108 protein-coding genes, 1 pseudogene and 1 riboswitch (2 of these 110 running past the window's edge) are annotated in these 115,343 nt (G+C 41.6%); of the genes and pseudogenes, 77 read left to right on the forward strand and 32 right to left on the reverse strand.

The genetic code is table 11. From position 1 onward, the window contains the following. A protein-coding gene (gene waaA, locus AOG27_RS00510) for a lipid IV(A) 3-deoxy-D-manno-octulosonic acid transferase (RefSeq protein ID WP_054551057.1) crosses the window boundary here: on the reverse strand, positions 1 to 854 show its 5' portion. It extends 406 nt beyond the left edge of the window; only the first 854 of its 1,260 coding nucleotides appear in the window; it begins with the start codon at positions 852 to 854; its stop codon lies off the left edge, out of view. Between the two features lie 154 nt (positions 855 to 1,008). On the opposite strand from waaA, the gene AOG27_RS00515 reads away from it, so the two are divergent. From AOG27_RS00515 to hldE, 3 genes are read left to right on the forward strand one after another with little or no spacing between them, the layout of a single operon-like run. Beyond that, complete coding sequence (locus tag AOG27_RS00515; RefSeq protein ID WP_138599648.1) at positions 1,009 to 2,463, forward strand: capsule assembly Wzi family protein; 1,455 nt, start codon at positions 1,009 to 1,011, stop codon at positions 2,461 to 2,463. 32 nt (positions 2,464 to 2,495) lie between these two features. After that, the gene (locus tag AOG27_RS00520; RefSeq protein WP_054551058.1) at positions 2,496 to 3,086 is read left to right on the forward strand and encodes an SIS domain-containing protein; all 591 of its coding nucleotides are present in this window, start codon (positions 2,496 to 2,498) and stop codon (positions 3,084 to 3,086) included. Continuing rightward, entirely contained in the window at positions 3,086 to 4,525 is a 1,440-nt protein-coding gene (gene hldE / locus AOG27_RS00525; RefSeq protein WP_054551059.1) for a bifunctional D-glycero-beta-D-manno-heptose-7-phosphate kinase/D-glycero-beta-D-manno-heptose 1-phosphate adenylyltransferase HldE, read from the forward strand. The genes AOG27_RS00520 and hldE overlap by 1 nt, the downstream gene beginning before the upstream one ends. Here the strand turns inward: hldE and AOG27_RS00530 are convergent. Further along, the gene (locus AOG27_RS00530) at positions 4,515 to 5,237 is read right to left on the reverse strand and encodes a 3-deoxy-D-manno-octulosonic acid kinase (RefSeq protein WP_054551060.1); all 723 of its coding nucleotides are present in this window, start codon (positions 5,235 to 5,237) and stop codon (positions 4,515 to 4,517) included. The two genes, hldE and AOG27_RS00530, sit on opposite strands and share 11 nt — an antisense overlap. A 124-nt stretch (positions 5,238 to 5,361) precedes the next feature. On the opposite strand from AOG27_RS00530, the gene AOG27_RS00535 reads away from it, so the two are divergent. From AOG27_RS00535 to glpG, 6 genes are all read left to right on the forward strand, one after another. Continuing rightward, positions 5,362 to 6,423 carry a glycosyltransferase family 9 protein gene (locus tag AOG27_RS00535; protein WP_054551061.1) on the forward strand — a complete coding sequence of 354 codons (1,062 nt, stop codon included), beginning with the start codon at positions 5,362 to 5,364 and terminating at the stop codon, positions 6,421 to 6,423. Next, positions 6,420 to 6,965 (forward strand): D-glycero-beta-D-manno-heptose 1,7-bisphosphate 7-phosphatase, encoded by a 546-nt coding sequence (gmhB, locus tag AOG27_RS00540; RefSeq protein WP_054551062.1) that lies wholly within the window; start codon positions 6,420 to 6,422, stop codon positions 6,963 to 6,965. The genes AOG27_RS00535 and gmhB overlap by 4 nt, the downstream gene beginning before the upstream one ends. A 163-nt stretch (positions 6,966 to 7,128) precedes the next feature. Continuing rightward, positions 7,129 to 8,325 carry a glycine C-acetyltransferase gene (locus AOG27_RS00545; RefSeq protein ID WP_054551063.1) on the forward strand — a complete coding sequence of 399 codons (1,197 nt, stop codon included), beginning with the start codon at positions 7,129 to 7,131 and terminating at the stop codon, positions 8,323 to 8,325. 55 nt (positions 8,326 to 8,380) lie between these two features. Further along, a complete protein-coding gene (tdh, locus tag AOG27_RS00550; protein WP_054551064.1) occupies positions 8,381 to 9,406 on the forward strand; it encodes an L-threonine 3-dehydrogenase in 1,026 nt (341 codons plus the stop codon). A 54-nt stretch (positions 9,407 to 9,460) separates the two neighbouring features. After that, positions 9,461 to 9,778 carry a thiosulfate sulfurtransferase GlpE gene (glpE, locus tag AOG27_RS00555; protein ID WP_054551065.1) on the forward strand — a complete coding sequence of 106 codons (318 nt, stop codon included), beginning with the start codon at positions 9,461 to 9,463 and terminating at the stop codon, positions 9,776 to 9,778. Then, positions 9,775 to 10,590, forward strand: a complete 816-nt coding sequence (gene glpG, locus AOG27_RS00560) for a rhomboid family intramembrane serine protease GlpG (protein WP_054551066.1) — start codon at positions 9,775 to 9,777, stop codon at positions 10,588 to 10,590. The genes glpE and glpG overlap by 4 nt, the downstream gene beginning before the upstream one ends. 41 nt (positions 10,591 to 10,631) lie before the next feature. Here the strand turns inward: glpG and AOG27_RS00565 are convergent, their stop codons facing one another. Continuing rightward, a complete protein-coding gene (locus AOG27_RS00565; RefSeq protein WP_371351978.1) occupies positions 10,632 to 11,000 on the reverse strand; it encodes a flagellar basal body-associated protein FliL in 369 nt (122 codons plus the stop codon). A 201-nt stretch (positions 11,001 to 11,201) separates the two neighbouring features. Between AOG27_RS00565 and AOG27_RS00570 the strand changes: the two genes are divergently transcribed. Together AOG27_RS00570 and ubiA are read left to right on the forward strand one after the other, a co-directional pair. Then, on the forward strand, positions 11,202 to 11,747 hold the full coding sequence (locus AOG27_RS00570) for a chorismate--pyruvate lyase family protein (RefSeq protein WP_054551068.1): 546 nt from the start codon (positions 11,202 to 11,204) through the stop codon (positions 11,745 to 11,747). After that, positions 11,744 to 12,622, forward strand: coding sequence for a 4-hydroxybenzoate octaprenyltransferase (ubiA, locus tag AOG27_RS00575; protein ID WP_054551069.1), 879 nt, complete (start codon positions 11,744 to 11,746; stop codon positions 12,620 to 12,622). The genes AOG27_RS00570 and ubiA overlap by 4 nt, the downstream gene beginning before the upstream one ends. Here the strand turns inward: ubiA and AOG27_RS00580 are convergent, their stop codons facing one another. The 4 genes from AOG27_RS00580 to AOG27_RS00595 all read right to left on the reverse strand — a co-directional run bounded on the left by AOG27_RS00580 (position 12,623) and on the right by AOG27_RS00595 (position 16,375). Further along, a complete protein-coding gene (locus AOG27_RS00580; RefSeq protein ID WP_054551070.1) occupies positions 12,623 to 13,243 on the reverse strand; it encodes a 2OG-Fe(II) oxygenase in 621 nt (206 codons plus the stop codon). Between the two features lie 139 nt (positions 13,244 to 13,382). Next, on the reverse strand, positions 13,383 to 14,270 hold the full coding sequence (locus tag AOG27_RS00585; protein WP_054551071.1) for a LysR family transcriptional regulator: 888 nt from the start codon (positions 14,268 to 14,270) through the stop codon (positions 13,383 to 13,385). A 119-nt stretch (positions 14,271 to 14,389) separates the two neighbouring features. Beyond that, positions 14,390 to 15,916 carry a response regulator gene (locus AOG27_RS00590; RefSeq protein ID WP_054551072.1) on the reverse strand — a complete coding sequence of 509 codons (1,527 nt, stop codon included), beginning with the start codon at positions 15,914 to 15,916 and terminating at the stop codon, positions 14,390 to 14,392. Between the two features lie 51 nt (positions 15,917 to 15,967). Continuing rightward, positions 15,968 to 16,375, reverse strand: coding sequence for a DUF2721 domain-containing protein (locus AOG27_RS00595; RefSeq protein WP_054551073.1), 408 nt, complete (start codon positions 16,373 to 16,375; stop codon positions 15,968 to 15,970). Positions 16,376 to 16,461: 86 nt separating this feature from the next. Here AOG27_RS00595 and AOG27_RS00600 point away from each other — a divergent pair, with 86 nt between their 5' ends. The 3 genes from AOG27_RS00600 (at position 16,462) to tsaD (ending at position 18,477) form a co-directional block, all read left to right on the forward strand. Then, positions 16,462 to 16,827 (forward strand): DUF2007 domain-containing protein, encoded by a 366-nt coding sequence (locus AOG27_RS00600; protein WP_054551074.1) that lies wholly within the window; start codon positions 16,462 to 16,464, stop codon positions 16,825 to 16,827. Continuing rightward, positions 16,811 to 17,401: a YjaG family protein gene (locus tag AOG27_RS00605; protein WP_054551075.1), complete on the forward strand. Its 591-nt coding sequence runs from the start codon at positions 16,811 to 16,813 to the stop codon at positions 17,399 to 17,401. The genes AOG27_RS00600 and AOG27_RS00605 overlap by 17 nt, the downstream gene beginning before the upstream one ends. Before the next feature lie 62 nt (positions 17,402 to 17,463). Beyond that, on the forward strand, positions 17,464 to 18,477 hold the full coding sequence (tsaD, locus tag AOG27_RS00610; protein WP_054551076.1) for a tRNA (adenosine(37)-N6)-threonylcarbamoyltransferase complex transferase subunit TsaD: 1,014 nt from the start codon (positions 17,464 to 17,466) through the stop codon (positions 18,475 to 18,477). Positions 18,478 to 18,486: 9 nt separating this feature from the next. Here tsaD and plsY read toward each other — a convergent pair whose 3' ends face one another. Beyond that, complete coding sequence (gene plsY / locus AOG27_RS00615) at positions 18,487 to 19,089, reverse strand: glycerol-3-phosphate 1-O-acyltransferase PlsY (protein ID WP_082389157.1); 603 nt, start codon at positions 19,087 to 19,089, stop codon at positions 18,487 to 18,489. Positions 19,090 to 19,316: 227 nt separating this feature from the next. Between plsY and folB the strand changes: the two genes are divergently transcribed. From folB to trmB, 8 genes are all read left to right on the forward strand, one after another. Further along, positions 19,317 to 19,673 (forward strand): dihydroneopterin aldolase, encoded by a 357-nt coding sequence (folB, locus tag AOG27_RS00620; protein ID WP_054551077.1) that lies wholly within the window; start codon positions 19,317 to 19,319, stop codon positions 19,671 to 19,673. 2 nt (positions 19,674 to 19,675) lie between these two features. After that, positions 19,676 to 20,164 carry a 2-amino-4-hydroxy-6-hydroxymethyldihydropteridine diphosphokinase gene (gene folK, locus AOG27_RS00625; RefSeq protein ID WP_054551078.1) on the forward strand — a complete coding sequence of 163 codons (489 nt, stop codon included), beginning with the start codon at positions 19,676 to 19,678 and terminating at the stop codon, positions 20,162 to 20,164. Further along, entirely contained in the window at positions 20,161 to 20,964 is an 804-nt protein-coding gene (locus AOG27_RS00630; RefSeq protein WP_054551079.1) for an undecaprenyl-diphosphate phosphatase, read from the forward strand. The genes folK and AOG27_RS00630 overlap by 4 nt, the downstream gene beginning before the upstream one ends. A gap of 159 nt (positions 20,965 to 21,123) precedes the next feature. Continuing rightward, positions 21,124 to 22,467 (forward strand): UDP-N-acetylmuramate:L-alanyl-gamma-D-glutamyl-meso-diaminopimelate ligase, encoded by a 1,344-nt coding sequence (gene mpl / locus AOG27_RS00635; protein ID WP_054551080.1) that lies wholly within the window; start codon positions 21,124 to 21,126, stop codon positions 22,465 to 22,467. Positions 22,468 to 22,489: 22 nt separating this feature from the next. After that, positions 22,490 to 23,113 carry a flavin prenyltransferase UbiX gene (locus tag AOG27_RS00640; RefSeq protein WP_054551081.1) on the forward strand — a complete coding sequence of 208 codons (624 nt, stop codon included), beginning with the start codon at positions 22,490 to 22,492 and terminating at the stop codon, positions 23,111 to 23,113. Next, positions 23,110 to 24,039, forward strand: coding sequence for an ABC transporter ATP-binding protein (locus AOG27_RS00645; protein ID WP_054551082.1), 930 nt, complete (start codon positions 23,110 to 23,112; stop codon positions 24,037 to 24,039). Before AOG27_RS00640 ends, AOG27_RS00645 begins: the two co-directional genes overlap by 4 nt. Next, entirely contained in the window at positions 24,039 to 24,806 is a 768-nt protein-coding gene (locus tag AOG27_RS00650; protein ID WP_054551083.1) for an ABC transporter permease, read from the forward strand. The genes AOG27_RS00645 and AOG27_RS00650 overlap by 1 nt, the downstream gene beginning before the upstream one ends. After that, positions 24,806 to 25,471 carry a tRNA (guanine(46)-N(7))-methyltransferase TrmB gene (gene trmB / locus AOG27_RS00655; RefSeq protein WP_054551084.1) on the forward strand — a complete coding sequence of 222 codons (666 nt, stop codon included), beginning with the start codon at positions 24,806 to 24,808 and terminating at the stop codon, positions 25,469 to 25,471. Before AOG27_RS00650 ends, trmB begins: the two co-directional genes overlap by 1 nt. On the opposite strand, the gene AOG27_RS00660 is transcribed toward trmB, so the two are convergent. After that, a complete protein-coding gene (locus AOG27_RS00660) occupies positions 25,468 to 27,318 on the reverse strand; it encodes an EAL domain-containing protein (protein WP_054551085.1) in 1,851 nt (616 codons plus the stop codon). The two genes, trmB and AOG27_RS00660, sit on opposite strands and share 4 nt — an antisense overlap. A 248-nt stretch (positions 27,319 to 27,566) precedes the next feature. Here AOG27_RS00660 and panP point away from each other — a divergent pair, with 248 nt between their 5' ends. Then, on the forward strand, positions 27,567 to 29,195 hold the full coding sequence (gene panP / locus AOG27_RS00665; protein WP_054551086.1) for a pyridoxal-dependent aspartate 1-decarboxylase PanP: 1,629 nt from the start codon (positions 27,567 to 27,569) through the stop codon (positions 29,193 to 29,195). A 22-nt stretch (positions 29,196 to 29,217) separates the two neighbouring features. Here panP and argE read toward each other — a convergent pair whose 3' ends face one another. After that, positions 29,218 to 30,369, reverse strand: a complete 1,152-nt coding sequence (gene argE / locus AOG27_RS00670; protein WP_054551087.1) for an acetylornithine deacetylase — start codon at positions 30,367 to 30,369, stop codon at positions 29,218 to 29,220. Between the two features lie 221 nt (positions 30,370 to 30,590). Between argE and argC the strand changes: the two genes are divergently transcribed. The 8 genes and pseudogenes from argC to AOG27_RS00720 all read left to right on the forward strand — a co-directional run bounded on the left by argC (position 30,591) and on the right by AOG27_RS00720 (position 38,538). After that, on the forward strand, positions 30,591 to 31,601 hold the full coding sequence (gene argC / locus AOG27_RS00675; protein ID WP_054551088.1) for an N-acetyl-gamma-glutamyl-phosphate reductase: 1,011 nt from the start codon (positions 30,591 to 30,593) through the stop codon (positions 31,599 to 31,601). Then, on the forward strand, positions 31,601 to 32,359 hold the full coding sequence (gene argB, locus AOG27_RS00680) for an acetylglutamate kinase (protein ID WP_054551089.1): 759 nt from the start codon (positions 31,601 to 31,603) through the stop codon (positions 32,357 to 32,359). The genes argC and argB overlap by 1 nt, the downstream gene beginning before the upstream one ends. Positions 32,360 to 32,366: 7 nt before the next feature. After that, complete coding sequence (locus AOG27_RS00685) at positions 32,367 to 33,287, forward strand: ornithine carbamoyltransferase (protein WP_054551090.1); 921 nt, start codon at positions 32,367 to 32,369, stop codon at positions 33,285 to 33,287. A 9-nt stretch (positions 33,288 to 33,296) separates the two neighbouring features. After that, positions 33,297 to 34,499 carry an argininosuccinate synthase gene (locus tag AOG27_RS00690; protein WP_054551091.1) on the forward strand — a complete coding sequence of 401 codons (1,203 nt, stop codon included), beginning with the start codon at positions 33,297 to 33,299 and terminating at the stop codon, positions 34,497 to 34,499. A 52-nt stretch (positions 34,500 to 34,551) separates the two neighbouring features. After that, a pseudogene (argH, locus tag AOG27_RS00695) lies at positions 34,552 to 36,416 on the forward strand (argininosuccinate lyase). A gap of 252 nt (positions 36,417 to 36,668) precedes the next feature. Continuing rightward, positions 36,669 to 36,875: a hypothetical protein gene (locus tag AOG27_RS00705; protein WP_054551094.1), complete on the forward strand. Its 207-nt coding sequence runs from the start codon at positions 36,669 to 36,671 to the stop codon at positions 36,873 to 36,875. Positions 36,876 to 36,889: 14 nt separating this feature from the next. Next, positions 36,890 to 37,423 carry a hypothetical protein gene (locus tag AOG27_RS00710; RefSeq protein WP_054551095.1) on the forward strand — a complete coding sequence of 178 codons (534 nt, stop codon included), beginning with the start codon at positions 36,890 to 36,892 and terminating at the stop codon, positions 37,421 to 37,423. 581 nt (positions 37,424 to 38,004) lie between these two features. Beyond that, on the forward strand, positions 38,005 to 38,538 hold the full coding sequence (locus tag AOG27_RS00720; RefSeq protein ID WP_054551097.1) for a hypothetical protein: 534 nt from the start codon (positions 38,005 to 38,007) through the stop codon (positions 38,536 to 38,538). 9 nt (positions 38,539 to 38,547) lie between these two features. Here AOG27_RS00720 and AOG27_RS00725 read toward each other — a convergent pair whose 3' ends face one another. After that, the gene (locus AOG27_RS00725) at positions 38,548 to 39,924 is read right to left on the reverse strand and encodes a capsule assembly Wzi family protein (protein WP_054551098.1); all 1,377 of its coding nucleotides are present in this window, start codon (positions 39,922 to 39,924) and stop codon (positions 38,548 to 38,550) included. Then, positions 39,921 to 40,403 (reverse strand): pantetheine-phosphate adenylyltransferase, encoded by a 483-nt coding sequence (gene coaD / locus AOG27_RS00730; RefSeq protein ID WP_054551099.1) that lies wholly within the window; start codon positions 40,401 to 40,403, stop codon positions 39,921 to 39,923. The genes AOG27_RS00725 and coaD overlap by 4 nt, the downstream gene beginning before the upstream one ends. Positions 40,404 to 40,620: 217 nt before the next feature. Between coaD and AOG27_RS00735 the strand changes: the two genes are divergently transcribed. Beyond that, positions 40,621 to 41,274, forward strand: a complete 654-nt coding sequence (locus AOG27_RS00735; protein WP_054551100.1) for a TetR/AcrR family transcriptional regulator — start codon at positions 40,621 to 40,623, stop codon at positions 41,272 to 41,274. Between the two features lie 108 nt (positions 41,275 to 41,382). After that, positions 41,383 to 42,840, forward strand: coding sequence for a tRNA uracil 4-sulfurtransferase ThiI (gene thiI / locus AOG27_RS00740; RefSeq protein WP_054551101.1), 1,458 nt, complete (start codon positions 41,383 to 41,385; stop codon positions 42,838 to 42,840). A gap of 151 nt (positions 42,841 to 42,991) precedes the next feature. On the opposite strand, the gene AOG27_RS00745 is transcribed toward thiI, so the two are convergent. Together AOG27_RS00745 and AOG27_RS00750 are read right to left on the reverse strand one after the other, a co-directional pair. Next, on the reverse strand, positions 42,992 to 43,885 hold the full coding sequence (locus AOG27_RS00745; RefSeq protein WP_054551102.1) for a ketopantoate reductase family protein: 894 nt from the start codon (positions 43,883 to 43,885) through the stop codon (positions 42,992 to 42,994). Continuing rightward, positions 43,878 to 44,228, reverse strand: a complete 351-nt coding sequence (locus tag AOG27_RS00750) for a VanZ family protein (RefSeq protein ID WP_054551103.1) — start codon at positions 44,226 to 44,228, stop codon at positions 43,878 to 43,880. The genes AOG27_RS00745 and AOG27_RS00750 overlap by 8 nt, the downstream gene beginning before the upstream one ends. A gap of 157 nt (positions 44,229 to 44,385) precedes the next feature. On the opposite strand from AOG27_RS00750, the gene AOG27_RS00755 reads away from it, so the two are divergent. From AOG27_RS00755 to AOG27_RS00765, 3 genes are all read left to right on the forward strand, one after another. Then, on the forward strand, positions 44,386 to 44,868 hold the full coding sequence (locus AOG27_RS00755; RefSeq protein ID WP_054551104.1) for a YajQ family cyclic di-GMP-binding protein: 483 nt from the start codon (positions 44,386 to 44,388) through the stop codon (positions 44,866 to 44,868). A gap of 143 nt (positions 44,869 to 45,011) precedes the next feature. Beyond that, positions 45,012 to 45,251 carry a hypothetical protein gene (locus tag AOG27_RS00760; protein ID WP_054551105.1) on the forward strand — a complete coding sequence of 80 codons (240 nt, stop codon included), beginning with the start codon at positions 45,012 to 45,014 and terminating at the stop codon, positions 45,249 to 45,251. 191 nt (positions 45,252 to 45,442) lie between these two features. Then, positions 45,443 to 45,597, forward strand: a riboswitch (cobalamin riboswitch). Between the two features lie 33 nt (positions 45,598 to 45,630). Next, positions 45,631 to 47,484 carry a TonB-dependent receptor domain-containing protein gene (locus tag AOG27_RS00765; RefSeq protein WP_054551106.1) on the forward strand — a complete coding sequence of 618 codons (1,854 nt, stop codon included), beginning with the start codon at positions 45,631 to 45,633 and terminating at the stop codon, positions 47,482 to 47,484. A gap of 60 nt (positions 47,485 to 47,544) precedes the next feature. Here the strand turns inward: AOG27_RS00765 and msrA are convergent, their stop codons facing one another. The 3 genes from msrA to AOG27_RS00780 form a co-directional block, all read right to left on the reverse strand. Then, the gene (gene msrA / locus AOG27_RS00770) at positions 47,545 to 48,078 is read right to left on the reverse strand and encodes a peptide-methionine (S)-S-oxide reductase MsrA (RefSeq protein WP_054551107.1); all 534 of its coding nucleotides are present in this window, start codon (positions 48,076 to 48,078) and stop codon (positions 47,545 to 47,547) included. 84 nt (positions 48,079 to 48,162) lie between these two features. After that, positions 48,163 to 51,261 (reverse strand): efflux RND transporter permease subunit, encoded by a 3,099-nt coding sequence (locus tag AOG27_RS00775; RefSeq protein WP_054551108.1) that lies wholly within the window; start codon positions 51,259 to 51,261, stop codon positions 48,163 to 48,165. Between the two features lie 3 nt (positions 51,262 to 51,264). Further along, positions 51,265 to 52,317 carry an efflux RND transporter periplasmic adaptor subunit gene (locus AOG27_RS00780; RefSeq protein ID WP_054551109.1) on the reverse strand — a complete coding sequence of 351 codons (1,053 nt, stop codon included), beginning with the start codon at positions 52,315 to 52,317 and terminating at the stop codon, positions 51,265 to 51,267. A 242-nt stretch (positions 52,318 to 52,559) separates the two neighbouring features. Here AOG27_RS00780 and AOG27_RS00785 point away from each other — a divergent pair, with 242 nt between their 5' ends. From AOG27_RS00785 to AOG27_RS00800, 4 genes are all read left to right on the forward strand, one after another. Beyond that, positions 52,560 to 53,273: a DUF2982 domain-containing protein gene (locus AOG27_RS00785; protein ID WP_054551110.1), complete on the forward strand. Its 714-nt coding sequence runs from the start codon at positions 52,560 to 52,562 to the stop codon at positions 53,271 to 53,273. A 27-nt stretch (positions 53,274 to 53,300) separates the two neighbouring features. After that, on the forward strand, positions 53,301 to 53,633 hold the full coding sequence (locus tag AOG27_RS00790; RefSeq protein WP_054551111.1) for a hypothetical protein: 333 nt from the start codon (positions 53,301 to 53,303) through the stop codon (positions 53,631 to 53,633). An 83-nt stretch (positions 53,634 to 53,716) separates the two neighbouring features. Further along, entirely contained in the window at positions 53,717 to 55,393 is a 1,677-nt protein-coding gene (locus AOG27_RS00795; protein WP_054551112.1) for a DUF1566 domain-containing protein, read from the forward strand. Between the two features lies 1 nt (position 55,394). Further along, entirely contained in the window at positions 55,395 to 55,916 is a 522-nt protein-coding gene (locus AOG27_RS00800) for a DUF1566 domain-containing protein (RefSeq protein ID WP_054551113.1), read from the forward strand. Here AOG27_RS00800 and AOG27_RS00805 read toward each other — a convergent pair. Continuing rightward, positions 55,904 to 57,013, reverse strand: a complete 1,110-nt coding sequence (locus tag AOG27_RS00805; RefSeq protein ID WP_054551114.1) for a tRNA nucleotidyltransferase — start codon at positions 57,011 to 57,013, stop codon at positions 55,904 to 55,906. The genes AOG27_RS00800 and AOG27_RS00805 overlap by 13 nt on opposite strands. 125 nt (positions 57,014 to 57,138) lie before the next feature. Between AOG27_RS00805 and AOG27_RS00810 the strand changes: the two genes are divergently transcribed. After that, on the forward strand, positions 57,139 to 58,059 hold the full coding sequence (locus AOG27_RS00810) for an ExeA family protein (protein ID WP_054551115.1): 921 nt from the start codon (positions 57,139 to 57,141) through the stop codon (positions 58,057 to 58,059). Positions 58,060 to 58,072: 13 nt separating this feature from the next. Beyond that, a complete protein-coding gene (locus AOG27_RS00815) occupies positions 58,073 to 59,122 on the forward strand; it encodes a general secretion pathway protein GspB (RefSeq protein WP_054551116.1) in 1,050 nt (349 codons plus the stop codon). 20 nt (positions 59,123 to 59,142) lie between these two features. Here the strand turns inward: AOG27_RS00815 and AOG27_RS00820 are convergent, their stop codons facing one another. Together AOG27_RS00820 and putA are read right to left on the reverse strand one after the other, a co-directional pair. Further along, complete coding sequence (locus AOG27_RS00820) at positions 59,143 to 60,351, reverse strand: HD-GYP domain-containing protein (RefSeq protein ID WP_054551117.1); 1,209 nt, start codon at positions 60,349 to 60,351, stop codon at positions 59,143 to 59,145. Positions 60,352 to 60,503: 152 nt separating this feature from the next. Next, on the reverse strand, positions 60,504 to 64,307 hold the full coding sequence (gene putA, locus AOG27_RS00825) for a bifunctional proline dehydrogenase/L-glutamate gamma-semialdehyde dehydrogenase PutA (RefSeq protein ID WP_054551118.1): 3,804 nt from the start codon (positions 64,305 to 64,307) through the stop codon (positions 60,504 to 60,506). Between the two features lie 166 nt (positions 64,308 to 64,473). Between putA and AOG27_RS00830 the strand changes: the two genes are divergently transcribed. Further along, positions 64,474 to 64,956: a winged helix-turn-helix transcriptional regulator gene (locus AOG27_RS00830; protein ID WP_054551119.1), complete on the forward strand. Its 483-nt coding sequence runs from the start codon at positions 64,474 to 64,476 to the stop codon at positions 64,954 to 64,956. A 72-nt stretch (positions 64,957 to 65,028) separates the two neighbouring features. On the opposite strand, the gene AOG27_RS00835 is transcribed toward AOG27_RS00830, so the two are convergent. Further along, positions 65,029 to 65,556: a TetR/AcrR family transcriptional regulator gene (locus AOG27_RS00835; protein ID WP_054551120.1), complete on the reverse strand. Its 528-nt coding sequence runs from the start codon at positions 65,554 to 65,556 to the stop codon at positions 65,029 to 65,031. Positions 65,557 to 65,676: 120 nt separating this feature from the next. On the opposite strand from AOG27_RS00835, the gene AOG27_RS00840 reads away from it, so the two are divergent. After that, a complete protein-coding gene (locus tag AOG27_RS00840) occupies positions 65,677 to 65,877 on the forward strand; it encodes a hypothetical protein (RefSeq protein ID WP_054551121.1) in 201 nt (66 codons plus the stop codon). Between the two features lie 75 nt (positions 65,878 to 65,952). Here the strand turns inward: AOG27_RS00840 and AOG27_RS00845 are convergent, their stop codons facing one another. Further along, positions 65,953 to 66,552, reverse strand: a complete 600-nt coding sequence (locus AOG27_RS00845) for a TIGR04211 family SH3 domain-containing protein (protein ID WP_054551122.1) — start codon at positions 66,550 to 66,552, stop codon at positions 65,953 to 65,955. Between the two features lie 213 nt (positions 66,553 to 66,765). On the opposite strand from AOG27_RS00845, the gene AOG27_RS00850 reads away from it, so the two are divergent. Next, positions 66,766 to 68,286 carry a CYTH and CHAD domain-containing protein gene (locus AOG27_RS00850; protein ID WP_054551123.1) on the forward strand — a complete coding sequence of 507 codons (1,521 nt, stop codon included), beginning with the start codon at positions 66,766 to 66,768 and terminating at the stop codon, positions 68,284 to 68,286. A 37-nt stretch (positions 68,287 to 68,323) separates the two neighbouring features. Beyond that, a complete protein-coding gene (locus tag AOG27_RS00855) occupies positions 68,324 to 68,935 on the forward strand; it encodes an START domain-containing protein (protein WP_161804334.1) in 612 nt (203 codons plus the stop codon). Positions 68,936 to 68,976: 41 nt separating this feature from the next. Here the strand turns inward: AOG27_RS00855 and metK are convergent, their stop codons facing one another. Beyond that, positions 68,977 to 70,128 (reverse strand): methionine adenosyltransferase, encoded by a 1,152-nt coding sequence (metK, locus tag AOG27_RS00860; RefSeq protein WP_054551125.1) that lies wholly within the window; start codon positions 70,126 to 70,128, stop codon positions 68,977 to 68,979. A 266-nt stretch (positions 70,129 to 70,394) separates the two neighbouring features. Between metK and tkt the strand changes: the two genes are divergently transcribed. The 7 genes from tkt (at position 70,395) to AOG27_RS00900 (ending at position 77,209) form a co-directional block, all read left to right on the forward strand. Beyond that, entirely contained in the window at positions 70,395 to 72,386 is a 1,992-nt protein-coding gene (gene tkt / locus AOG27_RS00865) for a transketolase (RefSeq protein WP_054551126.1), read from the forward strand. 290 nt (positions 72,387 to 72,676) lie between these two features. Continuing rightward, positions 72,677 to 73,099 carry a hypothetical protein gene (locus tag AOG27_RS00870; protein WP_054551127.1) on the forward strand — a complete coding sequence of 141 codons (423 nt, stop codon included), beginning with the start codon at positions 72,677 to 72,679 and terminating at the stop codon, positions 73,097 to 73,099. Between the two features lie 107 nt (positions 73,100 to 73,206). Continuing rightward, positions 73,207 to 73,566 carry a DUF6559 family protein gene (locus AOG27_RS00875; RefSeq protein ID WP_054551128.1) on the forward strand — a complete coding sequence of 120 codons (360 nt, stop codon included), beginning with the start codon at positions 73,207 to 73,209 and terminating at the stop codon, positions 73,564 to 73,566. A 362-nt stretch (positions 73,567 to 73,928) separates the two neighbouring features. Continuing rightward, complete coding sequence (locus AOG27_RS00885; RefSeq protein ID WP_054551130.1) at positions 73,929 to 74,201, forward strand: hypothetical protein; 273 nt, start codon at positions 73,929 to 73,931, stop codon at positions 74,199 to 74,201. 426 nt (positions 74,202 to 74,627) lie between these two features. Beyond that, positions 74,628 to 74,939, forward strand: coding sequence for a pyrimidine/purine nucleoside phosphorylase (locus tag AOG27_RS00890; protein ID WP_054551131.1), 312 nt, complete (start codon positions 74,628 to 74,630; stop codon positions 74,937 to 74,939). Between the two features lie 182 nt (positions 74,940 to 75,121). Further along, positions 75,122 to 75,478, forward strand: coding sequence for a ribosome hibernation-promoting factor, HPF/YfiA family (gene hpf / locus AOG27_RS00895; protein WP_054551132.1), 357 nt, complete (start codon positions 75,122 to 75,124; stop codon positions 75,476 to 75,478). 558 nt (positions 75,479 to 76,036) lie between these two features. After that, positions 76,037 to 77,209, forward strand: a complete 1,173-nt coding sequence (locus AOG27_RS00900; RefSeq protein WP_419177721.1) for an NRAMP family divalent metal transporter — start codon at positions 76,037 to 76,039, stop codon at positions 77,207 to 77,209. A gap of 128 nt (positions 77,210 to 77,337) precedes the next feature. On the opposite strand, the gene AOG27_RS00905 is transcribed toward AOG27_RS00900, so the two are convergent. From AOG27_RS00905 to AOG27_RS00915, 3 genes are read right to left on the reverse strand one after another with little or no spacing between them, the layout of a single operon-like run. Beyond that, the gene (locus AOG27_RS00905; RefSeq protein WP_054551134.1) at positions 77,338 to 78,525 is read right to left on the reverse strand and encodes a vWA domain-containing protein; all 1,188 of its coding nucleotides are present in this window, start codon (positions 78,523 to 78,525) and stop codon (positions 77,338 to 77,340) included. Position 78,526: 1 nt separating this feature from the next. After that, positions 78,527 to 79,375 (reverse strand): AAA family ATPase, encoded by an 849-nt coding sequence (locus AOG27_RS00910; RefSeq protein ID WP_054551135.1) that lies wholly within the window; start codon positions 79,373 to 79,375, stop codon positions 78,527 to 78,529. Between the two features lie 52 nt (positions 79,376 to 79,427). Continuing rightward, complete coding sequence (locus AOG27_RS00915; RefSeq protein WP_419177722.1) at positions 79,428 to 79,661, reverse strand: DUF1653 domain-containing protein; 234 nt, start codon at positions 79,659 to 79,661, stop codon at positions 79,428 to 79,430. A 63-nt stretch (positions 79,662 to 79,724) separates the two neighbouring features. Between AOG27_RS00915 and AOG27_RS00920 the strand changes: the two genes are divergently transcribed. Genes AOG27_RS00920 through rpoS form a run of 11 tightly spaced genes read left to right on the forward strand, consistent with a single transcriptional unit; the run spans position 79,725 to position 87,301 of the window. After that, positions 79,725 to 80,207, forward strand: coding sequence for a DUF2947 domain-containing protein (locus AOG27_RS00920; protein ID WP_054551137.1), 483 nt, complete (start codon positions 79,725 to 79,727; stop codon positions 80,205 to 80,207). Positions 80,208 to 80,266: 59 nt separating this feature from the next. Continuing rightward, on the forward strand, positions 80,267 to 80,899 hold the full coding sequence (locus AOG27_RS00925; protein WP_054551138.1) for a hypothetical protein: 633 nt from the start codon (positions 80,267 to 80,269) through the stop codon (positions 80,897 to 80,899). Between the two features lie 22 nt (positions 80,900 to 80,921). Next, entirely contained in the window at positions 80,922 to 81,212 is a 291-nt protein-coding gene (gene ftsB, locus AOG27_RS00930) for a cell division protein FtsB (RefSeq protein ID WP_054551139.1), read from the forward strand. Beyond that, the gene (ispD, locus tag AOG27_RS00935) at positions 81,202 to 81,903 is read left to right on the forward strand and encodes a 2-C-methyl-D-erythritol 4-phosphate cytidylyltransferase (protein ID WP_054551140.1); all 702 of its coding nucleotides are present in this window, start codon (positions 81,202 to 81,204) and stop codon (positions 81,901 to 81,903) included. The genes ftsB and ispD overlap by 11 nt, the downstream gene beginning before the upstream one ends. Beyond that, positions 81,900 to 82,382, forward strand: a complete 483-nt coding sequence (gene ispF, locus AOG27_RS00940) for a 2-C-methyl-D-erythritol 2,4-cyclodiphosphate synthase (RefSeq protein WP_054551141.1) — start codon at positions 81,900 to 81,902, stop codon at positions 82,380 to 82,382. Before ispD ends, ispF begins: the two co-directional genes overlap by 4 nt. After that, positions 82,379 to 83,407, forward strand: a complete 1,029-nt coding sequence (gene truD / locus AOG27_RS00945) for a tRNA pseudouridine(13) synthase TruD (protein WP_054551142.1) — start codon at positions 82,379 to 82,381, stop codon at positions 83,405 to 83,407. Before ispF ends, truD begins: the two co-directional genes overlap by 4 nt. Next, complete coding sequence (surE, locus tag AOG27_RS00950) at positions 83,408 to 84,172, forward strand: 5'/3'-nucleotidase SurE (protein WP_054551143.1); 765 nt, start codon at positions 83,408 to 83,410, stop codon at positions 84,170 to 84,172. It begins immediately after the preceding gene. Further along, positions 84,162 to 84,800: a protein-L-isoaspartate(D-aspartate) O-methyltransferase gene (locus AOG27_RS00955; protein WP_054551144.1), complete on the forward strand. Its 639-nt coding sequence runs from the start codon at positions 84,162 to 84,164 to the stop codon at positions 84,798 to 84,800. Before surE ends, AOG27_RS00955 begins: the two co-directional genes overlap by 11 nt. Positions 84,801 to 84,811: 11 nt before the next feature. Next, on the forward strand, positions 84,812 to 85,390 hold the full coding sequence (locus tag AOG27_RS00960; protein ID WP_054551145.1) for a YqaA family protein: 579 nt from the start codon (positions 84,812 to 84,814) through the stop codon (positions 85,388 to 85,390). A gap of 42 nt (positions 85,391 to 85,432) precedes the next feature. Then, positions 85,433 to 86,257 carry a peptidoglycan DD-metalloendopeptidase family protein gene (locus tag AOG27_RS00965; RefSeq protein ID WP_054551146.1) on the forward strand — a complete coding sequence of 275 codons (825 nt, stop codon included), beginning with the start codon at positions 85,433 to 85,435 and terminating at the stop codon, positions 86,255 to 86,257. A gap of 60 nt (positions 86,258 to 86,317) precedes the next feature. Beyond that, complete coding sequence (gene rpoS / locus AOG27_RS00970; protein ID WP_054551147.1) at positions 86,318 to 87,301, forward strand: RNA polymerase sigma factor RpoS; 984 nt, start codon at positions 86,318 to 86,320, stop codon at positions 87,299 to 87,301. A gap of 100 nt (positions 87,302 to 87,401) precedes the next feature. Here the strand turns inward: rpoS and mutS are convergent, their stop codons facing one another. Next, complete coding sequence (mutS, locus tag AOG27_RS00975) at positions 87,402 to 89,975, reverse strand: DNA mismatch repair protein MutS (protein ID WP_054551148.1); 2,574 nt, start codon at positions 89,973 to 89,975, stop codon at positions 87,402 to 87,404. Between the two features lie 21 nt (positions 89,976 to 89,996). On the opposite strand from mutS, the gene AOG27_RS00980 reads away from it, so the two are divergent. Both AOG27_RS00980 and recA read left to right on the forward strand, forming a co-directional pair. Continuing rightward, positions 89,997 to 90,494 (forward strand): nicotinamide-nucleotide amidohydrolase family protein, encoded by a 498-nt coding sequence (locus tag AOG27_RS00980; RefSeq protein ID WP_054551149.1) that lies wholly within the window; start codon positions 89,997 to 89,999, stop codon positions 90,492 to 90,494. A 58-nt stretch (positions 90,495 to 90,552) separates the two neighbouring features. Continuing rightward, positions 90,553 to 91,599, forward strand: a complete 1,047-nt coding sequence (gene recA / locus AOG27_RS00985) for a recombinase RecA (RefSeq protein ID WP_054551150.1) — start codon at positions 90,553 to 90,555, stop codon at positions 91,597 to 91,599. Between the two features lie 201 nt (positions 91,600 to 91,800). On the opposite strand, the gene AOG27_RS00990 is transcribed toward recA, so the two are convergent. From AOG27_RS00990 to AOG27_RS01000, 3 genes are all read right to left on the reverse strand, one after another. Beyond that, positions 91,801 to 92,154, reverse strand: a complete 354-nt coding sequence (locus tag AOG27_RS00990; protein WP_152967103.1) for a hypothetical protein — start codon at positions 92,152 to 92,154, stop codon at positions 91,801 to 91,803. A gap of 153 nt (positions 92,155 to 92,307) precedes the next feature. Beyond that, entirely contained in the window at positions 92,308 to 94,425 is a 2,118-nt protein-coding gene (locus AOG27_RS00995) for a TonB-dependent siderophore receptor (RefSeq protein ID WP_054551152.1), read from the reverse strand. A gap of 191 nt (positions 94,426 to 94,616) precedes the next feature. Beyond that, positions 94,617 to 95,783: a DcaP family trimeric outer membrane transporter gene (locus AOG27_RS01000; RefSeq protein WP_054551153.1), complete on the reverse strand. Its 1,167-nt coding sequence runs from the start codon at positions 95,781 to 95,783 to the stop codon at positions 94,617 to 94,619. 292 nt (positions 95,784 to 96,075) lie between these two features. Here AOG27_RS01000 and acs point away from each other — a divergent pair, with 292 nt between their 5' ends. Both acs and AOG27_RS01010 read left to right on the forward strand, forming a co-directional pair. Then, positions 96,076 to 98,016, forward strand: coding sequence for an acetate--CoA ligase (gene acs, locus AOG27_RS01005; protein WP_054551154.1), 1,941 nt, complete (start codon positions 96,076 to 96,078; stop codon positions 98,014 to 98,016). Between the two features lie 96 nt (positions 98,017 to 98,112). Beyond that, positions 98,113 to 98,763, forward strand: coding sequence for a response regulator transcription factor (locus AOG27_RS01010; RefSeq protein ID WP_054551155.1), 651 nt, complete (start codon positions 98,113 to 98,115; stop codon positions 98,761 to 98,763). 52 nt (positions 98,764 to 98,815) lie between these two features. Here the strand turns inward: AOG27_RS01010 and purU are convergent, their stop codons facing one another. Continuing rightward, positions 98,816 to 99,646 carry a formyltetrahydrofolate deformylase gene (gene purU / locus AOG27_RS01015; RefSeq protein ID WP_054551156.1) on the reverse strand — a complete coding sequence of 277 codons (831 nt, stop codon included), beginning with the start codon at positions 99,644 to 99,646 and terminating at the stop codon, positions 98,816 to 98,818. Positions 99,647 to 99,986: 340 nt separating this feature from the next. Here purU and AOG27_RS01020 point away from each other — a divergent pair, with 340 nt between their 5' ends. Both AOG27_RS01020 and AOG27_RS01025 read left to right on the forward strand, forming a co-directional pair. Beyond that, positions 99,987 to 101,348, forward strand: coding sequence for a DUF4397 domain-containing protein (locus AOG27_RS01020; RefSeq protein ID WP_054551157.1), 1,362 nt, complete (start codon positions 99,987 to 99,989; stop codon positions 101,346 to 101,348). Between the two features lie 105 nt (positions 101,349 to 101,453). Continuing rightward, complete coding sequence (locus tag AOG27_RS01025; protein ID WP_054551158.1) at positions 101,454 to 104,057, forward strand: DUF2339 domain-containing protein; 2,604 nt, start codon at positions 101,454 to 101,456, stop codon at positions 104,055 to 104,057. Positions 104,058 to 104,093: 36 nt separating this feature from the next. Here AOG27_RS01025 and AOG27_RS01030 read toward each other — a convergent pair whose 3' ends face one another. Beyond that, complete coding sequence (locus AOG27_RS01030) at positions 104,094 to 107,534, reverse strand: PAS domain-containing hybrid sensor histidine kinase/response regulator (RefSeq protein ID WP_054551159.1); 3,441 nt, start codon at positions 107,532 to 107,534, stop codon at positions 104,094 to 104,096. A 387-nt stretch (positions 107,535 to 107,921) separates the two neighbouring features. Here AOG27_RS01030 and AOG27_RS01035 point away from each other — a divergent pair, with 387 nt between their 5' ends. From AOG27_RS01035 to AOG27_RS01065, 7 genes are all read left to right on the forward strand, one after another. After that, positions 107,922 to 108,185 (forward strand): DUF4212 domain-containing protein, encoded by a 264-nt coding sequence (locus AOG27_RS01035; protein ID WP_054551160.1) that lies wholly within the window; start codon positions 107,922 to 107,924, stop codon positions 108,183 to 108,185. Positions 108,186 to 108,195: 10 nt separating this feature from the next. Then, the gene (locus AOG27_RS01040; protein WP_054551161.1) at positions 108,196 to 109,920 is read left to right on the forward strand and encodes a sodium:solute symporter family protein; all 1,725 of its coding nucleotides are present in this window, start codon (positions 108,196 to 108,198) and stop codon (positions 109,918 to 109,920) included. A gap of 119 nt (positions 109,921 to 110,039) precedes the next feature. Beyond that, complete coding sequence (locus AOG27_RS01045; protein WP_054551335.1) at positions 110,040 to 111,878, forward strand: DUF294 nucleotidyltransferase-like domain-containing protein; 1,839 nt, start codon at positions 110,040 to 110,042, stop codon at positions 111,876 to 111,878. An 8-nt stretch (positions 111,879 to 111,886) separates the two neighbouring features. After that, positions 111,887 to 112,510, forward strand: a complete 624-nt coding sequence (locus AOG27_RS01050) for a 3'-5' exonuclease (RefSeq protein ID WP_054551162.1) — start codon at positions 111,887 to 111,889, stop codon at positions 112,508 to 112,510. Next, positions 112,507 to 112,968, forward strand: coding sequence for a methyltransferase family protein (locus tag AOG27_RS01055; RefSeq protein ID WP_054551163.1), 462 nt, complete (start codon positions 112,507 to 112,509; stop codon positions 112,966 to 112,968). Before AOG27_RS01050 ends, AOG27_RS01055 begins: the two co-directional genes overlap by 4 nt. 448 nt (positions 112,969 to 113,416) lie before the next feature. Then, positions 113,417 to 114,433 carry an erythrose-4-phosphate dehydrogenase gene (gene epd, locus AOG27_RS01060; RefSeq protein WP_054551164.1) on the forward strand — a complete coding sequence of 339 codons (1,017 nt, stop codon included), beginning with the start codon at positions 113,417 to 113,419 and terminating at the stop codon, positions 114,431 to 114,433. Positions 114,434 to 114,475: 42 nt separating this feature from the next. After that, positions 114,476 to 115,343 carry the 5' portion of a phosphoglycerate kinase gene (locus AOG27_RS01065; RefSeq protein WP_054551165.1) on the forward strand. 308 nt of this gene lie beyond the right edge of the window, so only the first 868 of its 1,176 coding nucleotides appear in the window; it begins with the start codon at positions 114,476 to 114,478; its stop codon lies beyond the right edge, outside the window.

The raw sequence follows: 115,343 nt of genomic DNA on the forward strand, positions 1-115,343 counted from the left end.
AAATTTGAGCTTTTTAAAACTTCAGCGACTTTATCAAATTGCTCTGGGTGACGTGGAGCAATAATCAAAAGTGCGTGGGGTAACGCTTTTAAAAGCTTTTCATGAGCAGTTAAAATAAGCTCGTGTTCAATAGGGTGAGTAGAGCCTGCAACCCAGATAAATCGCTCGTTGTTATATTGGTTTTTAAGTGCTGCGACTTTATTTAATTGCTCATCTGTAGGGGTGATATCAAATTTAATTGAGCCAAACACGCGTGTCTTTTCAGGCTTTAAACCAAGTTCAATAAAACGTTTGGCATCATCTTGATTATGACTGGCCAGATCGCTAATAGAGTGCATGATCACCTTAGTTAAAGGCATTACCTTTTGGTAGCCTTGCTGTGATTTAGCTGAAAGCCGGGCATTTAAAACAAGTACCTTTGTGCCGTTATTGTTGCTTTGCGCCATCAGGTTTGGCCAAAGTTCCGTTTCTAAAATACACAGTACCTTTGGCTGGATACGTTTTAAAAATCGCTTCGTAGCGAAGAAAAAATCAATCGGTAAATAACAGCAGCTAACCGCATCTTTAAAGTTATTTTTTATTTGTTCGCGACCCGTTGGGGTATTGCAGGTTACTAAAATAGTAAGTGTTGGGTTTTCTGATTGAACGGCCTTTATAAGCGGCGTTGCAGCTAACACTTCACCTACAGAGGCACAATGAAAAACAACATCGTGATGAGATAAGTTCGAAAAGCCAAAGCGCTCAGCAAAATGTTCACGGTAACCCTTATTCTTTTTGCCGCGTAAAACATACAGGTAAAAAACAACCAGTGGGCTTAGTAGGTATAAAAGTAAAGAGTATAAAATGCGCGCCATTGCTTAGCCTATATAGGTAAAACGTTATGATAGCGTGGAACCTTTGGGATCTAAATATAAAATGTTAAAAAGGGTTATTAAAGAAAGTTTTAAAGTGTTTACTGTTAGCTAATTTGGTAATATTTCGGTTACTTAATAAATCAACGAAGCAGTTATGAAATTTAAAATGATAAAAGCCTCGGTAATTGGTGCTTTTCTAAGTTGTTCAATGCCTTTATTTGCAGCACCTACCGCCTACTTACCGATTGGCATGGATGCACAGCTTGATCATCAATTAGATACTTTGTTTGCCTTAACCACAGGCGCGCCTATGGTTAAACCTTATCGTTTATCGGAAGTAGAAAGTGCGCTTCTTGAGCTTGAAAAAAAAGAGCCAGGACTAGTCGCAGCTATCCGTTATAAAATAAAGCCTTATCAAAGTGATGATGCAGTAACACGTGCAGGTGTTAAATTACAAGTTGATACAGACAACAGTAAAAAAATAGCAAATCAACGCGGACTTAGCTCTGATGAATGGGGACAAGGCTTTTTTGAAGGTATTTGGCGTGCCAATGATTACACGCTAGTACAGGTTGGAGTTGATTACCGAGCGAAGGCAAATAAGTTTGTAAATTACAATTCGTTTATTAGTTTTGCTGGTGAAGATTTACAGTTAAACCTTGGGTATAAAGAACATTGGTTCTCGCCGTTTAAGCATTCTGCACAAATCATTTCAACCAACGCAAAAACAGCCCCGTCAATTTCGATTGGTATGGTAAAGCCTGCTCATAATTGGTGGAATTTTGATTTTGAATTGTATTATTCAGAGTTAGAACATGTTGAGAATGGTATTTTATATCAAGGTGAACTTCATAGTGGTACGCCTAAACTTGCGGGTACTCACTTCAGTATTGAACCTATTAGTGGTTGGAAAATTGGCCTTAACCGAATGATGCAGTTTGGCGGTGGGCCTCGTAAAGTAGATGCTGGAGATGTATTTGACGCTTTTTTTGATCCTGCCGGAAATGATAATGTTGCATTAGTAGGTAGCTCTGATGCGGAGCTGGGCGATCAGTTCGCTTCAATTACAAATGTAATTAACTTTAATTGGGGATTGCCAACAGAGCTTTATTTTGAATACGGTGGTGAAGATACTAAAGAGCACAAAAACTATCAGTTTGGTAATGTCGCTTATAGTTTAGGGGCTTTTTTCCCAAAATTAACAGACTCAATAAGTTTTAGATTTGAACATACCAATATGCACAGCTTTTGGTATAAAAACTATATTTATCCTACTAAGGGTAATACGGTAGATGGATTTGTTGTTGGACATTTTGCTGCAGATCAGCGTTACTTTGGTGACGGCGTACCGTCTGAAGTAAATGTTTTAGAAGTGACTTATTCTGAATCTTTTCAGTCTCTATGGCGTGCTAAAGTTTCAACCATTTCGAATAAAAGTAACTACGAGTATGATATAGGTGGATTTAGTCGAGAATACGATGATGCAATTGAACTTCAACTAAGTAACACGCGTCAATTAAACGAGCATACATTAGAGACAACTCTTACCTATGGTGAAGATGTTTTTGGCGATAACTATACTTGGTTATCTGTAGCCTATTTTTGGTAAGCAAAGCCGTTAATACTTTTTAAGGAATATTTATGTCAAATCTTGATTCTGTAGCGGCAAGCTACCTAGAAAGTTTAAATCGTCATCAAATGTTGTTTGAGACGATGGAAACCTACCACCCTGAAGTAATGAAACTACTAGAAGCTTGTCACAGTGCTTTACAAGCAGGTGGTAAGGTTATTTGGTTTGGTAATGGTGGTAGCGCGGCTGATGCACAGCATTTAGCTGCTGAGTTTGTTGTGCGTTATAAATTGGAGCGCGGTCCGCTGGCTTCTATCGCATTGACAACAGATACCTCAATTTTAACCGCTCACAGTAACGACTATCATTTTGATACTGTATTTGAGCGCCAAGTGCAGGCGTTATGTAAGCCTGAAGATTTGGTGATTGGCTTAACCACATCTGGCACTAGCCCTAACATCAATCTTGCACTGGCAGCGGCAAATGAAATCGGCGCCTTTACTGTGGCATTAACAGGTCGAGATGGTGGTAAGGTAAAAGATATCGCTAAGCTACCTATTATTATTAAAAATGATGAAACCGCGCGTATCCAAGAGGCGCACATGTTTATCGGGCATTGGTTATGCGAAGCCATCGATATGGTTGTAGCGGAGCAAAAGTAATGGATTTAGCGTTACTAAAAAACCTTTCAAAGGCGCGTATTTTAGTCGTTGGTGATGTCATGCTAGATAGATACTGGCATGGCGACTCAGGTCGTATTTCGCCTGAAGCCCCTGTACCTGTTGTAAAAGTCAGTAAGTTTGAAGACAAAGCCGGTGGTGCAGCAAACGTTGCAAAAAATATTGCCCGTTTAGATGGTAAAGTGGGTCTACTAGGCTTAGTTGGTGAAGATGAAAGTGGGCAAATCCTCGAAACAATTTTAAGTTCAGAGAAAATTGATTCGCAATTAGTGAGTGTTTGCGATTTACCGACTATTTCTAAAATGCGAGTAATCAGCCGCCATCAACAAGTTGTGCGTCTTGATCTTGAAGAGACCTTTACTGAGCAACACAGTCAACTGTTATTAAACCGTTTAGAGCTGGTTTTAGATGACTACGATTTTGTGTTGTTTTCTGACTACAACAAAGGCTCTCTGAGCTTAATTCAACAAATGGTTCAGGTTGCAAAGAAAGCAGGTAAAACGGTGCTTATTGATCCTAAATCATCTGATTTAAACTTATACCGTGGTGCCGATTACATAACCCCTAACTTAAACGAATTTAAACTTGCTGGTGGTAAAACTGATTCTGAGCAAAACTTGACTGACAGCGCTCGTGATCTAATCAATGAGGCTGGTATTGCAGCGATGCTATTAACGCGCTCAGAGCAGGGCATGTCGTTAATTAGCCAAGCAGAAAAACATGATTTTGCAGCCCAACAACTTGAAGTCAGCGATGTTACTGGCGCAGGCGATACCGTAATCGCGACATTAGCAGTGATGCTTGGTGCGGGAATGGCTGCAAAAGATGCAGTTGAAATTGCCAACCTCGCTGCTGGTATTGCGGTGAGTAAACTGGGTGCCGCAACCGTGTCCCCAGAAGAGTTGAGCCGTAAACTTGGTCAATATTTACAGCAAACCGGCGAGCATTACCAAACGCCGTTTGAAGATGTGCTTCAGCATATTGAGTTTGCTAAGCAAAATGGTGAAAAAATAGTTTTCACTAATGGTTGTTTTGACATTCTTCACGCAGGTCATGTGCGCTATCTTGCTCAGGCTAAAGCACGAGGTGATAGGCTGGTTGTTGGTTTAAATAATGATGAGTCAATCACTCGCTTAAAAGGCCCAGAAAGACCAATTAATCCATTGGATGAGCGTGCTATGGTATTAAGTGCGCTTGCGTCAGTTGATTGGGTTATTCCATTTGGCAGCATTGAAGAAAATGACACGCCAGCTAAGCTGATTGAGCAAATTAGCCCTGATGTGCTAGTAAAAGGCGGCGATTACACCGTTGACCAAATTGCTGGTGCCGATCATGTTCTACGCCATGGCGGAAAAGTCGAAGTACTTGAGTTTCTTAATGGCTGCTCAACATCAAACGTAATTAGCAAAATTAAGTCTTAAGCAATGCTTGGTAGTCACACACCAGTGACTGCCAATCACTTTGTTGCCAATGCATCACTTCATTACGGCCTTGCTCTTTTGCAAATGAACGGGCAAGGCGCTTAATGTTCTCTGTTTGCCAGCTAGCATGTGGCTGTTTGATTTCACCGCGGTCAAAGTCAATGATAAACACCTTACCTGTATCATCGAACAAGATGTTATTGATGTTTAAATCTGCGTGATAGACGCCATGATTGTGAAATTCGCTGAGAGTGACTGCTATCGCTTTTAGCTCAGACTGGCTAAGTGGACGCGTGATTAAAATATCTAACACGCTTTTTGCGCCTGTTACTGCTTCGGTGATGATATCGCCGCGATAGATTAAGCCGTGGTTGGTCACTTTTGCCGCAATGGGTGTCGGCACATTTAGGCCAAGCTCAAGCAAACGCATCATCAGTGTAAATTCTTTATAGACACGAGTTTGCTTCAAACCAACATATAGGTACTGATCGCTCAGTAACTTACCAATTAAACCACCACGCCAATAGTGACGAAGAACGCCTGTAAGCTGTTGATGTTTAAAAAACCACGCTGTTGCGCGACCTTTTTTTGCACCAACGATTTTATCTTGTTGTTGCCAATAATTGGCATCGAACCACTGTTGCGTGAGCTCATCTTTATAAGCTGGGTGACACAAAAGGGTGGTGTTCTGCAGATGCTGAGTTTCAAACATAACAACTTCAAGATTAAATAAAATTAGCGCTATCTTACCGTATTTTTAGCTTTTCGCATAAGTGCTTGCATTAGCATCAAGTTAATTTAAGATCGCATATTATTTGCTGTAGCTAAGGGCGCACGTGACTCAATCAACCTCCTATTCAGATATTTGCATTTTAAGGCTTTCGGCTATTGGTGATGTATGTCATGCCGTATCAGCAGTGCAAGCAATTCAAAAGGCACATCCGAAGGCAAAAATTACCTGGGTGATTGGTAAAGTTGAGGCTATGTTACTGGCCGATTTACCAGGTGTTGAGTTTGTTGTGTTCGATAAAAAGCAGGGCAAACAGGCTTATCAGCAACTTAAAGACACGTTCAAGGGGCGTAAATTTGATGTGCTATTACATATGCAAGTCGCACTCAGAGCGAATTTAGCAGCCCGTTGTATTCCTGCAAAGATCAAAGTGGGGTTTGATTGGGCACGCTCAAAAGAGTTGCATAGTTTGTTTATTAATAAGCGTATTGCCCCGCAATCAGAGGCGCATGTATTAGAAGGTTTTAAAGGCTTTGCTCAAGCAATTGGCATCCCTGATTACAAACCTCAATGGCAAATGCCAATTACTGAGCAGCATCAACAAGCAGCCGATGCGCTATTAGGTGAAGAACGTTTAACTGGGCGTATTTTTGTTATCTCGCCTGCGGCAAGTAAAAAAGAGCGAAATTGGTTACCTGAGCGTTATGCTGCACTTGCTGAACATGCTCATCAACAAGGCTTTTCGGTGGTTATTACTGGCGGCCCAACCCCTTTAGAGATTGAACTTGCCGAGCAAATTATCGCGCAGAGTTCGGCACCTGTGCTTAACTTAGTAGGGAAAACTCAACTGAAAGAACTGCTATGTGTTTTGAAACGTGCTGCGTTAGTGTTAGCTCCTGATACTGGGCCTGCGCATATGGCTGTAACGGTAGGAACCCCTGTTATTGGTTTGTATGCCCACTCAAACCCAAAACGCACAGGACCTTATTTGTATCAAGAGTATGTTGTTGAGGTTTATCACCAAAATTTACGTGAACAAACAGGCAAAACAGCGCAACAGCTACCTTGGGGAACACGCGTTAAAGGGGCTGATTTAATGGCGCAAATAAGTGTAGAAAAGGTGATTTCGATGTTTAACCACGTGGTAGATAAAGAGCAATTGTCATGAGCAAAGTTTTATTTTTAGACCGCGATGGTGTGGTCAATATTGATCATGGCTATGTATACAAACCAGAAGAGTTTGAATTTGTACCCGGTGTATTCGAGGCGTGCAAAGCTTTTGCTGATGCTGGTTATAAAATTGTGGTGGTAACTAACCAGTCGGGTATTGGCCGTGGTTATTATTCAGAACAAGATTTTTCCAACCTCACAGAGTGGATGAAGGGCGAGTTTTTAAGTAACGGCGTTACTATTCTTGATGTCTATTTTTGTCCGCATCATCCAAGCAAAGCAGAGCCTGCCTATTTGCAAGAGTGCAACTGTCGCAAGCCTGCCCCAGGTATGCTTTTACAAGCCATTGATGAGCATCAAATCGACCCATCACAAAGTATTATGGTCGGTGATAAGCTTGGCGACCTTATTGCCGCTGAAAGAGCCAATATCGCGACCCGTGTTTTAGTTCGCTCAGGGCAAAGTTATGCTGAGTCAACAGAGCAACATGCCGATATTGTTTGTGAATCTTTAGCTGATTTACCCAATTTATATTTATAATTTATGAGGTAAGACCAGTTTAAGTTCACAAACCCACACCAGTTGAGGGTTTGCGACGAACTGCAAACAGTGCAATTGTTCGTCTAAGCTTTTACAATAGGTGCAAAATTTAAATTCATGCTAATCATTTCTGATTAGGTACAAGAATATGTGGAGATTACAGATGAGAGCATCTGCGTTTTTTAATCAGTTGCAGCAGCAAATTGATGAAGTGAAAGCTGAGGGCTTATACAAAAGCGAACGTGTTATCACGTCGCAGCAACAGGCTCAAATTGAAGTTGCCTCTGGTGATAAGGTTATTAACTTTTGCGCTAATAACTACCTTGGCTTAGCAAATAGCCCAGCGTTAATTAAAGCTGCTCAACAAGGCCTTGATGATCACGGTTTTGGTGTAGCGTCTGTGCGCTTTATTTGTGGTACTCAAGATATCCATAAAACTTTAGAGCAAAAGATCTCTGAGTTCTTAGAAACAGAAGACACCATTCTTTACTCATCATGCTTTGATGCAAACGCAGGTTTATTCGAAACAATTCTAGGTCCAGATGATGCGATTATCTCTGATGCGCTAAACCATGCTTCGATCATTGATGGTGTACGTCTTTGTAAAGCAAAGCGTTTCCGCTATGCAAATAACGACATGAGTGACCTTGAAAAGCAACTTATTGCTGCTGATGAAGCGGGCGCTAAAACTAAGTTAATCGCTACTGACGGCGTTTTCTCAATGGACGGCGTTATTTGTAACCTTGAAGCGGTTTGTGATCTTGCCGATAAATATGATGCATTAGTGATGGTTGATGACTCTCACGCTGTTGGTTTTGTTGGTGAAAATGGTAAAGGTACGCCAGAGTACTGCGGTGTACTAGACCGTGTTGATATCATCACGGGTACCCTTGGTAAAGCACTTGGTGGCGCATCAGGCGGTTACACATCAGGTAAAAAAGAAATTGTTGAGTGGTTACGCCAGCGTTCTCGTCCTTATCTTTTCTCAAACTCACTTGCACCATCAATTGTTACTGCATCAATTAAAGTACTTGAGATGCTAAGCAATGGCGGCGAGTTACGCGCTAAACTTTGGGATAACGCAAAGTATTTCCGTGAACAAATGGAAGCTGCAGGGTTTACCTGTGCAGGTAAAGACCACGCGATTATCCCTGTCATGTTAGGCGATGCTAAAGTTGCCTCAGCCATGGCTGACAAATTACTTGCTGAAGGTATTTACGTAACAGGTTTCTCATTCCCAGTAGTACCTAAAGGCCAAGCACGTATCCGTACGCAAATTTCTGCGGCGCATACAAAAGAGCAATTAGATACCGCTATTGCTGCCTTTACCCGTATTGGTAAAGAAATGGGTGTTATCTAATTTTATTTCCTAAACCGAAGCTTTTGCTTCGGTTTTGTTTAATTGAGTATAAATCATGAAAGCATTATCTAAATTAAAAGCAGAACCAGGGATCTGGATGACTGATGCGCCAAAACCTGAAGTTGGCCATAACGATCTGCTTATTAAAATCCGCAAAACAGCAATTTGTGGAACAGATGTCCATATTTATAAATGGGATGAGTGGGCACAAAATACAATTCCTACGCCAATGGTTGTTGGTCACGAATATGTAGGTGAAGTGGTCGATATGGGTCAGGAAGTACGTGGTTTCCAAGTTGGCGACCGTGTTTCTGGCGAAGGCCATATTACCTGTGGTCACTGTCGTAACTGTCGCGCCGGTCGTGTGCACTTATGCCGTAATACAACAGGTGTTGGTGTAAACCGTGAAGGTGCATTTGCTGAATACCTTGTGATCCCAGCTTTCAACGCATTTAAAATTCCAGATAACATTCCAGATGAACTAGCATCAATCTTTGACCCATTCGGTAATGCAGTACACACAGCGTTGTCGTTTGACTTAGTCGGTGAAGACGTATTAATCACAGGTGCTGGCCCAATTGGTATCATGGCAGCTGCTGTTGCCAAACATGTTGGTGCACGTCATGTGGTTATCACCGATGTGAACGAATACCGTCTAGATTTAGCGCGTAAAATGGGCGCGACTCGTGCTGTAAACGTAGCAACTGAAAAGCTTGAAGATGTAATGAAAGAGCTTGGCATGACTGAAGGCTTTGATATTGGTCTTGAAATGTCAGGTGTGCCAGTAGCATTTAACAGCATGCTAAACAACATGAATCACGGTGGTAAAATTGCCATGTTAGGTATTCCACCTTCAGATATGGCGGTTGATTGGAACCAGGTTATTTTCAAAGGTCTAATCATTAAAGGGATTTATGGCCGTGAAATGTTTGAAACTTGGTACAAGATGGCGAGTCTAATTCAGTCAGGCCTTGATCTGAAACCAATTATCACTCACCAGTTCTCCGTGGATGACTTCCAAGCAGGCTTTGATACAATGATTTCAGGCCAATCAGGTAAAGTAATCCTCAACTGGGATTAATACCGAGTAATTTGATAAGGCGGCTTTGGCCGCCTTTTTAGTTTAGAGAGTACTATGTCGTATAAACATATTTCAGTGAGCGAAACATTTGCGCTGTTAGATAAAGAAGAGGTTGTGATTGCTGATATTCGCGATCCTAACTCATTTCAAACGGGTCATATCCCAGGTGCTGAGCATTTATCAAATGCCAACATCAGCGAATTTATGATGCATAAAGAGTTTGACCAGCCAATCATCATCGTTTGTTATCATGGTGTGAGCTCTCAAGGTGCTGCTAGCTATTTAGTTGAGCAGGGGTTTGAAGACGTATACAGCATGGATGGTGGCTTTACAGCTTGGCAAGCGCAACTTCCGGAGCATATTGAACGATGATTGAGTTGGGTAGCATAAATAATCCTCGCGCCGCACAAGGCTTTATAGATTACATAAAAAGTAAGGGCTTACATGGAGAGCTGCGCTCGCAAGATGGACAAACTGTGATTATTTGTGTTGCTCCAGAGCACTTTCATCAAGCCCAATCTCTTTGGCAGGAGTTTGCTGCTAACCCTCATGACGAAAAATACCAACAAGCTTCATGGCAGGTAGGCAGTACACAATCGCCTCTGTCATATCAAGGGCAATCCCTTAATTTAAAAGCTCGCTTTAAGGCATTAAGCTGGCTAAACCGTACAGTTACTCTAGTCTCGATAGCTATATTTATTGCCTTCTTATTAGGTGGTTTTGAAACTATTTACAGTATGTTGCAGTTCAACCCTGCACAGCCACTAACTTGGTTTACACCTGCCATTGTGCATTTTAGCGCTATTCATCTTATTTTTAATCTGATCTGGTGGATGACGCTGGGTAACGATATAGAAAAACGCAGTGGCAAATTAACCTTAGTGGGTTTATTTTTAGTGACGGCATTCATTAGTAACTGGGCACAGTTTTTAGTAGTTGGGCCTAACTTTGGTGGTCTAAGCGGCGTTGTGTATGGTTTACTGGGTTTTTGTTGGATTTACAGCGTAATGAGGCCAACAGAGCCGCCACTAGTAAGTAATAGCATTGTCGGTTTTATGCTGGTATGGCTTATTCTAGGCTTTGTAGATATGTTGCCTGTGAGTATGGCGAACTGGGCGCATTTAGCGGGGTTATTGGCTGGTATGGCTTATGCTGTGTCAGACAAGCTGCTTTCACGCAAATAATCGCGTAAATAAAAATGGCGGCTAATGCCGCCATCTTACAATTAATGATATAAATACTTAGTAAATAACACTTCTCGGACAATCTCTTGTCCTGTTTCTTGTTTTAGTAGTGCTTTTAGCTTTTCGGTACAGCGCTTTCTGATTTCTTCGCGGCCGGTCAGCGATTTAATGTTTTCTTCTGGCTCTTTGGAGAGTATTTCAACAATCGCATCACGCAATAGTGGAGTGTGGTGTTCTACGATTGCGATATCAGATAGATCATTGAGCATGAGATCCACCGTAATACGAACATAGCCAAGCTTTTTATTACCTTGGCCTATGTAGTTAGTGATGATGTCAGGCTCAAAACCAAAGTAGCCAACATTTGATTCAGCGCGTACAGACCAACTTGTTGCAGTAACAAGTAGCATGCTTATCAAGTAAATTGATAACAATGATTTTTTCATAGTTAAGAATATTCCACCCTTTCAATGATTTTTAGTCTATACCCAAATTCACTTAAGATACAGGCTGTTCTGCGTTTTTTAACCCAGCTTGAGATTAAATCATGACTTTTGCCAAACGTGCAGCAGTGATATCATTTGCACGGTTTTTAAAAATAATGAGTCGTTGTGATCACATTCCCAGTTTCATTAGCTGCAAATTGGCAGCCTGCTTCAGCATTTCCAGATTTGACGCAACAACAGCAAAGTTGGCTGCTTGAGGCTGGGTCTTTAACAGCTAAGCTTAAAAGTCACTGTCAGGCCTTTTCAGTTAAAGTTTTAAACGAAGCACCTTTTGACCTAACCTGCGAGCAACAAGCGTTACTCAATACCCCTTTAAGTCAGGCATTAAATCGCGAAGTATTACTTCTTTGCGATGGTAAACCAATGGTTTATGCACAAAGCTGGTTGCCGGCAGATGATACATTAAAAAAGCAGCAGTTACTAAGTATGGGGACAAGGCCGCTGGGCGATGTTATTTTTCAAGACCCAAGCTTATCGCGCACGGAGATAGAAGTTGCTGAGTTTTCACAGCAGCACGCTATTCAAGCCTTAACAGCTGAAATAGGCTACTCTTCACAAGCATTGTGGGGAAGGCGCAGTGTATTTAGCTTATCTAATGCTCATTTTCTCGTGGCTGAAGTATTCTTACCTGGAGCGTATATCTACCTATGAAGCTAGCTGCACTTAAGGTCGCACATATAGCTTACTATAAGCAATTAATGCGTACCGATAAGCCAATAGGCACTTTATTATTATTGTGGCCTACTTACTGGGCGCTATGGCTTGCCGAGCTTGGCACGCCTAGCTTATTAAATTTTGTGGTATTTAGTTTGGGTGTCTTTGTGATGCGCAGTGCCGGCTGTGTAATTAATGACTTTGCCGATCGTAAAATCGATGGCTCAGTTAAGCGTACAGCTCAGCGACCGCTAGCAGCAGGTTTAGTATCAAGTGGTGAAGCTCTGAGCTTATTTGTACTGCTCATTGTGGTGGCGTTTGGTTTAGTGTTAACACTTGGATGGTCAACAATATTATTATCGTTTGGTGCCTTAGCATTGGCGTTTTGTTATCCATTTATGAAGCGTTACACCCAGCTGCCGCAAGTTGTACTTGGCGCGGCATTCAGTTGGGCTATTCCAATGGCCTATATGGCATCAATTGGCTCAGTACCATTAGAAGCCTGGCTCCTATTTATCGCGAATCTTTTTTGGACTGTGGCTTATGACACCATGTATGCCATGGTTGATAGAGATGATGACTTAAAGATTGGCGTTAAATCGACAGCAATCTTGTTTGCCAGCTATGACAGACATATCATCTTTTTACTCAATGCCTTATTTATTGCGATTCTTGCTTACATAGGTATGAGTCATCAGCTTGGCTTGCCATATTGGCTGGGCTTAGCTGCAGCGGTTGGTTTTTTACTTTATCAACAAACGCTTATTCATAAACGAGAGCGAGAGCCTTGCTTCAAAGCATTTTTGAATAATCACTATGTGGGGTTAGTGATTTTTATCGGTTTAGCAGCATCCTTGCCACTGTCCTTTTAATTATCTTGGTGGGTCGATAATACCGCTGATTGAGGCATTTTTTCTGAACCAACCCGCAATAGAGTAGCGTACATCGTTTGCGGGTAATACTTCATGCATAAAGCGTTCGCTTTCAAACATCACCAATAAGCCCGCTTGAGGTTTAATGACTATTTCAATCTCTTTACTCTTTGGTTTGTAGATCACCAATTCACCGCCAGATTCTGGCGTATTTAAGTAACAAACCGTTGTAAAAATGCGATTAGAACGGCCTTTGAAGGCATCATAGTGCTTTTTATAAAAGTCACCTTGTTGATACTTTGCATAATGGCATTCATAGTCAAATAAGCCTAAATAAAAGCCACGGTTTAACTGTGTCTTTATTGCTTCCATGGTCGCCAGATAAGTAATTTGTGCTTGGCTTGAGCTATCAAACCAAAAGGTTTTATCTTTACGCACAGTTTTATCTATTTGTTGGTCGTTTAATCGGCCAATACCTGCGGTATGAAAATGCGGATTAATGCGATAGCAATCGGCAATTAAATCAGCAATTAAGCTTTCATTAATCGCGTTTTCAACAACAGCATAACCAGTACGTTCAATAGCATCTAAGTATGTGTCGGTAATAAGCGGTGCGGTCATTCATGTGAACAATCAAAAAAAGGTGCGTAAGTGTATATGAAAAATTGTGTGATGCACGCTTTTTATGCAGTAAAAATGAAGAAATAAAAAAGATTGGCTAGCCTGATTAATTACAGGCTAGCAGTAGATTAAATAGCTTCTAACCTTGGCTTGAAAGGGCCGTTTTTTCAATGAGATCGAGTAAGTGGCTAACGTGAGAATTCTCATTGATTTGTTGGTTTGTTTGGATTATTAGCTGGTCGTGTGCGATACCTTTATTAGTTTTTAATAATAGTAATTCCGGATCAGATGACACACTATTAGCATGCTCAATGCTGGCAATCGCGATATGGTTTGATTTTTTCAGACCATCCATAACTTGTTCAATACTGCCTACTTTGATGCTTGATGTCTTATCAAAAGAATCAATTGCATCGTTTAGCATAGATTGCACTTGTTTTGACTGTGAAAAACAGCTGTACATAGGGTAGTCAGCTAAGTCGCGTTTACTAATGTCACTTTTATTTGCAAGCGGGTGATTTTTAGCCACGAAAATGATTAGTTGATCAGGTAAATGTATATCGCTGCCAATGCTGTTCATCGCTTGCGAACATACACTGATATCAATTTCACCTAATTGCAGTTTACGTACTAGTTCACTTTGCTCTTGCAGCTGCATCTCGATTTTCACATGAGGGTACTGCGCTAAAAACTGACCGCAAGAAACAGGCACAACCGTGCTCGCTTTGTTGGTGTAGCCAATAATCAGTTTTTCACTTGCGCAGCCGTTTAATGATTCAAATAAATGCTTCTTGGTTTCTTCAAGATTGTCGAGAGTTTGTTTTGCATACTCTAGGAAAAGCTCACCTTCTTTGGTTAACTTTACTGAGCGAGTAGAGCGAGTAACTAGCTCATAACCAATTTCATCTTCAAGTGTTTGAATACTTCTAGTTAATGCAGAAGTGCTTATTTGAGTTTTCTCTGCAGCTTGGCGGAAATGCCTTAGCACGCCTAATGCTACGAATTGTTCAAGTTGTTCAAATCTCACTTTAATAGTCCCTTGTTATAAGTAAGCCCTACATCCAGGCGGTACAATTTTACATCACGAGAGGCATAGTAAAGTATTGTACCCGTATTGGGAAGTACTTGTTTTACAGAAAAGTTACATCAATCAGGATAACGTTCCTTAATTTCTAAGAAAAGCGCTAAATTTTCAAGTAGCTGATCGACTAAAATTGGATCAAAATGTTTCCCACGTTGCTCTTTTATCAATGAGAGAGCATCATCGAGTGGCCATGCTTTTTTGTAGCATCGGTCACTGCAAAGTGCGTCAAATACATCTGCAATTGCAGTAATTCGACCAACAATATCGATATTATCACCAATTAGTCCTTGCGGATAACCAGTTCCATCCCATTTTTCATGGTGTTGGTAGGAAATTAAGGCCCCACAGTTTAATATTTCGTTTGTTGAGTTTTTTAGTATTTCATAGCCAGTTTCGGCATGAGTTTTCATTATTTCCCATTCTTCATCAGTGAGTTTACCAGGCTTATTTAGAATCTTGTCTGGAATACTAATTTTACCAATATCATGTAATGGTGAAGCCAGTTTAATGATTTCACAGCGGAACGAATCCAAGCCATATAATTTTGCGAGTAACTCACTGTACAAAGCGACACGTTTAACATGTGAGCCAGTTTCCTTTGAGCGCTTTTCGACTGCTTCGCCAAGAATATACGACAACTCTTTTTGTGACTCTTTGACCATTTCTCTAAGCTTTAAGTTGTCATAAGCAAGTGCGATATTATTGGCGTAAAATTCTAGCAGTTGATAGTCTGTATTTTGCAGCTTTGAACCTTTATTGACATACAACATAGTTTCAAGGCCTGCTTTTGTTGGAAAGTAGCCAATGTAATCTGTGCTGTTTTTTAAAGACGATTTTCTTTCATGTGCATCAATAAATAAGTTTTTTACATCCTCAGGAATTTTATTTTTACATGGAGTTGGCTCAACACCTGAAGCGGCAAGTAATTGAAAGTCATTAGCTGGCGATGATTGCAGGTTAACCGCAGCGGCACAATATATTTCTCTGTCACTTATCCCCATTACGTTAGTAACATGGTTTAAAATTGTGGAGGCAAACTCTTGCACACTATCACATTTTAGGAAATTGGCTGAGGCATTGATAATTTGTTCGAGGCCATGTTTATGATGATCAATAATCTGAATATCACGATGTGAACGTAGCGCTGAATAGAGCAAAGTTTTCATTTTTATCGCGGTGAGCTCAGTTTTATTTTTGTAATCATTGATATCGTAATCACGAATGATGGCTTCTTCAGGGGCTTCCCCAGGCTGACCTGTACGCAGTATTAAACGTATATCATGGTTTTCTATTTCATCGCGGATGTATTGAATGAGATCGAGGCCTGCGTGGTTTGTTTCCATTACCACATCAACAAGTGCCACTGAAAATGGAGTTCCTTTACCTAAAAGCTCTCTCGCTTCAGCAGCAGAATAGGCATGATAAAAGCGAAGCGCTTTATTTTCAAAAGTGAACCCAGCTAATACTAGTTTCGTAACTTGATGAATATCTTCTTCATCATCAACAACAAGAATATGCCAGTATTCAGCCTCTTCCGTACCTACATTATTTTCTTCTAAGGATTCTTCAGAAAATAAAAAATCATCCACAAAAGCACCACTTATTGTTATATCTCATACAATAAGTATAGAGGGTGAATTTTACTCTGCCTTATCTGAAAGAGGTTTTTTTTCGATATTTTTCAATTCAATCTCGATTGCATCGCAAGAAATGTGGATCTCATACAAAGAGGTGAGAAGCGACAAGGCTAAGCACGCGAGGCTGATGCCAAATAAAATGATTCCAGTAGTATTAAATTCTATAAATAATGCAAACATTGATAAGGTACACATTAAAAAAGAGGCAACACCATAAACTTGCATTACGCGAATTAATTTAATGCGTTTTCTTAAATTGGTAATCTGTGCAACAACTAATGGGCGGATACTTTCTCCTTCACGTGCATTGAGCTCTCGAATAAGCTGAGCAAGCACCAAAAAACGGTTGGTGTAAGCAAGTAACAGTAAAGAAATTGCTGGGAATAACAATCCCGGTGTTGTTAAAGTCATGTGGCTACCTTGAAATAAGCATTGCAGCGAAGTTAGTTGCTAGCCTAGTTTAGGATTTAAAGATAGAAAAGTAAAAGGGAAGTGATTTGCAAAACAGTAATTTAAATCAACCTGCGAAGCAGGACCCATTCACTTGGGTAAAAGTGTTTCAGGCTGAAAATGGCTTAGAGGCAAACATTATTAAAGGGCTTTTAAAAAGTAAAGGGATCGAATCGCAACTGCAAGGTGAGCTTTTACAAGGGGCGCTTGGGGAGATCCCATTTGAACAAACAGGGGTCGATATACTTGTTTACGCATTAAAAGAGCGCCAGGCGCAAGAAATATTGCTAAACTACCGGCAATTAAAACAATCGGCTCCTGACTGGGTATGCCCAAAATGTCATGAGCTTAACGGAGCAACATTTGAAATATGTTGGTCTTGTGGGACTGTAAAGAATGACGAAAGCGAATAATTTTCAACGTATTAGAGAATTAAACTATTTGCAAAAAGCGGTATTAGGTGGCGCATTACTTGAGCGTATGTTGCCTAATTATAGCTTATTTAGTGAAGCAACAGGGTTCGGTGATGCCGCGGTTTTTCGTAGCGCATTGAGTGTTTGCTGGGAAAAAATCTTACTGCCAAAAAGTAAAATCAGCCTTGAAAAGCAAATTGAAAAAATTGAACCAAACGTGCCAGAGCTTACTGACTTTGACATGTTTGGCACCTATCCCGCAATCGATACAGCGACAGCTTTGCTTGGCATGCTGCACGGTTTGATAGCCAAAGATGAACAAGAGTTTTTAAATATTAGTAAAATTTCACAGGCTTCAGTGGCTCGTTTCATTGAATATCAACTAACAGTGGATGGTGAAATTGCTGATAACAAAGCTGTTCGTGAACACCCTTTAATGCAGTATGAAATTGATGTGCTTGCAGAGCTTATTGATTTTGTAGAGCAAATGGGCCGAATTACCTCAGAGAACGTAAAAGAGCTTAAGCAGCTTGCGGTATCTGACGGTCAAACCAATATTGGTATTGCAATTTAATATTCAGTAATGCGTATTTTCACTGTAAAATACGCATTTGTTTTTTCTTGGCGGAGTAATTGATGCGAATTTTAGGTATTGAATCATCATGTGATGAAACGGGTATTGCCATTTATGATGATGAACAAGGCTTATTAGCACATCAACTGTATAGCCAAGTAAAAGTACATGCTGATTATGGCGGTGTGGTTCCTGAGCTTGCTTCACGCGATCACGTACGTAAAACCTTACCTTTGATTGATGCTGCCTTTGCACAAGCTGGCTGTGGTCCTGAAGACTTAGATGGCATTGCATACACCGCAGGCCCTGGACTTGTTGGTGCACTCCTTGTGGGAACTTCTATTGGTCGCTCACTGGCTTATGGTTGGAATATTCCAGCGGTTGCTGTACATCATATGGAAGGTCACCTACTTGCGCCAATGCTTGAAGAGGACAAACCGGAATTTCCGTTTATCGCACTACTGGTGTCTGGCGGCCATACTATGATGGTAAAAGTATCTGGCATTGGTGAATACGAAGTGCTGGGAGAGTCAGTTGATGACGCGGCTGGTGAAGCATTCGATAAAACCGCGAAGTTATTAGGTCTTGATTACCCTGGTGGCCCGCGTTTAGCAAAACTTGCGGAGCAGGGTACGCCTAAGCGTTTTGTATTTCCACGTCCGATGACTGATAAACCCGGCTTAGATTTTAGTTTTAGTGGTTTAAAAACGGCGGCATCGCTTGCTATTCGTGATAGCGATGATGACGAGCAAACCAAAGCTGATATTGCTCATGCATTCCAAACAGCGGTAATTGATACCTTAATCATTAAATGCAAACGTGCATTAAAGCAAACTGGTATCAAACGTTTAGTGATCGCCGGTGGTGTGAGTGCAAACGTGCAATTGCGTGCGCAACTTGAACGAGTAATGCAAGGCATGAAAGGGCGTGTGTATTACCCGCGCACAGAGTTTTGTACAGATAACGGTGCAATGATTGCTTACGCTGGTATGCAGCGCTTAAAGGCAGGGCAGTTTGCTAGCCTTGATATGAAAACTAAGCCGCGCTGGCCTATTGATTCACTCGAAGCGCTTTAATTTACATCACTATTCCTGCTCTGGGGCTTTCTTCTTAGCCCCTACTTTAGGTTCTTCCCCAGCCATCAAGCGAGTAATGTTTGCTCTGTGGCGGAAAATTATCAGTACGGTTAAAAAGGTAACTGGCAGAGTATACAAAGGTTTTATCCACCAAGTATAAATAGGCGCTAATGAGACCGTAACCAGTGCCGCGAGAGATGAGTAACGCGTGATAGCAACAATTAAAAGCCAAGTTGTAATCAACATCCCCCCTAGCGATAAACCAATGGGTAATAACGTGCCAAAAGCGGTCGCGACGGCTTTACCACCTTTAAAGCTAAAAAACAGTGGATACATATGGCCCAAACAAGCAGCTACACCAATTAAACCTAACATTAGTGGCTCTATCTTTAAAAAGTAAGCACCCCAAACAGGAATGGTTCCTTTTAAAATATCAAAGACAAGAACTAAAACAGCGGGGACTTTACCACCAAGGCGATAAACATTTGTAGCACCCGGGTTATTCGATCCATGACTGCGTGGGTCTGGTAGTTTAAACAGCCGAGATACAAGGATAGCGGAAGAGACCGAACCTAGTATGTAAGCCAAAACTAACATTAAAACTTCTAACACGCGCTTCCTTATTTTTTAATCTGCACTTTTGGGCTATCATTGGCGGCAAAACCATTTGCCACTCTCGTCGAGTCGGATGTAAGCACCCTATGCAATGCATCTATTCGTTATTGTAGGGGTAATTTTTACATATTAAAACAGTATGACAGCTTATATAGCGCATTATTAAAATTAATAAGCGTTAAGGCTGAGTATTGTTTTTAATATTTATGTCGCTTGGAGTATCAATGGACAAGGTATATATATCACAACTGCACGTAGACACCATCATTGGCGTGTATGATTTTGAAAAAGAAAGTAAACAAAGCCTGTATTTTGATATCGAAATGTTATGTGATATTTCTGCCGCAGCGGCGACAGATGATATAAATTTGGCTCTTGATTATGCCAAAGTGAGTGAGCGAGTGATTGAGCACACAACGGCTAAACCTGTTGAGTTATTAGAAACTTTAGTTGAGCAATTAGCTGCCATTATTTTAGTTGAGTTTGCGACCAGCCAAGTCACTATTCGCGTGAGTAAACCAGCCGCAGTGCCACAAGCGCAAACTGTTGGAGTTGAGATCACCCGATGTAAGGCAAATTAGAGATGGCGCAAATTTTTATAAGCCTAGGTTCTAATGTCAATAAAGAGCATTATCTTCGACAGGCGCTTATCGCGCTGAAAGCTTACTTTCCTGATTTTATTCATTCATCAGTATACGAAAGTGAAGCGGTGGGGTTTGCAGGTAGTAATTTTTATAATTCAGTTGTTGCAGCAAAAACAGATATGCCATTAGCTAAACTATGTAAACTACTGAAACAAATTGAACTTGATAATGGCCGCACCCGTGAAGATAAAAAGTTTAGCCCGCGGACATTAGATCTCGATTTATTGTTTTATGATGACATTATCTGTGAAACACCTGCGCAATTACCGCGGGATGAAATAACCAAAAATGCGTTTGTATTACAGCCTCTTGCTGAAATAGCGCCTGATTTTTATCACCCCGTAGCTAAGCTAACTTTGGCTGAGTTATGGAATAATTATAACAACCCCCAACAAAAACTATGGAAGGTGGAGTTTTCTAACCCATGAGTATTATTGAGATAATTGTTTTAGCCCTGATCCAAGGATTGACTGAGTTTTTACCTATTTCGAGCTCAGCGCATTTAATTTTACCCTCACAAGTTTTAGGTTGGCACGATCAAGGCTTAGCATTTGATGTGGCTGTTCACGTTGGAACCTTAGGTGCAGTTGTATTGTACTTTAGAAAAGAAGTGGTCGATATTCTTGGTGCTTGGTTTAAGTCGTTTGGTGCACAAGGTGCAACCGATGATAGTCGTTTAGGCTGGTGGATTATTGTTGCGACTATTCCTGCATTATTAATTGGTTACTTATTCAAAGATTTTGTAGAGAGCTACTCGCGTAATGCATGGGTTATTGCCACCTCAACCATCGTATTTGGTTTGCTACTTTGGTATGCCGATGCTAAAGCAAAGCAAGTTAAAAATATTTACCAAGTAAACTTTTTTAGTGCGCTATTGCTGGGCTTTTCACAAGTGCTTGCTATGGTATTCCCTGGTACATCCCGTTCAGGTATTACTATTACAGTGGGTTTAATGCTGGGCCTAAACAAACAAAGTGCTGCGCGTTTTTCATTTTTAATGTCAATTCCAGTTATTGCTGCAGCAGGTTCATATTATGTGTATCAGTTGGCTACTGCAGGTGAGGCGATTGATTGGCATGCAATTTTACTAGGCGCTGGTTTATCTTTTATATCTGCGTATGCGTGTATTTTCTTTTTCTTAAAAGTGATTGAGCGCATGGGCATGATGCCATTTGTTATCTATCGCTTACTATTAGGTGTTGGTTTGTTTGCATTCTTAATGCTGTAAACAGGCTTTAAACTTAATTTAAAAACACCTCACGTTGAGGTGTTTTTTTATGTTGGCTATTTGGCAAAAGTCTAATGCCGTGTAGTAATGGTAAGTAAAGCTTATATTTGGCATTATAGCGCCTTACTTATCTCTTATTCATTTTGCTCAGGACAGTAGATGCATATTCATATTCTTGGAATTTGTGGCACCTTTATGGGTGGTATTGCCGCAATCGCTAAATCGTTAGGTCACACAGTGACAGGCTCTGATCAAAATGTGTACCCGCCGATGAGCACACAATTAGAAGAGCTAGGTATAAAGCTCACTCAAGGATATGACGTTGCCCAACTAGAACCTGCGCCAGATATGGTGGTAATTGGTAATGCTATGAGTCGAGGCAATCCTTGCGTTGAGTACGTACTTGATAAAGGCTTACCTTATACTTCTGGCCCAGAATGGTTAAAGCATAATTTACTGCAAAATTCGTGGGTGTTGGCTGTAGCAGGCACACACGGCAAAACAACCACAGCTAGTATGCTAGCATGGTTACTTGAATACGCAGGAATGACACCGGGCTTTTTGATTGGTGGTATCGTGCAAAACTTTGGTGTGTCTGCTCGTGTTGGCGAAACACCATTTTTTGTTATTGAAGCCGACGAATACGACACGGCGTTTTTCGATAAACGCAGTAAATTTGTACACTACTTACCGCGTACCTTAATTCTGAATAATCTTGAATTTGATCATGCTGATATTTTTGAAGATTTAAACGCGATAAAGAAACAATTTCATCATTTGATGCGTACATTACCCTGTAGTGGCAAAGTAATTTGGCCAAGCCAAGACGAAGCACTACAAGATGTGATTGAACGTGGCCTTTGGAGCGAAAGCGAAACACTGTTAGGTGATTGGGATTACCGCTTACTTAAAGCTGATGGTAGTGAATTTGAAGTGCTACTAGATTCACAAGTACAAGGTGTTGTCAGCTGGCAAGCCATGGGCGAGCACAATGTCAAAAATGCCATAATGGCCATTGCAGCAGCCAGACACGTAGGCATCGCGGTATCAGTCAGTATTGCAGGCTTAGCTGAGTTTATCTCTCCTAAGCGTCGTATGGAGCTGAAAGCCGACATTAACTCAATAAAAGTGTATGACGACTTTGCCCATCATCCAACGGCAATTAAAACGACCTTAGCAGGGCTACGTGCAAAAGTAGGCACTGATAAGATAGTTGCTATTTTAGAGCCTCGTTCAAACACTATGAAAATGGGCGTGCATCAACAAACCTTAATTGATTCACTCGATGCAGCAGATGATGTGTATTTATTTGAGCCAGAAAATTTAAGCTGGTCGCTGAAAGAATATGCAGACAAAGCAGGTATGCATTGCATGAAAAGCACTGAGGAAATCATTACTCAGGTTGTTGGCAACAGTGCGCCGTCACAACATATTTTAATTATGAGTAATGGTGGTTTTGAAGGTATTCATCAGCGTTTAATCACTGCTCTTGAACAAAACTAACCAGTATACGGAGCTTAACTGTATGCAATTTAAAGATAAAATAACGTTAGCTTTTAGCGGTGCCTCTGGGGCTCCTTATGGCTTAAGGTTATTAGAAGTATTACTTGAACAGCAGTTTCAGGTGTATGTATTGATTTCAAGTGCGGCAAGAGTGGTCTTTGATACAGAATCGAATATCAAACTTTCGGGTAATGAAGACAAAGCGACAGAGCAACTGAGTACACTTTTTAATGCCGCTCCTGAGCAACTTAAAGTATTTGGTAAAGACAACTGGTTTAGCCCTGTTGCATCTGGCTCTGCTGCGCCGAAAAAAATGGTGGTATGCCCGTGTAGTGCAGGTTCAGTATCTGCAATTGCGGTCGGGGCATCAGATAACTTACTCGAACGCGCCGCTGACGTGGTCATTAAAGAGCGTGGGCAGCTGATTTTAGTCCCGCGTGAAACGCCATTTAGCGAAATCCACCTTGAAAACATGCTGAAGCTAGCACGACTCGGCGTAACTATTATGCCTGCGGCACCGGGCTTTTATCATCAACCAGAGCAGATTTCCGATTTGGTTGATTTTATGGTGGCGCGAATTTTAGATCATTTAAACATTGAACATACTTTGACGAAACGTTGGGGTTATGGAGAGGGCAAACAGTGAGCGAAAAAACGATCGCATTAAATATTGAAGGCCTAAAAAAGGTTTATAAAAATGGTGTTGAAGCCGTAAAAGGCATTGATTTACAAGTTCAGCAAGGCGACTTCTTTGCCTTACTTGGACCAAACGGGGCAGGTAAATCAACCACTATTGGTGTTATCTCATCGTTAGTGAATAAAAGTGCCGGTCGTGTCCAGGTATTTGGTCACGATATTGATACAGACCTTGAAGCAGCTAAGTCAGAACTTGGCTTAGTGCCGCAAGAATTTAATTTCAGTCAGTTTGAAACACTAAATCAAATTTTGGTGAACCAAGCGGGCTATTACGGTGTACCAAGAAAGCTGGCGCATGAGCGCGCTGAAAAATACTTAAAGCAGCTAGGCTTATTTGAGAAAAAAGATAAACAAGCGCGCACCCTTTCAGGTGGTATGAAGCGTCGTTTAATGATTGCTCGAGCACTGATGCATGAACCTAAATTGCTTATTTTAGATGAACCAACAGCCGGTGTTGATATTGAGCTACGCCGCTCTATGTGGGATTTTCTTCGCGAAATTAATAAGCAAGGTGTGACCATCATCTTGACCACCCATTACCTTGAAGAGGCTGAGCTGTTATGTAAAAACATCGCGATTATCGACAGTGGTGTGATTGTTGAAAACACCACCATTAAAGCGTTACTTGCCAAGCTTGATAAAGAAACCTTTGTACTTGATTTAAAGCAACCAGTGCAGCCAATTAGCATTGAAGGTTATAAATACACACTGACTGACGACCACACTTTAGAAGTTGAAGTGGCGAAGTCTCAGGGCTTAAACCAAGTATTTAGTGCGCTGACTGAACAAGGTAATACTGTGCTGAGTATGCGAAATAAAGCAAACCGATTAGAAGAGCTGTTTGTAGGGTTATTAGAACAAGGGCGAGGCGAATAATGTTTAAATATGGAGTAGCGCTAAAAAGTATTTGGATCAAAGAGTGTATTCGCTTTTTACGTATTTGGGTGCAAACCTTAGTTCCGCCGGCAATCACGATGAGTCTGTATTTTGTGATTTTTGGTAATCTGATTGGTTCTCGTATCGGTGATATGGGTGGCTTTACTTATATGGAGTTTATTGTCCCGGGTCTGATTATGATGTCGGTGATCACCAACTCTTACTCGAATGTTGCCTCGAGTTTTTATTCGACTAAATTTCAAAAAAGCATTGAAGAGCTACTCGTTGCGCCAGTGCCAAATTATATCATTGTACTTGGTTATATGGGCGGTGGTATGACACGAGGTATGTTGGTTGGTTTAATTGTTACTTGTGTCTCTTTGTTATTTGTTGATATTCAAATTCATAATATTTTTGTGATTATGGCTACGGTTATTTTAACGTCGGCTGTGTTTGCATTAGGCGGACTTATCAATGCAATTTATGCTAATAGTTTTGATGATATTAGTATTATCCCGACCTTTATTTTAACGCCGCTGACTTATCTCGGTGGAGTGTTTTACTCTATCACCTTGTTGCCAGAATTTTGGCAAGGCGTATCGCAAGTAAACCCAATTATTTATATGGTGAATGCATTTAGATATGGCTTCTTAGGTGTGTCTGATGTCGACTTATCGGTAGCATTTGGTGTACTTGGTTTATTTATTGTGGGGTTATTTACCTTAGCATTAACCCTTATTAAACGTGGTGTGGGGCTTAGACACTAATGACGGATGCAAATTCGAGAAGTATTGTATCGAATCAACCTGGCTTACATGAAAAGCTAGACGAAATTGTTTTAAAGCACTTAAGTGCTGAATTTAAAAAGCCGATTGCAGAGCATACGCAAGCGGCTTTTGATCAGGTAAACGAAAAGGTGCAAGCGTTTGCAGGGCCTATTATTCTTGATTCCTGTTGTGGTGTGGGTGAAAGCACCGCAAACTTAGCAAAGCGCCACCCAGATGCGTTAGTGATTGGCATTGATAAATCATCACATCGTCTAGATAAGCATGATATCGAATACAAGCAAACAGATGCGGGGCAGTACATTTTAGTGCAAGCTGATTTAAACGATTTCTGGCGTTTAGCAGTGGCTGCAAACTGGCAACCAAGCCATCACTATCTGCTGTATCCAAATCCTTGGCCAAAAGCCAAGCACTTGCAAAGACGATGGCATGGCGCTGCTATATTTCCGTTTATCGTTAAATTAGGCGGTCGCTTAGAGCTCAGAAGCAATTGGGATATATACGTTAAAGAGTTTGCCCGCTCATTAGAGCTTGCTGGGCATAAGTGCGATGTTGAACTATATGAGAGTGATATTGCCATTACTCCATTCGAACGAAAGTACTGGGCCAGTGGTCAACAAAGCCACCGCTTGGTGATCAACCTTTAATGAATATAGGGAGTTGGCGGTGCAAAATGACTCCCTTGCATTAAAGTAACACCTGCACTAGCAAGCGCGTCTGCTATTTGTTTGTTATCAACTTGCTCAGCGATTACATCTAATTTTAGTTGCTGAGCGTATTTCACCAAGTTTTCAATAAACAGATAGTTATCTTTATTAGTATGAATTTGGCTTACCAATCCTTTATCTAATTTCAAGCCATCGATCTCAAGCTTCCTAATGTGAGGCAAGTTTGAAAAGCCTGCGCCAAATTCATTAATAAAAACCTGAGCACCTTTATTCTTTAAAGTGCTAATAAAGGTTTTTATTTCACCAAAGTAAGCAATCGCATCGCGTTCATGGAATTGAAAGATAATATTATGGGGTTGCGGATAACGCCTTAGCTGTAATTCAAAAAACTCGCTCAAGCTTGGGTCAAGGATATCCTGTGCTGTAATGTTGATACTCCAGCGTACATTGGTTTTCCTAAATTGCTCAATACAACGAGTAAATATAGTACGTCTCAAGGGGCCATCCATGCGTGAGCGCTTTAGTACCATCATAAAGTAATCAGGTGCGTGAATACGACCAGTTGAACTTACCATTCTGGCAAGGCATTGATAATGATCTACGGCCTTACTTTGGTTGTTATAAATTGCTTGAAAATAAGGTACTATGCGATTGTTATCGAAGGCTTCTTTGACTTCTTTAGCAAGGAAAACGTTACTTTTAAATTGTTCTTCAACTTGTTTAAAAACATTTTCATAGCGTATTAAACGCTGATTGTTTAATTTGGCCTGCTGAAGTGCTATGTGGGCGTTTTCTATCAGTAATAATTTATTACCTGTAGCGACACCTGCGGATAAGCTGACATAAATAAACGGTTCTTTCAGTGCTGGGATCGCATTGTTAAAAGCGTTTATTACTTCGTCGATATTATGCTCATCAGTATGAGTACGTAATAATGCGATTTTATTGGTTGTTAAACGGTAAATACCGCCATCACGAGGTATACGTGATTGAAAGTACCTAAGTATGTTAGCCATCACTTTATCACTCACTTCACTGCCATAAAAACTGCTAATGTCTTCAAGCTCGTTGATGATGATAATCGCCAATTCCATACGGTGTTTGGTCGTTTTCTTTATGTGATATTCAAGGGCAACATGATTAGCAAAGCCAGTGCGTGCGTCTGTTGATAGCGAGCGTTTTAGCTGTAAGAAATATAATCCTGCTATAAGTAATGCAATAAAGAAGAAAAAGCTACTGGTAACCATCGCCCTTGTAACGCTTTGCTGAAGCTGCTGGTTTAAGTCACTTATAGTAATGTCTGCGCCAGTTATATAAGTTTGGCCATTATCATCGACAAAAGTAACAAAGATACTTTTAAAATACCCCCATTGATCCTGCGATATTTCAAAAACGGGTTCGGTCGAATAAAAGGCTTCTTTGTTAAGTTCTGTCGCTTCGGGGTAAGCATCTAAAAACTGTGTGACACGACCAGTGTTTTGATCTTTTTGAGTGTAACTTGAGGCGCTAAAGTAGACTTTGTCATCGCGAAGGACCATTGCATACACATAAGCAAGTTGCATTTGCTTTGCGTATTCTGAAAGGGCAAGACTCTTTTCTTTGTAGGTAGAACTGGAAATAGGTAGACCAGCATTGACTGTATTATGGTAGTCATCACCTAGGATATGCTTGACACTGACCGCGGCATTTAGCAATTTGCTATCGATATTTGCCATGATCTCACTACGTGTGGTTTCATAGGTATAATAGATATAGCCAAATAAACTAATAAAAAAAACGGCGAAACCATATAGCAGCCAGCTAGTTTTTTGCATTCCTTTGGGCATAAACGTTCCCTTTGCGGTTATCGTTTGATTATACTTAAAAAATACTTCTCTGATAGTATAATTTGACCGCAAATTTCATCAATAAATCATTTTTTTGTCATCGAAATTATGCCTTTTTAGCTTTATGCGAGACATTTTCGTGATATTCCAGTAAAGTTAGCCAATTTCGTAGCAACAGTGCCGCAAAAGTGTTCACCAAGATGTCCCATCATCAGGTGCATTTTTAGCTGCTAATTATGGGTATTAGGATGGATCAAAAGCGTTGTGCCGTCGCCTCCAAAGAAAGCTTGATTCGTATTTTTACGGTGCCAGAAGCACCAGACTCGACATTAAGTAAAATCGAATCTGAAATTTCTAGCAACTTAGCTGGGTTCTTAAATGAGAATATAGCTGCAATTGAAAAGCCTTTGCACGAAATTGAAAAAGACTTTCAAACGGCTACTATCCCAGAAGAGCCAACCTTTGTTTCTGACTATGCTCAAGATATTATGGAGCAGTTGGTTGCTCATTCAGTGCACACTGCTGCACCAAGCTTTATTGGTCACATGACCTCAGCGTTACCGCATTTTGTGTTACCGCTTTCTAAATTAATGGTCGGTCTAAACCAAAACCTAGTAAAAATTGAAACTTCAAAGGCATTTACGCCACTTGAAAGACAAGTTTTGGGCATGATGCATCACCTTGCTTATGGTGAAGACGACAGCTTTTATAGCAAATGGATGCACAGTGCGAAAACGTCATTAGGCGCATTCTGTTCAGGTGGCACTGTCGCTAACATTACCGCCTTATGGATTGCCCGCAACCGTTTATTAAAAGCCGATGGTGACTATAAAGGCATTGCTGCACAGGGTTTAATCGCGGGAATGCTGCACTATGGTTACAAAGGCTTAGCTGTGCTTGTTTCTGAGCGAGGCCATTACTCATTAGGCAAAACCGTTGATCTACTGGGTATTGGTCGCGATAACATTGTCGCAATCGCAACCGGCGAAAATAATAAAGTCGATGTCGATGCGATGCGTAAAAAGGCCCATGAGCTTGAAGCGTCTGGCATTAAGGTAATGGCACTTGTGGGTGTTGCTGGTACGACTGAAACGGGCAGCATAGATCCACTCAATGAAATGGCTGATTTAAGCGAAGAACTAGGTTGTCATTTTCATGTTGACGCTGCATGGGGCGGTGCAACCTTACTTTCTTCAAATTACCGCCACCTTTTAAGCGGTATCGAACGCGCTGATTCAATAACCATTGATGCACACAAACAAATGTATGTACCAATGGGGGCTGGTCTTGTGTTATTTAAAGACCCTGCTGCGACGGATGCTATTGAGCATCATGCAGAATATATTCTTCGTAAAGGCTCAAAAGATTTAGGCAGTCATACCCTTGAGGGCAGCCGCCCTGGTATGGCAATGTTAGTGCATGCTTGCTTACGTGTTATTGGCCGTAAAGGCTACGAGATGCTAATTGATCGCAGTATCGTGAAAGCCCGCACTTTTGCCGACATGATCAAGCAGGATGAAGACTTTGAGTTAATCTCAGAGCCTGAGCTTTGCTTATTAACCTATCGTTACGTACCAAAAGAAATCCAAGCGAAGCTTAAATATGCTGACGAAGAAACGAAATTAGATATTTACGCTTCGTTGAATCGCTTTACTGCAAGCATGCAAAAGCGTCAGCGTGAAGCGGGTCGCTCTTTTGTATCGCGTACACGTTTAACTCCTGCAAAATATGACCATCAGCCCACCGTGGTTTTTCGTGTTGTATTAGCCAACCCGTTAACCTCTAAAGCAATTCTAAAAGATATTTTAGCGGAGCAAAAAGAGCTGGCGAAAACCGACCCGGTATTTAAAAAATATTTAAGTAAGTATATGGATTAACAAAGGGAGCGTGATGCTCCCGTTATTCACTAAAGCAGCTTGCTTTAATCATGTCACTGATAATCGCTTGCGAAGGTTTAATTTTTTCCATTGCTAAAAACTCATCTGGCTGGTGGGCTTGGTTAATTGAGCCAGGTCCCATGACGATGGTTTCACAGCCAAGCTGTTGAATGAAAGGAGCTTCTGTACAATAGTTTACAGCGACAGCAGGTTGACCTGAGATTTTTTCGGCCAGTTTTACTAATGCTGTATCAGTGCTACCACTAAATGCTGGGATAGGTTCATGCATGTCGATAACGCTCACTGCATTTGGGTATTGGGCATTAATTTCTTCTGCAGCAGTTAGCAAAATGGCTTGTAGTTCTTGCACACTTAAACCAGGTAAAGGCCGCATATCAATGTGCATTTCACAGCAGCCACAAATGCGGTTGGCATTGTCGCCACCATGAATATGGCCAAGGTTCAAAGTAGGGTACGGAATTTCAAAGTGCTCGACTGAATATTTATTCTTTAATTCTTCTTTGATGATTAACAATTTTGTAATCATTTTATGCATGACTTCGATGGCGTTTAAACCACGTTCAGGATCAGAGCTATGGCCTGAGCGGCCAATTACGCGGATCGCTGTACTCATATGACCTTTATGAGTAAATACCGGCGTCATATCTGTTGGCTCACCAATAATACAGCGCGCTGGTTTTAAGTCTGGGTGACGGCAAATTTGTTGCGCACCTGCCATTGTGGTTTCTTCATCGGCTGTGGCTAGGATTAAAAGTGGCTCTGTTTGCTTAGTTTCATCAAGCTCGCTGATAGCCTGTAGTACAAAGGCAAAAAAGCCTTTCATATCGATACTACCTAAGCCATAAAGTTTATTGTCATGCTCGCTGAGTTTAAATGGATCGTAGTTCCAGCGGCTATCATCAAATGGCACAGTATCAGTATGACCTGCAAGCATTAAACCGCCATCTCCTTTACCGCGTTTAGCTAATAAGTTGTAACGGCCTTTGCCGTTTTCAAGCTCTGTTATTTCACATGTAAAACCCAGGCTTTCGCACCAGTCTGCGAGCAAGGTAATTACCCCTTTATTGCTCATGCACAAAGAATCTTCAATCGCACTAATTGAAGGGGCAGCAATTAGCTGCTGATACATAGATATAAAAGAGGGTAGCGACATAAAAAAATCCAAAAATAATTATTCAATCTAATTGCATAACAATATAAAAGTATTTATGATGAATATCAATTCACTTTTTGAGCATAAATATTAGTAAAGCTGTACGATGAACACGAAACGACGATAACCTGATTTGATTACTTTAGACAGTGTTTTTATTCGCAATTGAGCGAGTAATTTTAGGCGTATCGATAAACAGATTTAATAGGTAAAAGTAAGCAATGAATGTAGTGATTATTGGCGCAAGTGGTTATAGCGGCGCAGAGCTAGCAAGTTTAGTTGCTAAGCACCCCAAACTGACCCTACAAGCATGTTATGTGTCTGAAGGGAGTTTAGATAAAGGCAAATTATTAAGCGATTTATACCCTGAGCACCTTGGATTGTTAGAGTATCCACTACAACCTCTAACAGCTGAGGCTTTCCAAGATATCGAAAGCAATGCTGACTATGTATGCCTGTGTACTGATCACAAGGTCAGTGTTGATCTTGCTCCGAAATTTTTAGCCATGGGTAAAAAAGTATTCGACCTATCTGGTGGTTTCCGTTTAGCTGGGAATGAGGATTACCTGATTTATTACGGTTTCGCACATGAACACCCTGCGCTTTTAGAGCAAGCAGCGTATGGTTTAGCCGAATGGAATAGCGATGCAATTAGTAAAGCGGACCTTGTAGCTGTAGCGGGTTGTTACCCAACAGCGGCTCTTAATTCTTTAAAACCACTTAAAGAAGCAGGGCTATTAGCTGATCAAGCCATTATTGTTAATGCGGTGTCAGGTGTTACAGGCGCTGGCAGAAAAGCCAGTGTTAACACGCACTTTTGCGAAGTGTCACTTGCTCCTTATGGCTTGTTTAACCATAGACACACACCTGAGATTGAGCAGCACCTTGGTCACCCTGTGTTATTCACCCCACATTTAGGTAATTTCCCTCGCGGAATCTTAGAAACTATTTATGTGCAATTAAAACCAGGCGTAACAGTAGAGCAAGTGAGCGCGGCGTATCAAGTGTTAGCTAACGAGCCGTTAATTCGTTTACTTGGCAATAAAATTCCAAGCATTAAAGGCGTCGCTAAACAACCATTTGTTGATATTGCATGGCAGCAAAAAGGTGAGCAACTCATCGTTATGTCAGCGATTGATAACCTTCTAAAAGGCGCAGCTGGGCAAGCATTACAGTGTATTAATTTAGCCATGGGTGAACCTCACCACACTGGTTTGGTAGGAGCGCTGTAATGAAAACTTGGATCATTAAAGTCGGTGGTGCTGTGTTAAATAGCGCAGATGCCGCAAAAGCGCTTTTTGATGTTTTAGCCTCTGAACAAGATAACTTTGTTATTGTTCATGGTGGTGGTGCCTTGGTTGATGCTTGGCTTAAAGACGCCGGCTTTGTAACTGCAAAACATCAAGGTTTACGTATCAGCCCAAATGAGCAAATGCCATTTATTGTTGGTGCTCTTGCCGGTTGTGCCAATAAACAATTGATGAGCCAAGCAATCAGCGCTGGCCACAAACCTGTTGGTTTAAGCCTTTATGAAGCGGGTGTACTGGTATCTGAAAAACTTAAAGTATTGGCGCAAGTAGGTCAGTGCTCAGGTAGTTGTGACAGCGTGCTACCTAGCATGCTTGAACAAGGTCGTTTACCTCTAGTGAGCTCTATTGGTTTTGGGGAAGATGGCCAATGGTACAACGTCAATGCAGATGAAGCTGCAGCGGCTATCGCTAAAGAGCTTAATGCAGAACTTATTTTTATGACAGATGTAGAGGCTGTGCTTGATGCCAATAAGCAGCCACTACATCAACTTAATACGCAGCAAATCGAAACACTTATCCTTGAAGGAGTTATTCAGGGCGGGATGGAGGTCAAAGTAAAGACCAGCCTTCTTGCTGCCCAACATTTACGACGTGGTGTGTATATCTCAAGCTGGCTGAAGCCAGAGAACTTAGTCGCTTTATTAAAAGGCGAGCATGTAGGAACGAAAATTACACCATAGGTATTTCATGTTAAAAAATTTCTTAAATGGTCTTGAATTAGACCAAAAAGGCGCACTTAAATTACTAAACTTAGCGCAAAAAATTAAAGCAAACCCAACAGACTTCAGCCAAGCATTAGCGGGCAAATCAGTGGTTACCTTGTTTGAAAAGCCAAGTTTACGTACTCGTTTATCATTTGATATTGGTATTAATAAACTGGGTGGTCACGCAGTTTATTTAGATTCACAAAATGGTGCCATGGGCGCTCGTGAATCGGTTAAAGATTTTGCTCTTAATATCTCAACTTGGGCTGATGGCATTGTTGCTCGCGTGAATGCGCACAAAACACTGACCACACTTGCTGAATATTCATCGGTGCCTGTTGTTAATAGCTTATGTGATTTATATCACCCATGCCAAGCACTTGCTGACTTTCTAACGCTGCAAGAAGTGCATGGCGATGTTAGCAAACTAAAGCTTGCTTACTTAGGTGAAGGTAACAACGTCACACACTCTCTAATGCTATTAGCAGCCAATTTAGGCACTGATTTTGTTGCAGTTTGTCCTAAAGGCAGTTCGCCAGATTCGCAAATTCTCAAGCAAGCAGAGCAAATTGCAGCAATGAATGGCGCGTCTGTTATGGTGAGTGACAGAATTGAGGCGGCAGTTGGCGCAAATGCAGTCTATGCTGATACCTGGGTTTCAATGGGTGATAAAACACCGCTTGAGCAGGTAAAAGCTAAATATATGCCTTATCAGCTTAACCAAGCCCTATTAGAGAAAACCGGTGCGCAGACTGTACTGCATTGTCAGCCAGCGCATCGTGAGTTTGAAATTACCTCTGAGGTAATGGATGGTCCAGCATCAAAAATTATTCAACAAGCAGAGAATCGTATGCACGCGCAAAACGCTCTACTTGTCACATTATTAAATCCAAATTTTGTTTAAGGAACACCAATGAGTTCAATTAAAAAAGTCGTATTAGCCTATTCTGGTGGTCTTGATACATCGGCAATCGTGCCATGGTTAAAAGAAAACTACGGCTGTGAAGTAATCGCGTTTGTTGCTGATGTAGGCCAAGGCGCAGAGGAGCTTGAAGGCGTTGAAGAAAAAGCCATTGCTTCAGGTGCGTCGGAATGCCATATCGTAGACTTAAAAGACGAAATGGTCAGTGATTATATTTACCCAACTTTAAAAACGGGTTCTATTTACGAAGGCACTTATTTACTAGGTACGTCTATGGCGCGTCCAATCATTGCTAAAGCGCAGGTTGAAATTGCCCGTAAAGTAGGCGCTGATGCGCTTTCACATGGTTGTACTGGTAAAGGTAACGATCAGGTGCGTTTTGAGTCATGTTTCGCAGCCCTTGCACCAGATCTAAAAGTGATTGCACCGTGGCGTGAGTGGGACTTATCAAGCCGTGAATCATTACTTGATTACTTAGCTGAGCGTAATATTCCGTGCTCTGCGTCAGCTACAAAAATTTATAGCCGTGATGCTAATGCTTGGCACATTTCTCACGAAGGTGGTGAGCTTGAAGATCCATGGTGCCAACCAAGTGATCAAGTATGGACATGGACTAACTCGCCTGAGCAAGCACCTAATGAAGCAGAATATGTAACATTAAACGTTGTTGAAGGTGAAGTGGTTGCTGTTAACGGTGAGTCATTAAAACCATATGACTGCTTAGTTAAATTAAATGACATTGCTGCGCCGCATGGTGTGGGTCGTGTTGATATCGTAGAAAACCGTTTAGTGGGTATGAAGTCGCGTGGCTGTTATGAAACACCAGGAGGCACTGTGATCATGGCTGCTCTTCAAGCGATTGACGAGTTAGTGCTAGATAAATCAAGCCGTAAATGGAAAGAAGTGCTTGGTGGTGAGTTCTCTCATTTAGTCTATGATGGTCGTTGGTTTACGCCATTAAAAGACTCGATTCTTGCAGGTGCTGAATCACTGTCTAAGTTAGCAACGGGTGAAGTAGTACTTAAGCTTTATAAAGGCCAAGTCACGGCGGTACAGAAAAAATCACCGAATAGCTTATACAGCGAAGATTTCGCAACCTTCGGCGAAGATGATGTATATGACCAATCTCATGCAGAAGGTTTCATTCGTTTATTCTCGCTTTCAAGCAGAATCTCAGCACTAACGAAAAAGTAATTTAATTATTGCCCTGCATTGCAGGGCAATAGCCGAATTTGGAGACAGTTCAATGGCACTATGGGGCGGACGTTTTTCTACGGGTCCAGATGAAGCGTTTAAACAATTCAACGATTCACTTCCTTTTGATTATCAACTTGCAGAGCAAGACATTATTGGTTCAGTTGCTTGGGCTGGAGCGTTAAAACAAGTAAACGTTTTAAACCAGCAAGAATACGATGATTTAGTTGCAGCACTTAATAAGCTGTTAGATGAGGTTAAAGCGAACCCACAGGCAGTGGCTGTAGCAGGGCATGAAGATATTCATTCTTATGTTGAATCAGCACTGATTGATAAAGTGGGTGACCTTGCTAAAAAGTTACACACTGGTCGTAGCCGTAATGACCAAGTAGCAACAGATTTCCGTTTATGGTGTCGTGATACAGCTGAGCATATTCTTGAAGCAATCGCAGAGCTGAAAGGTGAGTTTATTGCCTTAGCTGAGCGTGAGCTTGGCACTATTTTACCGGGTTACACACACTTACAGCGTGCACAACCTGTGTTATTTAGTCATTGGTGTATGGCTTATGTTGAAATGCTTGAGCGTGATGAGAGCCGTTTAAGCGATGCCAAAAACCGTATGAACTATTGCCCACTTGGTAGCGGTGCATTAGCCGGTACTGCGTACCCAATTGATAGGCAAATGCTTGCCGAAGGGTTAGGCTTTACCGGTGCTACACGCAATAGCCTTGATGCTGTATCAGATCGTGATTTTGTGGTTGAGCTATTAAGCTGTGCATCGATTTCGATGATCCACTTATCGCGCATGGCTGAAGATTTAATTTTCTATAACTCGGGTGAAGCGGGCTTTATTGAGCTTTCTGATGGGGTAACATCAGGCTCTTCACTAATGCCGCAAAAGAAAAACCCAGACGCACTAGAGTTAATTCGTGGTAAAACTGGCCGCGTTTTTGGCGCATTCAGTGCCATGATGATGACATTAAAAGCGCTACCACTTGCTTACAATAAAGATATGCAAGAGGACAAAGAGGGCTTATTTGATGCGATGCCAACTTGGCTGGCATGTATTCATATGGCGCAAGCGTGTATCAAAGGCATTAAAGTTAATGCAGATAAAACATTAGCAGCTGCAAAAGGTGGTCACTCAAATGCGACTGAACTTGCTGATTATTTAGTGGCTAAAGGTATTCCATTTAGAGAAGGTCACCACATTGTTGGTACGCTCGTGCAAATGGCTATTGCACAAGGGAATAACTTAGAAGATTTAAGTTTAGAGCAATTTAAGTCAGTGCATAGCATTTTCGAATCAGATGTATATCCTGTATTAGAAATAGACGCCTGTATTAAAGCAAGACAAGCTCTGGGTGGCACCTCTCTTGAGCAAGTAACAAGTGCCATTAAATACGCAAAAAAAAACAGCAAATAGCGGTACGTGACGCAACCTTAAATGATGTTGAGTCTATTGCTAAGCTAATTCAGCATTGGGCTACGGTAGGTGAAAACCTACCACGAGCTAAAAGCGACATGATTCACTCAATTAATGAGTTTGCTGTCACTGAAGTTGAAAACCAAGTTGCAGGCTGTGCCTCGCTTTATATTTACGATACTGGCCTTGCTGAAATTCGCTCGCTCGGGGTGGACCCCGAATCACGAATTGCCGGGCAGGGACGTCAACTTGTTGAACATTTGCTAAAAAAAGCCAAAAGCTTGGCGCTTAGTCGGGTAATTGTTCTGACAAGAGTGCCAGAATTTTTTGCAAGCCAAGGTTTCAGCTTTTGTAGCAAAGACAGTTTGCCAGAAAAAGTGATCAAAGATTGTGAGCTTTGCCTTCGTAAAGATAATTGCGATGAAGTGGCAATGGAATATATTTTAAAGCCAAGTAATAGCGCGGTGATCCCGTGTAAACACGTGGCTTAATTTTCCCTGGATAGGAAAAACGCACGGTTACCCCTGTGCGTTTTTTTATGTCTGAAATTTAGATTTACTGACTTTTATGATCAAAATGATCAACTTTTGTAAAAGTTGGATCGTTAATTGCTTTTATTATCAATGCGGTGGCAACGTCGCGATGAAGTATAAAAAAGCGTCAAAAAAATGAGAACGCTTAACTCAGCTTACAAGCTATTGTAAGCTGTACTGAAAAAACAATTAACTTAAAGGAATTAACTTATGCAAGTTTCAAACAATAGCCAATTGCAAATGCAAGCTTACAGCCAAATGCAACAAACAAAGCCTGCTTTGGAACAAACTACTAGTAATAAAACCCTGCAATCTGATACAGTAACTTTATCAAGTGAAGCCTTGGCTTTATCTGGTGACGCAGACCTTCAACGTGGCGGCGGTGCTGTATTCCCAAATAAAAAGAAAGAAGAGTAGATGACGGGTATTAAATGTTTTTGACTGAGCTTTTTGGTGTTTTTTCATTATCAGCTTTTGCTGTTTGGGGTTTGTTGATGGCATTTTTCTTCAATACCTTTGTTTTTAGCTTAGGTATAAAAAGAAAAACTACCTTATTGCTCAGTTCATTCATCATGGCAACATCCTACTTAACAGGTGACTATTTCTTCACTTGGTTATCACCAGTTCCTGCAACATACCTTGACTGGGCGATCTACGACATTGTAACGATTGTCTGTCTAACAATTGCTTATCTCTTTATGAGAAGAACAACCCCCTCATTTCTATACCTTGTTGTAGGCTTATCTCTTAATTCAATTCTTTTTGTCCTTATGTATATTGACCTGTACGTTTACGGAAACACTCAACCTTGGTTTTTTTGGGATGTTTATTCTTTTGGTGTCAATATCATAGATCTAATAATGATAATTGCGCTTATTGTAGACCGTGATATTTTGGGTCTCCATAAACTCAAAAACTTTATTACTGAGTCAATTAAGCCAAAAGAAATTAGAACACAAGCTTAGTAAATGTACATAAGTGACTTTGTCGGAAGTTTGATAGGATCTTTCATTGAATGGGGGTTCTTAATGGCTTTTCTTTTTAATTTAGTGACCCACATTAATAAACCTGATAAACGCTTAGTTATTTTGGCGTTTATAATGATGGTTTCATACTTTTTAAGTGGTATTTTTCACTTATCTATTTATAGCTATCTAAACTGGTTTTATTTCGACCTGCTAACCATAACAACAATTTTAGCGTGGATTTGCTTTACAAAAATATGCACTTTTAATGCGATCTACTACATTGTCTTCGGGTTGCTTTTAAACGCAACTTTGATGATTAGTATATTTTTAGATATTTTTGTTATCGAAAACAGAACACCTTGGGCACTCTGGAGTATCTATTCGTTTGGAGTAAATACCGTTGATATAATTATGCTCATTGCATTGATTACGAATCGCGACTTTTTTCTTTTGCATAAACTTTGCCGTCTTATGAAATATAAAATTAGAGCGTCATTTTTAGATAAACCTGAACACCTTACTAACGCTTAATGAAACTCGTAGTATTTTTAGAGTAGCTAAATTTTAAGACTTACTTCATGCTTAAACTAATCCAAGACAACTTTGGAGTATACCTCGCAGCATTCATCATGTGGGGGTTTTTGATGTCGTTTCTTTATAACATGGTAAAGAAATCATCTGTACCGAATGGTGACAAAACAGTGATGTGGATTTCACTTGCACTGTTTATTTCTTACATGATGAGCGACCCATTACTCAATATCGCGCTTGGTTATGATATTTTAGATTCAAGCTTTGCTTATGTTATTTGGGCGCTATCTGATTTAACAATACTGCTAATTGTATGGTTAATTGCTCGAAAGCGAAATCTTGCACAGGCTCCAGCTAAGCTTTATGTGTACACTGGGCTTCTCGTCAATTCATCACTGTTTTTAGCCATGTATTTCGATATTAACTATGCTTATACTGGAAGTTGGTGGTTTTGGGATGTTTACAGTATCACTGTGAATCTGATGGATATCATGATGCTCATCGCCCTTTTCAGTAATAAAGATTTTCTAGGGCTTGTGAAGCTATATAGGCGAGTTCGAGGCCAAGCTGAACCAGCTTGACCTCATTAGTTAGAAACGGAATTCCCAACTGGTTCTAAGGGCTGTGTTTGTTTCTGACTCATCGCCTATTTCATCTTTTGAAATAAGCCCCGTCACTTTCCACAGACCATTAAAGACAGATTGTTGATAACCGAGTTCTAACTGCAGCTGACTCATATCTGATGCGAGCTCAGCTTGCGCTGCTTCGCTTTCAATCCAACGAAGCTTAGCATGGCCACCATAACCGTTTAGAGTATGGTAATAGGCGCCTAGGATAGCCGATTTACTTTGTTGTGGTGTTGAGCTGCCAATTAAACGTGAGCGTTGTGTATAGCTACCAGAGCCATATACGCAATCACTAATTTGCTCACAAGTTTGCTCTGTATTGGAGTATTCAAAGTAGCTTTTTAATAGACTTTCTTTCGAGCCAAAATAGCTTTCAACACCCAGCGTATAAAATGGCTCACTCGGTGCTAAACCTCTTTCATTTCGACCCATTACTTCAGCATAAAATGCCACAGGTTGCGCCGCTAAAGAGGTTGAGTACTTAACATCTAAGCTAGTTAAACGGTGTGTTGATTCACTGCTTTCGAGTGTAACAGGGTCAATTTCTAAGTTAGTTAAATAATCAGAGCCTGCACTGTTAATTGCTATTTCAAGGCCTGTTAATGGCGTACTTGCAAATCGGAGCGCCCAAAAGTTACCGTCATCTGAGCTATTTAGATATGACTTTTGTTTGGCGTAAATACCCGTTAACTGCCAGTTACCGATAAATGATAACCAACTTGGGCCTACATATTGTGTATTTGCTCTGGTAAAGCGAACGCCTTTCATTGGCGCCGCATTATTTGATAGTAGTAGGGCGTTATCGTTACTTGGCCCCCACCAATGACTTACTTGCTCTGCACTAAGTGACCAATTTCCCAAGAGTACGGCTAAATAGCTGTCTTGGTAAGTAACATGCTGCTTATCAAGGGCATCATCGGCGTAATTTACACTGACTTTAGCGCTAACACGCTTCCCTGTGATTGAACCATAACTATTTACACCGCTTTCTTGCTGGTGGCGTTTACCAAACCCTTGCTGAGACAGTGGCTCGCTGTTGTAGTTTAGGCGAATACCTGAACTAGTTTTTTGCTTTGCATTATCAAGAGCATGTTTTACATGCTGATACGCAAATAAGCTTTGCTCATCAAGTTGGCTGGTATTGGCAACGTCTAGGTCCCGTGCGATACCTTGCCACATTAATGGGTAGCTATTAATAGGCTGTTTAATAATGCCCTGGTTAAATAGCATTTCGATTGAAGCGCGAAGCAGTGGGTCGTCGCTTTCTATCCATGGCCCAGCAACACTTGGCGCAGAGATCATTAGTAATGCAGTTAAGCTAATGAACTTTTTTAATTTCATCCGTGAATTTTATCCTGTAAGGCTTTGGCTACAATAGGGTCAACAAACTCGCTCACATCGCCATTGTGGCGTGCAACTTCTTTAACTAGAGTTGATGATATAAACGAATTCTTTTCTGCTGGTGTTAAAAATACACTTTCTAGATCAGGGTTTAGACGACGATTCATATTAGCTAACTGAAATTCATAGTCAAAGTCAGACACAGCACGAATACCGCGAATAAGCACTTCGGCTTTATGGTCGCGAGCTAAATCAGCCAATAAGCCAGAAAAACCAATTACACTCACGTTATCAAGGTGCGCCAAAATCTTATTAGCAAGTTCAACACGCTCATCAAGGGTAAAGCAGGGTTGTTTACTAGGATTATGCGCAATGGCAACAATCACTTTATCGAACATTTTTGCCGCGCGATGAATTAAGTCTGTATGGCCATTTGTAAGTGGGTCGAAAGTGCCCGGATAGATTGCAGTAACGTTCATAACTATCAGCGATTTATAAATTTGCTTGCTATATTAACAGTGTTTTCTCGACTATGCAGCTTAGAAAATACGCGTATCGGATTAGGAACCTTCACCTATATAAGGTACTAAGCCGATTGAGGTTAATATTTTTCAATGTAGTATTTAATTGTCGCGCATTTGTTTATACTGCTCGGCTGGGGACCGTAATAATCATAAAAAACAGAGTAAATAGGCTATGAGCACAAAGGATAAGATCATACACACCAGCATCGAATTATTTAATCGCCACGGTGAGCGTGCCATAACAACTAACCATATCGCTTCGCATATGGGGATAAGCCCAGGTAACTTGTATTATCACTTTAAAAATAAAGAAGATATTATTCGCCACATATTTGCTTTGTATAGCGACCATTTACATACCCACTTTAAGCCACTGACTCCTGACGATGATGCACTAGAAAACCTAGCGGGCTATCTTGATTCGCTATTTGAACTTATGTGGCGTTTTCAGTTTTTCTACGACAACTTAGGCGATATTTTATCTCGTGATGAAGAGCTGAAAAAAGGCTACATTGCGTTTCAAGCTGAGCTTTTGGAACAAGTAAAAGAGGTACTTTTTGCATTACGTGAAGGCGGTATCATCTGCATTGAAGATGAAGATGTTACAGAGCTTGCGCATATGCTTAAAATGACCGTGAGCTTTTGGACACCTTACATCAAAGCTCGCCGCTTAAGCGGCGAACTTGCCAGAGCCGATATTTATAACGGTATTTTAAAGGTATTGCTGCTATTAAAAGCCCATTGCACCGAGCAACACTTAGAGCAAGTAAATCAATTAAGGGCAAAGTATTTAGCCCTTGCTGAAACAGAGCAAAGCGAACTATAACCCCGCAAAGCAGTTTATTTCCTAGACGCTATAATTTTTGTTATAATCGCGCGCCCTTGAGGTTGCTATACCTTAGGGCGTGTGAAATCCACAGTCTAAGAGTGAACTATGCTTAAATTTATCGTCAAATTACACCCTGAAATCGCGATCAAGAGTAAATCTGTTCGTAAGCGTTTTACCAAGTTATTAGAAAATAACATTAAGATCGTTTTGCGTCGTGTTGACGAAAAAGTGCAGGTAAGAAACAATTGGGACAATATCTCTGTTGTTAGCTTGCTAGACTCTGAGCAAGTTCGCTTAGATATTATCGACGGCTTAAAACGCATCCCAGGTATCGTACAGTTTATTGAAGTAACAGAAACAGACTTCGACTCAATCGACGATATTTACCAAAAAGCACTTGAACTAATCGGCCACACGATTGCGGGCAAAACCTTCTGTGTGCGTTGTAAACGTTCTGGTAAGCATGATTTCACATCGAGCGATGTAGAGCGCTACGTAGGTGGTGGTTTAAACCAGCATGTTGAAGGTGCGCGCGTTAAATTATCTCACCCTGAAGTGACTGTTCGCTTAGAAGTACGTGATGATAAAGCATACATTGTAACTCAAACTCACTTAGGTATGGCGGGCTTCCCGTTGCCAACACAAGAAGATGTATTATCGCTTATGTCGGGCGGTTTTGACTCTGGTGTTGCTAGCTATCAAATGATCCGTAAAGGTGCACGTACTCACTTCTTGTTCTTTAACTTAGGTGGTGCGGCGCACGAAATCGGTGTTAAGCAGGCGAGTTATTATATCTGGAAACAGTTCAGCTCTACTCACAAAGTGAAGTTTGTTACTGTTGATTTTGAACCTGTTGTTGCTGAGATTTTAGAGAATGTTGAAAACAGCCAAATGGGTGTTGTGCTTAAGCGTATGATGATGCGTGCCGGTAGCCAAGTTGCAGAAAAACTAGGTGTACAAGCACTGGTAACAGGCGAAAGTATTGGTCAGGTATCAAGCCAAACATTGGCTAATCTAAGTGTGATTGACCGTGTGACGGAAACTTTAATCATTCGCCCGTTAATCCAACACGACAAGCAAGATATTATCAATATTGCGCGTCAAATCGGCACGGCTGAAATGGCAGAAAGCATGCCTGAATACTGTGGCGTAATTTCTAAAAAGCCAACAGTTAAAGCTAAAATCAAAACTATTCTTGCCGAAGAAGCTAAGTTTGACTTCGACGTGCTAAATACAGTTGTTGAAAATGCACGTGTGATGGATATTCGTGATATCGACACCGAAGCAAAAGAAGAGGTGAAAGAAGCTGAGTCTGTATCTGATTTACCTGAAGGGGCGGTTGTTGTTGATATTCGCTCACCTGAAGAAGAAGACGCAAACCCACTAGAACTTGAAGGTATTGAAGTTGTACATTTACCTTTCTTCCGCTTAGCAACTAAATTTGGTGACTTACCAAAAGATAAAGAATATTACTTATATTGTGCTAAAGGTGTGATGAGTCAGCTACAAGCGCTGATCTTGCACGAAGAAGGCTTTAGCAACGTAAAAGTGTATCGTCCGTAAGAGATACTGATAAAAGCGCGACATGTTCGCGCTTTTTTAATACCTGAAATCATTGATCAGAAACGAGAAACGAGAAGCAAGTAACTTTACTCTTTCTCCTTTCCCCTTGTAGCTTTATTCTTTACTCTTTCCCCAAGTAACTAGCAGCCCATCAACTTTTTATTTTTATCATGCTTAGCATTGCTTGATTATAGGGGGTTTTTATTCCTAACTTAGCGCCTTGCTCGCACACATAACCACAAATTGCATCAATTTCAGATTCTCGATTATGGCTGATGTCTTGTTGCATAGAAGAAAAGTTTTCAGCGGTGGCTGTCATCACAGAGTAGGCTTGATCCAGCGCCTCGCTGAGTTTTACTTTAACCCCTTGTTTATTGGCAACCAAGCAGGCCTCATTGAGTAAATTAATAATGCGTGTGCTAAATTGCGGTGCACGTAACTGGCCATTTTTTACGTTATGAATTGCTGTTAACGGGTTAATGGCAATATTCACTAACAGTTTTTGCCATCGCAATGAGTGAATATCATCGCTCACAGAAAAATGCGGCAAGTAACTAAACTGCTGCTCAAGCTCGTTGAGCCTTTCGCTTGCAGCTGCATTACATGCGCCTAGCACACTTTCACCATTACCTGTATGGTTTACGCTATAAGGCGTTGTTTTAAAACCAGCTAAACGCGTTGTTAAAAACGCTAATCCTTGCGTATTCAAAAGCTGGGCATTAAGTTCATCAACATTACCCATACCATTATGAGAAATAACGACTTGGCAGTCTTCATTGAGGTAAGGCTTTATTTGCTTAAAGGCCGTTTGAACTTGAAATGCTTTAACGGTAATTAACACCAAATCAAAGGGCGCTGTATGACCAAGCTCTTTGTGATTAATGAGATGGGCTTTGATAGGGTGTGATTTGCCATTACTTGCTTGATAAAAACGTGTGGTCAAGATTGGTTTTCGGGTCAGTAATGTGATGTCATGTTGTGCAGATAAAAAATGGCTAAACAATAAGCCAATCGCACCATCGCCAACAATTAAAACATTAGCCATTACGTTGCTTTCTACCTAAATGAAAACCAAGTTTTATAGCAAAATAGCTGATGGCACCAATAAAGTCAGCGATAAAGTCACCAACCGAGGCTTGACGGTAAGGCAGCATATCTTGCATAAACTCAATGGCCGCACCATATCCGGCTAACAGTAAAATTTGCACCATAAGTGGTAATTTAAATGCTTTATCCATCACCAAAGCCAGTACAAAGAAAATACCAAAATGCGCCACTTTATCTACGTGTGGGAAGAGGTTACTCACCCCTTTAATTTCTTTGGCAAACAAAATCGTAAAGCCAATAATGCTGGCTAAAAAGATAACTTGGTAAACACGCCTTGTCACAATAAACCCTAAAAATGCCGAAATTGAATGGCCAGTATATCAAACAATTTTTGCATCGCACCTGAACAAGCCGGATAAAAATAGAAAGAATCGACAAATAAGCGTTATAATTGCCAACCATAAATGAATTTAAAAAAGACTATGTTAGGAGAACCCTATGCCTTCATTTGATATTGTTTCTGAAGTAGAAATGAACGAAGCGCAGAATGCAGTAGATAATGCAAAGCGTGAACTAGAGACACGCTTTGATTTTCGTGGTGTTGATGCATCAATCGAACTAAGTGATAAAGTAATCAAGTTAAAAGCAGAAGCACCGCAACAAGTAATGCAACTTTTTGACATTCTTGCTGCGAAAATTTCAAAGCGTGGCTTAGATGTATCTAGCCTTGAGCTTAAAGATGAATCGCGTAGCGGTAAATACGTAATGCGTGACGTTGCTCTGAAGCAAGGTATCGAAAAAGACGTAGCGAAGAAAATCGTTAAGTTAATCAAAGATTCAAAAATTAAAGTACAAGCTGCTATTCAAGGTGAAGAATTACGTGTAACTGGTAAAAAGCGTGATGATTTACAAGAAGCAATGCAAGTTGTTCGTACTGCTGATTTAGGTCAACCATTCCAGTTCAAAAACTTCCGCGATTGATACTCTATGTTTTTAGCTTTAGGCTGTAAGTTTTAAGCTATAAGCCTACAAGTTTTTGAACTTTACAAGGAGCGTATTTTGAGACAAATATTAGGTTACAGAGAAAAAGATATCTTCTAGCTATTTTCAGCTAGAGGATATTTATGTCAGTAAAAAACAAAGCAATAGATCGTAATAAACACGGTAAAATAAACAGAAAATACACAGGCCCACACAGTACTTATTTTTACCAACAAACACCAAGTTGGTGGGTGAAAATGACGATGACCAAGCCAAGAAGACGTTTAAATAAAGCTCTTTGTAAGCTTGTGCTGAATGGTGCTGACCCAGAAGGAATTGTTTTTCCGTTAGGAAACTCGAAACCCCATGAGTATTTCTGGTAATCATTGTTTTATAAAAGCCAATCAGCCATGCTGATTGGCTTTTTTACTTTAGGCTTACACCTTAGCACTTAACTTGCAGCTTGAAGCTTTAGACTTAAAACTTTGGTTTAGAAGTATAGCCGTCCATTGACTTTCCTCCCCAAAATCATCACAATAACGGCCTATTTTCGAGGTGCTTGCTGTATCTTCAGATACGTTTTATTTCAAAGGGTGAAATAGTCGCAAGATAATCGGGAAGTTGGTGCGTTTTCAGGGAGAAAACAATGCCAACACTGCCCCCGCAACGGTAATGTAGATGCCATGCATGTACAGAGTCCGGAGACCGGCCTTGAAGTAACTTACTATTCGCGTGTGCGGTGGGCACAGGCTAGGGGATATCATGCTAAATAAATCTGCGTTAGGCGTAGCGGTTGCTGCTGCGTTGTCTTTTTCTGTATCTGCTGACGAGCAATCAATCGAGCACATCACAGTTTCTGCCAATAAATTCGAACAATCAATTAATGATGTATTAGCCAGTGTTACTGTCATCGACCGCGCTGATATTGAAGCAAGCTATGTTCGTGACTTACCAAGCTTACTAGCCACTCAAGCAGGCTTTCAAATTAATGCCAATGGTGGTTTTGGGCAAAGCTCTGGTGTGTCATTACGTGGTGCAAGTTCTCGTCATACACTTATTTTAATTGATGGTGTACGCACAGGCTCTGCAACACTTGGCTATAAAAGTATTAGCAATATTCCTTTAAACAGTATTGAGCGTGTTGAAGTAATTAAAGGCTCACGTGCAGCTGTATATGGTTCTGATGCGCTAGCTGGTGTAATTAATATCATTACCCGTAAAGCACAAAACACGACCTTAGATGTTACTTTTGGCTCAGACTCTTACCAAGAGTATCAAGTAGCGACAGGTGGTCAGTTTGCAGGTGTTGATGTTGCCGTTAATGCCGGTTATGAAAAAACAGATGGTTTTGATGTTCTGCAAGGCTTAGCGCCAGATGAAGACGGCTACGAGAACAAAAACCTTGGCTTTAATCTTGGTTATCAAAATGAGCAGTTAGGTGAGTTTTTAGCGCAAGCACAATACTCAGAAGGCGAAGCAAAATACGATAGCGCTTATAGCCCAGCAGACAGCACCGTAGAAAAAGGCGAGTTCGAAAATTACCAAGCTTCACTAGGTTGGAAAAAGGCTTTCGAAAAACACAGTCATGCCATTGATATTGCCATATCAAGTGATAGCTCAGATGACTCACGCATTGATTACACGGGTGCAACGGTGGTTGATAAGTTTGAAACTGAGCGTGAGCAAATTGATTACAATGGCCAATACTTTTTCAATCAAGCACTGACTCTTAGTGGCGGTCTGAATTGGTATAAAGATGAAGTGAACACTAACTCAGGTACTTATTTAAAAGACAGCCGTGAAGTATTCGCTGCGTTTGTTGGCGCTTATTATGACGACGAACACGTGCTGGCAAACCTAACCGTTCGCCAAGATGATGATCAGCAGTTTGGTGATGAAACAACTTACACTGCAGCTGTTGGCTATCACTTAAATGACATCGCGACATTCCGCGTAAGTCAAAGCACAGGTTTTAAATCTCCAACATTTAATGACCTATATTACCCGGGCTCAGGTAACCCAGAGTTAAACCCTGAAACATCAGATAACCAAGAGCTTGGCTTATCACTCAATGTGAATGATATCAGCCTTGATATTGCGATTTTCCGCAGCGAAATCGACAACAAAATCGCTTGGGCACCAAATGCATCAGGGCAGTGGATCCCAACTAATATAAACGAAGCTCGCCATGAAGGTGTTGAGTTTAGCTTTAAAAACCAAGTGTTTGGCTTTGATCACAGCTTTAACTTTACCTACCTTTCAGCGGAAGATACTGAGACAGGTCAGTCACTAACCTATGTGTCAAATCACAGTGTAAATTGGTCATTAAACAAAGGATGGGGTGATTTTGATGCTGGTATCGATATGCAATACCGTGGTGATCGTGATGGCAAGTTAACGCACTTACCATCGTATACGTTATGGAATTTAGTTGGTCACTACCAAGCGACTAACAACTTAATAGTGTCACTTCGTGTAGAAAACCTATTCGATAAAGAGTACAACGCCGTTGATGCCTATGGTACAGACCTAGATGGTGATTACATCAACGACGAATTTTATTACTACAACACGGCCGAGCGTCGCTTGTTTGTAGGTGCCCGTTATCAGTTCTAATAATAAGGAAAATTATTAGTTCTGCGTTTAAAAGCTCGCTACCTACTTAGCGGGCTTTTTTCATTTAAGTTTAGCTGCGTAATACTGTTCGAACTTTGCAAGCTTTGGGGCAATAAGAATACTGCAATAACCTTGATTTGGGTTTTCATTGTAATAGTCTTGATGGTACTGCTCTGCAGGGTAAAAGTTTGTAAGCGGACTCAGCTCGGTGACAATCGGCTCACGAATTTGCTTTTGTAAAGCATCAATCATGGCTTGAGATTCTGCTTTTTGCTGTTCATTATGATAATAAATAACACTGCGATACTGAGTGCCGACATCATTACCTTGGCGGTTTAATTGTGTGGCATCGTGTAAAGTGAAGAACATTTCAAGCAGGGTGTTATAGCTCACGATACTACTGTCAAAATCGAGCTGAACCACCTCAGCGTGACCCGTTAAGCCAGTACAAATTTGCTGATAACTAGGGTTTTCAATCTCACCGCCTGCATAGCCAGAGCTGACATTAAGCACGCCTTTCACACGTCTAAATGCGGCATCAATACACCAAAAGCAGCCGCCGCCAAAAGTGGCTATTTGTATGTTGTTATCCATATTAAACTCCCTTATCGTTTTGCTGACTATAGCCGAAAAAACAAAACGCCGTAAAGACGGCGTTTTGTATCAATAAAGTGCGTTTTAAATTTCTTCTAACGGCTTGTCTTTTGCTTGCTGTTCTAACTTGCTTTGTAAGTACTCAGGCGACTGAGTATTTCGAGCAAGTGCACTGTATGCTGCAGGTACCACGAATAAGGTAAGTAAGGTTGCAACAATAACACCAGTAAACACCACCACACCAATTACCATGCGGCTTTCTGCACCTGGGCCACTTGCAAGAACCAGCGGTACCGAGCTCATTACTGTGGTCAATGAGGTCATAATAATTGGGCGTAAACGCTGCGTAGCAGCTTGGCTAATCGCTTCGTTAAACTCAACGCCTTTATCGCGCAGTTGGTTGGCGAACTCAACAATCAAGATACCGTTTTTCGCACTTAAACCTATCAGCATTACGATACCAATTTGGCTGTAAATATTCAGAGTAAGCCCGGTGTACCACAAACCAAATAATGCACCCACTAAACCAAGTGGTACAGTAAGCATGATCACAAATGGGTGAATAAAGCTTTCAAACTGGGCTGCAAGTACCAAAAAGGTGACTGTCAGTGCCAGAATGAATACATAGGTCATTGCCGATGCGCCTTCATAGAACAGCTGCGATTCACCCTTGTAGTCGATTGCACCGTCGATGTCGTTTTCTTCTGCTGCAACTTGATTTAAGAAGTTAAGCGCTTCTTCTAGGGTATAACCATCTGCTAAGTTCGCACTTAACGTAATTGCGCGCATACGGTTATAACGGTTTAAACGCGATGCTGTGGCTTCTTCTTTTAAGCTAATTAAGCTATCAAGCGGTACTAATTCGCCACTGCGTGATTTTAAATAGATATTTGAGATATCAGTCGGATTAGCAAAGTCTTCTTTGGTGCCTTTTAAAATCACATCGTATTCTTCACCACGGTCGATAAAGGTCGTTACGCGGCGTTGGCCTAACATGGTTTCGAGTGTGCGGCCCACATCCGATACAGAAACCCCTAAATCAGCGGCTTTGTTTTTATCAATATTGATTAAAAACTGCGGGAACGTTTCTTTGTAATCGTGATCGATTCTTACCAAGCCTGGGTTTTTCTCAGCACGCTTAATAATACGGTCTCGCCAATCGGCTAGTTGGTCGTAATCGTTACCTTGCAGTACAAATTCAATCGGGCGAGATGAACCACCGCCACCAATACCACGGCGCATAATTGCAAATGCACGCACATCGGTCACTTCAGTCATTTTGCCGCTGATTTCGTCCATTACTTCCCATGTTGAGCGCTTACGCTTATCCCAGTCGGCCATACCAATGATAGCAACACCACCTTGGCCGCCCCAGCCAGGTACACGAACAAGCACTCGGCTTAATTCACCAGATTCAGAGTAAGGCATTAAACGTTCTTCAATTTTTGCCATGTTTGCAGCGTTATTTTCATAACTTGCGCCCTCAGGACCACTCATCATGATAAAGAAAGTACCGCGGTCTTCTTTTGGCGTAAGCTCTGAAGGCACTTTTTGAAACAGCATAAAGCTGGCAACACCAGCCAAAATCATAGTCAGTAGCAAGCTCCATTTACGGCTCATATTTGAAGCCAGCGAGTTACGATAGGCGTTTTCGATTTTGTTAAAGGTTCTATCCATCCACTGGCTAAACTTGCTTTCTTTTTCTGAAGCTTTCAATACTTTAGAGCAAAGCGCTGGAGAAAGTGTTAATGCTGTAATACTAGAGAAGAACACTGCGGCGCTTACTGCCATCGCAAATTCCGTGAATAGGGCACCAATACGGCCATCCATAAACACTAGCGGCACGAACACCGCAATCAGTACGAGGGTGGTGGCAATAATCGCAAAGCCAACTTCACGGGCACCACGAAATGCAGCAAGCAGTGGTGGTTCACCCAGCTCTATACGGCGGTGAATATTCTCAAGCATTACAATCGCATCATCCACTACTAAACCGATAGCAAGCACGAGTGCCAGAAGAGTTAACAAGTTGATTGAGTAACCCATAGCGAGCAAGAACATAAAGCTACCCACTAACGCCACTGGTACGGTTACAGCAGGCACTAGGGTTGCGCGAATATTGCCTAAGAATAGGTAAATAACCAATACAACCAGCGCCATTGAAATCCCAAGGGTTCTATATACTTCATCAATAGACTCTTTGATGAAAATAGATGAGTCATAGCTGTCTTGAATGGTGGTGCCTTCTGGCAGGTTACGCTTAATTTTTTCAAGCTCTGCGCGGGCATTATCAACCACTGTTAGGGTATTGGCTTTGGCTTGCTTGACGATACCCAAACCAATCATATTACGGCCATTACCACGGAATAAGCTTTCGTCGTCAGCAGCTTCTAGGTGAACATCGGCCACTTCACCTAAACGTACTAAATAGCCATCATCACCACGTTTGATCACTAAGTTTCTAAAATCTCGCTGATCTTTATAACTACGCGCGGTACGTACTGTAAAATCACGGTCGATAGATTCGATTTCACCGGCGGGTAATTCAACGTTTTCAGTGCGTAAGGTGTTTTCAATATCGCTACTGGTAATACCGCGTGCTGCCATCGCTTTACGGTTTAACCAGATTTTCATGGCGTATTTACGCTCGCCACCCACGCGTACGTTAGAGACACCATCAACAACGGCTAATCGGTCAACAATAAAGCGCTGTGCGTAATCAGATAACTGCAATGAATCCATGGTAGTACTGTTTAGTACGAACCAGGCAATTGGGCTTTCATCACTGTTTGATTTAGAGACCTCTGGTGGGCGAACTTGCTCAGGTAAGCTATCAAGGGCACGAGCTACACGTTCGCGTACATCGTTTGATGCGGCATCAATATCGCGGCTGATATTAAACTCAATGGTGATGTTTGAGCGGCCATTTCGGCTCGACGAGTTAATACTTTTAATGCCTTCGATACCCGAAATGCGGTTTTCGAGTACTTGGGTGATTTTAGTTTCAATAATCTCTGCGCTGGCGCCGGTGTAATCAGTGCTCACACTAACAATCGGTGTTTCAATATCTGGGTATTCACGCAGGGGGAGCATAGAAAATGCCACCAAACCAAAGGTAAGTAACAACAGGTTTATTACGATCGCAAAGACCGGGCGTTTAACGCTAGTATCAGTAATTTTCATGGTTTAGCCTTTGATACTTACTTTGCTGCCAGTACGGATCTTAATGATGCCTTCAGTCACGACTTGCTGACCATTTTCAAGACCTTTATCAATAGCTACCCAGCCATTGTGACGACCCGCTACATGTACTTCAACTTTGTTAGCAACGCCATCTTCAATTTGGAACACGTAGTGTTTGTCTTGCTGAGGAATGACGGCTTTCTCTGGTACCATTAGCGCTTGGTTTGAGCTTAACTCTAATGCTGTATTTAACAGCATGCCTGGGCGTAATAGGCCTTTTTCATTGATAAAGCTTGCTGTCACTTCAACGCTACGAGTGACTGAATCGATACGCGAGCTAATGTGGGTCACTTTACCGTTGAAGATTTTTTCTGGGTAAGCATCATTTTGCGTCATCACTTTCATACCCAGTTGTAACTGCGCTAGGTATTTTTCTGGCACTTTAAAGTCGACTTTAATGATACTGATATCATCAAGGGTGGTGATGTTTGTAGTATTGCTAACATAAGTACCAATTGAAATCTCGCGCTTGCCAAGTAAGCCAGAAAACGGTGCTTTAATTGTCATTTCTGCCAGCTTGGTTTTGGCGCTCTCAAGCTGCGCCTCGGTTGCATCAACACGTGAAAGCTGCTCTTCTAGTAAAGATTTAGCCGTTGATTGTGAGCGCGATAGTTCAGTGAGACGATCAAGTTGACGGCGCTCTTCGCGTAAATTAATGCTTAGCTCTTTAACTGCTAATTCTTCTTCTTGAGACTGTAACTGAACCAGTTTTTGACCTTTACTGACTAAGTCGCCATCATTGAAAAATATATCGGTAACATAATCGTTTTGCGCACTGCGAATATAGATCGCTTGGTTAGCACGAGCACTACCTATTGCTTCAATGAGCACAGCATTTTCTTCAGATATGACAGTGTGAGCTGTTACTTGAGTTGCAGCGCCTGAGAAGTTGCTCTGCTCACCTTGGCTCGAAGGAAGGTATAAGTAAATGCATAACCCTAGAAAAAGGGTAATAATAAAAGGGAATAGTGCCTTACCAGATTGTGTAGAGTACATCGTCGTGTTACCAGAAATTTAGTTGAGTGTAGTGTACAAAATTAGTACGTGCCACGTATGTCAGGTATCTCATAAATTTGTGCATTTAGCGTAAAAGTGAAAAGTTATGCTAATTTGTTCCTTTATTGTGACAAATTAAGAAAGGTTTAGAATGAGTAAAGCACCAAAGTGTAATTATTGTTTAACGCTCAGAAAAATAATATTGGTCACAATTGTGATGTTTATTTTTTACTTCTCTGTTTATGGATAAAAATCTTCCTTCACTAAAAGTGCGTGCTCAATCATCTCGCCATGGCAGTGAGTTTTTAATTGTTGGCGGAATTGGGTTAATCATTATTATGCTGGTTAATTTATTGAGACCCGGTGAAATTAGCATTGTAGAGATTTTTTTAGCCACAACCTGCATAGCGGCAATTTTTATTGGCTTTTTAAAAACTCAAGAACCATACTTTAGCTTAACTTTTACTCAGAATTTGCTTATTTATCATCATAAGATTGGGAATTGGCAGTTAAATCGTGCTAATTTTCATCATAGTGGTATACCAAAAGTGGAACAGGGCTTAGAATACCTTGAGTTAAATGCAGTTGGTATTAAACTCAATAACATAGATGAATTTTTAACACAGATTCACCCAAGAATTGCCGGACGATTACTTATCGAGCAACGTCATTTATTTATGCAAGTCATTCAAAAGCATTGCAAAAATGGTGATTGCCCATCAGAATGGTTAATAGAAGAGACGGACTACACGGCCCCTAGTGGTCAGATTTATAAAGGATTGATTGCCATGTTTGCCAATCGTACGCAACATTTAAGGCAGTTGACAGGATACGATTTACTATTACCTGCCAATGTTCTTGATGTTGATATTTGGCAATTCAGTGCTGATTTGAATCGTTGGAAACTGAACCCTAAAGAGTTTTTAGAGACTCGCTTACAGAAAAGTAAGCTATAGGCGGCAGTTATGTAGTAGGAAAAGACTATGAGTCAAGAACGTTCTTTTATTAAAAGCGGTCGAAACACAATTATACATAAAGATAAGAAACTCGATTTAGTGGTTGTGAATGGTGAGAACCATCCGCGCATTAAAGTTACTCAAAATGGTTTAGAGCCGTTTAAAGAAGACCTGCCAAAAAATCGTCGCGAGGCTAAAGAGCGTTATTTAGAAATGGTGTATGTATCAAGCCCAGATGTATTTGCAGAAGAAAAACGTTTGTTGTTTATCCAAGCCCTAGATGGCAGAGAATACAAAGTAGATTACAGTAAAATAGGCACCAAGCTCTTCGTACGTATCCACCAAGAAAGTTATTTATAACCCCAAGTTTGGCATTTTAATTGCTAGTTGTTAGTTTATTTGGCAGCCGGTTATTGCCGGCTTTGTATTTTAAGGTGGTATTCATGAGATTAGTGCCTCTTAGCCTAATAGCATTAACAACATTAACAGCTTGTGGTGGTGGCGGTTCGAGTGATTCGAATACAATCGCAGCGACAGTTAATGCTGGTTCAGATCAACAAATTATCGAAAAAAGTGAATTTACTGTCTCAGCTAAAGGCTCTCCTGCAGATGGTATCTTTACCTGGGAGCGTGTCAGTGGCCCCGCAGTAGAAGGTTTTCCTGCCGAAGGTGCTGAACAAACCATTACAGCTCCTGATATTAAACTTAACTCAGAACTTGTTTTAAAAGTAAATTACCAAACCGACGATGGGCAACTTGTTTCCGATCAGGTCAGTATTTTTATTACCTCGAATAATCAACTGCCAGTTGCAGTGATCACCCAAACTGCGCCAGAAGAGTTACCGTCAAAATATAATGATGTGATCACATTAAGTGGCGAAGAATCTGCTGATATAGATGAAAACGGTACAGTTGACAGTTACTTATGGACTCAACTTGATGGCCCTGATTTAACGGCTGACAACTACAACAACCAAACCATTAGCTTTACTCACCCACTACTTGAATCAAACACAGCGATGACATGGCGTTTAACTGTTACGGATGATGAAGGTGGCTCAGCAAGTACTGAGGCGTCGTTCACCTTAAACAAAACGGTTGAGGTAATTATTGCTGATGCAGGGGTTGATCAGCAGGTTATCGAGTTTGATACCGTAACCCTTGATGCCAGCAATAGTGAAATTGTGACGGCAACAAAATCATGTTTTTGGCAGCAATTAACAGGCGAAACCGTGACCTTGGCAAACCAGAACCAATGTATCACCACGTTTGTAGCCCCTGATGTTGATACCGATTCAGAGCTTAGTTTTGAAGTTACCGTGACAGACAGTAAATCGCGTAGCGACACAGATACAGTGATTATTGATATTAGCCCAAAACCACTGGGGTTAATTAACGATACCGGGATGAGTGATTGCTACAACAATTCGCAAAAAATTAACTGTGACAGCGAAGACTTCCCAAGCCAAGACGCAGATATAGGTCGTGACAGCGTCGCAAATCAGCTCGATAAAGTCGGCCTAGGTGATTTGGCATTTGATTTTACTAAGATGAATGAGTTTGCTGACGAACTTCCAGATGATGCGACTAGCTTTAGTTGCGTACGCGATAATGTAACTGGGCTTATTTGGGAAGTAAAAGAAGCCAGTTCAACATTGCCACCGGCAACCTCCGAGCGTGCAGCATCAAATCATTATACTTGGTATTTAAATGGTTCAAGCGGTGTGCAAACGGGTAGTATACAAGGGGCTGCGGGCTCTACCTGTCCAAGCACCAGTGACTGTGGCCTACAAACTTACATTAATGATGTGAACAGCAGCGACTTTTGCGGTGGTACAAACTGGCGTGTGCCAACTTACACGGAATTATTAGGGTTATTAGATTATGCCAAGCAAGGTGAGTCTACGTTACTTAACAGTGTTTTCTTCCCAAATCAACCAAGTGATACTCAGTTAAGCACTGGTAGCAGTTCATTTATGCCTTATTGGACTTCGCAAACCGCGGCAGACGGTACAAGTTTATCGCAAGCTTATATTATCGATATGAGTAGTGCTAATGATTTAGCGTATCCGAAAAGTAACACCGCCTTTGTGCGCTTAGTTAGAACGCCAGGAGAGTAATATGCGAAAGTTACCATTAATTACAGCACTTACTGTTATTGCTCTACAATCGGGTTATGCCGCTGCGCAAGTATGTTATAGCGCTGTCAACGAAACGACTCCTGATAGCCGCTTTGTTATTAACGAAGATGGCACAGTGAGCGACAGCGAAACAGGTCTAATGTGGCAACGTTGTACGTTTGGTCAAAGCTACAACGCTGAAACGGATACGTGTGAAGGTAATAGTCAGCAGCTTACTTGGGGCGAAGCTTTACGCGGGGCTGAAAATGCAACCTTTGCTGATTACAGCGATTGGCATGTGCCAAATGTTAAAGAGTTAGCCAGTATTTTAGAGCATAGTTGTGTGCAGCCTAGTATCAACGAAAACGCATTTTTATCGACTAAGCTGCAAAACTATTGGAGTAGCACTTCAGGGATCAGTCGTACTGATCTAGCTTGGGTGTACCAGTTTGATAAAGGCATCAACAGTCTTCACGCAAAAACGTCCGATGTTTATTTGCGTTTAGTGCGCTACGAAAAGTAGCCTTTAATAATCTCTAACCGCGCTTGCTCAAGCGCGGTTTTTATTTCTGCGCCTTTAATACCTTGTGCAATAAACTGTTGCGGGCTGACTGCTCGTGCTTGCGTGGCTGCGTTTTTGAGAGAGTCATAACAAACTACAGGCTGTTGGTGACTAACTTCTAATGTTTTGAGTACTTGCTCAAAACGTTCAGGGCGACGCCATAAATCAAGTTGATTAAAGCAAGCAAAAACGGTCTCGCTAGTCGGCTTTTCTGCACTTAAACTTGTTTGATGAGTTTGGCTAAACAGCGCTAAATCGCGCACTTCATTAGGTAAGCGTATGTTGCTAGCTATCGCTTTTATCTCATTGCTTGAAAGCGCTAAGGTAACTTGGCTGAATAATAACGCAGTGTCACTAATTTGTTGTTCATTCGCATAGGCAAATCGAGCTTGTAAGGTACGGTAAAGCTCATCACACCATTTACTTTCAAGCTCAGGGCTAATTACATACAGGCCATGGATGCTGGCAAGTACATTTAGAAACTCGCTAAATGCGCCATCACTGAGGGATTTTTCGCATTCTAACCAAACGCGTTCAGCAGTTAGCGTGTTCAGTTCACCGGCTTTAACCATCTCGGTCAATAGTGACTGGGTTTCTGGCGCAATAGTAAAACCTAGGTAATGATAACGAGCAGCAAAGCGGGCTACTCGCAATATGCGTAGAGGGTCTTCACTAAAGGCATCTGAGACATGGCGTAAGACACGATTTTCAAGATCCTGCTGGCCAGAAAATGGGTCAACTAAGCTGCCATCTTGGGCTTGTGCTATGGCGTTTACGGTGAGATCTCGACGAACTAAGTCTTGCTCTAATGTGACATCCGGCGCGAAATCACAAATGAAGCCAGTGTAACCTTGACCTTGTTTTCGCTCGGTGCGCGCCAGCGCATATTCTTCTTTACTTTGTGGGTGTAAAAATACCGGAAAATCTTTACCAACTTGTTGATAACCTTGGCTGATCAGTTGTTCTGGCGTGGCACCAACTACCACATAGTCGCGTTCTTTAACGTCACGACCAAGTAGGGCGTCTCTGACTGCGCCACCGACTAAATAAACCTGCATAAAACACCTATAATTTTACCTTTTCGCTATTTTACGTTATTTAACCAATAAAATGTAAACAAGGTTTTAAGTAGCGATGTTTTTTGCCATTATAGACCGTGATTTTAAACGCAAGGAATAACACGGTGTATTTAAGCTATTTTGGCTTGTCAGAAAAACCCTTTTCGATTGCCCCAAATCCTGAGTATTTATTTCTTAGTGAGCGCCACAAAGAGGCATTAGCGCACCTTACCTATGGATTAGGTGAAGCGGGAGGCTTCGTATTATTAACAGGCGAAGTGGGTACAGGTAAAACAACACTAACAAGAAGCCTGCAAGAGCAGTTACCTGAAAACACGCAAGTGGCACAAATTCATAACCCAGCTTTGTCACAGCTTGAGCTGCTTGCCAGTATTTGTGACGAATTAAAGATTGAGTATGACAGCGCGAATGCGACTCTGAAGACGCTTACTGATGTGATTAAAAAGCACCTTGAGGCAAATAATCAAGCGGGCGGTCATACCATTTTAATTATTGATGAAGCTCAATTACTCGCTCCTGATGTGCTAGAGCAATTGCGCCTGTTAACCAATATCGAAACAGATCATAAAAAGCTACTGCAAATTGTGTTAGTAGGGCAACCTGAACTGCAAGAGTTATTAAAACGCACTGAATTAAGGCAGCTTGCCCAGCGCATTACGGCTCGTTATCACTTATTGCCACTTACTGAAGGGCAGGTGTTTGCCTATGTTAAGCATCGTTTATTTAAAGCGGGGACAGAGCAAGCCTTGTTCTCAGGGGATGCGTTAAAAGCGATTTATCAGGTTACTCAAGGGGTGCCGAGATTAATCAATTTGTTGTGTGAGCGGTGCCTCGTTGGTGCATTTTCACAGCAAAAGCTAAGTATTGACAGTGAGCTTGTAATGGTCTCTGCTGCTGAGGCTCTTCCTCCAACCAGTACCCCTGTTGCAACAGTAACAAATAAAGAGCCGAGTTATGTTTGGCTTTACCCAGTTTCATTTTTAGCCGTATTAGGAATGGGTATTGGTTTATCCTACCTAATATAACGAGTGTTCATTTATGTCCTTATTATTAGATGCAATTAAACAGTCTGATCAGCATGCACAAACTGCTGTAGATCATGACCAAGCCGCTCTTGCGCTCAAACAACAGCAAGAATTAACGCGCTATCGCCGTTTGGCCTTTTCATTTGGCCTATTACTGGCGGCGATATTAACCCTTATGGCAGGTTTTTCGATTGGTAAATGGTTACAGCAAACTAAAGTTGCTGAGCAGCCAAAGGTTGTTAATAACAGTAATGAAGCCGCAGAAAGCGTTGCGACTGAAGTTGAGGCAAACCCTGAAACACAACAACCAACGATGCAACAGCAAGTAGCACAAAGCCAAACCCCGCAAGTGACCAATAACTCAGGGCAATCACCTGCCATGCCACAAGGGCAAGTGCATCAATCTGTACCGCAACAAATGATGCAGCAGACTCCAGTGCAAGGTCAGCAATTTCAGTGGGTGCAAGTACCTGTCAATTCAGCCCCTGTGTATGCTAATCAAGGTTATCAAGTTCAGCCTCAGTACCAGCAGCAAGCAATGTATCAAAATCAGCCAGTGTATCAATCACAGCCACAGTTTTCGCAGCCAATGCAGCAAATCAATCCGCAGCAAATGAGCAGTAATGGCATTGATTTAAGTAAATATAAGGTGCTAGGCAAGCCGCTTGATGGTCAGCCAAGTCAACCGGCTTCTCAACCATCAACAAATGATGAATTAAGAGATGTGCCAGATACATTGAAAGATGCCTTTGCTAAAGCAGTTGAAGATGTTGATAACAAACATAGTGTTGATATTACCCGTAGCACTAAAAACACGTCTTATGCAGAGCCTATTGAGCTTTTGCCAGATGCATTACAAAGCCTTATTCCTACCATAAAATATCAAGCTCACATTTATGCTTCAGAAACATCGAAGCGCTGGATTAAGTTAAATGGTCGTGAGTTATATGAAGGCGATAACATCGGCGTGTTATCAGTAATTGAAATTACCCCAGAGCAGAGCTTATTAAGTTACGATGGCTATGAGTTTACCTTAAAAGCATTACAAGACTGGCCTGAATAGCCAGTCCTGAGCTTAAGGGATTAAGGTAAAATTGAGTTCTTAAAAAAGCGGATCAGGTCGATGTTGAACTCAGTCGGCCTGACGGCGGCTTCTAAACTGTCGTGACAGCGACTATTTGCTAAGTTTATATCCTGTATTTCGGTATAGCGTGCATGTTTAGCGTTATAGAACACTTTAACTTGAGGTTTTAAAGGGCTAGTAGGGTTACTGTGAGTGACCACACCTAATTTTTGGCTTTCAAGTTTCACTAAGGTGCCGACAGGGTGAACACCGATGCACTGAATAAACTTAGTGACTAGGTCTCCGTCAAAGCTATCGGGGCAGCCATCTTTGAGTATCTTAAATGCCTTAATTGGCTCCATACCAGCTTTATAGACCCGCTCTGCGGTTAATGCATCATAAACATCAACAATCGAAGCCATACGTACGTACAAGCTAATCTCTTCAGCACTTTTACCAAATGGGTAGCCACTGCCGTCTAAGCGTTCGTGATGGAAGCCTGCTATATCAACAGCAATTCCGCTCAAGCCTGCTTGTTCTAAAATTTCTTTACTAAAACGAGCATGGTCTTGAATAGTTTGGTATTCGGCATCGGTTAATTTTCCGGGTTTATTGAGTATTTCATCGGGAATATTTATTTTTCCAATATCGTGCAGTAAAGCACCGGTCGCAAGCTCCTCAATAATGGTTTTTTCGATACCTAAGTGTTTAGCAAAGATACTAATTAAAATCGAAACATTGATTGAATGTTCAAGTAGATAAGTATCTTTGTCACGCATACGGGTGATACAAGCAAGCGCATCTTGGTTACGAAAAACCGAGTCAATAAATCCAGTCGCGAGCTCTTGAAAAGGGGCAATATCAATTTTGTTGCCATTACGAATATCGTCAAAGGCTTTACTTTGTAATGATCTTGCTTCGTTATATAAGTTATTGGCTTTAGTCATTTCTGCTGACACACTGTGAGTGGTGTGCCAAGGATCGAAAGCGGCAGCGTCTCCTACTGGTTGCGGATTGTGTTGCTGCTCAACCACTTTATTGTCACTGTCTAAGGTCAGTGTTTTGTCTGGATCGATCGCAATTTCTAATATGCCAGCTTTGATCAGCTTGTCTATACTTCCCTGTGTTTTAACCCAACCTTGGTTTTTTATACGGATCTTGCCTGTTTGTTTTGTCACGCTCTGTACAAACATGCCCGGCTTAAGTTGATTGATAGGAAGTGTTTTCAAGACCTTTACTTCTAAACGACTACAATAATATAAAATTAGCAGAAAGTTCGTGTATCAGTAAATAATAATAGTAAAAAGGAGGGGTTTTTATGGCTGTAAACAAAAAGCCCTCGACTAGCGAGGGCTTTCTCATTTAGTTATTGCAATACAACTTACTCGTCGTCTTCAACCAAGGTCATTAGTGATGTGTTACCACCTGATGCGGTTGTATCAACGCTGATTGTTTTCTCAGTCAGTAAGCGCTTGATTAGCGTGTCGTAGTACTCAGAGCTGATCACTGGCAGGATTGCACCTTTACGTTGTGCTAGCTGCTGGCTAAAGTAGCCTAAACGTGATGAACGAGCTGCAACAACCGCACCTGCAAGGTGAGGGTGCGCTAAGATAGCTTGTAACTGATTAGGTTTAGCAACTTGGAATACACCTTCAGCGATACCTGTAGAGATAAACTTGTCTCTGAATGCAACCGCTTCGTCAAAGAATAACTCAGAAGCAACCGTGATTACCGTGTTACCAGCAGCAAGTGCTGTGATAACCGAAATTGCCCAGAAGTTAAATGACGTACTCTTATCTGCATAACAAACCACACAACCACGAGGCTCTAAGTGAAGTGTGTTTGACTCACCCGTTGGCCCAGGCAACACAGTGTGCTTACGCATGTGTTTTTCAAGACGGTTAAGTTGCGCACGTGCATCAGCTAGCGTTAATGCTAAGTCATCGGCAAGCTCGTCAATAATTTCTACAGTCGCTACTTTTGCAAGTAATTGACGTACAGCAGAAACTCGGTCATTTAGTGGTGTCGCACGCCAGATCTTCTCATCGCGTAATGAGTTATCCATTAGCTTAGCAACTTGCTCAGCTGCACCTGAATAGTGGTGAGTATCTAACTCATCAGGTGTTAGGTTAGTCATTTGTACGTTATCTGGTGATGCTTTTTCTTTCACTAGACGTTGTAGGTAGTTAGGGCCACCCGCTTTAGGACCAGTACCAGATAAACCACGGCCACCGAAAGGTTGTACGCCAACAATCGCACCGATCATATTACGGTTGATGTAAACGTTACCCGCACGTGACATTTTCGCTAGGTACTCACAGCGCTCTTCGATACGTGAATGCACACCCATCGTTAAGCCAAAGCCCGTGCCATTGATTTGGTCAATCACGTTATCAAGCTCTGTGCCTTTAAAGCGGATGATATGTACACAAGGACCAAATACTTCGCGCTTAAGTACAGATAAATCTTTGATTTCGTATAAACGAGGCGCAAAGAAGTAAGCACCATTTTCACTGTTATCAGGAATAGCACACTCATAGTGAAGTGTTGCATTACCTTTTAAGTATTCAACGTGGTCACTTAAGTTTTTAAGTGCTTTTTCGTCGATAACCGGGCCGATATCAGTTGAAAGTAATGAAGGGTCGCCAACGTGAAGTTCTTTTAAAGCGCCTTTGAGCATCTCAATGATGCCATCGGCAACGTCTTCTTGTAAGAATAATACACGTAGTGCAGAACAGCGTTGACCAGCACTTTGGAAACCTGAACTGATCACATCATCAACAACTTGCTCTGGTAGAGCGGTTGAATCAACGATCATACAGTTTTGACCACCCGTTTCAGCAATAAGCGGTACTTGAATATCATTACGCGCAGCCAATGTTTGCGAAATAACAGTACCAGTTTCTGTAGAACCTGTGAACATAACAGCTTGAATACGCTCATCAGGAACGATGGTTTTACCTACTTCGCTACCACGAGCAATAACAGGTTGTACAACGTGCTCAGGTAAACCAACAGATAGCATAAGTTCAATGGTACGAAGTGCAATTAAGCTTGTTTGCTCAGCAGGTTTAGCAATAACTGTGTTACCTGTCACGATTGCCGCAGCAACTTGACCTAGGAAGATTGCAAGTGGGAAGTTCCATGGGCTGATACATAAGATCACACCACGTGCTTCAAAACGCTCGTCTTCAGAAAGTTCCTCTGCGCGTGCAGCGTAGTAGCGGCAGAAATCCACTGCTTCACGAACTTCATCGATGCCATCTTGAGTTACTTTACCCGCTTCTTTGATACACAGTGCCACTAACTCATCGTGGTGACGCTCTAAGATATCAGCAACGCGGCGTAATAGGTTTGCGCGCTCTTTTACTGGCGTTTGTGACCATGACTCAAATGCTTTTTCTGCATTTTCTAAAAGTGCAGTCATTTCGTCTGAAGATTGTAGCTTCACATGACCAATGATTTCTTTGTGATTCGCAGGGTTCTTCACCGGAAGAGAGCCTTCTGGTACATCGCTTAATTCAATGCGGTGCTCAGCAAACCAGGTATCAAGGTTTTCTTTAAATGGTGTGATTACATTGATATCAGTTAAGTCCATGCCTTTTGAGTTAGCACGTTCTTCACCGTATAAATCAATTGGCATCTTAATTTGCGTGTTGTACTTGTTACGTAAACCTTGCAGTGTTTCTACAGGGTCAGGTAACAGTGATTCAACAGGCTTAGTGGTATCAACAATCGCATTTACGAATGATGAGTTAGCACCGTTTTCTAATAAGCGACGTACTAAGTAGGCAAGTAAGTCTTCATGTTGACCTACAGGCGCGTAAACACGACATTGAATTTTTTCTTGGCTTACGATTTGGTCGAATAACGACTCACCCATACCGTGTAGGCGTTGGAATTCAAAACCTTCGTTGTCACCCTTTGCAACTTCTAAAATAGTTGCCGCAGTGTAGGCGTTGTGTGTAGCAAATTGCGGGTACAATACATCACGTGCTTCAAGTAGTTTAATAGCACAGGCTTTGTAAGAAACGTCTGTGGTCGCTTTACGCGTGAATACCGGGTAGTGATCTAAACCATCTTGTTGAGTGGTTTTGATTTCTGTATCCCAGTATGCGCCTTTTACAAGACGAACCATTAGTTTACGACCAACGCGACGAGCTAGCTCTGCAACCCATTCAACCACAAAAATAGCGCGTTTTTGGTATGCTTGAACTGCTAAACCAAAGCCGTTCCAGTTACCTAAATCGTCATCACTGAATACCGCTTCAATAACATCTAAAGAGATATCTAAGCGGTCAGCTTCTTCAGCATCAACAGTAAAGCCGATATCGTAGCTTTTCGCTGCAAGCGCAAGTTCTTTTAACTTAGGTACGATTTCAGCAATAACACGTTCACGATGTGTGAACTCATAGCGTGGGTGAATCGCAGAAATTTTAACTGAGATACCAGGGCTCTTGATTGGACCACGGCCATTTGCTGCTTTACCAATTGCGTGGATAGCTGTCATGTAGCTGTTGAAGTAACGCTCTGCATCTTTCATTGTGCGTGCGCCTTCACCTAGCATATCGTATGAGTATACGTAGCCTTTTTGCTCTTTATCGGCTGCACGTTCAATCGCTTCGTTGATAGTACGACCCATAACGAATTGCTTACCCATGATCTTCATCGCGAAGTTCACAGATTTACGAATAACAGGCTCACCTAAACGACCAATTGTTTTTTTAAGAACACCGAATTGCTGCTCTTTTGATTTGTCGCTGTAGTTAACCATTTTACCGGTTACTAACAGACCCCAAGAAGAGGCGTTTACAAATAAAGAATCGCTGCTACCTAAATGCGAGCTCCAGTCACCTTTAGCAAGTTTGTCACGAATTAGTGACTCTTGCGTTGCTTTATCTGGAACACGTAATAGTGCTTCTGCAAGACACATTAATACAACGCCTTCTTCACTCGAAAGTGAGAATTCATTTAGTAATGCATCTACACCGCTTTGACCATCCTGATCGCGACGGATATTTAAAACCATTTGACGAGCACGTTCCCACGCTCGGCTACGCGCTTTCACGCCTACTTCAGCCAAAGGCAAAATATGATCAATAACCGCATTTTCGTCAATACGGTAGAAATCACGGATCTTTTGTCTAATTGGACATTCAGTTGTCAAATCGCCATTAAATAGCATATGTAACCCTCTGGTATGTGGAGTCTAGAAATGAACTTATTGCATTTCTTACCATTGATATAATTCGTGCATTCTAATTAAAATCCAGCAGAATATGCTGGTTAAATTTTTCGATTTACGATAATTTACAGGGCATACCGTTAACTTAGCCGCATAAAATTCTGTTATGACCAGTCCGAATAGATTACGCATGTTAGATCGCATCGATTTAGCAATTTTAGACGCTCTGCAAAAAAATGGCAGAATATCGAACGTAAACCTCGCAAAACAGGTAAATCTGAGCCCAAGCCCGTGTCTAGATCGTGTAAAACGTTTAGAGCAAGAAGGCTACATCGAAGGCTATTACGCAAAGCTTAGCGAAGCTAAACTTAACCAGAGCTTGTTAGCACATGTACAGGTCTCGTTGGTGACCTCGAATACATCAGTATTTAAAGTGTTTCGCGAATATATATTGAATATTCCACAAGTGGTTGAATGCGACATGGTCGCTGGTGGCTATGACTACCTATTAAAAGTACGGGTCTCAGATATGGATGAGTATCGCCAAGTACTGGGTGATTTAGTAGATATTCCCGGAGTGGGTACGCATCACACCTATATGGTGATCGAAAAAATAAAACAGGACACAGGCCTTAGATTCGATATTTAACGTAAGGAAACCGAGTGGTTTCCTATCTTTCTGTCGCACTGAACGAACGGCGCTACAGTTTATACAACTAACCTAATTGATATTAATTTTTGATAGTTTTGCTTTGAGTGTTGCCAGCATCGAATCGACAGAACTGTCTTCCTGATTAAGCCCTTCCATGAGCGTCATAAAATAAATGTCAATAATGATATCTGCATCTAAAGCGGTTGCTTCATTGTCATTGATCAGGCGCTTTTTGAATGCTTTAAGCTGCGGTTCAAGCTCGTTCTGTTGCCACATAATTTCTTTAAATAACTCTCGGCTAAACTCCTTTTTTGCGAGGTAAAACTCATAAAGAAAACAAGCGTAATGGTACATTCTATCTGTCGCTGTAGTACTCGAATCTGAGTGTTTAGCGCGGCTTAGAATATCTTCTAGTTCACTCTCAAAACTGTATTTAAGAATCTCAACTTTAGTCGCAAAGTGACTAAATACTGTGCCATTGGCGACATTAGCTGCTCTTGCAATATCTCGTGTGCTGGTCTGGTGGTAACCGAGCTCTGAAAAAAGCTGCCATGAGGCTGTAAGTATCTGTTGTTTTGTTTGCTCTTTTTTGGTCACTGAACACTCCAATTTTTATGCTATTTAACCAGAAATAAAAAAAAACTCAATCAAAGGTGTTGTAAATTGAGCGTGCTCAATATTAAAATGAGCGCGCTCAATTAAATGGATGGTTGCACTATGAATAAATTAAAACGCTTAATTGGTTATGTATTATTCGTACCTGGTATTTGCTTTTATAGCTTTATCTTAGGCCCTCTGCTTATTGCAGTGCTATTGCCTGGAGGCTTGATATTGTTATTACTTATCTTAGGTTACAAAGAGGGGTTTTTAGTGTTAAAGCAAGAAGTGTTTAATACTCTTAGACAAAAATGCTCTTGAGTAAAAAGTGGATAAGTTTAAAAAAATAAACCCTGCAAAATGCAGGGTTTATTTTTGTCAAAATGGGGAGGAGGTTTATGCCCAGCCGTCGTAACGTTTACGACGAGATAACACCACGGTTAGGATAATACCAAGTAGTAAGCCGATGAACGCAATTGCGCCGCCATAAGTTAATAACTGACGTTTCTCTTTGGCACTGGCTGTTTGCTTAGCGTTACGCTCAGACTCAATGGTACTTTTAAGTGCTTCAATTTGCTTGCTAAGCGCTAGGTTTTGCTCTGTTAGTGATTTGTTCTGCTCTTGTAGTTGTGGTAGTTCAATTTCAGCTTGACGAAGCTGTTCTTGCATTACCGTCATGTCGTTATTCAGCGCTTGAAACTGTTGTTGAATACCTGCGTTTTCAGTAACAAATTTTGACTCTACCCAACCTTCACGATCTTTATCATCACGAATTTTAAAGTAGCCATTATCTTCACCCGACAATAACACTATTTGTGTGCCTGCATCGACTGAACCTAAAATGCGGTAGTTTTTGCTTGGACCTGAGTGCATAAAGGTGTACAGGTTATCGACTATGTAGGCGGTGTTTTGGCTGTCGCTGCTTGGTGCTTCTTCTGCGTAGCTAATAAAAGAGGTGGCCGCAAGGAGCAACCCAAAAATACACTGTTTTAACATCAATCTACCTTGTTAATGTGATCTTGCCTAGAAGTGGCTAAATTTATAATTTCTTTATGTATAGAGATAGTAGGGATTTCAACTATTAATAGCAAGGCTGATATTGTAATCCGTGCGTGGGCTTAACCGCAAAAAACAGGAAAAAATTTGCATTAACAGTCTGCTTTGTTTATTTTGATCACTTATTTATTTTAAATGTACTCCGCAAAGCGAATGGATACTGAGATAGAACTGAAGTTTTTGGTGTCAGATGCCGTTGTTCCACTGATCCCCGCATTAATTACCCAATTTGCAAAAACCGTTACCAATAAACCGTCACGCAACTTACAAAATGCTTATTACGATACGCCAAGCCGAGAATTACGTGCTTTAGATATTGGCCTTCGTACTCGCTGTTGTGATGGTGAGTGTGAGCAAACCATCAAGCTTGCCGGCGAAGTGGTTGGTGGCTTACATCAGCGCCCTGAATACAATTTGCCACTGTCAGGTAACCGCCCTGATTTACTTGCATTTGATGCTGCTATTTGGCCGCATGGTATGCAAGTGCCTGCCATCGCAGAAAACCTATACCCAATTTTTAGCACTAACTTTATACGCCGTACTTGGTTACTCGAAACCGAAAATGGCGCAAAAATTGAAGTGGTATTAGATAAAGGTGAAGTGGCGGCATCGGGCCAAGTTGAGCCAATCTCTGAACTTGAAATCGAACTGATTGAAGGTAGTCGCAATGAGTTGTTTGCTTTGGCAGATAAACTGGTAAGTGAAAGCCATGTTCGCTTAGGGCTTTATTCTAAAGCTGCTCGAGGTTATCGTCTTGCAGATGACAAACCATTAAAAGCAAGTAAATCAATTGGTTTTGTACCACTAAAACGTGGTGCAACCCAAGAACAAGCCTTAGTAGAAAGTATTAACTACGCGATTCGCTTTGTACAAAAACATGAAGCCTGCTACTTCATAAAACCAAGCTTAAAAACCCTTAAGCGTGTCACCGACGGTATTCGTTTAATTCGCCATACATTTTGGCTGTTTGACGATATTGTTAGTAAAGACGATACCGACTCATTACGTACAGAATTAAAGTGGTTATTAAGCGAATTAGCATGGGTTGAAAATGCTATTCAGCTAAAAACCTACACATCTAAGCGCCACGCGTACTACAAAAAAATCAACAGTGCGCCTGAGCTCACTCAAGTTATTAATGACTTAAAAGAGTTGCAGCCAAGCATTGAAGATATCGAAAAACTTTTCCATAGCACCCGATACAATCGCTTATTATTACAATTAACAACATGGTTGATTGAAAAACAATGGCGTAAGTCATGGGGGCAAACTGAGTTTCAAGCTGCTGAAAAACCTGTTGCCGATATTGCTAAGCGTTTATTTGCTAAAGATTGGCACGATATGCACGAACTTATTCCTGAGCAGCAAGTGTTTACAGATAAAGACTATTTGGCACTGCGCACCCGCCTTGAAAACTCATTACTCAGCGGCAACTGCTTAGGCGCTTTGTTCGATAAAGAAGATCGAAACGAGTTTCGTATGCCGTGGGTTGATATCTCTCATGGTATTTATGAGTTAAGCACCCTTGAGTACTTAAAGCAGTTATGTGCAGGGCAAGACGACTTAGAGCTAACAAAAATTCAATCATGGCTTGATCAAAAGTCAGAGTTTTTGGTCAGTGCAATGGAGCAAAGTCGCCACGCGTCATTTAATACAGACCCTTATTGGTTTTAAATAAATGCGCTTGTGCCTATGGGTAGGGTTAGCATGTTTGAGTCTCTCGGCAGTGGCTAACCCTATTGAATGGCAAACCTACAAACAGCAAGACGATATAAAGGTTAGCTATAAAAAGCACGAAACTGGCATTATAGAAATTAATGCTTCTGTGCTGGTAAAAAATGCTAAGGCCAGTGACTTTATGGCGCTGTTAAGTGATACCGACAACGCGCCCAATTGGCTCGAAAATGTTAAAAGCGTGACTTTAATGGAGCGCTTAAGCCCCTCAGAAACCCTTGTTTACACTCACTTTAACTCGCCTTGGCCGGTGTTAGATCGCGATTTGGTGAGTTACTCTTGTTATCATGCCTTAGGTGAACATAAAACAGAGCTAAAAATTATCAGTCAGCCATACGCTAAAACAGAAGTCTCTGGGGTTGTGCGTATTAAAGAGCTCAGGGCTTATTGGCGTTTAGAAGAGCAGCAAAGTAATTTATTGGTAAGCCATCAGGCCTATGCTGATCCGGGTGGCTCAATCCCGCATTGGTTGAGCAATAAGGTATCGCTAAAGAGCGTTTATAAAACGCTACAAGCACTGACAGAGCAATTAACCAATAATCAGTTCTCGCGAGATAACTTAATAAGTCAGTTAGGTTCGTGTTCATAAAAAAAGCGCCAAAAGGCGCTTTTTTCATTTTATCTAACCTATTACAGGCCAGCAGCTGCGCGAAGTGCGTCTGCTTTGTCTGTACGCTCCCAAGGGAACTCATCACGACCGAAGTGACCGTACGCCGCAGTCGGTTGATAGATAGGACGCTCAAGATCAAGCATTTGGATTAAGCCGTAAGGACGTAGGTCGAAGTGCTCACGTACTAATTCGATTAGACGCGCTTCTTCTAATTTACCTGTACCAAATGTCTCGATGCTGATAGATGTTGGCTCTGCAACACCGATAGCGTAAGAAACTTGTAGCTCACATTTGTCAGCAAGGCCTGCAGCAACCACGTTTTTAGCAACGTAACGAGCAGCATATGCCGCTGAACGGTCAACTTTTGATGGATCTTTACCTGAGAAAGCACCACCACCGTGACGAGCCATACCACCGTATGTATCAACGATGATTTTACGACCTGTAAGACCACAGTCACCCATTGGGCCACCGATTACGAAACGGCCAGTTGGGTTGATGAAGAACTTAGTTGCGCTTGAGATTAGCTCAGCAGGAAGAACCGGCTTAATGATCGTTTCCATTACCGCTTCAACTAAGTCGTTTTGTGAGATTGAATCACAGTGTTGAGTTGAAAGAACAACTGCATCAATACCAACAGGCTTGCCATTTTCGTATGCAAACGTTACTTGAGATTTTGCATCTGGGCGTAACCAGTTAAGCTCACCGCTTTTACGAACTTCAGCTTGGCGCTGAACTAGACGGTGCGAATAAGTGATTGGTGCAGGCATTAAAACGTCAGTTTCATTACATGCGTAACCGAACATTAGACCTTGGTCACCAGCGCCTTGCTCTTCAGGGCGAGCACGGTCAACACCTTGGTTGATGTCTGGAGATTGTTTACCGATAGTGTTTAGGATTGCACAAGAGTCAGCATCGAAACCCATGTCTGAGTGCGTGTAACCGATTTCACGTACTGTTTTACGTGTGATTTCTTCGATATCAACCCAAGCGCTAGTTGTGATTTCACCACCAACCATCACCATGCCAGTTTTAACGTAAGTCTCACATGCAACACGGGCATGAGAATCTTGCTCTAAGATAGCATCTAGAACCGCGTCAGAGATTTGGTCCGCGATTTTATCCGGATGACCTTCAGAAACAGATTCAGAAGTAAATAAATGTTTTGCCATTGTATTTCTGCTCACAAATATTGCGCTTCACAAACGTCGGTAATAGCGCTAAAAAATTAAGGGGCGTATTTTATCTAAAACAAATATGTTTGCATAGTAATTTTACGCCTAGACGTCCATTTAAAATTAGTAATAACGTATTGTTCTTAACAAACGCCCATAAATGGTGCATTTAATGCGGATTTTTAATTGCACTGTACCCTTACAATAAGTAAGAATGGGGCTTCATAAACAACCAGCGCAAATACATAAAGGTAGGAGAATTCATGCCATCACGCAAAGAACTTGCAAATGCTATTCGCGTCTTATCAATGGACGCAGTACAACAGGCCAAATCTGGTCACCCTGGCGCCCCTATGGGCATGGCAGATATCGCAGAAGTACTATGGCGCGATTATCTAAAGCACAATCCAACGAATCCAGAGTGGGCAGACCGAGATCGATTTATTCTTTCGAATGGCCACGGTTCAATGCTGATCTATTCTCTACTGCACTTAAGTGGCTATGACTTACCACTAGAGGAAATTAAAAACTTCCGTCAAATGCACTCAAAAACACCGGGTCACCCAGAGTATGGATATGCACCAGGTATTGAGACTACTACGGGTCCATTAGGTCAAGGGATCACAAATGCAGTGGGCATGGCAATTGCCGAAAAAGCGCTAGCTGCACAGTTTAACCGTGAAGGCCACGATATTGTTGATCACTTCACGTATGCATTCATGGGTGATGGCTGTTTAATGGAAGGTATTTCACACGAAGCCTGTTCATTAGCCGGTACATTAGGCCTAGGTAAACTAGTTGCGTTTTGGGATGACAACGGCATCTCAATTGATGGTGAAGTAGAAGGTTGGTTCAGCGATGACACACCAGCGCGCTTCAAAGCATACGGCTGGCACGTAGTTAGCGATGTTGATGGTCATAACCCTGATGCAATTCGCGCCGCTATCGAAGAAGCGCGTAGCATTACTGATAAGCCATCATTAATCTGTTGTAAAACAGTGATTGGTTATGGTTCACCTAATAAATCAGGTAGCCATGATTGTCACGGTGCACCACTAGGTGAAGACGAAATTAAAGCATCTCGTGAGTTCCTTGGTTGGACTGGCGATGCATTCGAAATCCCAGCTGATATCTATAGCGAGTGGGATGGCAAAGAAAAAGGTAAGCAACTAGAAGCAAGCTGGGACGAAAAATTTGCAGCTTATGAAAGTGCATACCCTGAACTTGCTGCTGAGTTTAAGCGCCGTACAAACGGTGAGCTACCGGCAGATTGGGCTGAAAAGTCACAAGCTTACATCGAAGAGCTACAAGCAAATCCTGCAAACCCTGCAACACGTAAAGCATCACAAAATGCATTAAACGCGTTTGGTCCTTTACTACCAGAATTCATGGGTGGCTCTGCTGACCTTGCTGGTTCTAACTTAACACTTTGGGATGGCTCAAAAGGCCTAGAAGCTAACGATGCTAGCGGTAACTACATTTTCTACGGTGTACGTGAATTTGGTATGTCAGCGATTATGAATGGTATTGCACTACATAAAGGCTTTATTCCTTACGGTGCTACATTCTTAATGTTCATGGAATACGCACGTAACGCAGTACGTATGGCGGCATTAATGAAGCAGCCAAGCATCTTCGTATACACGCACGATTCAATTGGTTTAGGTGAAGATGGTCCGACGCACCAACCAGTAGAGCAAATCGCAAGCATGCGATTAACGCCTAACTTAGTTAACTGGCGCCCATGTGACCAAGTTGAGTCTGCGATTGCATGGCAACAAGCTATTGAGCGTAAAGACGGCCCAACATCACTGATTTTCACTCGCCAAGGCCTTGAGCAACAAACGCGTACTGCACAGCAGTTAGCCGATGTGAAAAAAGGTGGTTACGTACTTAGCTGTGACGGTGAACCAGAGCTTATCCTTATTGCAACAGGTTCTGAAGTACAGCTTGCACAAGATGCCGCTGCAGAACTTCGTTCACAAGGTAAAAAAGTACGTGTGGTATCTATGCCTTCAACTGATTTATTTGATGAGCAAGACGTTGCATATAAAGAAAGCGTACTACCAGCAAGCGTAACACGCCGCGTAGCAATCGAAGCGGGCATCGCAGACTACTGGTACAAATACGTAGGTCTAAATGGTGCAGTAGTCGGCATGACGACATTCGGTGAGTCAGCACCTGCAGGCGAGCTATTCAAGCACTTTGGTTTCACTGTTGAAAACATCGTAAACAAAGCAAACGCCTTGTTCTAAGCTTAAGCCGCTAAAATTTTAAAGCCCGCCCTGTATAGCACAGCGCGGGCTTTTTTGTGTTTGACTGGTAGGTTGGGTAGAACGGAGTGAAACCCAACGGTTTTAGCTCTCAGCCGTCAGCCATCAGCTTTAAAAACCCCTCACCGTAGGCGTGAAATTTATTTCGCGCTGAAATTGTGTCTAGCTATTAACCAATAGCTTTGATATTGATAGGCTATAAAAGAAGCAAAAAAAGCCGCGATAAAACGCATATTTGTTTTTTTACTTATATTTTCTGCTCAAGGATGGTTATGAAAAGTTATCCAAAAGTGTTGGACCCAAATAAAGTCGGCGAATATGCTGGTTTGGCAAAATCTGGTGGTGGTTACGTGTGGGATGAGGTACTTGAATATCGAGTTTGGTGCCACCCTCATAACGGTGCTCCTGATTTAGAAGAGGGGAGCGATTATTACTATGCTTTCGAGACTTACAAAGAAGCACTGGAATGCAGTAATGACATACTTGGAGCTGAAGAGCCACTAGCATTAATTCTCCAGCGTGAATATATAGATGAGCCATCAACAGGCCAGTATAAGCATGTGAAAGAAGAAAGGATCACAGAATGGCCAGTACAATTTCTTGAGCGGCCAAGAAGAACCGAATCGACTATTCCCAATTTTATGTCTGTTGATGCACCAGAAAATAAACTGGATATCATTCGTGGTATTGCTTAATAGTAATGTAAGGAAAGATATTTGCATTAGCTACAGACACTCGCAGGTTTGTCGGGGTTACTTGTCAAACTCTTTTAGGAAAGCTTTATAAAACAGGAGCTACTTTAATGTTTGGTAAAAGTTCTACAATCAGAAAGTATAAATACAAATTAAGGCCTGCCTTAGCGAAAAGATACGGTAGCTCTGTAACGTATACAAAAGCTCAGGTTGATAAAACAATAGACGTTATGGGCTTTAATAAAAAACACATACATTACGCATATTTTATGTACTGTGATATTGCAACTTATAAAGCTAATCTCCCTGAAGGCGAATCATTAGAGTCTATGAATAATACGATTACCAATATATCGGGTATCGGTGTTTTAGGAGTGCTCTTAGGTTCATCAATGTTTAGTGATATAGATAGTGACTCGGACGGAGGTGGGGATGGTGGCTTCGGCGGTGGAGATGGTGGTGCATTCTAGTTTTTGCAATTTCCAAGCTAGTATAGTCAAGGTATATAAATAACTAATCAGGGTTATCCCCAGATAGTTAGGTCGGTGTGTTTCATCATGAAAAAATCACATAAAAGAATAACCTCTTTAATCTCTTCGTTAATAGGTTTGCTTGTCGGGTTCAAGCTATTGGACTTTCTAAGAAGTGATAGATGCCTAGAGTTAAGGGGGAGTTTAACAAATTGGGGGGGGTGTGATTTTGGTGATGCAAGAGCAGAAGCAATACCGCTTGGCCTGTCCTCATTGGCTTTAGTAATTACTGTAAGCATTGTTATCTACTTCGTAGTAAATTATTTTATAAAACAAGTTTTTAAACCTTTTAAGAGATCTCAATGGAAGAACCTACAATTTCAGCAATGATGGAAGCATACTCTTTAGATGCTGTTGATTACGCTAAGAGTCATTTTGATATAACACTAGACTTTACGGAGTCGAGTGTTGAAAAAGTTGAACTCATAGTGTCAAAACTATATGACAGTATACCTAGGAGTTTTTTATCTAAATTGTTCTATGACAGCCCAAGTGACGATGAAATAGAAACTATCAGTAAGGTGTTAGGTGCTTACATAGGTGAAGTTTTCATCCAAGAGCACGGTGGTGTCTGAGGTTATAACGATCAATTGTTAACGTTAGGAATTCATAGTGGTGATAACTGGCTTTTTCCATGTACAAAAGTATTTAAACGATTAACAAAGGGTGAAGAAGATAGCTTAATTTGTTTCTATGAAATAGCTAAAAAACAATCTTGGGGGTCTTGATTTACTTCATACGAAGATAACAAAATCTATACTTCTTAAAACAATGAGAATTGCAATTTATTACAGCTCAGAATTCATGACTCTGCATAGATACTCTTTCTCGTAGTGTTTAACTTGACGCGCTAAAGCACGACCTACCACAATTGCACGAGCTGCTCAAAACTGACAGCTTACAGCTAGCCAGACTTGATTATTTCTCACCCAGCTCCCCTTGAATGCTAAACAGACAACTGGCACTGTCTGTAACTTAATAACAAAACAACAGGAGTGAGGATGTCTCAGTTTGATAATGTAAGTGTGCTGAAAAAAGCCAATGTGTATTTTGACGGTAAAGTGTCTAGCCGTACTGTGGTATTTGCTGATGGCAGCACGAAGACGTTAGGCTTTATGCAACCGGGTGAGTTTGAGTTTGCTACGAGTAAAAAAGAGTTGATGGAGCTTAACGGTGGCAGTTGGCAAGTGCTATTACCCGGTGAGAGCGAATGGCAAACGATGCAAGCTGGAGAGTCTTTTACCGTTGATGCAAATGTTACCTTTCTAGTAAAGGTCAGCGAATTTGCTGATTATTGTTGTTCGTACAGTTAATGAGCAGTTGTTAACCTCTCTGAAAAGCCCGTGTGATGCGGGCTTTTGCATATTTTATCCGCAACGCATGATCTAAATCATCTGTGGTTACAATCAATTACTAATTATCTGCAATTTTCGCTTGTGTTAATTCAATTCGCCCCCAATACTAACTGTGAGGTAACAAGAAAAAAGGATACCCTATGAAGATTAATATTTCTGGTCATCATGTTGACGTTACTGAGGCTGTTAGAGCTCATATCAACGAGAAGTTCTCGAAAATTGCTAGCCATTTTCCATCATTAATATCACTCGATATTATTCTTTCAAAAGAACACAATAAGTATCAGGCTGAGATTAGTACAACCTATGAAGGCGCACGTTTATCAGTAAAAGCTGAAGATGATGTGATGTACCCAGCTATCGCAGGTGCTGCAAAAAAACTTGATGCATCACTTAAACATCGTAAAGGGCAAATGAAAGCCAAACTACACGAAAAGCCGGTCAGTACAACTCCGGAAATTGCCCACGAAATCATTCAGGAAATGAACCTGAGCTAATTACAGAGCACTAGCCTAAGCGGCTAGACTTAAAACTAAATCTGAAAAAGCCAACCGTTGCGAAACGCTTGGCTTTTTTGGTTTTAATATTTAGCCGTCAGCTGTCAGATTGAAGTTCCAAAAGTTAGCGAGTTGCTAGGGGAAAAAGTAAAGTTTGCGAGATACGAGACGTAGGCGGCGTTTTAACGCCGAACAAACATGGAGATATCAGATATCAGTCGTTAAAAGTCAGATTTTAAAAACAATGGCTTGACACAAGTGGTTGGCAGTCTAGTGTTGCTAACTTGCTAACTTGCTAACTTGCTAACTTGCTAACTTGCTAACTTGCTAACTTGCTAACTTGCTAACTTGCTAACTTGCTAACTTGCTAACTTGCTAACTTGCTAACTTGCTAACTTGCTAACTTGCTAACTTGCTAACTTGCTAACTTGCTCTGCTTCCAATCTCACCTAAAACGCTGTAAGTTGCTTGTAACTAAGAATAAAACACACACAACTTATGCAATCAGCAGTATCAAATTGGCAGTCTAAATTAAATGCTTTAGGGCCGGGGATTTTAATGGCTACAGCCGCCATTGGTGGCTCACATCTAGTAGCATCAACACAAGCCGGGTCGTTATTCGGCTGGCAGCTATTTTGGCTAATCATTGTAGTTAACGTATTGAAGTACCCATTCTTTCGATTTGGCATGGAGTACACGCTCGCGACCAAACAAAGTTTAGTTGAGGGCTACAAGCAAAAAGGACCTGGGTATTTCTATAGCTTTATTGCGCTTAATATAGTCGCCGCCGTAGTGAATACTGCGGGGGTTTTATTATTAACGGCCAGTCTGTTGCACTATGCATTACCTGTCACAATTTCTGTAACCTTATTATGCTGGCTGATTTTAGCTGTGTGTTTGCTTATTTTGTTGTTAGGGCATTTTAAAGCGCTCGATAATGTCTCAAAGCTCATTATGGGGCTGTTAACGGTTACTACCTTAGCAGCGCTAGTTGTTGCTATTAATAATGGCCCAATGGCACCGGTTGACTATGTGGGGCCGTCGCCGTACGAACTTGCTATGCTCGGCTTTATGGTCGCGCTCATGGGCTGGATGCCTGCGCCTATCGAAATATCAGCAATTAGCTCACTGTGGCTAAAAGAAAAGCAGCATCAACAAGTCGTGACAAAACAACAAGGCTTGTTTGATTTTAATTTGGGCTACTGGCTTACCGCAGCACTTGCGTTAGTGTTTTTCTCATTAGGTGTATTAGTGCAATATGGCCAAGCACAAGCAGTGCAATTAGGTGGAGTCGCCTTTGCCAAGCAGCTAATTGATATGTATGCCCTCACTATGGGCGAGTGGGCAAGGCCTCTGGTTTCAGGTATCGCTTTTTTATGTATGTTTGGCACCACACTTACGGTACTTGACGGCTACGCCAGAACATTAAATGAGTCGCATAAACTGCTACCGATTAAACAATCTAAGCACAGTTTAAATATGTGGTTATTACTACAAGCATTTGCAGGTATGGCAGTGATTTTATTCTTTAAATCAGCCCTTGGCCCAATGCTTACTTTTGCTATGACCCTCGCTTTTGTAACCACTCCTGTATTTGCATGGCTGAACTTTAGTTTAGTGCGCTCAGAACCCAGCATTCATCACTCACCTTTATTACGCACCCTAAGCTGGCTAGGTTTGCTTTATTTAGTGGGCTTTGCGCTGGTGTTTTTGGTTTGGAAGGGAATGTAAATGGGAGCTGTCAACTTTCAGCCGTCAGTTTATAGCTGATCGAGAAGGGGCTTAGTTATTTGTATTTATAAACAATTATAACTTTACATTCATTTCTCAGTTTTTATGCTGTTTGACGGCTGATAGCTCTAACTCAACTCCCTAATCGCATTACTAATCCCATCTAGCGTAAGTGGGTACATGCGGTTATCCATTAACTGCTTTATAAAATCAATTGATTGATAATAGCGCCAGTGTTCAACGGGTTGTGGGTTGAGCCAAGCGACTTTATCAAAGTGATTGGTTATGCGGTTTAACCAAGCGCTGCCGGGTTCTTCATTCCAATGCTCCACGCTGCCACCAGGGTAAGCGATTTCGTAAGGGCCCATGGTGGCATCGCCAACAAAGATCACCTTGTAGTCGCTGGTGAACTTGTTAATCAAGGTCATGGTATCAATGACGTTTGAGTGACGACGCTCGTTGTCTTGCCAAACATGCTCATATAAACAGTTATGAAAATAGTAAAACTCAAGGTGTTTAAACTCGCTGTGGGCGGCGCTAAATAGCTCTTCGCAGGTATGAATGTAATCATCCATTGAACCGCCGATATCAAACAACATTAATACTTTTACTGCATTATGGCGCTCTGGTGCCATTTTCACATCCAACATACCGCCTTGCTTTGCAGTTGCGCGGATGGTTTCGGTTAAATCGAGAGTATCACTTGCACCAGTACGGGCAAATTTACGCAGTTTTTTTAGAGCGAGTTTAATGGTGCGCGAGCCGATTTCACGGTCACTATCAAGGTTTCGGTAGCTGCGTTTATCCCACACTTTTACCGCACGGCGATGTCGGTTACCGTCTTGGCCTATGCGCACACCTTCAGGGTTATACCCATAGGCGCCAAATGGTGAAGTGCCACCGGTACCCACCCACTTATTGCCCCCTGCATGGCGCTTTTGCTGCTCTTCAAGGCGTTGCTTGAGGGTTTCCATGAGTTTATCAAGGCCGCCCATGGCTTGTAATTGCGCTTTTTCTTCTTCGCTTAAGTGTTTTTCAAACTCTTTGCGCAGCCAATCATCAGGCAAGGCATGTTGCTGTTTTAAGCTTTCGAGCAGATCAAGGTCGGCCACGCCACTAAAATAATCTGCAAAGGCTTTATCAAAACGATCAAAGTGGGTTTCATCCTTGACCATGATGGTACGCGCTAAGTAATAAAACGCGTCAACATCGGCAAAAATAACCCCTTGCTTGAGCGCATTGATCAAATCAAGTAGCTCTCGCAAACTAACAGGTAAGCGATATTCGCGAAGTTTAAAGAAAAACGCAATTAACATCTTAACGGCGGCTCATAAACGCAAGTTTTTCGATTAAGCTAATGTCTTGCTCGTTCTTCAATAGTGCGCCAAACATTGGCATTAAGCCGCCTTTTTGGCTTTTATCATGCAGTGTTTTAGCGTCTATATCTTCGGCCATCAGTAGCTTTAACCAATCGAGTAGTTCGCTGGTTGATGGCTTTTTCTTAATGCCATTTACGTCACGTAGATTAAAGAACACCTCAAGTGCTTGGCGAACTAAATCTTGTTTAACATGCGGGTGATGTACATCGATAATTTGTGCCATTTCTTCACTACTTGGAAAATCAATGTAATGGAAAAAACAACGACGTAAAAAGGCGTCTGGCAGTTCTTTTTCGTTATTTGACGTAATGATCACAATCGGACGTTGCTTTGCAATAACTCGCTCGCCAGTCTCATAAACATGAAACTCCATTTTATCGAGCTCTAATAGCAAGTCGTTGGGAAATTCAATATCGGCTTTGTCTATTTCATCAATCAATAGCACAGGGCGCTTGTTATGTTGCTCACCATAGGTAAAGGCTTGCCATAATTTCCCTTTTACAATGTAGTTGCTGATATCGTGCACACGCTCATCACCTAACTGGCTATCGCGAAGGCGCGATACCGCATCATATTCATACAGGCCTTGCTGCGCTTTAGTGGTTGATTTGATATGCCATTGAATTAGCGTGGTGTCTAAGCTTTTTGCAAGCTCCTCGGCCAGCATGGTTTTACCTGTGCCAGGTTCACCTTTAATTAGCAGGGGTTTTTCGAGCAATATTGCTGCGTTAACCGCTTGTTTTAATGAGTTACTGGCAATGTAGTTATCGGTTGAATTAAAAAGCACGATGTCACCTTATCTGGTCTGAGCAGTGATTAATAACGTCATGATGCCACAGTTAGTCGGCGTCTGAAAGGTATGCAAAACGCGGTACTGTTTTACCCTCTACAGTAACTGTTTCTGTAAACATACTAAGTGGGCGTGCCCACATACCAAATTCGCCATATAGCGCTTGATAAATTACCAATGGCTCATTAGTTTCGCTGTGGGTAGCAATATATTCAACTTTGTATTTTGGGCCTTTGTAATGTTGGTAAATACCGGGTTTGATTGTCATGTGTTTATCTCGCATCTTGGAGTCATTTGGGTATAATTGCAGTTTGCACATTTTACGCTGAAACAAACTGCCTAAACTATGAATTATATTTCGTTAGATGAATACAAAAAAGCCTGGGTTTTTCGTCATAAAGATATGCCGATAAGCAGCGAAGACGCAGCGCAAATTAAACCAATGAGCGTTGAACGCGCTGCGGTCTTATGGACTACTATGGTGAGCCGCGAACATGATCACCCTGACTTTTTTGATAAAACAGATTGGTGTGGCAAAGACGACAGCTTTTCAGAGACTATTAATTGGGAAAACGCTTGGGAAGCGGGTGATGAGCAGTTACCAGAAGAAATCCTAAACCACTTAGCGTGGGAAGCTAATACCACTGTTTATTTTTGTATGGCTCGCGACAATATCATTGAAACCAGCTTTGCCGTTTTCAAGCGTTGTTGGCAAAACTTTATGTTTTTAGCTGATGGTAGTTTGTTGTTAGGTAAAAAGCGTGATGCAGTAGTGCAGTTTTTAGAAACTGGTAACGCAAAGTTGGGTAAAAAAGGCGCAGTAAAGTAGCGCTCAATAAACGCTCTATGCTATAAAACAGTCAAGCAATTGTTTTATAAGAGCGCGCATTGTCTAAACCAACTTCACAGAGCGAACACTCGCAACAAGCCGAAATTTGGCAAACTGATGCCGAGCGTGCTTTGTATGCGCAGTTATGTAATGCATTTTATGCTCGTGAGATCCCGCGTTTAGTCGATGAACCTGATACTGCAAGGCTTAAACGCTTATTAGCAAGTTTGCCTTACTATATTGAGCGTTTAGCTATGCGTATAGTTAGTGGCGATGCACCATTACAGCTTGATTCACAAAATGGCAGTTGGCTTGAAAAACAAAAAACAACGCCACCTGTTTATAATAAAAAAGACTCAAAAGACTTTTATAGTCAACATGCTAAGCGCGGGTTAATTGTTCCCGTGCTAATTAATGACGAGCAATGTACAACTGTGCGCATAGACAGCTTAGATCAAGTAAGCGACAATAAGGTACATTGCAACGAGCTTGGTTGGTTTGATACTTCAGGTGAATCGCTAGAAAGCACGCATATTCAACTGCTTAAGCCTGCAAAGGCAGTGATGGCGGCGGCGTGTTGCGGTCATCAATGGCAATTTAATAAACGCATCACACCTAAGCGTTTGTCATTAAGAGAAATGCTACTAGCAAGCAATATAAATTGGCGTAATTTAAAACGCCCTTTGACTTAATTTAACCGCGAAGGAGTGTTCAATGCGGGTTTTTCAATTCGCCTTGTTATGTTTGGCTTTATTTCTGCAATATCGTTTATGGTTTGGTCATAATGGTGTGCAAGATTACACTCGTCTGAAACAAGCGGTTACCTCTCATCAAGACACTAACGCGAAATTATTAAAGCGCAATACTGTACTTAAAGCAGATATAAAAGATCTAAAGCTTGGTCAAGAAGGTATCGAAGAGCGCGCGCGTAATGAATTAGGAATGATTAAACCTGGCGAAACCTTTATTCGCGTTTTGCCGGGCCAACAACAAAATGAAAATTAAGCAAACTATAACCGCCATTGTTCCCGCTGCGGGGGTAGGGAGTCGAATGCAGCATTCGGCGCCAAAGCAGTATATTGAACTGGCGGGTAAAACTATTTTAGAACACACTCTGAGTAAACTTGCAGAACTTAACGAATTAAACACCATAAAAGTAGCAATTAGCGATGATGACGGCTACTTTGCTGATTTACCACACATAGATAAGCGTATTGAGCGTGTGAGTGGTGGTAAAGAGCGCGCTGATTCAGTGCTTAACGCCTTGCTATCACTTGCTGATAATCCACCTGATTGGGTACTTGTGCACGATGCAGCAAGGCCGTTAGTGTGTTTGGCTGATATTCAGCGTTTAATGACAGAATGCATCGCTGCCAATGAAGGCGGTATCTTAGCGTCAAAAGTAAAAGACACCATTAAGCGCGGTCATACCCACAGTGAGCAAACAGTGCCTCGTGATGATTTATGGCAGGCACTCACTCCTCAGTTTTTCCCTTATCAAGCGCTGACTAATGCGCTATCAAGTGCCCTTAAAAATGGTGTGACTATCACTGATGAAGCATCGGCAATTGAATGGGCTAAGCAGCCTGTTAAGCTGGTTGCCGGTCGCAGTGACAATATTAAAATCACCACCCCAGAAGATTTAGATTTAGCAGCATTTTTACTGCAAAAACAACAAAACGAGAGTACCTCATGATTCGAATTGGCCATGGCTTTGATGTACACAAATTTGGCGGCGAAGGCCCGTTGGTAATTTGTGGTGAAAAAATAGATTACCCACAAGGCTTTTTAGCGCATTCAGATGGTGATGTTGCCATTCACGCATTGTGTGATGCTATTTTAGGTGCATTAGCAATGGGGGATATTGGCAAGCATTTTCCAGACACTGCGAGCGAATACGAAAATATTGATAGCCGAATTTTACTACGCCACGTGGTTGGGCTTGCTAAAGAGCAAGGTTACGTACTTGGCAATGCCGATGTGACGATTGTTGCGCAAGCACCAAAAATGTTGCCACATATTCAAGCAATGCGTGAAAACTTATGCCAAGACCTTGAAGCTGATATTTCACAAGTTAATGTGAAAGCAACAACCACAGAGAAGCTAGGGTTTGAAGGCCGCAAAGAAGGTATTTCAAGCCACGCAGTGGTGATTATGAGCAAACTAAGCGCATGAGTGAGTTAAACTACCTATACGGTAAACCTCTTTCTAAGGCTGACTTTAAAACTCACGCCGAAGACTTCATGGTTGATGAAGACTTGGGGATTGAGTTTACTGGTTCTGGTGAACATGTTTGCTTGCAGGTTGTAAAAAAAGGTGAAAATACTCAGTTTATTGCGAAACGCATTGCCGAAAAAGCAGGGGTATCTCCACGTGATGTGAGTTATGCAGGCTTAAAAGACCGTCATGGCGTGTGTACACAGTGGTTTAGCGTGCCAGTACCAATTAAAAAGCACATAGAATTTAGTGAACTGAATAACGAGCAATTTTTTGTAATTTCGCAACAGCGCCATAACCGTAAGCTCAGAACGGGTTGCCATAAAGGCAATCGCTTTACCATTACGTTACGCAACGTGACTGAGCCGCTGGATATTTTGTGCCGTATCAACGCGGTGCGTGCAGGGGTGCCTAATTACTTTGGTGAGCAGCGCTTTGGGCATGGTGGTCACAACCTTGAAATGGCAAAGCGCATGTTTGCTGGAGAGCGTATCCGCGATAAAAAATTGCGTGGTTTAGTTATTTCAGCTGCACGATCTTATGTATTTAATGAAATTGTGAGTATGCGGGTTGCCGAGCATGGCCTTGCAAAAACAATGCACCGCGAAGTGTTTATGCTCAGCGGCAGTAATGCCTTTTTTGAAGACAACATTAGTGATGACAATATTGCTCGCTTAGCGTCTGGTGATATTGTGATGTCGGCCCCCATGGTTGGTAAAGGCGAAAAAGGCCTGACCGAAACCGAAAAAGTGTGGCTAGAACCTTATCAATCTTGGATAGAGGGCCTTAGCGAACTTGGCCTTAAGAATGAGCGTAGAATGTTACGCCTTATTCCTGATTCATTAGCTGTTGAAACGATTGACGAAACTACTTTAAAGTTAAGCTTTGGTCTACCAAAAGGCTGTTTTGCTACTGCCTTACTGCGTGAGTTGGTGGACTATCAAGATGCAAGCCCCAGAGAACAAAAACAAAAGGATGCGTAAATGAAAATCTTATTGAGCAATGATGATGGCGTACATGCTAAAGGGATTGCGGTTTTGTATCATGCATTAACGCAAATTGCAGATGTGACTTTAGTGGCGCCAGATCGCAATTGCAGTGGCGCAAGTAATTCATTAACGCTCATGAACCCATTGCGTGCAACCACCCTTGATAATGGCTTTATTTCGATTAATGGCACGCCGACTGACTGTGTGCACTTAGGGGTTAACGAGTTAACCGAGCAGCAGCCAGATCTAGTGGTTGCAGGAATAAACCACGGCGCTAACCTAGGTGATGATACCTTGTATTCAGGCACCGTTGCAGCCGCCACAGAAGGACGCCACTTAGGATTGCCGGCGATTGCTGTGTCGTTATGCTCTAAAGAAGGAAATCACTTTGAAACTGCTGCTGCGGTTGCAGTGAGTATTATCAAAGAGTTGGCATCGCACCCATTACCGAAAGATCAAATCATCAACTTAAACGTGCCAGATATTCCGCTTACAGAGCTCAAAGGAGTTAAGGTAACCCGTTTAGGTTCGCGTCATAAAGCTGAAACCATGACGAAACAACAAGACCCATGGGGCCGTGACATTTATTGGTATGGTACCCTTGGTGCTGAAAGTGATGCAGGTGAAGGCACTGATTTTTATGCCATAAATAATGGTTATGCATCAGTGACCCCGCTTAGTGTTGATATGACGGCGAAAGAGAGCTTACAAGCCGTCGATAGCTGGTTAGCAAATATGGAGATTAATAGTGCTGACTAATTATAATCGCAGCGCACTGGCATTAGCAGAGTTATTGAAACGCGAAGGTGTAGAAGACAGCACTGTGCTTGAAGCGATAGCCTCAACACCCAGACACATTTTTATCGATGATGTTTTACAGCACAAAGCTTATCAAAATACCGCATTGCCAATTGGTCAAGGACAAACGATTTCGCAGCCTTATATTGTCGCACGTATGACTGAGCTACTTCGCTTAGCGGGCGTACGTGATAAAGTGCTCGAAATTGGCACAGGGTCTGGCTACCAAACGGCAATACTGGCAAAAACGTTCACTAAAGTGTGCTCGGTAGAGCGTATAAAAGCACTACAGTGGCAAGCAAAACGCCGTTTGCACAAACTCGATTTATATAATGTCACCATGAAACATGGTGATGGTTGGCAAGGCTGGCAATCACAAGCGCCGTTTGAGGGGATTATTGTTACAGCTGCAGCCGCCACTATGCCACAAGGGTTACTTGCTCAATTGGCTGATGGGGGCGTTATGATTGCACCTATCGGTGAGCAAGATCAGCAATTAATGATGGTCGTTAGAAATGGCGATACTTTCACAGAACATAAAGTTGCACCAGTAAGATTTGTACCTTTGGTACCTGGTGATATTGAATAGGACGTTAAACTTTGAAGTTGTTTACTAAGTTATATGATATGGCACTGGTATGGGCTAAACATCGCCATGCAGAGCGTTATTTAGCAGGGATGAGTTTTGCTGAATCTGTTTTTTTTCCGGTACCACCGGATGTCATGCTAGCACCTATGTCACTTGCTCAACCAGATAAAGCATGGCGTTTTGCCAGCTTTACGACGATTGCTTCAGTGATTGGTGGTATTTTAGGTTACTTACTTGGCTTTTGGTTATTCGAACCTGTGGTCGAGCCGCTGATTGCGCAAATGGGTTGGCAAGCGAAATTTGACACAGCGCTAAGTTGGTTTGAAAACTACGGTGTGTGGGTGGTGTTTTTAGCGGGCTTCTCCCCCATACCTTATAAGGTTTTCACCATAGGTGCTGGTTTGATGCAAATGGCATTTCTGCCGTTTCTAATTGCTTCGGCAATTGGTCGTGGCGCACGCTTTTTCTTAGTGTCGGCTTTAATGAAGTGGGGCGGCGTTAAAATGGAGCAGAAATTACGTCAATATGTTGAAGCGCTTGGCTGGGGATTAGTTGTTTTAGTTGTGGTTGCGTACTTTTTACTGCGATAACCCGTAAAACCATTAAACTAGTACGATAAGGAGCATTTTACGATGAGCAGGCAGATAACAGTCTATGTTACTTTGTTTCTTAGTATTTTGCTCTTTGGTTGTACTTCTCGCGAAGCGCCAGCACCGGTGAGTAGTTTAGACAATAAAGTTAAACCCGCCACTCGCAAAGTAAATATCTCTGGCTCAAAATATGTAGTCAAAAAGGGCGATACTTTATATTCAATTGCTTTTAGCGCTCAGCAAGATTTTCGAACCCTCGCAAAAATAAACGATATTCCAGCACCTTATACCATCTTCCCTGGGCAGAATATTTCGCTCATAAAATCGGCACAAAAACAAAAAAAGACGAAAAAATATACGAATTCGAGTAAAAAGTCTACTGTTTCTATACAAAAAAATAACAAAAAATTAAAGAAAGAGCTTGATCAGCCAAAACAACGAGAGTATGTTCAGAAACAAGCCAACAAAATAATTAGTGAAAAAAAACGTAATTCTAATGCAAAAGTTGTATGGAACTGGCCTGCTAAAGGTAAAGTAACGCAACGCTTCTCTAATAAAGAGAATGGCTTTAAAGGGTTACAGATCACTAATAAACAAGGGGCTTCTGTTGTAGCTGCTGCACATGGAACTGTGGTATACGCGGGCAACGCATTGAGGGGGTATGGTAATTTAATCATTTTGAAACACAATGATGATTACCTAAGTGCTTACGCGCACAATTCAAAGTTGCTTGTAAAGGAAAAACAGGAAGTAAAGGCGGGGCAGAAAATAGCAGAAATGGGCAGTTCAGACTCTACGGTTACGGCTTTGAGATTTGAAATTCGTTATCGGGGTCAAGCAGTCAATCCTGCTAAGTATCTACCTTAGCCATTTAGGGTATTGATAAAGTGATTTAGCTCAATCACATATTTGCTCGGGAGGACGCTTATGGGTCACACAGCAAAACTTGAGAAAAAAACTGACGCGATTGACGATAAATTTGATGACACGGTAGTCGAAGAAGAGTCTTCTGAATTACTTGAAGAAGTCGACAACGAAGATGAAATTTTTGCAAAAGAAGAAGTTGCCAAGAATTTAGATGCTACACAGCTGTATCTTGGTGAGATTGGTTTTTCTCCGCTGTTAAGCGCAGAAGAAGAAGTCTATTTTGCTCGAAAAGCACTGAAAGGCTGTGAAGCCTCTCGCAAGCGAATGATTGAAAGTAATTTACGTTTAGTGGTGAAAATTGCCCGCCGCTATAACAACCGTGGCCTTGCGCTACTAGACCTTATTGAAGAAGGTAATTTAGGCCTTATCAGAGCCGTTGAGAAATTTGACCCAGAACGAGGTTTCCGTTTTTCAACTTATGCAACTTGGTGGATACGTCAAACCATTGAACGTGCCATCATGAACCAAACACGTACGATTCGTTTACCTATTCATGTGGTCAAAGAGCTTAATGTTTATTTAAGAACAGCCCGTGAATTAACGCAGAAACTTGACCATGAACCCACTGCAGAAGAAATTGCAGAGTGCTTAGATAAGCCGGTTGAAGATGTTACTAAGATGCTGCGTTTAAACGAAAAAATCACCTCGGTGGATACACCTATCGGTGGTGAAAATGACAAAGCGTTATTAGATATTATCGCCGATGAGAAAGACTACGGTCCAGAAGGCGAAGTACAAAACAATGACATCAACAAGCACATTGTTGATTGGCTTGGAGAGTTAAACCCGAAACAGCGTGAAGTACTTGCTCGTCGTTTTGGTTTACTGGGCTATGAGCCATCAACCCTTGAAGATGTTGGTCGTGAAATTGGCTTAACACGTGAACGTGTAAGACAAATTCAAGTGGAAGCATTACGTCGCTTAAAAGACATTTTGCAACACGAAGGTTTAAGTACAGATAGCCTATTCGACCAATTCACCTGATTTGACAACAATGAATACCTGATCAAGGGTATCGAACCCACGGGTTCAGAACACACAAAAAAGCTGACGTTACGTCAGCTTTTTTATATCCACTCAAATTTTAAAGTAAATCTTTTAATTGATACAGTAGTTGGTGTGCTTGTCTTGGCGTTAGGCTATCTGGATCAAGCTGTTTTAAGGTTAATTCAAGCTCTGAAGGTTCATCATCAAAACTTAATGTTTGCTGTTGTTGCTCAATAGGGGCAGTAACAGGTTGATGATTCTCAAGCATTTTAAGCTTTTGTTTTGCTTGTTGGATAACCGCTTTTGGTACACCAGCCAAAGCAGCAACTTGTAAACCAAAGCTCTTGCTTGCTGCGCCTTCAAGCACGGTATGCATAAAGGCAATGGTGTCGTTGTGCTCAATGGCATCGAGGTGCACATTAACCAGCCCCGTTTTTTGCTCGGCCAGTTCGGTTAGCTCAAAATAGTGGGTTGCAAACAAAGTTTTAGCAGCAATTTTTGATGCTAAATAATCAGCCGTTGCATAGGCAAGCGATAAACCATCATAAGTTGAAGTACCGCGACCAATTTCATCCATCAGTACCAGTGATTGCGCTGTGGCGTTATTTAAAATTGTTGCCGTTTCGGTCATTTCAACCATGAAGGTTGAGCGCCCTGATGCTAGGTCATCACTTGCGCCAATACGCGTAAAAATACGGTCAATATTACCAATTTCTGCACTATCAGCAGGAACGTAACAACCAATGTGAGCCATCAAAACAATAAGTGCGGTTTGGCGCATATAGGTCGATTTACCACCCATATTTGGACCTGTGATAATTAACATTTTACGGTCGTTATTAAGCTCTACAGGGTTGGCAATAAACGGGTCTTTCATTACTTGTTCTACCACTGGGTGGCGACCCTGTTTAATACTGATATTATCGTTATCGCACAGTGTTGGCTTAGCATAATTGAGCGCTTGCGCACGTTCGGCCAAATTGTTCAGTACATCTAAATCTGCTAAAACAGCTGCCATTGTTTGTAACTGCTCAATGTGCGGAGCAATAAACTCAAAGAGTTGCTCGTAAAGCTGTTTTTCAAGTGCTAGCGCTTTTGACTGGCTACCAAGTACTTTATCTTCGTGCTCTTTAAGCTCAGGGATAATATAGCGCTCATTATTTTTTAGCGTTTGACGGCGAATATAATCGGCAGGAACCAAGTGCGAGTTAGCGCGACTTACTTCAATAAAAAAGCCATGCACCTTGTTATAGCCAATTTTTAAAGTGCTAATGCCTGTGCGTTCACGCTCACGTTCTTCAAGCTTTTCGAGAATATCGGTTGCGCCTTGGCTTAGGGCACGCCATTCATCAAGCTCATTGTTATAACCCGGGGCAATAACACCCCCATCACGAATAAGCACCGGTGGGGTTTCGATGACAGCACGTTCTAGTAAGTCTTGTAGCTCAGGTAATTGCTGTGATTGCGCTATTATTTGACTAATACGCGGATCGTTGGCGTCCAGAAGTAATTCGTGTAATGGTGCCAGAGCTTGCAGTGCGCTACGCAGGCGCGTTAAATCACGCGGGCGTGCTGTGCAAAGCGCTAAACGGGCGATAACACGCTCAATGTCGCCAATTTGCTTTAATGACTCTTGTAGCTCACCACATAATTGCGCATCGATAATTGCACTAATAGCGTTTAGTCGAGAGTTGAGCTCTGTTTTGCTGCGCACAGGGGTATGAATACGGCGTTTCAATAAGCGTGAACCCATCGCAGTCGCTGTTTTATCAAGTACTTGTGCAAGTGTGTTTTCGTAACCGCCCGATAAATTAACCGTTAGTTCAAGGTTTTTACGGGTTGCGGCATCTAAGATCACTGCGTGTTCGTTTTGCTCAAGGGTAATCGCACGAATATGCGGCAGGGCAATACGTTGAGTGTCTTTTACATATTGCATTAAGCAGCCCGCAGCCACCAAAGCAGCGTGTGCTTTGTCTACACCAAAACCAACTAAATCTTTGGTGCCAAATTGGTCGCAAAGTAAATGCTGTGCAGTATCTAAATCAAATTCCCATTCTGGGCGACGACGTGCGCCTTTGATATGTTCAATTAAATGCACATTTGCAAATGTTTCACTATAGAGCAGCTCAGCAGGGGCTAAACGTTGTAATGTTGAGCTAAATGCTTCATCAGTATTTACTTCTAACACATTGAATCTGCCAGAGTTAATATCTAAATAAGCAATACCATATAAGCCTTGTTTACTTTGCCAAACGCTGGTTAGCAAGTTGTCTTGGCGTTCTTGTAGCAGCGCTTCGTCAGAAATAGTGCCCGGTGTAACAATGCGCACAACTTTACGCTCAACAGGGCCTTTGCTAGTAGCTGGGTCGCCAACTTGTTCACAAATAGCCACCGACTCACCCATTTGTACAAGGCGAGCTAAATAGTTCTCTACTGCGTGATAGGGCACACCCGCCATTGGAATGGGATCGCCACCGGCTTTACCTCGGTGGGTTTGAGAAATATCAAGAAGTTGTGCTGCACGCTTGGCATCATCAAAGAAAAGTTCGTAAAAGTCGCCCATACGATAAAACAATAAAATATCCCGATGCTCGGCTTTTATTTTTAGATACTGCTGCATCATAGGGGTTTGTTGTTTTATAGTGTGCGGTGCATAAAGATCAAACGACATGTATTTACCCAAAGGCTGAATATGGAATTACATCAAGAGATTAAAACACTTGCTGCGAAATTAGGAGCTATTTTAACGGATAAACGCTTATGGATCACTACCGCAGAATCATGCACTGGCGGTGGAGTGAGTTATGCGCTCACCGATACCCCGGGCAGTTCTAATTATATTGACCGAGCGTTTGTTACTTATAGTAATCAAGCAAAACATGAGCTCATTGGCGTTAGCGAGCAAACTTTAAACAGCTTTGGCGCGGTGAGTGAACAAACCGTTGTTGAAATGGCATCGGGGGCGGCAAAAGCTGCAAACGCCGATATTGCAATAGCTATTTCGGGGATAGCAGGCCCCGGTGGTGGAACACTGGATAAACCTGTGGGATTAGTGTGGTTTTGTATTCATTTTGCTGGTCAAAACTACCCAAGCAAACAGGTTTTCGCTGGTGATAGAGCTGAAGTTAGACTGCAAGTTATTGTTTATTCATTAAAAAACATAATTGAATTGATAAAATCTGAAAATTAGCTTGATACTGTAATTTCATACAGTATACTGTCTGCATTAGCCGGATTTGGAGAACAGAATGAACGATAACAAACAAAAAGCCTTAGACGCTGCTTTATCACAAATTGAGCGTCAATTTGGTAAAGGCTCAATTATGAAACTGGGCGACAACAAAGCCCTAGATATTGAAGCAATCTCAACAGGTTCACTAGGTATCGATATCGCACTAGGTATTGGTGGTTTACCTACAGGCCGTATTGTTGAAGTGTATGGTCCTGAATCATCAGGTAAAACAACACTTACTTTACAAGTTATCGCAGAAGCTCAAAAGCAAGGTAAAACGTGTGCATTCGTAGATGCTGAGCACGCTCTAGATCCTGTATACGCACAAAAATTGGGTGTAAACATTGATGACTTACTTGTTTCTCAGCCAGACACGGGTGAGCAAGCATTAGAAATCTGTGACATGTTAGTTCGTTCAAGTGCTGTTGATGTTGTGATTGTTGACTCGGTAGCAGCTTTAACACCTAAAGCTGAAATCGAAGGTGATATGGGTGACTCACACATGGGTCTACAAGCTCGCTTAATGTCACAAGCTTTACGTAAGCTTACAGGTAACATCAAGCGTTCAAACACACTATGTATTTTCATCAACCAAATCCGTATGAAAATTGGTGTTATGTTTGGTAACCCTGAAACAACAACAGGCGGTAACGCACTTAAATTCTACGCTTCAGTACGTATCGATATTCGTCGTATTGGTTCAGTGAAAGAAGGCGATGAGGTTGTTGGTAACGAAACCCGCGTTAAAGTTGTTAAAAACAAGGTTGCTCCGCCGTTTAAACAAGCTGAGTTCATCATCATGTATGGTGAAGGTATTTCTAAACAAGGCGAACTAATCGATCTAGGCGTTAAGCATAAGATTGTTGAAAAATCAGGTGCTTGGTACAGCTACAATGGCAGCAAAGTTGGTCAAGGTAAAGCAAACTCAATTAAGTTCTTAAAAGACAACCCAGAGATCGCAGATGAGATCGAAGGTAAGTTACGTGAGATGCTATTACTTCAAGCAACTGTGCAACCAGAAGATGGTGAAGATGCAGGCCTATTAGCTGAAGACGAGCTATAAACACCGCAAAAGAGTATAGTTAAGCGTGATTTGACCCGCACTTAACACAAAAAGACCGCTACACAGTTAGCGGTTTTTTTATGGTTGCTTGTAGTTGCGATTTAATATCGCGTTTAATTACAGAACTTAATGCGGGATATACCCGCAGTTGTTGGAGTAGGAAGTAGTTTGTCGCATTTTCAATTCAGTGACAATTTTAAGTTATTTTACACGTTCAATATATTCGCTACGACGCCATAAAATAGCAGCAAGAGTTGCCAGAGGGATTATCAAAAAAATCGCTATTGTTTCAAATAGCGCATTATCTTCATATATGAATGCCAAGCTGGTAGCTGGTATTGTCATCAGCGTGAAAATTCGATACATAAGTTCTGTATCAGTTCGATATATGAGAGCTGTTTGGCAATCAGGGCAAGTGAATAGTTTACCGTCAACCCTGTCTATTGGTGTTCTCGCTTTGGCTATTGGAAACTTCCATCCACAATCTGGACATCTTCTAGAGCGTTTCGATTTTTTAGCATCCATTAATCTGTACCAAATAACTAAAATATTCATTTTTTAATAAACTACAGAAAAATTTATAAGGTGCAATGAAGTGAAGGCTATTCGCTATGTTTTTTGCTTTTAGAGTAAAATGGAGTAATAAAAAAGCCGCATATGATGCGGCTTTTAATGTACTTAAAGCTTAAAACTTGTCGCTTTATAAAATTATAGCTGCCAGTTGAAAGATACTGAATAACTACGCGGTGCGCCGTAATAACCTTGCTCCCAGAACAAGCTATGTAAGTACTTTTCGTTAGTTACGTTATTAACGTTTAAGTTAACGCTCATGTGGTCATTAATATCGTATGTTGCCATTAGATTTAATAAGCCGTAAGCATCTTGCTTAGTAACAGGAACAACGCCAGACGGCTGAGTAGGTTGTACACGTTTAGTGTCGTCTTGCCATTGGTAGTTTAAACCAAAGGTTAAACCATCAACTTCAGGTACCTTATGAGTGACAGCAAGTTTAAATTGGTTTTCAGGTGTGTAGTTTTTAACTAATTCATCACCATCAATGTTTAGATTGCTGAAACTAAAGCTCGCGCTCAGCGTTTCGTTGATTTTGCCACTAAGCTCTACTTCAATACCATCACTGTTAATACCATCTGCGCCATAGTAGCGAGTGTCATCAGGTAATGAACCTGGGATAGCAACAGCAAGGCCAACTTGTTTTGCATCAAAGTAGGCTACAGTTACAAATAAGTCGTCATCAAGTAGCTGTGCCTTTACACCAATTTCGCTACTTTTACCTGTAATTGGATCTAAATAATCACCGTTTACGTCACGCTCTGTTTGCGGAACAAAGGTTTCTGTGTAGCTTGCGTAAGTTGAGAAGCTTTCGTTGATATCATAAACAACACCGAAGTACGGCACTGTTTGGTCGCTATCTTTGTCTTTTGCAACGCCGTAAGAGGCACCTTCCGTTTCCCAATTTACTTGGCTTACACCCGCTAAAATGCTAAATGCGTCAGTTGCACGAATGCGTGTTGAAATATATGCAGAGCGTTGACGGCTGGTGATATCAGCACCTGTTAAACCATCGGTTAGTGTTGGCACTGGTGCAACACCATCCCAACCACCTAGCTCAGGCATTGCAGGGAAACCATTGCCTGTTGTACGGTCATACAATGATTTATCTTTATTATCCATATCTGCTTGGTTTACACCAAATGACAGATCATGTTCCATACCAAATAAATCAAATTTACCTGTTGCGTAGATATCTAAAATGTCGTGCTTATCTTTGTGGTCATATTCACTCGCATAACCAGTTAGGCCAAGACCTGTTTCTCTGTCTGGTGTGCCGTAAACATAGAAAAGCTCAGAATCTTGCTCATTTTCTAAGTGCGCGTAGCTGGCTTTTAAGAACCAAGTATTGGTGATTGCTTGCTCAATTGATAAGAACAGCTGCTCAGTTGTGTTATTCCAATATGACCAATCTGAAGCAGTGCTGGTTGACGCATCAAAGTTTGTTGCTGAACCATCGCTGTAATAAAGTGGTAAGGCACCCCAAAGTGGGCTGTCGGCATCTTTCTTTTGATTTACATAGTTTGCAGTGACTACTGTGCTATCAGTTAATTGACCTTCGTAGGCTAGGTAATAAATTGTTTTATCTTGCTCGTAACGGTCAAGGTATGACTCAGTTTTGTGCTTAGTGAATACTGCACGTACAGCGTGGTTTTCGTTGATAGCTGTTGAAGCGTCAAGCTCTAAACGTTTGTTGTCCCAAGAGCCATACGATACAGACGCATTTACTTGTGTTTGATAAGTAGGGCGTTTTAGAACCATGTTCACGGTTGCTGAAGGGTTACCCGCACCTGTCATTAAACCATTGGCACCACGTACAATTTCAACACTATCAAAAATAGAGGTATCAAGAGTACCTTGGATTGAACCGTTGTCTTGTGGCATACCCATGCCATTAACCTGGAAGTTAGTGATTTCAAAACCGCGAGCTTTAAAATAAGTACGATCAGTTTCAATTTGCTCAACAGTCACACCCGGTGTGCTTTCAAGAACTGCGTTAAGGTTATCGAGTGAGAAGTCATCCATTAATGCACGTGAAACAACAGAGATTGACTGTGGTGTCTCTTTAATTGTTAGCCCTAATTTGGTCGCAGACTGTGCTTCTTCAGTGATGTAGTTTTTATGATGCTGGCCATACACGGCAATTTTTTCAATTGCTTGTTCTTCTTTTTGTTGTTCTGCAAAAGCGTGGCCACTTAAAAGTGCTGAGGTCACAAGGCTTAATTGAGATAAGCGCAAAAATTTTGTTGATGACATGCAAAGTTCCAATTAGTTCAATGAATAGTGAAATTAATGCGTAATCTAATCTAAATGAAAATAATTTGCAATTAAGGTTTGCTATTTTAGTGAATAATTGATTGCAAAAAAGTTTAAAAGGCACAGAAATATAAAAAGGAGATATAAAAAAAGCGGCCGAAGCCGCTTCAGGAAGTAAATAAGTTTAAATCTTAAAAAACGTATTTTGCAGAAAACTGTAGACGATCCATATCACCGTCAGCACCGCTTTCTAACTCACGCTCGGCATGTTTAAACTCAACACCAAAGGTGAGCTTTTTAACAGGCGAGTATAAAAGGTTGGCACTATAGCTTTGGCTCATTTCTGTAGGGTCGCCAGTCACAGCAAGTAAATCTGTGTTGTTATCTGCTGAGAAGAATGAGTAAAGGAAAGTTGAACGCCATTGGCTGTTCCAGTGTTGTTGGTAGGCAATAAAACCTGATGTTGAATCAATCGCATCTAAATCATCACCATCAAGCACAGCACCATTTGCTACGTTTAAACCAATGTAGCGGCCTAAACCTGAGCCTTGAGTTAGCATGAATTTTAGGTTGTTTTGGCCAAAATTAACTTTACCTGAGGCGCTGATACCGAACGATGATGTATCTGCATCAATGCCATTTTGCTTGTAAGTTAATTGACGAGCAAGACCGGTAAATACTAATTCCCCCCAATCAGCTTTATGTGCATAACGTGCTGTAAAGTCTGGCATTGATGCATCATCAGTGGCTACGCGAGCGCCGTCTACTGTGACTGTGCTCTCTGGGTTTTCGATAGAGAATGACCAGTTGCCAGTAGTGTAACGTGCCTGTGCTTGGCGTACGAACACGGTACCCTCAGCAGGTCCCACGAAGTCGAGTGTTTCAGGTAATGCGCCTACGTTTTGAAAGTTTGACCATGCTTGACCAAATAACCAGCCATCATAAGTTACAAATGCCTGACGAATACGTGGTGCATAAGAATTACTTACACGTTCGTTACCGCCTGGTGCTGAAGCAATAAAGTCGATTTCAATTTTAGTTTTGATGGTATTGCCATCGTCTAACTTTGTTGCGGTACCTAGGTTAAAGCGAGATTGGCGCGCGTGCATGTCAAATACAGCATCGCTGTCGCTGTCTGCGCCTACTGGTGTTGTACCTGGTACATAGAAGTCACGGCCAATACTACCACCGGCTGGTACGCCTGCTGAGTAATCACTCCACATGGCATCAAGTTTTACATAGCCACCATAAGAAACCTCTGTGTTACCAATGGTTGCAGCGTTAGCATTGCTGGCAAGTGCTGATAAAACAGCTGAAGCTGCTAGTGTTTTTAATGCGGTTACTTTTGTTGTTGTCATAATGTGTATTCCTGTCGAAGCTACTTGTTGCATTAATGATTTTTTAATAATGTTGTTGTACCACTGTTGTTTAAGATAAGACTTCTCTCAATTATCTATTGGTCTATTAGACTAAGGTGGAATATCTGGTTAAATCACAACCAATCTAACATTGAACTAGATTATAGAAGGCGATTTCGACGTTTTTTGTTAAATGACAAGATATACAACTAAGGTCTAATACTTTCAGGGGCTTTGCTGAGTGATCCTTGATGCAGGCCGTAGGCAAGTAATTAAAATGGAGACGACAACAATGTCAGAAAGTATCTATCCAGTACCAGCGCATATCAAGAATGCTGCATTAGTTGATAACGATAAATATAATACACTGTATAAGCAATCGATTGATGACCCTGAGGGATTTTGGCGAGAACACGGTAAACGCCTTGATTGGTCAACTCCTTACAATAAAGTAAAGAATACTTCATTCGACAAAGGCCACATCAGTATTCGCTGGTATGAAGACGGCCAACTAAACGCATCTTATAACTGTATTGACCGCCACCTTGCTACTAAAGCCGATAAAACAGCCCTCATTTGGGAAGGCGACAACCCTGAACACAACGAAAATATTAGCTACCAACAGCTTCACGACGAAGTCGCTAAATTAGCTAATGGCCTTAAAAAATTAGGTGTATCGAAAGGTGACCGTGTCGCTATTTACATGCCAATGACACCGCAGGCTATTTACGCTATGCAAGCGTGTGCGCGTATTGGTGCGATTCACTCTGTAGTATTTGGTGGTTTCTCTCCATCAGCGATTGCTGACCGAATTAATGACTCAGGCGCTAAAGTGGTAATTACTTCAGACGAAGGTCGCCGTGCTGGCAACTGCGTACCACTTAAAGCAAATGTTGATGAAGCGGTATCACAAGACTCGGTAACCACCGTTGAGCACGTTATTGTTCATCAGCTAACGGGTGGTGAAGTTGAATGGAATAGTCATGATGTTTGGTGGCATGAGCTTGTCGCTGATTTACCAGCTGAGTGCGAACCTGAACCAATGAATGCAGAAGATCCGCTTTTCATTCTTTATACTTCAGGCTCAACGGGTCAACCAAAAGGGGTGGTTCATACTACCGGTGGTTACCTTGTTTATGCATCGATGACACATGAATATGTGTTTGATCTTAAAGAAGACGATATTTTCTGGTGTAGTGCCGATGTGGGCTGGATCACAGGTCACAGCTACATTGCTTATGGCCCATTAGTGAATGGCTGCACGCAAGTCGTATTTGAAGGTGTACCAACTTACCCAACAGCGGGGCGTATGGGTGAAGTAATTGATAAGCACAACGTGACTATCCTTTACACAGCACCGACTGCTATTCGTGCTCTAATGGCGAAAGGCGATGAGCCAACAGCGACTTCAACTCGTAAAAGTCTTCGTGTTATGGGTTCTGTAGGTGAGCCAATTAACCCAGAAGCGTGGGCATGGTATTACGAGCATATTGGTAACGAAAACTGCCCAATCGTAGATACGTGGTGGCAAACAGAGACTGGTGGCATCATGATCACACCATTACCAGGTGCGACAGATATGAAGCCAGGCTCAGCAACTCGTCCGTTCTTTGGTATTGCACCAGCCTTATTTGATGCTGAAGGTAATACACTCGAAGGCGCGGTTGACGGTAACCTTGTTATTTTAGACAGCTGGCCATCACAAGCTCGCACAGTTTATGGCGACCATGAGCGCTTTGAACAAACCTATTTCTCAGCATACCCTGGTGTGTACTTCACAGGTGACGGTTGTCGTCGTGATGAAGATGGCTACTACTGGATCACAGGCCGTGTAGATGACGTACTTAACGTATCAGGTCACCGCCTAGGTACTGCCGAAATCGAGAGTGCATTGGTTGCTCACGAAGCGGTAGCAGAAGCAGCAGTAGTGGGTTACCCGCATGATATTAAAGGTCAGGGCATCTATGTTTACATCACTCCAAATGAGGGTGTTGTAGTGAGTGATGAACTAACAAAAGAGGTACGTAACTGGGTTCGTAAAGAGTTAAGCCCAATTGCATCACCAGATATGATCCAATGGTCTCCGGGTTTACCGAAAACTCGTTCTGGTAAGATCATGCGTCGAATTTTACGTAAAATTGCGGCAAATGAGCACCAACAGCTTGGAGATACTTCTACACTAGCCGATCCAAGCGTTGTTGATGAGCTAATCGAAAACCGATTAAATCGTTAAAATCGCGTTAAAAACTTGATTAGAAGTTGATTCTAAACGTAGTATATCGGCTGTCACTTAGAAATAGGTGTCAGCCGAATTTATTAGGAGTGAACCATGAGTCAGTTTTTAATAGCGGACGATCATCCGTTATTTCGTGAAGCGCTGAAAGGGGCATTGAGTGCTAAGTTCGCTGATTTAGAAGTGTTTGAATCGGAAAACTTTGATACCACTTTGCAGGTGCTAAGCGAGCAAGAAGATCTTGATATCTTACTACTAGACCTTCACATGCCAGGCAATGGCGATTTATACGGCCTTATTCGCATTCGCGAAGACTATCCAAGCTTACCAATAGCTGTTGTTTCTGGCAGCGAAGACATCAATGTAGTTTCTAAAGTAATGGGTTATGGTGCGATGGGATTTATTCCTAAATCATCTTCATCAGATGATATTGCGCTGGCAATCAACCACATTCTTGAAGGCGATGTTTGGCTGCCACTTGAACTTAAAGATAAAGTGGCTGCTGTAGATGGCGAAGACAAAGAAATTGCAGCGCAAGTGGCTTCACTGACACCGCAGCAATACAAGGTGTTGCAATACTTACACGAAGGCTTGTTAAACAAACAGATTGCTTACGAGTTACATATTTCTGAAGCAACCGTTAAAGCACACATTACAGCAATTTTTAGAAAGCTAGGTGTGTATAACCGTACTCAAGCGGTATTAATTGCCTCTAAATTGCAACTAGAGCCTATTGAGTCGGCATAACAAACGATAATAAAAATAATAAAGAGGCCATTCAGCCTCTTCATTTTATTGCTTAAGCGAACACCACGGTTCGATTTCCATTGATAAACAGTTTATGTTCAGATGCGAGTTGCAGCGCTTTACAGAATACTGTTTTCTCTACATCTTTACCCATTTTTGCCATCATCTCTGCGGTATCCGCATGACTGACATGCGTCACATCTTGTAAAATAATCGGCCCTTCATCAAGCTCATTATTAACAAAATGGGCGGTCGCACCAATAATTTTTACACCGCGTTCAAACGCCTGATGGTAAGGCTTTGCACCAATAAAGGCAGGTAAAAATGAATGGTGAATATTAATAATCTTACCTTCAAAGCGCGCCACAAATTCAGGGCTTAAAATACGCATATATTTTGCAAGGCCGATAATATCAGGCTGATAGCTGGCAATTAAATCACCGACTTGTTGATCATGCTCCGCACGGCTTAAACCTTCGTGCGATACCACATGAAATGGCACGCCAAAGCCTGCAGCCAATGGCGCTAAATCAGCGTAGTTGGCAATCACAGCCAGTACTTCGATGTTTAAGGCTTTTTCGAACTGCTTAAGTAATACACCACCTAAGCAGTGCGCTTCTTTAGTGGCAAGCAATACCACTTTCGTTTTTTCGCTGCTGTGCAGGGCAAGCTCTGCGCCATCAGGAAGTAGCTCAGCAAGCCTTGGTAAGAAGTCCTCAGCAATAACACCGCTTAACTCTGTACGCATAAAAAAGCGTTTAGCGTCTTTATCTACAAATTCGTTATTACGCGTAATGTTTAAATTATGCTGATGACAAAGGCCAGTGATCTTGGCAATTAGACCAACATCATCATCGCATTGAGTGGTTAAAATCGTGTTCATAGTCCTCATTCTAATCCCGTTTGTGTGAACACCATTATTTGCTAATTTTTTTGTGCTGCATAGCGCAAATTTAACTATCTAATAATTTATCTGATTTGATTGTATAAACGCCTAAAATGTAATCATTATTTACTTTTCATGTAAAAGTAAGCTGCTTTCACTATAAATGTGATTTTCTGTCCATAATTATGATTAATTAAGTGCTTTTCTACATCATTTTCTACACTTTTTAACTTTATCGTAAGTAACTGTAAGTGAAGGTAATAGTTTGTAAAACATAGAATTATTTCGATTTATTCAAGTCAAAATGGGGTATTACAAACAATAAGGAAAAAATTCCATGAAAAGCACTCTGCTTAAAACAATTGTTGCCTCAAGTTTGCTTTCGGTACTAGCTGCCTGCTCAAGCGATGACAGCAGCAGTAGCAACAGTGGCTATGTGCAACTGTACAATGGCTCTTACAACAGCCCATACACGCGTTTATTTGTTGATGACACTGAGCGCTCGGGGGCAGACTTTGGTGATGTATCAACTCGTCATAACTACAGTTCGGGGGAGTATGATCTCAGTTTTGAATATGTTGATGCCAACGACAGTTATATTACGATTGACGAAGAAACTATCAATATAAAAAATGATCAAACTCAGTTATTAGTAATGAATGGTGACTTTGCTGAACCAATTTTTACAGAGCTCAGTGTGCCGACGTCAAGCGATGAAGATGAATTCAATGTCGGCTTTTTTAATATTGTTGGCGAAGACAATCTTTACGATGTATATGTTGCCACTGACGATGGTGTATTTGATACCGCAGAGTTATTAATGACTTCGCAATACCTCGTTGAGCCAGAATTAGCCACGCTTGAGGAAGGTTATTACACTATTTATATCACCGCTAGCGGCAGCACAGATGTGATTTTTGAATCACCAACCGTGTATTTTAATGATGAAGCAACGTACATGGCGATGATCCGCCCAAGTTATGCAACAGAAGAAGATGGCATTACGCTTGATGTCGTGACGGCAAGTAGCTCTGTAACACAACTAAACCATCAAGACGCGCAAGGTCAGCTGCGTTTTATTAATACCATTGATGATTACACGCAAACCCAGTTTAAAGTAACCCGAGGCACAACGGCGACTAACACCGAAGTTGTTAGCAACGATAGTTACTCTGAATACATGAGCATGTCGCCAAATAGTTACAGCGTCGCCATGTTAGATGAAGCTGGCGACACGATTGTAGATAACTTCTTAATGACATTAGAGCGTGAGCAAAGTGCGGTTGGTCTTTTCTACAATGACAAAGATTACGGCCCTCGTATGATGACCATTGAAGAAAATCTAACACCAAGCAGCTACAGCCACGCAGTTACAGTTGTTAACTTAATTGGTAGCTATGCAGGGCAAGAGATAGACGAAGTCGATGTGTACTTTACCCTCAATGGCGAAACGGTTGAAGATACTAGCAATGTTGTTGAAGGGTTAGATCAATACGACCAACAAGAGCAGGTGGTTGATAACGAAGTTTATACAACTTATGTGGTGTTTGAAGATAACGGCCAACAGATTGTGCTATTGCAACAAAGCGATATGGATTTTACCGAAGAAGGTAACTATATCTTGGTGATTGAACACGATGAAACCACTGACTCAGGTTACAAGATGACCTTAGAGCGTACGGTGACTGAACAGTCTTAACCGGCTAAAACGCAATATCGTTGTTTATTTACTCTTGCTAAGTGTTTATTGTATAAACAATTAAGGCTTTTGCTTTTTTGTTTAAAGTATACACAAGGAGAGAGTATGGACGGCGGTATTGCGTTACTAGTCTTACTAGCACTAGTTGTTGTAGGTGGCTCAATTGCTGGCATTATTGCCCTTTTTCAACTCTCTAGTTTAAAGCGAGAGGTGGTTGCTCTTCGAGTAAAACTTAACGCGACATATGTTAATAACTCTCAAACAAATACTGCAAACACGTTTGAAAATTCAAACGAAGATCTGACTGACACAGTAAAATTTGAACCAAAGCCGAAAGCTATTATTAAGCCGATTGAGGTTATCGCTAAAAAGCCAGAGCCAACAAAACCCAAGCCTGCCATTTTAAATCCGCTAGTAAGCCAACTCGTTACACAAATCAAAGCCAATTGGCTAACTTGGGCAGGAGCGGTTGCACTTGCCTTTGGTGGTATCTTTTTAGCTCGCTATTCACTGGAAGCAGGCTTATTATCCGAAACTATGCGACTCACACTTGGGGCTATTTTTGGTCTGAGCTTAATTGTTGCGGCTGAGGTGTTACATCGTAAAGGTATTATCTTTGATGGGTTTAGTAACTATATTCCCGCTGCGCTTGCTAGCGGCGGCTTTATCAGTTGTTTTGCGCTCACTTTACTGGCCTACAGCCATTATGGCTTACTCCAAGCATTACCTGCATTTAGCGTTTTAACCTTAATCTCTGTAGCTGCAAGCTGGATGGCGCTGCGTTTTGGTCCAGTGCTTGCGGTCATTGGTATTATTGGCGCCTACAGCGTGCCGGTTTGGGTCAATACTGGGAATAATGATTTTATAGCGCTGCTTACCTATGTTGCTTTTGTTAGTGTTTCTGCTTCGCTGGTAGCGCATTATGTAAAACGTCATTGGCTGTGGTATCTGTTATGGGCAGGTCATTTAGGTTGGTACATTTTAGTTGCATTGACAGTATCTAAAAACCTGCATTGGTTTATTAATCTTTATGCGCTATTTAGCATCATATTGTTAATTGCTATTCCACGCCTTGGGCTGGGCTTTAAGCAAATTGAATACCGCCCACATCGCTTTAAAACGCTACTGAAACAACTGCCCGACAACCCTTTGTTATTAGCGGTTGTCGTACCACTTTATCTTTTACTCATGAGTAGTAATCAACTGCTTACTTGGCAGTTGAGTATGTTGTTGTTAGTGGCTTTACTGTTGTTTTTGGTATTAAAAAACAGTGCATGGGATCACTGGCTAATAATATCTGTGGTGAGTGTGGTGTGTTTGCTGACAGGGCAAAATAATACTGTTGATTATTCTGAGCAGCTTTTTGTATTTAGGCAAAATTACGGAGCAGGGCTGTTTTTTATTGCTTTGTTTGCTGGCTATGGTTTTTTATTTGGTCGTAAATACCCTAAACGCTTTGGCTTTACGTTACTCGCATCACTTTCAAGTTTTGTGATTATTAGTTGCTTATATCTCATTACTCCCGACCATGCCTTGATGACGGCATACCCGGTTTGGTGCTTTGTATTACTGGCACTGTCTGCCTGGCTATTTAAGTTATCCATCAATAGCACAAATCCAATGCGAGTATTTAGTTACTGGCTTGGCGGTAATGCCAATATTAGTTTGGCATTAACCATGCTCCTTGAAGGCAGCAGCTTGACCTTAGCGCTAGCTGTGCAAGTGTTGTTGATCAGTTTTTATGTGAATAAACAGTCACTCAGCATACTGACTTGGCCGCTTAAAGGTTTAGTTGGTGCTTTACTCATTAGATTAAGTTTTGCACCTTGGTCAGCGGATTACAGTGATGCGCTGCTGCTCGGTGTACATTGGAGTTTGGTTGTTTATCCTGTATGTGCTTGCTTATTTTACTTGGCAGCAAGGCATTGGCAGCAGCAATCTGTTCGAATGTGGCTAGAGGGGGCAGCCCTACATTGCATTGCTTTATTTATTACCACAGAGACGAGCTATCAGTTAGTAGGGCGCTATCCTGATTTTGAGAGTTTGTCTGTGTATGAGCATATTTTACTGACCTGTAACTGGGGCATCTTGGGCTGTGTTTACTTACTGCGCTCACGCTTTACTGCGCAATTGGTTAAGCTCTATCAAATGGCTGGTTTTGCGTTATTAACATTAAGCGGCTTGCTAGTAGTGAAAAGCTTTACCGCTGTAAATCCGTTTTTTGAACCGATAAATATAGGCAGCTGGCCGATTATTAACTGGTTACTATTACTTTGGTTAGTACCAGCTTTAATTGCAATTTGGGCAAGCCGACTGACGAAATCTCAGCACTATTTACAAAAGCTGTTTACAGCACTTGCAGGTGTGATGAGTGTTTTATATATCAATGCGGAAATTCGCCACAACTGGCAAGGCGAGTTTATAAATATTGCTTTGCCAACCTCAGATGCCGAGCTTTACAGTTATTCTTTAGTTTGGCTTGTTATCGGTGCATTGGTGGTTGTGATAGGGCATTTAAAAACCATTACGTTATTACAAAAGCTTGGCCTTGGCTTATTGGCGCTGGTAGTGTTAAAAGTGTTCTTGATTGATATGGCAAACTTAACTGGATTATTGCGGGCTATTTCGTTTATCGGCTTAGGCTTGTCGTTAGTTGCGCTTAGTTGGTTGTTCCAAAAATTTAAGGCAAAGCCTACTGCTTTGCCTTAAATCTATGTTTTTAAAAACGTTGGTTAAGCACTATTGTTAAGTACTGTGGTTAAGCAGTGCTTTGAGTTTTGCGGGCTTAACAGGTTTACTAAGGTAATGAATTTGCTCTTCTTTGGTTTGCTGTTTTAGCGCTTCATCACGTACCGCTGTGATTAAAATCGCCGGTACTGGGCTTTGCCAAATTTCTCGTAGGGTTTTAATAAGCGTGATGCCATCGCAATCATGACCGAGCTGATAATCCATTAAGATCACATCGGGCGCTCGGTGCTCTTTGGCATAGGCCATCACGGTTTCAACTTGATCAAAGAGCTGATAATTGGCCTGCCACTTTTGCAATAGGCTTGCCATGGCATTAAGGTTTTCTGGGTCATCATCCACCGCAATAATATTCATTGCACTGCGGTTCTCAACACCTTTTTTAGGTGCCTCTTTTTGTTGAATAAATTGGCTTTCACCATAAGGTACTTCAATACTAAAGCGGCTACCTTTGCCAGGCTTTGAACTGACATCTAATCGTAAAGAGAGTAAGTCGGCCATTCGTTTTACAACTCCTAAGCCAAGGCCCACCCCTTTGTTATCACCGGCTTCAATACGATAAAAGTCATTAAAGATCTTCGCTTGCTCTACTTCTGTAATGCCGGGGCCTGTGTCCCATACTTCAATACGTAAATGATGTTTGCGTTTGCGACAAGCAATTAAAACTCGGCCACTATCAGTGTATTTAACTGCATTTGACACCAAGTTTTGAATAATTCGTCGTAAATAAGTGATATCACTGTGAACGATAACTCCTTTTGAACGCACCGTGAGTTTTAAGCCTTTTTCGCTCGACATAATGGCGTATTCGTTCTTAAGCGGGGCAAGTATGTCATCAATACTAAAGTGACGCGGAGTCGGCGTCATTGCCCCTTGCTCGAGCTTGGCAATTTCTAACAGCGCAGACATCAAATGCACCGTTGAATCTAAACTTGCGCCAAGCTTTTCAAAGTTATTTAAGTTGTTGCTCGAGAGGGTTTTATCATCAATGGCTGCAAGGTACAGACGCGCCGCATTCAGCGGTTGTAAAATATCGTGACTTGCTAAAGCTAAAAATCGCGTTTTACTGTCATTAGCTTGTTCTGCCTCTTTTTTAGCTAAAGTAAGCGCTTGCTCAGTTTGTACTCGACTATCGATTTGTGCTTGTAAATCTTTATTGATAGTACGGATTTCTTGAGTACGCGCTTCAATACGGTTTTCAAGGTCCATGTTTACTTCTTCAAGCGCATTTTGCGTTTCGATATGCGTGGTAATATCAGAGAAACTTGTTACAAAGCCACCATCTGGCAGTGGGTTACCAATCATTTCGAACACTTGGCCATTACGGCGGTGGCGAATAAAGTGGTGGGGCGTGCCGTTTTTAAGATGCTGCACGCGCTTTTCTACATGGCGCTCAACTTCACCTGGGCCACACTCGCCGCGCTCGGCATTGTAGCGGATCACTTCCTCTATGGGTTGACCAACCTCTAAAAAGTTTTCTGGGTAGTCAAACATTTCTGCGTAGCGCTTATTCCATGCCACTAAATTAAGCTCTTTATCAACAACAGAAATACCATGGCTGAGGTTTTCAAGTGAGGTGAATAATAGGTTTTGGTTAAATTGCAGAGCTTGTGTGGTTTCATCAAAAAAGTTAACGACTTCTTCAAAGGCCATGCGTTTACCAGAGGCAACTGTGTGGATTAGCGCCTGTGCTGAAGAGGCACCAAGCACACCAGTTAAGGCGCGTTCACAATAGGCAATAAACTCAGGTTCTGGGTGTGCGTTATTATTATCTAAGTTATGAGTTAAAGAGTAATGGGCTAAAACTTGTTGCGAGCGCTGTACGCCCAAGAAGGTTTGTAGTAGAACCTTAAAGTCGTAGACGGTGGCTTTCACATTTTTATTCAAGCGTCTAGCAAACACAGCTTGATCTTTAGGATTAACAAAGGCAGCTGCCTGAATTTTATCAATTAAACGCTCATCTGCACCGAGCGAAAAACTAATGTAACAGCCAATATTGGCAAATAAAGCAATGAGGGTGCCACGAGTAATAAGTGTTTGTTGTAGCTCTGCGTTTAAGGTATTGCCTGCATCTAAAATAGGTAGCATTAAGAATAAAACCCAGCAAATGAAGCCTGCTAATAATCCCGCATAAACCCCATAAGCATGGCCTTTTCGCCAATATAGACCACCCACAATAGCAGGCAGTAATTGCGAGACTAAAGAAAAGGCGACTAAACCCATACTAGCCAATGCTTTACCATGACCAAACCATTGCTGGTAGAAATACGACAAAATCAAAATGCCAGCAATTGTGAATCGTCTAACTAACAGAATTTGTGATTTATAGCTGCTGGTGATGAGGTTACGTTTAAACTTACGACGCAGCATTAGCGGCAATACCACATCGTTTGAGATCATGGTGCTGAGTGTAAGTGTGGCTACAACAATCATCGCTGTAGCCGCTGATAGACCCCCGATAAATACAAAGGTCGTTAAAAAGGCGTTTTCGTGCATCAGCGGTAGGGCTAATACAAAGCTATCTGGAGAGAAGCCACTACCAATGCCTGGGTGTATAGCTGCTGTTGCAATAGGGAAAATCATTGCCGCAGTCAGTAACAAATACAGGGGGAATGCCCAGCGGGCAGTATAAAGATGGCGTTTGTCTTGGTTATCGACCACTGTTACATGGAACTGCCTTGGTAAACAGATAATCGCCGCAGCTGCCATTAATGACTGACCGATAAAGTTAAAGCTAAAAAAGTCGAAGTTATGCCAGTGCTGCCAAATAGAGCCCTTTAGTTGCTCGGTTTGCACCGTAGTTAAATTAAATAATGTGTATAAAGCAAGCCCAGCAACGGCCACTAAAGCCAGTAATTTAATCATCGATTCAAAAGCAACAGCCAGCATCAGCCCCGAGCGATATTCGGTTACATCCACCTTACGAGTACCAAAGAATATCGCAAACATTGCCATGATAAGTGTTGCTGAAAGGGCCAGCATAGATCCCGAAATACGATCGTCGTTTTGCAGCAGTAAGAAGCTGCTACTTAGTGCTTTTAATTGCAGTGCGATATACGGAATAGTCGCTAATAAAGCGATAATCGTTACCATAATCGCGGTGGTTTGCCGTTTACCATAGCGAGCAGAAATAAAGTCGGCGATAGTGGTGATATTTTGCTTTTTACTGACCAGTACTAATTTACGTAAAAACCCTTGGCCGAAGAAAAATAGCAGCGCAGGGCCAATTAAAATAGGTAAGTAGTTCCAACTGCTGGTGGCTGCTGTACCAACCGAACCATAGTAGGTCCAAGACGTACAGTAAATCCCTAGTGAAAAAGAATAAACAAATGGGTGGTGACTAATTCTTTTTGCAAGAGGAGTGGTTTTGTCTCCCCAATTTGCCAACCAAAACAACACGCCAATATAGGCGAGTGCAACAAATAAAAGCGCAGCTGTCATGTTTAAATTCAGTAATTATTGTAATAACACTACCTTACCAGAATTATGCGCGATTTCGATGGCTAGATTTTTTGCAATAAAAATTAATAAAAAGCAAGTTGTTGATATTTAAAAGATAGTACTGTTTTATGCGCTGTTATTAGACTAATGTCGCAGATCATTCGTTTTTACTATTTTCGCTATTTCGCAAATTTATCTTTATAGGTTAAGTTGTTGTTAAATATTGCTTTTTACCATTCGTTAACAAATGGTGTTTTGCAGTTTACGTAAACGTAAACTAACTGTTACGACTATGGTCTCAATTCCATAAATCAGAACCCTTGCTAACTTAGTTAATGACAACTAATACCACTCATTACTTTCTTGTAATGCATAAGGGGATAAAAAATGGCTTTTAAAGATGAAGAACAAGCAAAAGCTTATTGGGCGGAAAACCTCGCACTGCTATTTAAATTATTAGCAATTTGGTTTGTCGTGTCATTTGGCTTCGGCATTTTACTGGTAGACGTACTTAACGAGATACGTTTCTTTGGGTTTAAACTCGGCTTCTGGTTCTCCCAGCAAGGCGCTATTTACACCTTTGTTGCTTTGATTTTTGTTTACGTTTTCAAAATGAATACGTTAGATAAAAAATACGGCGTAGACGAATAGGAGCTAAGCAATGGATGTTCAAACACTCACGTTTATTATCGTCGGTTTAAGCTTCGCGCTTTATATCGGCATCGCAATCTGGGCTCGTGCTGGGTCAACAAATGAATTCTATGTTGCAGGGGGCGGTGTACCGCCGCTAGCAAATGGTATGGCAACCGCTGCTGACTGGATGAGTGCGGCATCGTTTATCTCAATGGCGGGTATTATCTCGTTTGCGGGTTATGACGGTGGTGTATATCTAATGGGTTGGACAGGTGGTTATGTACTACTTGCACTTTGTTTAGCTCCTTACCTACGTAAGTTTGGTAAGTTCACGGTACCTGATTTCATCGGTGACCGTTATTACTCACAAGCTGCACGTGTTGTTGCAATTTTATGTGCTATCTTTATCTGTTTCACATATATCGCAGGTCAAATGCGTGGTGTAGGTGTGGTTTTCTCTCGCTTCTTAGAAGTAGATATTGAGACCGGTGTTTACATTGGTATGGTGATTGTATTCTTCTACGCTGTATTAGGCGGTATGAAGGGGATTACATATACGCAAGTAGCTCAGTACTGTGTACTCGTATTTGCTTACCTTGTTCCAGCAATCTTCATTTCAATGATGATGACAGGTCACTTCTTCCCACAAACCGGTTTCGGTGCAACCCTTAGCGATGGCTCAGGACAGTTTGTACTTGATAAACTAGATGGACTCAGTACCGAGCTTGGCTTTGCGCAGTACACCGAAGGCTCGAAGAGCATGATTGATGTATTCGCAATTACAGGCGCATTAATGGTTGGTACTGCAGGTTTACCACACGTAATCGTTCGTTTCTTCACTGTTCCACGTGTTAAAGACACGCGTATCTCAGCTGCATGGACACTTGTTTTCATTGCAGTCGTTTATACAACAGCACCTGCTGTAGCATCATTCGCTCGTGTAAACATGATTGATACAATTAACGGTAAAGACGGTAGCGGTACAGAGTACGCAGAGGCACCAGCATGGGTTAAAAACTGGGAAAGAACAGGCCTAATCACCTTTAACGATAAAAATGGTGACGGCAAAATGTTCTACTCAGCAGGTAAGATTGATGATCCAAACAGCGCAAACGAAGTTAAAGTGGACCGCGACATCATGGTACTTGCAAACCCTGAGATTGCAGACTTACCAGCATGGGTGATTGCATTAGTAGCAGCAGGTGGTATCGCAGCAGCGCTATCAACAACAGCAGGCTTACTATTGGTGATCTCGACCTCGGTATCCCATGACTTATTAAAACGCACCTTAAAACCAGATATAAGTGACAAACAAGAGCTACTTGCAGCACGCTTAGCTGCGATGATAGCGATTGTGATTTCAGCTTACTTTGGTATTAACCCGCCAGGGTTCGTGGCCTCGGTTGTTGCCTTCGCCTTCGGCTTAGCAGCGGCGAGCTTCTTCCCAGCCATCATTATGGGTATCTTCTCTAAGAAGATGAATAAAGAAGGTGCGATTGCGGGTATGGTGACAGGTATTACATTCACAGCGGCTTATATTATCTACTTCAAGTTCGTAAGCCCTGAGTTGAATACACCGGCAAACTGGTTATTTGGTATTTCACCTGAAGGTATCGGTCTTATTGGTATGATTGTTAACTTTGTAGTTGCAGCTATCGTACTTAAACTAACGGCTGAAACACCAGTTGAAATCCAAGAAATGGTTGAAGGTATCCGTAACCCTAAAGGTTCGAGCGCAGCACACGCGCACTAATAAAACCATTTTATAAGAACACACTCTTGACGTTTAAAAGCCCGACTTAAGTCGGGCTTTTTATTTATTTCAAACAGGGGTAGTGTAGATATTGTCTCTATTATATAGCGAGAATGACCATGAATACCGAGCAACAGGAAGTCGCCCAATTTGTGATGCAGCAAACGCCATTTAATCAGCTTGATGGCGCTGCCAGTGAGTATTTTGTAAACCATCTCGATATTATTTATTTGACCCGTGAGAATCAAAATCAGTGGTTAAGTTCGGATAATCTAAGATTATTTTTAATTCGCTCTGGCGATTATGATTTAGTTGACCCAAAAGGCGATGTGATCACTAAGTTATCAAGTGGCGATTATTTTGGTTTTCCTTCACTGTTAACTGGCGAAGCAATTCAAAATAGCATTTCAGTGCAAAAGGAAGGCATTGTTTACATGCTTAACCAAGCGGCATTTGATTACTTACGCCGTGAGTATAAGGTGTTTGAGCAATACTTTGTTCGTGCCCATAAAAACCGTTTATTGTCGTCTCATTATAAAAGTCAAAACGACAGTTGGTCGGAGAAAAAAATTTGCGAGTTGATGAATCGCAAGGCCGTCACCTTGGCGCCAGATGCAAGTATTCGTCAAGCCGCTAAAAAAATGAAACAACAGGGTGTTTCATCGATTATGTTGACTGAACATGAGCGTCTTGTAGGAGTCGTGACCGACCGAGATTTACGCAACCGCGTATTAGCCGATGAGGTTGACCCACAAGAGTCAGTAAGTAGCATCATGACGTGTAAGCCCAAGTTTATTTTTGAAAATAACCGCGTGTTTTCGGCGCTACACTTAATGCTTAAGCACAATATTCACCATTTACCTGTGCTTGATGAACATCACAAACCGCTTGGTATGCTCACCAGTACGGATTTACTGCGTCAGCAAAAAAGCGACCCAGTACAATTGATTGGACGAATTTACAAAGCGCACAGCGTGGTTGATTTAAAGCGTTATTCGCAAGAAATACCCGGTTTATTAAAAGGTTTTTCAAACAATATTGATGACATCTCCTTGATTGGTAAATTATTAAGTGGCTTAACCGATGCACTGACTTCGCGGTTAATTCGTTTGTTCCAAGAAGATAATGGCGCGGCACCAACCAGCTTTAGTTTTATTTGTTTTGGTTCACAAGCACGAGAAGAACAAACACTGCATTCTGACCAAGATAATGGCCTGTTGCTACCTGATGATTTAACAGAAGAACAACACGATTACTTTAAGCGCATGGGCGAGTATGTCTGTGAGCATTTAATTGAGTGCGGTATAAAACGTTGCCCTGGCAATATTATGGCGAGCAATGCACAGTGCCGTATGGGCATTAATGCTTGGACAGAAAAGTTTCATAAGTGGATCACCTCACCTACACCAGAGGCGATGCTCAATTGTAAGATATTTTTTGACCTACGTTTTATTGAAGGTTCCACTACCTTATATGCGCGCTTTTGTGAGCAGCTAAAACGCATTTCTAAAAATGACTTATTCTATGCGGCTATGGCCAGCGACATTAAAAATACGCCAGTGCCCATTGGTTTGTTTAATCAATTTAAATTAGAGAAAGACGAAAAGCAGCATAAGTACCTCGACTTAAAAAAACGCGGTGTGGTGATCATCAACGACATAGTACGTTTATATTCCCTCAAAGCGGGTATTCAGCGTGCTAATACGCAAGAGCGTATTGATGCATTAATGAAATTTTCGCTACTCAATAAAGATGACTTATATAACCTAAAAGACTGTTGGCGCTTTTTAACCCAGCTGCGTTTAGGCACACAAATTAACGAAGAGGGATTGCCAAGCAACTGTATTAACCCAAATGCGTTGAATTCATTAGAGCGACATCAATTAAAAGAAGCATTTTATTTGGTTAAACAGGCACAGCAAGCCGCCGCATTTAAATTTGCTCGCGGTAGTTTATAGGAGAGGGTATGGTTAAACGCTGGTTAAGTCGGTATTTAGCGCGCAAGCAACTCTTGGCAGCCGATGCCTATAAAGAACGCTACGTAGTGATAGACATGGAATTAACGGGCCTAGATCCTCACCAGCACGAAATTGTCTCGGTGGCGTGGGTGATGATAGAAGATCAATGCATTAAACTCAGCGGTGCGCAGCACTTAATAAATAAAGACGTGCAAAGCTTAGAGCAAAGTCCGATTTATCACGGTATTGCAAAACAAGATATAGATACAGGTGAAAGCCTCGAAAGCATTCTTGGCAAGCTGCATCAGCATTTTGGTGAGTGCATTTTAGTGTTTCATAACGCGGCACTTGATTGGGGGTTTTTAAAACAGGCCTGCAGAACGCTTGGCTTAGATGCAAAAGCGCGTTTAATTCTTGATACCTTTGTTATTGAAAAAAAACGCCTGCACCAGCAAGGCCACGAAATTGGCCACGATGATTTAACACTTAGCGAATGCCGTAAACGCTACAACTTACCGCATTACAGCTCGCACCATGCCCTGACTGATGCCATGGCAACGGCCGAGTTACTCTTAGCCCAGTGTCATCAAATCAGTCGTGGTAAGGCATTGAAAGTAGGGGAGCTTGTGTGAATCAGTTAGAATTAAAAATTCCTCCAGTCGCGCTGCTGCTGATCATTGCGTTGATGATGTGGGGCATAGCAGAGTTGTTTATGAGTTTTAGCTTCTCGTTTTTTGCATCATCTTTTGTAGCACTAATCATTGCATTTTTAGGTGTGGTGTTTGCTTTATTAGGTGTTTATCAATTTCGTAAGCAAGGTACAACTGTTGACCCTCGAATTCCAGAAAAGTCGGCGAGTCTTGTTACAAGTGGTGTTTATCAATTTAGCCGTAACCCAATGTATGTTGGTATGTTACTAATGCTAGTTGGTTGGGGAATTTATCTTGGTAATATTGCGAGTTTTATTATGTTGCCGGTATTTATTCTTTATATGAACCGATTTCAAATTATGCCAGAAGAAACGTTTATGGCAGAGAAATTTGGGTCAGCATACCAGCAATACAAAAAATCTGTTCGTCGCTGGCTATAAAGGAAAAAAGAGAGAGGTTGCTAGAGCAGTTTTATTTACCTTGCCCTCTTATAAAAATGTCTAAGGTCGATTACCAAAACTGCGCCATCTAAAATATGCTAAGCAATTTTTATTTTTGCTGACCTCTTATAAAAACTCTTCAGGTCGATTACCAAAACTGCGCCATCTAAAACATACTAAGCAACTTTTATTTCACCTGACCTCTTATAAAAACTCTTCAGGTCGATTACCAAAATTGAGCCATCTAAAACATGCTAAGCAACTTTTATTTCACCTGACCTCTTATAAAAACTCTTCAGGTCGATTACCAAAATTGAGCCATCTAGGGTTGTTAAAGTAGTTTTATTTACCTTGCCCTCTTATAAAAACTTCAAAGGTCGATTACAATACCGCCATCTAAAAGGCAGCTGCCTTTATCTGCAAGCAAATAGAGTGGATTTTCTTCTTCATGGCAATCAAACTTGCAATTAATGGTTTTGGTCGAATTGGGCGCAACATCGTCCGTGCTCTGTATGAATCTGGGCTTGAAGATCAAATCAAAATTGTCGCTATTAACGAATTAGCCGACCCTAAGGGCATTGCCCATCTCCTTAAATACGATACATCTCATGGCCGCTTTTCATTTCCAGTTAATCTTGGCGAAGATACTTTAACGGTTGCTAACGACTCTATAGCCTTATTTGCAGAAGAAAACCCTGCAGAACTGCCATGGCAAACGCTTGATGTTGATGTGGTTCTTGAATGTACTGGGGTGTATCACTCTCGTGAACATGCAGAACTACACTTAGCTGCTGGTGCAAAAAAAGTATTGTTTTCGCAGCCTGCAGATGCTGATGTCGATGCCACAATTGTGTATGGTATTAACGATGATGAGCTAAAAGCTGAACATACGATTGTTTCAAACGGTTCATGTACCACAAACTGTATTGTGCCAGTGATTAAAGTGCTGGATGACGCATTTTCGATTGAATCTGGGGCTATTACAACGATTCATGCCTCGATGCATGATCAGCAAGTGATTGATGCGTATCATCATGATTTACGCCGCACTCGTGCTGCAAGCCAATCTATTATTCCGGTAGATACAAAGCTTGCTCGTGGTATTGAGCGTATATTGCCTAAGTTTCATAGTCGCTTTGAAGCCATTGCTGTTAGGGTACCCACTATCAACGTGACGGCGATGGATTTAAGTGTAACAGTGAATACTGATGTGAATTTAGCGACTGTCAATCAAGCTCTTAAGTTAGCTGCAAAAGACCGCCTTGACGGTATTTTAAGTTACACTGAAGAGCCATTGGTATCGGTAGATTTTAATCATGACCCACATTCTTGTATCATAGATGGCACTCAGACACGTGTTAGTCATAAACGACTGATAAAGTTGTTAGTGTGGTGCGATAATGAGTGGGGCTTTGCGAATCGTATGCTCGACACTGCGCGTGCGATGATGGCTGTAAGCCAATAATTTATAAATATAATATTAGTATCGTTAACTAAGGAGAAGTCCATGTCGGTCATTAAAATGGCAGATTTAGATTTAAACGGCAAACGCGTGTTAATTCGTGAAGATTTAAATGTGCCTGTAAAAGAAGGTAAAGTGACCTCTGATGCGCGTATTCGTGCAGCATTACCAACTATCAAATTAGCGTTAGAAAAAGGCGCTAAAGTAATGGTGATGTCACACCTTGGCCGCCCTACGGAAGGGGAATATGATGAAGCGTTTTCACTTGCCCCTGTGGTTAATTATTTAAATGATGCCCTTGAGCAAACAGTTCGTCTAGAAAAAGACTACCTAGAAGGCGTAGACGTTGCTGATAACGAAGTGGTTGTTTTCGAAAACGTGCGTTTTAACGCTGGCGAAAAGAAAAACGACGAAGCATTGTCTAAAAAACTAGCTGCATTATGTGATGTTTACGTAATGGACGCATTTGGTACGGCTCACCGTGCACAAGCATCGACTCACGGTGTGGGTTTATTTGCTGATGTTGCATGTGCTGGTCCACTACTTGCGGCAGAGTTAGACGCACTAGGTAAAGCGCTTGATAACCCAGCTCGTCCTTTAGTTGCTATTGTTGGTGGCTCTAAAGTATCGACTAAGTTAACTGTACTTGATTCACTTTCTAAAGTGGTTGACCAACTTGTAACAGGTGGTGGTATCGCTAATACCTTCATCGCAGCGGCAGGTCACCCAGTAGGTAAGTCTTTATTTGAAGCTGATTTAATCGATGAAGCAAATAAATTAAGTGCTGCAGCAAAAGCTAATAACGGTGAAATCCCGGTACCAACTGATGTTGTTGTAGGTAATGAGTTCTCAGAATCTGCAGTGGCAACACTAAAAGATGTGAATGAAGTAACAGACGAAGACATGATCTTCG

Origin of the sequence: Pseudoalteromonas lipolytica (assembly GCF_001306915.1) — a bacterium.
GTDB classification, from domain to species: domain Bacteria; phylum Pseudomonadota; class Gammaproteobacteria; order Enterobacterales; family Alteromonadaceae; genus Pseudoalteromonas; species Pseudoalteromonas simplex.

Coding starts and splice junctions, on each gene's coding strand:
- AOG27_RS00515 (WP_138599648.1), top strand. CDS start 1,009: ATGAAATTTAAAATGATAAAAGCCTCGGTAATTGGTGCTTTTCTAAGT.
- AOG27_RS00520 (WP_054551058.1), top strand. CDS start 2,496: ATGTCAAATCTTGATTCTGTAGCGGCAAGCTACCTAGAAAGTTTAAAT.
- hldE (WP_054551059.1), top strand. CDS start 3,086: ATGGATTTAGCGTTACTAAAAAACCTTTCAAAGGCGCGTATTTTAGTC.
- AOG27_RS00530 (WP_054551060.1), bottom strand. CDS start 5,237: ATGTTTGAAACTCAGCATCTGCAGAACACCACCCTTTTGTGTCACCCA.
- gmhB (WP_054551062.1), top strand. CDS start 6,420: ATGAGCAAAGTTTTATTTTTAGACCGCGATGGTGTGGTCAATATTGAT.
- AOG27_RS00545 (WP_054551063.1), top strand. CDS start 7,129: ATGAGAGCATCTGCGTTTTTTAATCAGTTGCAGCAGCAAATTGATGAA.
- tdh (WP_054551064.1), top strand. CDS start 8,381: ATGAAAGCATTATCTAAATTAAAAGCAGAACCAGGGATCTGGATGACT.
- glpE (WP_054551065.1), top strand. CDS start 9,461: ATGTCGTATAAACATATTTCAGTGAGCGAAACATTTGCGCTGTTAGAT.
- glpG (WP_054551066.1), top strand. CDS start 9,775: ATGATTGAGTTGGGTAGCATAAATAATCCTCGCGCCGCACAAGGCTTT.
- AOG27_RS00565 (WP_371351978.1), bottom strand. CDS start 11,000: ATGCTACTTGTTACTGCAACAAGTTGGTCTGTACGCGCTGAATCAAAT.
- ubiA (WP_054551069.1), top strand. CDS start 11,744: ATGAAGCTAGCTGCACTTAAGGTCGCACATATAGCTTACTATAAGCAA.
- AOG27_RS00580 (WP_054551070.1), bottom strand. CDS start 13,243: ATGACCGCACCGCTTATTACCGACACATACTTAGATGCTATTGAACGT.
- AOG27_RS00595 (WP_054551073.1), bottom strand. CDS start 16,375: ATGACTTTAACAACACCGGGATTGTTATTCCCAGCAATTTCTTTACTG.
- AOG27_RS00605 (WP_054551075.1), top strand. CDS start 16,811: ATGACGAAAGCGAATAATTTTCAACGTATTAGAGAATTAAACTATTTG.
- tsaD (WP_054551076.1), top strand. CDS start 17,464: ATGCGAATTTTAGGTATTGAATCATCATGTGATGAAACGGGTATTGCC.
- folB (WP_054551077.1), top strand. CDS start 19,317: ATGGACAAGGTATATATATCACAACTGCACGTAGACACCATCATTGGC.
- folK (WP_054551078.1), top strand. CDS start 19,676: ATGGCGCAAATTTTTATAAGCCTAGGTTCTAATGTCAATAAAGAGCAT.
- AOG27_RS00630 (WP_054551079.1), top strand. CDS start 20,161: ATGAGTATTATTGAGATAATTGTTTTAGCCCTGATCCAAGGATTGACT.
- mpl (WP_054551080.1), top strand. CDS start 21,124: ATGCATATTCATATTCTTGGAATTTGTGGCACCTTTATGGGTGGTATT.
- AOG27_RS00640 (WP_054551081.1), top strand. CDS start 22,490: ATGCAATTTAAAGATAAAATAACGTTAGCTTTTAGCGGTGCCTCTGGG.
- AOG27_RS00650 (WP_054551083.1), top strand. CDS start 24,039: ATGTTTAAATATGGAGTAGCGCTAAAAAGTATTTGGATCAAAGAGTGT.
- trmB (WP_054551084.1), top strand. CDS start 24,806: ATGACGGATGCAAATTCGAGAAGTATTGTATCGAATCAACCTGGCTTA.
- AOG27_RS00660 (WP_054551085.1), bottom strand. CDS start 27,318: ATGCCCAAAGGAATGCAAAAAACTAGCTGGCTGCTATATGGTTTCGCC.
- panP (WP_054551086.1), top strand. CDS start 27,567: ATGGATCAAAAGCGTTGTGCCGTCGCCTCCAAAGAAAGCTTGATTCGT.
- argE (WP_054551087.1), bottom strand. CDS start 30,369: ATGTCGCTACCCTCTTTTATATCTATGTATCAGCAGCTAATTGCTGCC.
- argC (WP_054551088.1), top strand. CDS start 30,591: ATGAATGTAGTGATTATTGGCGCAAGTGGTTATAGCGGCGCAGAGCTA.
- argB (WP_054551089.1), top strand. CDS start 31,601: ATGAAAACTTGGATCATTAAAGTCGGTGGTGCTGTGTTAAATAGCGCA.
- AOG27_RS00685 (WP_054551090.1), top strand. CDS start 32,367: ATGTTAAAAAATTTCTTAAATGGTCTTGAATTAGACCAAAAAGGCGCA.
- AOG27_RS00690 (WP_054551091.1), top strand. CDS start 33,297: ATGAGTTCAATTAAAAAAGTCGTATTAGCCTATTCTGGTGGTCTTGAT.
- AOG27_RS00705 (WP_054551094.1), top strand. CDS start 36,669: ATGCAAGTTTCAAACAATAGCCAATTGCAAATGCAAGCTTACAGCCAA.
- AOG27_RS00710 (WP_054551095.1), top strand. CDS start 36,890: ATGTTTTTGACTGAGCTTTTTGGTGTTTTTTCATTATCAGCTTTTGCT.
- AOG27_RS00720 (WP_054551097.1), top strand. CDS start 38,005: ATGCTTAAACTAATCCAAGACAACTTTGGAGTATACCTCGCAGCATTC.
- AOG27_RS00725 (WP_054551098.1), bottom strand. CDS start 39,924: ATGAAATTAAAAAAGTTCATTAGCTTAACTGCATTACTAATGATCTCT.
- coaD (WP_054551099.1), bottom strand. CDS start 40,403: ATGAACGTTACTGCAATCTATCCGGGCACTTTCGACCCACTTACAAAT.
- AOG27_RS00735 (WP_054551100.1), top strand. CDS start 40,621: ATGAGCACAAAGGATAAGATCATACACACCAGCATCGAATTATTTAAT.
- thiI (WP_054551101.1), top strand. CDS start 41,383: ATGCTTAAATTTATCGTCAAATTACACCCTGAAATCGCGATCAAGAGT.
- AOG27_RS00745 (WP_054551102.1), bottom strand. CDS start 43,885: ATGGCTAATGTTTTAATTGTTGGCGATGGTGCGATTGGCTTATTGTTT.
- AOG27_RS00755 (WP_054551104.1), top strand. CDS start 44,386: ATGCCTTCATTTGATATTGTTTCTGAAGTAGAAATGAACGAAGCGCAG.
- AOG27_RS00760 (WP_054551105.1), top strand. CDS start 45,012: ATGTCAGTAAAAAACAAAGCAATAGATCGTAATAAACACGGTAAAATA.
- AOG27_RS00765 (WP_054551106.1), top strand. CDS start 45,631: ATGCTAAATAAATCTGCGTTAGGCGTAGCGGTTGCTGCTGCGTTGTCT.
- msrA (WP_054551107.1), bottom strand. CDS start 48,078: ATGGATAACAACATACAAATAGCCACTTTTGGCGGCGGCTGCTTTTGG.
- AOG27_RS00775 (WP_054551108.1), bottom strand. CDS start 51,261: ATGAAAATTACTGATACTAGCGTTAAACGCCCGGTCTTTGCGATCGTA.
- AOG27_RS00780 (WP_054551109.1), bottom strand. CDS start 52,317: ATGTACTCTACACAATCTGGTAAGGCACTATTCCCTTTTATTATTACC.
- AOG27_RS00785 (WP_054551110.1), top strand. CDS start 52,560: ATGGATAAAAATCTTCCTTCACTAAAAGTGCGTGCTCAATCATCTCGC.
- AOG27_RS00790 (WP_054551111.1), top strand. CDS start 53,301: ATGAGTCAAGAACGTTCTTTTATTAAAAGCGGTCGAAACACAATTATA.
- AOG27_RS00795 (WP_054551112.1), top strand. CDS start 53,717: ATGAGATTAGTGCCTCTTAGCCTAATAGCATTAACAACATTAACAGCT.
- AOG27_RS00800 (WP_054551113.1), top strand. CDS start 55,395: ATGCGAAAGTTACCATTAATTACAGCACTTACTGTTATTGCTCTACAA.
- AOG27_RS00805 (WP_054551114.1), bottom strand. CDS start 57,013: ATGCAGGTTTATTTAGTCGGTGGCGCAGTCAGAGACGCCCTACTTGGT.
- AOG27_RS00815 (WP_054551116.1), top strand. CDS start 58,073: ATGTCCTTATTATTAGATGCAATTAAACAGTCTGATCAGCATGCACAA.
- putA (WP_054551118.1), bottom strand. CDS start 64,307: ATGCTATTTAATGGCGATTTGACAACTGAATGTCCAATTAGACAAAAG.
- AOG27_RS00830 (WP_054551119.1), top strand. CDS start 64,474: ATGACCAGTCCGAATAGATTACGCATGTTAGATCGCATCGATTTAGCA.
- AOG27_RS00840 (WP_054551121.1), top strand. CDS start 65,677: ATGAATAAATTAAAACGCTTAATTGGTTATGTATTATTCGTACCTGGT.
- AOG27_RS00845 (WP_054551122.1), bottom strand. CDS start 66,552: ATGTTAAAACAGTGTATTTTTGGGTTGCTCCTTGCGGCCACCTCTTTT.
- AOG27_RS00850 (WP_054551123.1), top strand. CDS start 66,766: ATGGATACTGAGATAGAACTGAAGTTTTTGGTGTCAGATGCCGTTGTT.
- metK (WP_054551125.1), bottom strand. CDS start 70,128: ATGGCAAAACATTTATTTACTTCTGAATCTGTTTCTGAAGGTCATCCG.
- tkt (WP_054551126.1), top strand. CDS start 70,395: ATGCCATCACGCAAAGAACTTGCAAATGCTATTCGCGTCTTATCAATG.
- AOG27_RS00870 (WP_054551127.1), top strand. CDS start 72,677: ATGAAAAGTTATCCAAAAGTGTTGGACCCAAATAAAGTCGGCGAATAT.
- AOG27_RS00875 (WP_054551128.1), top strand. CDS start 73,207: ATGTTTGGTAAAAGTTCTACAATCAGAAAGTATAAATACAAATTAAGG.
- AOG27_RS00885 (WP_054551130.1), top strand. CDS start 73,929: ATGGAAGAACCTACAATTTCAGCAATGATGGAAGCATACTCTTTAGAT.
- AOG27_RS00890 (WP_054551131.1), top strand. CDS start 74,628: ATGTCTCAGTTTGATAATGTAAGTGTGCTGAAAAAAGCCAATGTGTAT.
- hpf (WP_054551132.1), top strand. CDS start 75,122: ATGAAGATTAATATTTCTGGTCATCATGTTGACGTTACTGAGGCTGTT.
- AOG27_RS00900 (WP_419177721.1), top strand. CDS start 76,037: ATGGCTACAGCCGCCATTGGTGGCTCACATCTAGTAGCATCAACACAA.
- AOG27_RS00905 (WP_054551134.1), bottom strand. CDS start 78,525: ATGTTAATTGCGTTTTTCTTTAAACTTCGCGAATATCGCTTACCTGTT.
- AOG27_RS00915 (WP_419177722.1), bottom strand. CDS start 79,661: ATGCGAGATAAACACATGACAATCAAACCCGGTATTTACCAACATTAC.
- AOG27_RS00920 (WP_054551137.1), top strand. CDS start 79,725: ATGAATTATATTTCGTTAGATGAATACAAAAAAGCCTGGGTTTTTCGT.
- ftsB (WP_054551139.1), top strand. CDS start 80,922: ATGCGGGTTTTTCAATTCGCCTTGTTATGTTTGGCTTTATTTCTGCAA.
- ispD (WP_054551140.1), top strand. CDS start 81,202: ATGAAAATTAAGCAAACTATAACCGCCATTGTTCCCGCTGCGGGGGTA.
- ispF (WP_054551141.1), top strand. CDS start 81,900: ATGATTCGAATTGGCCATGGCTTTGATGTACACAAATTTGGCGGCGAA.
- truD (WP_054551142.1), top strand. CDS start 82,379: ATGAGTGAGTTAAACTACCTATACGGTAAACCTCTTTCTAAGGCTGAC.
- surE (WP_054551143.1), top strand. CDS start 83,408: ATGAAAATCTTATTGAGCAATGATGATGGCGTACATGCTAAAGGGATT.
- AOG27_RS00965 (WP_054551146.1), top strand. CDS start 85,433: ATGAGCAGGCAGATAACAGTCTATGTTACTTTGTTTCTTAGTATTTTG.
- rpoS (WP_054551147.1), top strand. CDS start 86,318: ATGGGTCACACAGCAAAACTTGAGAAAAAAACTGACGCGATTGACGAT.
- mutS (WP_054551148.1), bottom strand. CDS start 89,975: ATGTCGTTTGATCTTTATGCACCGCACACTATAAAACAACAAACCCCT.
- AOG27_RS00980 (WP_054551149.1), top strand. CDS start 89,997: ATGGAATTACATCAAGAGATTAAAACACTTGCTGCGAAATTAGGAGCT.
- recA (WP_054551150.1), top strand. CDS start 90,553: ATGAACGATAACAAACAAAAAGCCTTAGACGCTGCTTTATCACAAATT.
- AOG27_RS00990 (WP_152967103.1), bottom strand. CDS start 92,154: ATGAATATTTTAGTTATTTGGTACAGATTAATGGATGCTAAAAAATCG.
- AOG27_RS00995 (WP_054551152.1), bottom strand. CDS start 94,425: ATGTCATCAACAAAATTTTTGCGCTTATCTCAATTAAGCCTTGTGACC.
- AOG27_RS01000 (WP_054551153.1), bottom strand. CDS start 95,783: ATGACAACAACAAAAGTAACCGCATTAAAAACACTAGCAGCTTCAGCT.
- acs (WP_054551154.1), top strand. CDS start 96,076: ATGTCAGAAAGTATCTATCCAGTACCAGCGCATATCAAGAATGCTGCA.
- AOG27_RS01010 (WP_054551155.1), top strand. CDS start 98,113: ATGAGTCAGTTTTTAATAGCGGACGATCATCCGTTATTTCGTGAAGCG.
- purU (WP_054551156.1), bottom strand. CDS start 99,646: ATGAACACGATTTTAACCACTCAATGCGATGATGATGTTGGTCTAATT.
- AOG27_RS01020 (WP_054551157.1), top strand. CDS start 99,987: ATGAAAAGCACTCTGCTTAAAACAATTGTTGCCTCAAGTTTGCTTTCG.
- AOG27_RS01025 (WP_054551158.1), top strand. CDS start 101,454: ATGGACGGCGGTATTGCGTTACTAGTCTTACTAGCACTAGTTGTTGTA.
- AOG27_RS01030 (WP_054551159.1), bottom strand. CDS start 107,534: ATGACAGCTGCGCTTTTATTTGTTGCACTCGCCTATATTGGCGTGTTG.
- AOG27_RS01035 (WP_054551160.1), top strand. CDS start 107,922: ATGGCTTTTAAAGATGAAGAACAAGCAAAAGCTTATTGGGCGGAAAAC.
- AOG27_RS01040 (WP_054551161.1), top strand. CDS start 108,196: ATGGATGTTCAAACACTCACGTTTATTATCGTCGGTTTAAGCTTCGCG.
- AOG27_RS01045 (WP_054551335.1), top strand. CDS start 110,040: ATGAATACCGAGCAACAGGAAGTCGCCCAATTTGTGATGCAGCAAACG.
- AOG27_RS01050 (WP_054551162.1), top strand. CDS start 111,887: ATGGTTAAACGCTGGTTAAGTCGGTATTTAGCGCGCAAGCAACTCTTG.
- epd (WP_054551164.1), top strand. CDS start 113,417: ATGGCAATCAAACTTGCAATTAATGGTTTTGGTCGAATTGGGCGCAAC.